This is a genomic window from Commensalibacter communis (assembly GCF_947179015.1).
Classification (GTDB): Bacteria; Pseudomonadota; Alphaproteobacteria; order Acetobacterales; family Acetobacteraceae; genus Commensalibacter; species Commensalibacter communis.
In genome coordinates, this window is the sequence record NZ_CAMXCM010000002.1 from 1 (window position 1) to 115,343 (window position 115,343).

General features: G+C 37.7%; 108 protein-coding genes and 1 pseudogene (1 of these 109 running past the window's edge). 58 read left to right on the forward strand and 51 right to left on the reverse strand.

Annotated features, from left to right (window positions below):
* The 4 genes from PQG54_RS04765 to PQG54_RS04780 form a co-directional block, all read left to right on the forward strand.
* Positions 1–823 (forward strand): DEAD/DEAH box helicase family protein (locus PQG54_RS04765; RefSeq protein WP_271807706.1); only part of this gene is annotated, 823 nt, incomplete at its 5' end.
* On the forward strand, positions 813–1,262 hold the full coding sequence (locus tag PQG54_RS04770; RefSeq protein WP_271789918.1) for a hypothetical protein: 450 nt from the start codon (positions 813–815) through the stop codon (positions 1,260–1,262). The genes PQG54_RS04765 and PQG54_RS04770, both read left to right, overlap by 11 nt.
* 67 nt (positions 1,263–1,329) lie before the next feature.
* On the forward strand, positions 1,330–1,929 hold the full coding sequence (locus PQG54_RS04775; protein ID WP_271789917.1) for a hypothetical protein: 600 nt from the start codon (positions 1,330–1,332) through the stop codon (positions 1,927–1,929).
* The gene (locus PQG54_RS04780) at positions 1,926–2,183 is read left to right on the forward strand and encodes a MerR family transcriptional regulator (RefSeq protein WP_271789916.1); all 258 of its coding nucleotides are present in this window, start codon (positions 1,926–1,928) and stop codon (positions 2,181–2,183) included. The genes PQG54_RS04775 and PQG54_RS04780 overlap by 4 nt, the downstream gene beginning before the upstream one ends.
* Positions 2,184–2,205: 22 nt before the next feature.
* Here the strand turns inward: PQG54_RS04780 and PQG54_RS04785 are convergent, their stop codons facing one another.
* The gene (locus PQG54_RS04785) at positions 2,206–3,228 is read right to left on the reverse strand and encodes a tyrosine-type recombinase/integrase (protein ID WP_271789915.1); all 1,023 of its coding nucleotides are present in this window, start codon (positions 3,226–3,228) and stop codon (positions 2,206–2,208) included.
* Positions 3,229–3,435: 207 nt separating this feature from the next.
* On the opposite strand from PQG54_RS04785, the gene PQG54_RS04790 reads away from it, so the two are divergent.
* Positions 3,436–3,747, forward strand: a complete 312-nt coding sequence (locus tag PQG54_RS04790; RefSeq protein ID WP_271789914.1) for a hypothetical protein — start codon at positions 3,436–3,438, stop codon at positions 3,745–3,747.
* A 1-nt stretch (position 3,748) separates the two neighbouring features.
* Here the strand turns inward: PQG54_RS04790 and PQG54_RS04795 are convergent, their stop codons facing one another.
* On the reverse strand, positions 3,749–4,060 hold the full coding sequence (locus tag PQG54_RS04795; protein WP_271789913.1) for a hypothetical protein: 312 nt from the start codon (positions 4,058–4,060) through the stop codon (positions 3,749–3,751).
* A gap of 169 nt (positions 4,061–4,229) precedes the next feature.
* Between PQG54_RS04795 and PQG54_RS04800 the strand changes: the two genes are divergently transcribed.
* From PQG54_RS04800 to PQG54_RS04835, 8 genes are all read left to right on the forward strand, one after another.
* Positions 4,230–5,255, forward strand: coding sequence for a sulfate ABC transporter substrate-binding protein (locus PQG54_RS04800; protein ID WP_271789912.1), 1,026 nt, complete (start codon positions 4,230–4,232; stop codon positions 5,253–5,255).
* 24 nt (positions 5,256–5,279) lie between these two features.
* Positions 5,280–6,149: a sulfate ABC transporter permease subunit CysT gene (cysT, locus tag PQG54_RS04805; RefSeq protein ID WP_271789911.1), complete on the forward strand. Its 870-nt coding sequence runs from the start codon at positions 5,280–5,282 to the stop codon at positions 6,147–6,149.
* Positions 6,146–6,985 carry a sulfate ABC transporter permease subunit CysW gene (cysW, locus tag PQG54_RS04810; protein WP_271789910.1) on the forward strand — a complete coding sequence of 280 codons (840 nt, stop codon included), beginning with the start codon at positions 6,146–6,148 and terminating at the stop codon, positions 6,983–6,985. The genes cysT and cysW overlap by 4 nt, the downstream gene beginning before the upstream one ends.
* A 1-nt stretch (position 6,986) precedes the next feature.
* On the forward strand, positions 6,987–7,967 hold the full coding sequence (locus PQG54_RS04815) for a sulfate/molybdate ABC transporter ATP-binding protein (RefSeq protein ID WP_271789909.1): 981 nt from the start codon (positions 6,987–6,989) through the stop codon (positions 7,965–7,967).
* Between the two features lie 259 nt (positions 7,968–8,226).
* Positions 8,227–8,988, forward strand: a complete 762-nt coding sequence (locus PQG54_RS04820) for a phosphoadenylyl-sulfate reductase (RefSeq protein ID WP_271789908.1) — start codon at positions 8,227–8,229, stop codon at positions 8,986–8,988.
* 30 nt (positions 8,989–9,018) lie between these two features.
* Positions 9,019–9,933 (forward strand): sulfate adenylyltransferase subunit CysD, encoded by a 915-nt coding sequence (cysD, locus tag PQG54_RS04825; protein ID WP_271789907.1) that lies wholly within the window; start codon positions 9,019–9,021, stop codon positions 9,931–9,933.
* A 42-nt stretch (positions 9,934–9,975) separates the two neighbouring features.
* On the forward strand, positions 9,976–11,292 hold the full coding sequence (locus tag PQG54_RS04830; RefSeq protein ID WP_271789906.1) for a sulfate adenylyltransferase subunit 1: 1,317 nt from the start codon (positions 9,976–9,978) through the stop codon (positions 11,290–11,292).
* Positions 11,293–11,315: 23 nt separating this feature from the next.
* Positions 11,316–11,768, forward strand: a complete 453-nt coding sequence (locus PQG54_RS04835; RefSeq protein ID WP_271789905.1) for a GNAT family N-acetyltransferase — start codon at positions 11,316–11,318, stop codon at positions 11,766–11,768.
* Between the two features lie 20 nt (positions 11,769–11,788).
* On the opposite strand, the gene PQG54_RS04840 is transcribed toward PQG54_RS04835, so the two are convergent.
* Entirely contained in the window at positions 11,789–12,673 is an 885-nt protein-coding gene (locus PQG54_RS04840) for an AbiTii domain-containing protein (RefSeq protein ID WP_271789904.1), read from the reverse strand.
* A 155-nt stretch (positions 12,674–12,828) separates the two neighbouring features.
* Here PQG54_RS04840 and PQG54_RS04845 point away from each other — a divergent pair, with 155 nt between their 5' ends.
* Positions 12,829–13,707, forward strand: a complete 879-nt coding sequence (locus tag PQG54_RS04845; protein ID WP_271789903.1) for an ion channel — start codon at positions 12,829–12,831, stop codon at positions 13,705–13,707.
* Positions 13,708–13,748: 41 nt separating this feature from the next.
* Here PQG54_RS04845 and PQG54_RS04850 read toward each other — a convergent pair whose 3' ends face one another.
* Positions 13,749–14,870, reverse strand: a complete 1,122-nt coding sequence (locus PQG54_RS04850; RefSeq protein WP_271789902.1) for an alpha/beta fold hydrolase — start codon at positions 14,868–14,870, stop codon at positions 13,749–13,751.
* 74 nt (positions 14,871–14,944) lie between these two features.
* Between PQG54_RS04850 and PQG54_RS04855 the strand changes: the two genes are divergently transcribed.
* The 11 genes from PQG54_RS04855 to PQG54_RS04905 all read left to right on the forward strand — a co-directional run bounded on the left by PQG54_RS04855 (position 14,945) and on the right by PQG54_RS04905 (position 24,252).
* On the forward strand, positions 14,945–15,133 hold the full coding sequence (locus PQG54_RS04855) for a zinc-finger domain-containing protein (RefSeq protein WP_271789901.1): 189 nt from the start codon (positions 14,945–14,947) through the stop codon (positions 15,131–15,133).
* 40 nt (positions 15,134–15,173) lie between these two features.
* Complete coding sequence (gene polA, locus PQG54_RS04860) at positions 15,174–17,960, forward strand: DNA polymerase I (RefSeq protein WP_271789900.1); 2,787 nt, start codon at positions 15,174–15,176, stop codon at positions 17,958–17,960.
* A gap of 424 nt (positions 17,961–18,384) precedes the next feature.
* Positions 18,385–18,855 carry a glycine zipper family protein gene (locus PQG54_RS04865; RefSeq protein ID WP_271789899.1) on the forward strand — a complete coding sequence of 157 codons (471 nt, stop codon included), beginning with the start codon at positions 18,385–18,387 and terminating at the stop codon, positions 18,853–18,855.
* 317 nt (positions 18,856–19,172) lie between these two features.
* Entirely contained in the window at positions 19,173–20,087 is a 915-nt protein-coding gene (locus PQG54_RS04870) for an FAD-dependent oxidoreductase (protein WP_271789898.1), read from the forward strand.
* 13 nt (positions 20,088–20,100) lie between these two features.
* Positions 20,101–20,298 (forward strand): sulfur carrier protein ThiS, encoded by a 198-nt coding sequence (thiS, locus tag PQG54_RS04875; RefSeq protein ID WP_271789897.1) that lies wholly within the window; start codon positions 20,101–20,103, stop codon positions 20,296–20,298.
* Positions 20,298–21,059 (forward strand): thiazole synthase, encoded by a 762-nt coding sequence (locus tag PQG54_RS04880; RefSeq protein WP_271789896.1) that lies wholly within the window; start codon positions 20,298–20,300, stop codon positions 21,057–21,059. The genes thiS and PQG54_RS04880 overlap by 1 nt, the downstream gene beginning before the upstream one ends.
* Positions 21,060–21,662 carry a thiamine phosphate synthase gene (locus PQG54_RS04885; RefSeq protein WP_271789895.1) on the forward strand — a complete coding sequence of 201 codons (603 nt, stop codon included), beginning with the start codon at positions 21,060–21,062 and terminating at the stop codon, positions 21,660–21,662. It abuts the gene before it with no gap.
* Positions 21,659–22,627, forward strand: coding sequence for a HesA/MoeB/ThiF family protein (locus PQG54_RS04890; protein WP_271789894.1), 969 nt, complete (start codon positions 21,659–21,661; stop codon positions 22,625–22,627). Before PQG54_RS04885 ends, PQG54_RS04890 begins: the two co-directional genes overlap by 4 nt.
* A gap of 80 nt (positions 22,628–22,707) precedes the next feature.
* On the forward strand, positions 22,708–22,953 hold the full coding sequence (locus PQG54_RS04895) for a DUF7660 family protein (RefSeq protein ID WP_271789893.1): 246 nt from the start codon (positions 22,708–22,710) through the stop codon (positions 22,951–22,953).
* A gap of 111 nt (positions 22,954–23,064) precedes the next feature.
* The gene (locus PQG54_RS04900; protein ID WP_271789892.1) at positions 23,065–23,490 is read left to right on the forward strand and encodes a hypothetical protein; all 426 of its coding nucleotides are present in this window, start codon (positions 23,065–23,067) and stop codon (positions 23,488–23,490) included.
* Between the two features lie 153 nt (positions 23,491–23,643).
* The gene (locus PQG54_RS04905; protein ID WP_271789891.1) at positions 23,644–24,252 is read left to right on the forward strand and encodes an SCO family protein; all 609 of its coding nucleotides are present in this window, start codon (positions 23,644–23,646) and stop codon (positions 24,250–24,252) included.
* 70 nt (positions 24,253–24,322) lie between these two features.
* Here PQG54_RS04905 and PQG54_RS04910 read toward each other — a convergent pair whose 3' ends face one another.
* Positions 24,323–25,327 (reverse strand): acyltransferase, encoded by a 1,005-nt coding sequence (locus tag PQG54_RS04910; protein WP_271789890.1) that lies wholly within the window; start codon positions 25,325–25,327, stop codon positions 24,323–24,325.
* A 30-nt stretch (positions 25,328–25,357) separates the two neighbouring features.
* The gene (locus PQG54_RS04915) at positions 25,358–26,161 is read right to left on the reverse strand and encodes an energy transducer TonB (protein ID WP_271789889.1); all 804 of its coding nucleotides are present in this window, start codon (positions 26,159–26,161) and stop codon (positions 25,358–25,360) included.
* A 159-nt stretch (positions 26,162–26,320) separates the two neighbouring features.
* Here PQG54_RS04915 and PQG54_RS04920 point away from each other — a divergent pair, with 159 nt between their 5' ends.
* Together PQG54_RS04920 and PQG54_RS04925 are read left to right on the forward strand one after the other, a co-directional pair.
* The gene (locus PQG54_RS04920) at positions 26,321–26,797 is read left to right on the forward strand and encodes a DUF2946 family protein (RefSeq protein ID WP_271789888.1); all 477 of its coding nucleotides are present in this window, start codon (positions 26,321–26,323) and stop codon (positions 26,795–26,797) included.
* 53 nt (positions 26,798–26,850) lie between these two features.
* Positions 26,851–29,055, forward strand: coding sequence for a TonB-dependent receptor (locus tag PQG54_RS04925; RefSeq protein WP_271789887.1), 2,205 nt, complete (start codon positions 26,851–26,853; stop codon positions 29,053–29,055).
* On the opposite strand, the gene PQG54_RS04930 is transcribed toward PQG54_RS04925, so the two are convergent.
* The 10 genes and pseudogenes from PQG54_RS04930 to PQG54_RS04975 all read right to left on the reverse strand — a co-directional run bounded on the left by PQG54_RS04930 (position 29,045) and on the right by PQG54_RS04975 (position 45,410).
* Complete coding sequence (locus PQG54_RS04930) at positions 29,045–29,602, reverse strand: gluconokinase (RefSeq protein WP_271789886.1); 558 nt, start codon at positions 29,600–29,602, stop codon at positions 29,045–29,047. The two genes, PQG54_RS04925 and PQG54_RS04930, sit on opposite strands and share 11 nt — an antisense overlap.
* Positions 29,603–29,618: 16 nt before the next feature.
* Positions 29,619–30,314 carry a ribose-5-phosphate isomerase RpiA gene (gene rpiA, locus PQG54_RS04935; RefSeq protein WP_271789885.1) on the reverse strand — a complete coding sequence of 232 codons (696 nt, stop codon included), beginning with the start codon at positions 30,312–30,314 and terminating at the stop codon, positions 29,619–29,621.
* 82 nt (positions 30,315–30,396) lie between these two features.
* Positions 30,397–31,167 (reverse strand): 6-phosphogluconolactonase, encoded by a 771-nt coding sequence (pgl, locus tag PQG54_RS04940; protein WP_271789884.1) that lies wholly within the window; start codon positions 31,165–31,167, stop codon positions 30,397–30,399.
* An 80-nt stretch (positions 31,168–31,247) separates the two neighbouring features.
* Positions 31,248–32,102, reverse strand: coding sequence for an HAD family hydrolase (locus tag PQG54_RS04945; RefSeq protein ID WP_271789883.1), 855 nt, complete (start codon positions 32,100–32,102; stop codon positions 31,248–31,250).
* Between the two features lie 176 nt (positions 32,103–32,278).
* Positions 32,279–35,857 carry a pyruvate:ferredoxin (flavodoxin) oxidoreductase gene (gene nifJ / locus PQG54_RS04950; protein ID WP_271789882.1) on the reverse strand — a complete coding sequence of 1,193 codons (3,579 nt, stop codon included), beginning with the start codon at positions 35,855–35,857 and terminating at the stop codon, positions 32,279–32,281.
* Between the two features lie 18 nt (positions 35,858–35,875).
* Positions 35,876–37,540, reverse strand: coding sequence for an NAD(P)-binding protein (locus PQG54_RS04955; RefSeq protein ID WP_271789881.1), 1,665 nt, complete (start codon positions 37,538–37,540; stop codon positions 35,876–35,878).
* 358 nt (positions 37,541–37,898) lie between these two features.
* The gene (gene gnd / locus PQG54_RS04960; protein WP_271789880.1) at positions 37,899–38,882 is read right to left on the reverse strand and encodes a phosphogluconate dehydrogenase (NAD(+)-dependent, decarboxylating); all 984 of its coding nucleotides are present in this window, start codon (positions 38,880–38,882) and stop codon (positions 37,899–37,901) included.
* Positions 38,883–38,958: 76 nt separating this feature from the next.
* Positions 38,959–41,821, reverse strand: a pseudogene (locus tag PQG54_RS04965) (bifunctional transaldolase/phosoglucose isomerase).
* A 122-nt stretch (positions 41,822–41,943) separates the two neighbouring features.
* Positions 41,944–44,016, reverse strand: coding sequence for a transketolase (gene tkt / locus PQG54_RS04970; protein WP_271789879.1), 2,073 nt, complete (start codon positions 44,014–44,016; stop codon positions 41,944–41,946).
* A 731-nt stretch (positions 44,017–44,747) separates the two neighbouring features.
* Positions 44,748–45,410, reverse strand: coding sequence for a hypothetical protein (locus PQG54_RS04975; protein WP_271789878.1), 663 nt, complete (start codon positions 45,408–45,410; stop codon positions 44,748–44,750).
* A 200-nt stretch (positions 45,411–45,610) separates the two neighbouring features.
* On the opposite strand from PQG54_RS04975, the gene PQG54_RS04980 reads away from it, so the two are divergent.
* The 3 genes from PQG54_RS04980 (at position 45,611) to PQG54_RS04990 (ending at position 49,118) form a co-directional block, all read left to right on the forward strand.
* Complete coding sequence (locus PQG54_RS04980) at positions 45,611–46,135, forward strand: ankyrin repeat domain-containing protein (protein ID WP_306421360.1); 525 nt, start codon at positions 45,611–45,613, stop codon at positions 46,133–46,135.
* A gap of 23 nt (positions 46,136–46,158) precedes the next feature.
* On the forward strand, positions 46,159–47,232 hold the full coding sequence (hisC, locus tag PQG54_RS04985) for a histidinol-phosphate transaminase (RefSeq protein WP_271789928.1): 1,074 nt from the start codon (positions 46,159–46,161) through the stop codon (positions 47,230–47,232).
* A 335-nt stretch (positions 47,233–47,567) separates the two neighbouring features.
* Positions 47,568–49,118, forward strand: a complete 1,551-nt coding sequence (locus PQG54_RS04990; RefSeq protein ID WP_271789877.1) for a carbohydrate porin — start codon at positions 47,568–47,570, stop codon at positions 49,116–49,118.
* Positions 49,119–49,218: 100 nt separating this feature from the next.
* Here the strand turns inward: PQG54_RS04990 and PQG54_RS04995 are convergent, their stop codons facing one another.
* The 6 genes from PQG54_RS04995 to PQG54_RS05020 form a co-directional block, all read right to left on the reverse strand.
* Positions 49,219–49,626, reverse strand: a complete 408-nt coding sequence (locus tag PQG54_RS04995; protein ID WP_271789876.1) for a hypothetical protein — start codon at positions 49,624–49,626, stop codon at positions 49,219–49,221.
* 92 nt (positions 49,627–49,718) lie between these two features.
* Positions 49,719–50,363: a dihydroxyacetone kinase subunit DhaL gene (gene dhaL, locus PQG54_RS05000; RefSeq protein WP_271789875.1), complete on the reverse strand. Its 645-nt coding sequence runs from the start codon at positions 50,361–50,363 to the stop codon at positions 49,719–49,721.
* A gap of 4 nt (positions 50,364–50,367) precedes the next feature.
* Positions 50,368–51,372: a dihydroxyacetone kinase subunit DhaK gene (locus PQG54_RS05005; protein ID WP_271789874.1), complete on the reverse strand. Its 1,005-nt coding sequence runs from the start codon at positions 51,370–51,372 to the stop codon at positions 50,368–50,370.
* Between the two features lie 38 nt (positions 51,373–51,410).
* Entirely contained in the window at positions 51,411–52,166 is a 756-nt protein-coding gene (locus PQG54_RS05010) for a GolD/DthD family dehydrogenase (protein WP_271789873.1), read from the reverse strand.
* 34 nt (positions 52,167–52,200) lie between these two features.
* The gene (locus tag PQG54_RS05015; protein WP_271789872.1) at positions 52,201–53,475 is read right to left on the reverse strand and encodes an MFS transporter; all 1,275 of its coding nucleotides are present in this window, start codon (positions 53,473–53,475) and stop codon (positions 52,201–52,203) included.
* Between the two features lie 65 nt (positions 53,476–53,540).
* Positions 53,541–54,656, reverse strand: coding sequence for an MDR/zinc-dependent alcohol dehydrogenase-like family protein (locus PQG54_RS05020; protein WP_271789871.1), 1,116 nt, complete (start codon positions 54,654–54,656; stop codon positions 53,541–53,543).
* Positions 54,657–54,913: 257 nt separating this feature from the next.
* Here PQG54_RS05020 and rpiB point away from each other — a divergent pair, with 257 nt between their 5' ends.
* Positions 54,914–55,372 carry a ribose 5-phosphate isomerase B gene (gene rpiB / locus PQG54_RS05025; protein WP_271789870.1) on the forward strand — a complete coding sequence of 153 codons (459 nt, stop codon included), beginning with the start codon at positions 54,914–54,916 and terminating at the stop codon, positions 55,370–55,372.
* 67 nt (positions 55,373–55,439) lie between these two features.
* On the opposite strand, the gene PQG54_RS05030 is transcribed toward rpiB, so the two are convergent.
* Positions 55,440–55,742 (reverse strand): DUF1971 domain-containing protein, encoded by a 303-nt coding sequence (locus PQG54_RS05030; RefSeq protein ID WP_271789869.1) that lies wholly within the window; start codon positions 55,740–55,742, stop codon positions 55,440–55,442.
* Positions 55,743–56,238: 496 nt separating this feature from the next.
* On the opposite strand from PQG54_RS05030, the gene PQG54_RS05035 reads away from it, so the two are divergent.
* From PQG54_RS05035 to PQG54_RS05045, 3 genes are all read left to right on the forward strand, one after another.
* Positions 56,239–57,282: an NAD(P)-dependent alcohol dehydrogenase gene (locus tag PQG54_RS05035; RefSeq protein WP_271789868.1), complete on the forward strand. Its 1,044-nt coding sequence runs from the start codon at positions 56,239–56,241 to the stop codon at positions 57,280–57,282.
* A gap of 98 nt (positions 57,283–57,380) precedes the next feature.
* Positions 57,381–58,667: an MFS transporter gene (locus PQG54_RS05040; protein WP_271789867.1), complete on the forward strand. Its 1,287-nt coding sequence runs from the start codon at positions 57,381–57,383 to the stop codon at positions 58,665–58,667.
* A gap of 172 nt (positions 58,668–58,839) precedes the next feature.
* Positions 58,840–59,634, forward strand: a complete 795-nt coding sequence (locus PQG54_RS05045; protein WP_271789866.1) for a universal stress protein — start codon at positions 58,840–58,842, stop codon at positions 59,632–59,634.
* A gap of 17 nt (positions 59,635–59,651) precedes the next feature.
* Here the strand turns inward: PQG54_RS05045 and PQG54_RS05050 are convergent, their stop codons facing one another.
* Both PQG54_RS05050 and PQG54_RS05055 read right to left on the reverse strand, forming a co-directional pair.
* Positions 59,652–60,584 carry an HrgA protein gene (locus tag PQG54_RS05050; RefSeq protein ID WP_271789865.1) on the reverse strand — a complete coding sequence of 311 codons (933 nt, stop codon included), beginning with the start codon at positions 60,582–60,584 and terminating at the stop codon, positions 59,652–59,654.
* Positions 60,585–60,734: 150 nt separating this feature from the next.
* Entirely contained in the window at positions 60,735–61,484 is a 750-nt protein-coding gene (locus tag PQG54_RS05055) for an SDR family NAD(P)-dependent oxidoreductase (RefSeq protein ID WP_271789864.1), read from the reverse strand.
* A gap of 107 nt (positions 61,485–61,591) precedes the next feature.
* On the opposite strand from PQG54_RS05055, the gene thiM reads away from it, so the two are divergent.
* From thiM to PQG54_RS05070, 3 genes are read left to right on the forward strand one after another with little or no spacing between them, the layout of a single operon-like run.
* The gene (gene thiM, locus PQG54_RS05060) at positions 61,592–62,410 is read left to right on the forward strand and encodes a hydroxyethylthiazole kinase (RefSeq protein WP_271789863.1); all 819 of its coding nucleotides are present in this window, start codon (positions 61,592–61,594) and stop codon (positions 62,408–62,410) included.
* 37 nt (positions 62,411–62,447) lie between these two features.
* On the forward strand, positions 62,448–63,827 hold the full coding sequence (locus tag PQG54_RS05065) for an MBOAT family O-acyltransferase (protein ID WP_271789862.1): 1,380 nt from the start codon (positions 62,448–62,450) through the stop codon (positions 63,825–63,827).
* Entirely contained in the window at positions 63,802–64,842 is a 1,041-nt protein-coding gene (locus PQG54_RS05070) for a hypothetical protein (RefSeq protein WP_271789861.1), read from the forward strand. The genes PQG54_RS05065 and PQG54_RS05070 overlap by 26 nt, the downstream gene beginning before the upstream one ends.
* A 187-nt stretch (positions 64,843–65,029) precedes the next feature.
* Here PQG54_RS05070 and tldD read toward each other — a convergent pair whose 3' ends face one another.
* Positions 65,030–66,481, reverse strand: coding sequence for a metalloprotease TldD (gene tldD / locus PQG54_RS05075; RefSeq protein WP_271789860.1), 1,452 nt, complete (start codon positions 66,479–66,481; stop codon positions 65,030–65,032).
* A 39-nt stretch (positions 66,482–66,520) separates the two neighbouring features.
* A complete protein-coding gene (locus tag PQG54_RS05080; protein ID WP_271789859.1) occupies positions 66,521–67,564 on the reverse strand; it encodes a COX15/CtaA family protein in 1,044 nt (347 codons plus the stop codon).
* A 130-nt stretch (positions 67,565–67,694) separates the two neighbouring features.
* Between PQG54_RS05080 and PQG54_RS05085 the strand changes: the two genes are divergently transcribed.
* From PQG54_RS05085 to PQG54_RS05095, 3 genes are read left to right on the forward strand one after another with little or no spacing between them, the layout of a single operon-like run.
* Positions 67,695–68,387, forward strand: coding sequence for a TVP38/TMEM64 family protein (locus tag PQG54_RS05085; protein WP_271789858.1), 693 nt, complete (start codon positions 67,695–67,697; stop codon positions 68,385–68,387).
* 48 nt (positions 68,388–68,435) lie between these two features.
* On the forward strand, positions 68,436–69,047 hold the full coding sequence (locus PQG54_RS05090) for a glutathione S-transferase family protein (RefSeq protein ID WP_271789857.1): 612 nt from the start codon (positions 68,436–68,438) through the stop codon (positions 69,045–69,047).
* A 21-nt stretch (positions 69,048–69,068) separates the two neighbouring features.
* Positions 69,069–70,187, forward strand: coding sequence for a glycosyltransferase family 61 protein (locus PQG54_RS05095; protein WP_271789856.1), 1,119 nt, complete (start codon positions 69,069–69,071; stop codon positions 70,185–70,187).
* A gap of 18 nt (positions 70,188–70,205) precedes the next feature.
* Here PQG54_RS05095 and PQG54_RS05100 read toward each other — a convergent pair whose 3' ends face one another.
* Positions 70,206–70,805: an IMPACT family protein gene (locus tag PQG54_RS05100; protein WP_271789855.1), complete on the reverse strand. Its 600-nt coding sequence runs from the start codon at positions 70,803–70,805 to the stop codon at positions 70,206–70,208.
* Between the two features lie 945 nt (positions 70,806–71,750).
* Here PQG54_RS05100 and PQG54_RS05105 point away from each other — a divergent pair.
* Together PQG54_RS05105 and PQG54_RS05110 are read left to right on the forward strand one after the other, a co-directional pair.
* Complete coding sequence (locus PQG54_RS05105; protein ID WP_271789854.1) at positions 71,751–74,225, forward strand: mechanosensitive ion channel domain-containing protein; 2,475 nt, start codon at positions 71,751–71,753, stop codon at positions 74,223–74,225.
* A gap of 82 nt (positions 74,226–74,307) precedes the next feature.
* Entirely contained in the window at positions 74,308–75,024 is a 717-nt protein-coding gene (locus tag PQG54_RS05110) for a MarC family protein (RefSeq protein ID WP_271789853.1), read from the forward strand.
* A 60-nt stretch (positions 75,025–75,084) separates the two neighbouring features.
* Here PQG54_RS05110 and PQG54_RS05115 read toward each other — a convergent pair whose 3' ends face one another.
* From PQG54_RS05115 to PQG54_RS05125, 3 genes are all read right to left on the reverse strand, one after another.
* Positions 75,085–75,660, reverse strand: a complete 576-nt coding sequence (locus tag PQG54_RS05115; protein WP_271789852.1) for a uracil-DNA glycosylase family protein — start codon at positions 75,658–75,660, stop codon at positions 75,085–75,087.
* A 199-nt stretch (positions 75,661–75,859) separates the two neighbouring features.
* Entirely contained in the window at positions 75,860–76,477 is a 618-nt protein-coding gene (locus tag PQG54_RS05120) for a hypothetical protein (RefSeq protein WP_271789851.1), read from the reverse strand.
* A 113-nt stretch (positions 76,478–76,590) separates the two neighbouring features.
* Entirely contained in the window at positions 76,591–77,304 is a 714-nt protein-coding gene (locus PQG54_RS05125; RefSeq protein ID WP_271789850.1) for an NAD-dependent deacylase, read from the reverse strand.
* 133 nt (positions 77,305–77,437) lie between these two features.
* Here PQG54_RS05125 and PQG54_RS05130 point away from each other — a divergent pair, with 133 nt between their 5' ends.
* Together PQG54_RS05130 and PQG54_RS05135 are read left to right on the forward strand one after the other, a co-directional pair.
* On the forward strand, positions 77,438–78,274 hold the full coding sequence (locus PQG54_RS05130) for an SDR family NAD(P)-dependent oxidoreductase (RefSeq protein ID WP_271789849.1): 837 nt from the start codon (positions 77,438–77,440) through the stop codon (positions 78,272–78,274).
* A gap of 97 nt (positions 78,275–78,371) precedes the next feature.
* Positions 78,372–78,923, forward strand: coding sequence for an adenine phosphoribosyltransferase (locus PQG54_RS05135; RefSeq protein WP_271789848.1), 552 nt, complete (start codon positions 78,372–78,374; stop codon positions 78,921–78,923).
* A gap of 23 nt (positions 78,924–78,946) precedes the next feature.
* Here PQG54_RS05135 and accC read toward each other — a convergent pair whose 3' ends face one another.
* Genes accC through aroQ form a run of 3 tightly spaced genes read right to left on the reverse strand, consistent with a single transcriptional unit; the run spans position 78,947 to position 81,202 of the window.
* On the reverse strand, positions 78,947–80,296 hold the full coding sequence (gene accC, locus PQG54_RS05140) for an acetyl-CoA carboxylase biotin carboxylase subunit (RefSeq protein ID WP_271789847.1): 1,350 nt from the start codon (positions 80,294–80,296) through the stop codon (positions 78,947–78,949).
* 4 nt (positions 80,297–80,300) lie between these two features.
* Entirely contained in the window at positions 80,301–80,750 is a 450-nt protein-coding gene (locus tag PQG54_RS05145; protein WP_271789846.1) for an acetyl-CoA carboxylase biotin carboxyl carrier protein, read from the reverse strand.
* On the reverse strand, positions 80,750–81,202 hold the full coding sequence (aroQ, locus tag PQG54_RS05150) for a type II 3-dehydroquinate dehydratase (RefSeq protein ID WP_271789845.1): 453 nt from the start codon (positions 81,200–81,202) through the stop codon (positions 80,750–80,752). The genes PQG54_RS05145 and aroQ overlap by 1 nt, the downstream gene beginning before the upstream one ends.
* Before the next feature lie 329 nt (positions 81,203–81,531).
* Here aroQ and PQG54_RS05155 point away from each other — a divergent pair, with 329 nt between their 5' ends.
* Entirely contained in the window at positions 81,532–82,086 is a 555-nt protein-coding gene (locus PQG54_RS05155; RefSeq protein ID WP_271789844.1) for a septal ring lytic transglycosylase RlpA family protein, read from the forward strand.
* Between the two features lie 37 nt (positions 82,087–82,123).
* Here the strand turns inward: PQG54_RS05155 and PQG54_RS05160 are convergent, their stop codons facing one another.
* Entirely contained in the window at positions 82,124–83,086 is a 963-nt protein-coding gene (locus PQG54_RS05160; RefSeq protein WP_271789843.1) for a YihY/virulence factor BrkB family protein, read from the reverse strand.
* A 362-nt stretch (positions 83,087–83,448) separates the two neighbouring features.
* Here PQG54_RS05160 and PQG54_RS05165 point away from each other — a divergent pair, with 362 nt between their 5' ends.
* A complete protein-coding gene (locus PQG54_RS05165) occupies positions 83,449–84,579 on the forward strand; it encodes a type III PLP-dependent enzyme (protein WP_271789842.1) in 1,131 nt (376 codons plus the stop codon).
* The gene (locus tag PQG54_RS05170; RefSeq protein WP_271789841.1) at positions 84,560–85,015 is read left to right on the forward strand and encodes a hypothetical protein; all 456 of its coding nucleotides are present in this window, start codon (positions 84,560–84,562) and stop codon (positions 85,013–85,015) included. The genes PQG54_RS05165 and PQG54_RS05170 overlap by 20 nt, the downstream gene beginning before the upstream one ends.
* On the opposite strand, the gene metW is transcribed toward PQG54_RS05170, so the two are convergent.
* A complete protein-coding gene (metW, locus tag PQG54_RS05175; protein ID WP_271789840.1) occupies positions 85,004–85,600 on the reverse strand; it encodes a methionine biosynthesis protein MetW in 597 nt (198 codons plus the stop codon). The two genes, PQG54_RS05170 and metW, sit on opposite strands and share 12 nt — an antisense overlap.
* Positions 85,590–86,777, reverse strand: a complete 1,188-nt coding sequence (gene metX, locus PQG54_RS05180; protein WP_271789839.1) for a homoserine O-acetyltransferase MetX — start codon at positions 86,775–86,777, stop codon at positions 85,590–85,592. Before metX ends, metW begins: the two co-directional genes overlap by 11 nt.
* A 160-nt stretch (positions 86,778–86,937) precedes the next feature.
* On the opposite strand from metX, the gene PQG54_RS05185 reads away from it, so the two are divergent.
* Positions 86,938–87,519, forward strand: coding sequence for a hypothetical protein (locus PQG54_RS05185; RefSeq protein WP_271789838.1), 582 nt, complete (start codon positions 86,938–86,940; stop codon positions 87,517–87,519).
* 142 nt (positions 87,520–87,661) lie between these two features.
* Positions 87,662–89,026 carry a glycosyltransferase gene (locus tag PQG54_RS05190; RefSeq protein WP_271789837.1) on the forward strand — a complete coding sequence of 455 codons (1,365 nt, stop codon included), beginning with the start codon at positions 87,662–87,664 and terminating at the stop codon, positions 89,024–89,026.
* 58 nt (positions 89,027–89,084) lie between these two features.
* Here PQG54_RS05190 and PQG54_RS05195 read toward each other — a convergent pair whose 3' ends face one another.
* The 4 genes from PQG54_RS05195 to PQG54_RS05210 all read right to left on the reverse strand — a co-directional run bounded on the left by PQG54_RS05195 (position 89,085) and on the right by PQG54_RS05210 (position 96,773).
* Positions 89,085–90,563, reverse strand: coding sequence for a SulP family inorganic anion transporter (locus tag PQG54_RS05195; RefSeq protein ID WP_271789836.1), 1,479 nt, complete (start codon positions 90,561–90,563; stop codon positions 89,085–89,087).
* A 303-nt stretch (positions 90,564–90,866) separates the two neighbouring features.
* Positions 90,867–92,399 (reverse strand): efflux transporter outer membrane subunit, encoded by a 1,533-nt coding sequence (locus tag PQG54_RS05200; RefSeq protein ID WP_271789835.1) that lies wholly within the window; start codon positions 92,397–92,399, stop codon positions 90,867–90,869.
* A gap of 4 nt (positions 92,400–92,403) precedes the next feature.
* Entirely contained in the window at positions 92,404–95,580 is a 3,177-nt protein-coding gene (locus PQG54_RS05205) for an efflux RND transporter permease subunit (protein WP_271789834.1), read from the reverse strand.
* 23 nt (positions 95,581–95,603) lie between these two features.
* Positions 95,604–96,773 carry an efflux RND transporter periplasmic adaptor subunit gene (locus PQG54_RS05210; RefSeq protein WP_271789833.1) on the reverse strand — a complete coding sequence of 390 codons (1,170 nt, stop codon included), beginning with the start codon at positions 96,771–96,773 and terminating at the stop codon, positions 95,604–95,606.
* 434 nt (positions 96,774–97,207) lie between these two features.
* Between PQG54_RS05210 and PQG54_RS05215 the strand changes: the two genes are divergently transcribed.
* Positions 97,208–97,495, forward strand: a complete 288-nt coding sequence (locus PQG54_RS05215) for a YggT family protein (RefSeq protein WP_271789832.1) — start codon at positions 97,208–97,210, stop codon at positions 97,493–97,495.
* A 48-nt stretch (positions 97,496–97,543) separates the two neighbouring features.
* Here PQG54_RS05215 and PQG54_RS05220 read toward each other — a convergent pair whose 3' ends face one another.
* The 7 genes from PQG54_RS05220 to PQG54_RS05250 are packed head-to-tail and all read right to left on the reverse strand — an operon-like array spanning position 97,544 to position 102,575.
* A complete protein-coding gene (locus PQG54_RS05220; protein WP_271789831.1) occupies positions 97,544–99,235 on the reverse strand; it encodes an ArnT family glycosyltransferase in 1,692 nt (563 codons plus the stop codon).
* Positions 99,236–99,253: 18 nt separating this feature from the next.
* Entirely contained in the window at positions 99,254–99,979 is a 726-nt protein-coding gene (locus PQG54_RS05225) for a glycosyltransferase family 2 protein (RefSeq protein WP_271789830.1), read from the reverse strand.
* A 24-nt stretch (positions 99,980–100,003) separates the two neighbouring features.
* On the reverse strand, positions 100,004–100,510 hold the full coding sequence (gene atpF, locus PQG54_RS05230; protein WP_271789829.1) for a F0F1 ATP synthase subunit B: 507 nt from the start codon (positions 100,508–100,510) through the stop codon (positions 100,004–100,006).
* Between the two features lie 14 nt (positions 100,511–100,524).
* Positions 100,525–101,133 carry a F0F1 ATP synthase subunit B family protein gene (locus PQG54_RS05235; RefSeq protein ID WP_271789828.1) on the reverse strand — a complete coding sequence of 203 codons (609 nt, stop codon included), beginning with the start codon at positions 101,131–101,133 and terminating at the stop codon, positions 100,525–100,527.
* A 13-nt stretch (positions 101,134–101,146) separates the two neighbouring features.
* Entirely contained in the window at positions 101,147–101,380 is a 234-nt protein-coding gene (locus PQG54_RS05240; protein WP_034339894.1) for an ATP synthase subunit C family protein, read from the reverse strand.
* A 54-nt stretch (positions 101,381–101,434) separates the two neighbouring features.
* Positions 101,435–102,184 carry a F0F1 ATP synthase subunit A gene (locus PQG54_RS05245; protein ID WP_271789927.1) on the reverse strand — a complete coding sequence of 250 codons (750 nt, stop codon included), beginning with the start codon at positions 102,182–102,184 and terminating at the stop codon, positions 101,435–101,437.
* Positions 102,185–102,227: 43 nt separating this feature from the next.
* Entirely contained in the window at positions 102,228–102,575 is a 348-nt protein-coding gene (locus tag PQG54_RS05250; RefSeq protein ID WP_271789827.1) for an AtpZ/AtpI family protein, read from the reverse strand.
* A gap of 148 nt (positions 102,576–102,723) precedes the next feature.
* On the opposite strand from PQG54_RS05250, the gene PQG54_RS05255 reads away from it, so the two are divergent.
* On the forward strand, positions 102,724–102,873 hold the full coding sequence (locus tag PQG54_RS05255; RefSeq protein WP_271789826.1) for a hypothetical protein: 150 nt from the start codon (positions 102,724–102,726) through the stop codon (positions 102,871–102,873).
* Positions 102,874–102,977: 104 nt separating this feature from the next.
* Here the strand turns inward: PQG54_RS05255 and PQG54_RS05260 are convergent, their stop codons facing one another.
* Positions 102,978–103,748, reverse strand: a complete 771-nt coding sequence (locus PQG54_RS05260) for a hypothetical protein (RefSeq protein ID WP_271789825.1) — start codon at positions 103,746–103,748, stop codon at positions 102,978–102,980.
* A gap of 226 nt (positions 103,749–103,974) precedes the next feature.
* Between PQG54_RS05260 and PQG54_RS05265 the strand changes: the two genes are divergently transcribed.
* The gene (locus PQG54_RS05265) at positions 103,975–105,456 is read left to right on the forward strand and encodes a peptide MFS transporter (protein WP_271789824.1); all 1,482 of its coding nucleotides are present in this window, start codon (positions 103,975–103,977) and stop codon (positions 105,454–105,456) included.
* 30 nt (positions 105,457–105,486) lie between these two features.
* Here PQG54_RS05265 and PQG54_RS05270 read toward each other — a convergent pair whose 3' ends face one another.
* Entirely contained in the window at positions 105,487–106,842 is a 1,356-nt protein-coding gene (locus PQG54_RS05270) for an MATE family efflux transporter (RefSeq protein WP_271789823.1), read from the reverse strand.
* Positions 106,843–107,300: 458 nt separating this feature from the next.
* Positions 107,301–108,104, reverse strand: coding sequence for an SDR family NAD(P)-dependent oxidoreductase (locus PQG54_RS05275; protein ID WP_271789822.1), 804 nt, complete (start codon positions 108,102–108,104; stop codon positions 107,301–107,303).
* A gap of 291 nt (positions 108,105–108,395) precedes the next feature.
* Here PQG54_RS05275 and PQG54_RS05280 point away from each other — a divergent pair, with 291 nt between their 5' ends.
* The 6 genes from PQG54_RS05280 to PQG54_RS05305 form a co-directional block, all read left to right on the forward strand.
* On the forward strand, positions 108,396–109,601 hold the full coding sequence (locus tag PQG54_RS05280) for an MFS transporter (RefSeq protein ID WP_271789821.1): 1,206 nt from the start codon (positions 108,396–108,398) through the stop codon (positions 109,599–109,601).
* 33 nt (positions 109,602–109,634) lie between these two features.
* Positions 109,635–110,744 (forward strand): S-(hydroxymethyl)glutathione dehydrogenase/class III alcohol dehydrogenase, encoded by a 1,110-nt coding sequence (locus PQG54_RS05285; protein ID WP_271789926.1) that lies wholly within the window; start codon positions 109,635–109,637, stop codon positions 110,742–110,744.
* A 189-nt stretch (positions 110,745–110,933) separates the two neighbouring features.
* Positions 110,934–111,584 (forward strand): guanylate kinase, encoded by a 651-nt coding sequence (gene gmk / locus PQG54_RS05290; protein ID WP_271789820.1) that lies wholly within the window; start codon positions 110,934–110,936, stop codon positions 111,582–111,584.
* A gap of 18 nt (positions 111,585–111,602) precedes the next feature.
* Positions 111,603–113,048, forward strand: coding sequence for a D-glycero-beta-D-manno-heptose-7-phosphate kinase (gene rfaE1 / locus PQG54_RS05295; protein ID WP_271789819.1), 1,446 nt, complete (start codon positions 111,603–111,605; stop codon positions 113,046–113,048).
* A gap of 30 nt (positions 113,049–113,078) precedes the next feature.
* Positions 113,079–114,224: an AGE family epimerase/isomerase gene (locus tag PQG54_RS05300; protein WP_271789818.1), complete on the forward strand. Its 1,146-nt coding sequence runs from the start codon at positions 113,079–113,081 to the stop codon at positions 114,222–114,224.
* A 69-nt stretch (positions 114,225–114,293) separates the two neighbouring features.
* Positions 114,294–115,343 carry the 5' portion of a replicative DNA helicase gene (locus tag PQG54_RS05305; RefSeq protein WP_271789817.1) on the forward strand. Its footprint extends 456 nt past the window's final position, so 1,050 of the gene's 1,506 nt are visible here — the first part of the coding sequence; it begins with the start codon at positions 114,294–114,296; its stop codon lies off the right edge, out of view.

The following is a 115,343-nucleotide window of genomic DNA, read 5'->3' on the forward strand; positions in this document are numbered from 1 at the left end:
TAACAAAGGAACGTTTGATTTTCTTCATTTAGACTTTCAACCTCCTTTCACACCAGAACGCTACATAGAAGCGATCCAAACCTGCGAGCAAGCTGGGGCATCTGTGATTGTCATTGATAGTGCTTCCCATGAATGGAATGGTGAAGGTGGTATTGTTGAAATGTCAGATGAAATAGCTCTTAGGAAAGCAACTGATAGCCAAACTGGAGAAGTTAACTTTAAAAAGCTGGATGCCGTCAAAATGTTATCTTGGGCTGAACCAAAAAAACAACATAAGAAAATGATGGCAAAGCTGACACAAGTCAGAAGTCACATTATCTTCTGCCTTAGAGCAGAAGAAAAAGTTAAACCTATTAAAAACCATAAAGGATTTACAGAAGTTGTCAACCAAGGGTTTCAACCCATATGCGAAAAAGGCTTTATGTTTGAAATGACAGCATCTTTGACCTTAGAGCCAACAAACCCTGGAAAACCCAATTATGAGTTGGACAAAAAACTTAATAGAGATATGCAAGTAATTTTCCAAAATGGTCAGCTAATTAGCGTTGAACATGGAAAAAGATTGAAAGAATGGTCTGAAAGTGGCTGTGACATTCAGCCTGAACAGTCAAATCTAAAAAGGGATTATGAACGTCTCGCAAATGCGTTGTCACAAGTTAAAGGTCGCGCTCAATTGGAGAAAATTACGGGTCACAAAGCAACCATCAACCTTCGCACAGAACTAAAAGAAAAAGAATCCACTTGGGCTGGCGTTATTGATGGCCTAATCGAACAAGCTCTCCGTGAGTTTGATAACGAGGAGGCACAAGTAAATGCTTCGTAACACCATTCAAGATTTCCAAGATAAGCTCGACAGCCTTGACCGTTTTGATTTCTATACACACAGTTTTCAACGGCGGGATAAGCCTCATTATACAGAAACGCTGAACGTCGATGAAGGTGTCACGTATCATTTTGGCAATGAGTATTCACGTCGTCTTTTAAAAACCATCGTTCGAAATTCTGAAATCTTAGTCAAAGTTTTTGCACGCCCCGTGCAATATGAAGAAAGCACTAATACACATATCTACGAAGACCCAGAATGGTTCACGATTGATGGGTATAGCATTGGTTGCGGTGAATATCCCCACGAGAACTTCGAGGGCTACAATACAGATGGTGACAAACGCACAGCATATCTCGACGATGTAACATACTTTATCATCCTTCCAACACAAAAACCAAACCATGCAAGGAGCTACAACCCATGCTCACCGCAATAATACTCACCACGATCTCCAGCTTTTGGCTCGGATACGCGATCAATGACTTTATAAAAGGATGTGGAAAATGAATGACACTAAAGAATTAATTGAGCAAGAGTTAAAAGATGCAATTTGTGCTATAGCAATCAATATTGCAGATTCTGTAGATAAAGAAATTATCCAAGATAAAATATATAAATATTTTTCTAAATTGAATTTACCTTTTCACGATGTAGAAAATTTACATTATTTATTTTTCCAAAACATAACCCAAGCTGCGGAAGCTTGCCTTACGCTTAGAGTAGATAAAAAAAACCAGCAATCAGAAAATTATATTTTGTATTGCCATTTCGTCTTAAAATACCCGTTTTTTTATAATCACATTCGGAAAATGACTGAATCGTTAGAAGGCTCTTCCTGTTGTGCTGATCGAGCAAGACTCATTGTCAAAGAGGTGGCTTACTTCCTTTTGAATGGTGAATACAGGAACTTAAAAGACATATACTGCTCATTTAGCATACCAAATCAACCTATAAAAGCATGGGTAGAGTTTGTTCATAGCTTGTATAATTTCTACCACGGAGATGCGACAGCCTATCTCAGTGCACTTCAAAGATTATATAAAGCACAATCCAATTCAATAGAATTAATGAAAAAGAAAATAAAGACCACAGGATATAGATGATGGAAACTGTCAAAAAAAACAAAAAAACTAATACAAACATTATACCCACATGGGGTGCTGACGAACTAGCAGAGTATTTAGGTAAAAAGCGGTCGACCATTAAAACTTATATGTCAACAAAACGCAAAACTTTACCACCATGTATAAAAGGTTTTAAAAGCAGGTGGTCACCAGCTGTTGTGTATGCATTTTATGAAGAAAAAGCGATTACTAGTATTCAAAATGCAAGAGGTCAACCAAGGAAAGACTATTAACCTACAACTGAGCCTGTTCAGTTTATCCATCAAGTTTTTTTGCTAAATCCTCTGCCTTGGGTCTATAGTATCTTTTTAAGGTCTGTAGATCCTTATGACCTGTTACTGCTGATAACTCCAATACATTCGACAATTTCTTTGATAACTGTGTCGTCGCCTCTCTTCTCGAATCGTGAAAATGTAAATCTTTAATTTTTGCTTCCTTGCAGGCTTTGATAAAAATCGACGTTAATAAATCTGGACGTAAAGGAACAAGCAATTCCTTTTTATTCTGAGGCTTTAATAACAAAAGTAATTGTTTGGCCACCAATGATAATGGAACATCTCTTGCATCACCATTCTTCGTAATCTCAAGATGTATATAAGATTTATCTATATAAATATCGCCCCACCGTATTGATACTATTTCTCCCCTTCTCATAGCAGTCGCAAGTGCCAAAAAGAATGCAAAAGCAACCCATTGTTTATTTGTTTGTGGAGCAGACTTCTGATCCCAATCCAAAACCTCAGCCAACCGCAATTGCTCATCCTCAGAAACTCTACGTTCTCTTGATGATGGGTTCTTTGGTCGTCTAATCATGTGAACAGGGTTGTTCTCTAACTTAATACCCCATTCCTTAATTGCCATATTAAACACAGACGAGATTAAATTCATATCCCTGTTGACCGTAGAACCTCCTACTGACATCAACCGCAAGTCTCGCCAATCAGCAATCACTTGTGGTGTCACTTCTGCAATAGGCAATTGAAACGCTGGTTGTGTTTTTAGAAAATTCAATCGAGGCAACTCTTTATTCGCACCTCGTTTCTTTACAGTGACCTCACGGCCATATTTGTCAAAGATATCTGTCAATAAGACACCCTTATTTGTTAATGGATTTTTAATTGATTTATTGATATAATGACCACTCAAAATATCTGATTCAATTCGAGACGCCCACGCTTTTGCTTCTTGTAAAGTATCGAAAGTTCGTGGGAGTGGTTTAACACCTTTACAACAAACAAAAGCTCTCCATGACTTACCGCGTTTGTGAAAAGAAGGCATATAAAACTCTTAACATGAAAATAATTAAAGCAACAATTTATACTTAAAAACATCTAGTAGACAAAAGCAAGATAATTGTAAATTTACACCATATTACACCATATACATATTTAATACATTGTTTTCATTAATAAATATACGCCCTCCGAAGGCGAAGGTCGTGAGTTCGAATCTCGTCGGGTCCGCCATTAAAAAATTATACCCTTCATGTTCATAACAGGTCACAACTTTACAATAGAAATTTACAAAAACTTACTTTTATCAGAACAAGATGATATTGAATTTTACTTACATTATAAAGGTAAAGTCTATTTTGGCTGGGCTTTTACCATCAAAGCCATTTATTCTATTATGGAAAAAGATAAACATACTGGTGAATCCGCAAACGGTAATTTCTTCTGGGCAACAGATATGATTATAGTTCGTGAAATGAATGAAAAAATATTATTAGAAACAATAAACCATATCATTAACAAAGAACCAGAACTAATAGATCATATGTTTTCTATAATAAAATAAATTACTCTGAGTCTAAACCATATTTCTGCCTGTTAATTTTTATTTGTTGATCTTCAAGGTCGAATTGTGCAGATGTACCCGTAGTTAATTGATAATATTCAATCACTTCAAATTCACATTTGCATTTAGAATATATATATTTTTTCTTTACTTTAACCATAGTCACATTTGCTGCTGGACCAGTCATACGGCGCTCTAAAAACCTATCTTCTTCCTTATACGAAATACAATCTATGTTTGGTGAATGACAACGTGTGCATTTAAATTTTTTAGGTTGTTTACCAGCGACAAGAATATATTGTATTCCAACCATAAATACACAAAAGAGATGCCGCAATTATAATTTTATAAATTACTCAAATTAATGTTATAAACTATAAAAAATTGTATATTAATAAAAACACTTTTAAATTTGATAAATTAGGTATAAGATACGAAGTATCTACTATTTTTTTCATCCCATAACAGATAGTTCCCTCATCATGTTGCTCTACAAAACTAGCGCTTGGAAAATTTTTGCTGCTTTTTTGATGGTGGCACCTTTATTTTTTCAAACAACACATGCCAAGACAGTGACTTTATTGAATGTGTCATACGATCCAACACGAGCATTTTATCATGCCTATAATCAAGCATTTGAAAAATACTGGAAAGCAAAAACAGGGGACGATGTCGTTGTTTATGAATCGCATGGCCCGTCAGGGAAACAAGCACGATCTGTTATCGATGGGATGCAAGGAGATGTGGTTACCCTTGCTTTATCAGGCGACATTGACGCCTTAAATAAATATAAGCAGCTCATTGATCCAAATTGGCAAAGTAGATTGCCTTATCATAGCTGTCCCTATTACTCGACCATCGTGTTCCTAGTTCGCAAAGGAAATCCAAAAAATATTCACGACTGGGATGATTTAATTAAACCAGGCGTGCAAGTCATGACCCCCAATCCCAAAACATCAGGCGTTGCACGATGGAATTTCTTAGCCGCTTGGGCATATGCTTTGGAAAAATATGGCTCTGAAGATAGAGCATATGATTTTGTAAAACAAATTTATCAACATGCGCCTATCTTAGATACTGGCGCGCGTTCTTCCAGCCTCAGCTTTATCCAAAGGGGATTGGGGGATGTGTTAATTTCGTGGGAAAATGAAGCCTATATGGCTTTAAACGAATCAAAACCAGGTGAATATGAATTAATTACACCTTCTGTTTCAATCTTAGCAGAACCTCCAGTAGCTGTTGTCGATTCTGTAGTGGATAAAAAAGGCACGCGTGCTGTCGCAGAGGGATATCTGAACTATTTATATAGTGATGTCGGTCAAACCCTTGCTGGGGAATATTACTATCGCCCCAGCAATCCAAAAATCGCAGAAAAATTTAAAGATAAATTTCACTCCCTAAAATTAATCCCTATTGACAAAGTGTTTAAAGGATGGAAACAAATAAATAACAAATTTTTTAAGGATAATAAAATATTCGACAAAATTATGAGTGAAATTAACCGCTAACTTTTTTTGAATTAAGGAACCTTAATGTTTTCTTCTAAATACTCAGTTATTCCAGGATTCTGGTTAAGTTTAGGATATACGTTATCTTGGCTTTCCTTAATTGTTTTACTTCCCTTGGCTGCATTGCTTTTATATGCCAGCCACATCCATTTTGATCAACTTATTACCATCCTAAGTAATCGGCAATTACAAAGTGCTTTAAAGCTATCACTATATACCTCTTTTTACGCCTCTTTATTGGCTTCAATCTTTGGGGCTTTTTTAGCATGGATGCTGACTCGATATTCATTTACAGGAAAAAAAATCATCGATTCAATGATTGATCTTCCTTTGGCATTACCCACAGCAATTGCGGGGATTGCGTTAACCACCTTATATGCACCCAATGGGTTATTGGGCTCTCTTTTACCTTTTAAAGTTGCCTATACGCCTCTTGGAATTATCGTAGCAATGGTCTTTGTGACCATTCCTTTTACCATCAGAACGCTTGAACCGATTATCAAAGACATTCCATATTCTGTTGAAGAAGCAGCTAAAACACTAGGGGCAACGCCTTTACAAACTTTTTTATATGTTATTTTTCCAATGTTGTTTCCAGCTTGGTTGACAGGGTTTTCTTTGGCAATGGCACGCAGTTTAGGCGAATATGGATCCGTCGTCTTTATTGCTGCAAATATCCCTTATAAAACTGAAATCTTACCGATTTTAATTGTCTCTAAGCTAGACCAATTCGATTATACTGGAGCTACGGTTATCAGTTTATTAATGCTGCTTATTTCTTTTGGATTGCTATTTTTTATTACTATCATTCAACGTTGGATCAAACCTCATCGTTTGATTTGGTTTATGACTCATTTATCGTTGCCATTTTTTTCTAAAAAGAAATCATCATGACACCTATAATACATAAACAAACCACACTCAAAAGATCGCTTCTTTTGACACTCACATGGCTTGTGTTTGGTGTTATTTTTCTGGCACCCTTATCGATTATTTTAATCGAAGGGCTTTCCAAAGGACTTGGTTTCTTTTGGCATACTTTTGCTAACCCTGTTGCATTATCAGCATTAAAATTGACTCTATTTGCAACAATAGTTTCGGTCATTTTAAATGTAATCTTCGGCGTGATGGCGGCATGGTGTATCACGAAATATGAGTTTGTTGGTAAAAGCTTACTGACCACCTTAATTGATCTGCCATTCTCTATTTCACCGATCATTGTTGGATTAATTTATACACTCCTCTACGGCTCACAAAGCATTTTATACCCATTTTTAATGGAGTATAATCTACAAGTTATTTATGCCGTGCCAGGGATAGTGCTGGCCACCATTTTCGTCACCTTTCCTTTTGTTGCACGTTCTTTGATTTCATTGATGCAAGAACAAGGGAATACTGAAGAAGAAGCTGCACGCTTACTAGGTGCAAATGGATGGCAAATTTTTTGGCTTGTTACTTTTCCCAATATTCGTTGGGCTTTACTGCACGGTGTGACGATGTGTACTGCCAGAGCAATGGGAGAATTTGGGGCTGTCTCCATTATCTCTGGTCATATTGAGGGGCTAACGAATACGCTGCCTTTACAAATTGAGATTTTATATAATGAATATAATGCAACGGCTGCCTTCAGTATCTCTATTATCTTGTTGATAATGGCAATGATTATCTTATTTGTAAGACAATGGTGTGAACGTAAAATCACCCACGTAACTTCAGACGCAGAGCAATAAAATGAATATCCATATCAAAGAACTAAATAAATATTTCAATCAATTTCATGTCTTACAAAATATTAATCTTGATATTCGCAAAGGTGAACTAATTGCCCTGCTTGGACCTTCAGGCTGTGGAAAAACAAGCCTCTTACGTATTATTGCAGGATTAGAACAGCCCAGCTCTGGACAGATATTCTTTAACGATCAAGATATTTCCAACAAAGATATTCGTGAACGTCGCATTGGGTATATGTTTCAACATTTTGCGCTGTTTCGACATATGACTGTTTTAGAAAATATTTCTTTCGGACTGCGTATCAAGCCGAGAAAGGAAAGACCCTCTGCATCAGATATTTTGGCAAAATCAAAACATCTGTTAGACATGGTGCAACTCAGCAATTTAGCGGATCGATATCCCGATGAGTTATCAGGTGGGCAAAAACAACGTGTTGCATTGGCACGTGCCATGGCAATCGATCCCAGCGTTTTGTTATTGGACGAACCTTTTTCTGCTTTAGATACAAAAGTGCGCAGAGAATTAAGGCAATGGCTGTCCAACTTGCATCATGAAATACAACTAACCAGCGTTTTTGTTACCCATGACCAAGAAGAAGCAATGGAAATCGCCGATCGTGTCGTTATTATGAACAAAGGGGTTATTGAGCAAATTGGCTCTCCCAAAGAAATATTGGACACACCAAAGAATGATTTCGTCTATCACTTCCTTGGCGAAACCAATCATTTTTCAGTGGGTGAACAGAATTTTACATTTAGACCCCATGAAGTAATTTTAAGTATTCACACGGAGAAAGTAGGATATTTCGAAGCAACAGCGATTGATATCCGCCCCCTTGGTGCTGTTACAAAGATTGTGTTGAAACCTAAAGACAGTGATTATCCCATCGAGGCCCAAGTGCCGAACACCACTCGGAATTTAAGTAGTTTAAACAAAGGGGATAAAGTCTATTTTAGACCGATTATGGACTTTGAGATTTAAAATCGCCGATAATGTCTGATATAATAAATCACTTAAATATTATGTTATTTATATTAATATCCTATAAATAACGATATATTCGTTGATTTATTTTGCAGAAACTATTAAACTACATATAAATAAAGTATTATTAAAATAACATTTCATTAACCATCTACCTTTTTTCTATTTTTTTTGGTAAAAGATAGGTTCTGACACACCAAAGGATTTTTGTTTTACATCGCTTCTTATTCTCTTTCTTCAGCAAAGCTCACATATAATGACTCCGATAGAACTATATTCTAAGAAACCTAGTGAATTTTATGAACGTAAACTGCTCGAAACGCAGGAAATCCTGCAAAACGCCGTGGCAGAATATGGGAAAATCGTTCAAGCCACCAGCCTTGGGGTTGAGGATATGGTCATCACAGACTTTATCCATCGCCTAGGGCTACCTATTTCTATCGCGATGTTGGATACGAAAAAATTACATCAACAAACATTAGATCTTAAAGACCACGCAGAAGCGCACTATGGTTTAACAATCAAAGCATATTACCCCAACCAAGAACAAGTTGATGAATATGTCCAAAAAAACGGTGAGAATGGGATTTTTGAATCGGTTGAGCTCCGCAAAGAATGTTGTCACATCCGCAAGCTCATCCCGTTAAAAGCGTTGCTGAAAGGTCATGAAGCTTGGATTACTGGGTTAAGAAAAGAGCAATCCAATTTCAGAGCCAACTTAGAAGTTATTGAACAAGAAAATCCAAGCGACGCAACACAGCCCAAAGTAAAAATTAATCCTTTATTGGATTGGACAATTGGGGATATTTGGCATTATGTAAAAGAATATAATGTCCCCTATAATCCCCTACATGACCAATTTTTTGTTAGTATTGGATGTGAGCCTTGTACTCGTGCAATTGCTTTAGGTGAAGATTTCCGTGCTGGCCGTTGGTGGTGGGAACAAGATGGAGCAAAAGAATGTGGATTACATGTTCACGAAGCCTCTTCTTTATCGAACAGACCTTCAAAACAATAACGATTTGATTTAAGACTTAAGGGAAATTTTATGACTTCTCACTCACCCAATTTATACACCCCTCTTTCTGATTTAGAAGAAGAATCCATTTTTATTATGAGAGAAGTTGCAGGATCTTTCGAACGTCCTGCTTTGCTTTTCTCTGGCGGTAAAGATTCTTGTGTTATGTTACGCCTTGCTGAAAAAGCGTTCGGGCAAGGACAATTTCCTTTTCCGTTATTAATGATTGATACTGGACATAATTTCCCTGAAGTTATTGAATTCCGTGATCGTAGAGCTAAGGAAGTTAAGGCAAAACTGATTGTCCGTAGCGTCGAAGACTCAATGAAGCGTGGAACAGTCAGATTAAGTCATCCTTTGGAAAGTCGTAATCCTCATCAATCAGTGACGCTATTGGAATCTATTGAGGAATTCCGTTTTGATGCGTTGCTTGGTGGTGCAAGACGTGACGAAGAAAAAGCACGTGCCAAAGAACGTATTTTCTCTCATCGTGATTCATTTGGCCAATGGCAACCCAAAGCTCAGCGTCCAGAATTATGGAATATATTTAATACACGCATTTTACCTGATGAAAATTTCCGTGTATTCCCAATTTCTAATTGGACAGAATTTGATGTATGGAAATATATCGAACAAGAAGAAATACCACTTCCAAATTTATATTATGCTCATCAACGCCAAGTGATCCCTCGCAAAGGATTATTGGTGCCAGTCACCGATGTAACCCCTGTGCAAGAAGGCGAAAACATTGAAACCAGAACCGTGCGTTTCCGTACGGTTGGGGATATGACCTGTACTTGCCCCATTGAAAGTGATGCCGCCAATGCCAGCGATATCGTCAAAGAAACTGCCGCTGTGACCATCAGCGAACGTGGTGCAACCCGTATGGATGATCAAACCTCTGAAGCATCTATGGAGAAACGTAAACTTGAAGGTTACTTCTAAGTTCGCGCTGTCATCATTTATAAGTCTCAAGGAAACAACTCTATGTCATCTTTACAAAACAAACATACCCTTAAATTCTTAACGGCTGGCAGCGTCGACGATGGGAAAAGCACCCTGATTGGACGTTTATTACTGGATAGTAAAGCCATCCTTGCCGACCAACTTTCTGGTATTCAACATAAACTTGCTGATGATGAATCCTATGATTTAGCCAAATTAACCGATGGGTTACAAGCCGAACGTGAACAAGGCATTACCATTGATGTTGCCTATCGTTATTTCACGACACCAGAACGTAAATTCATCATTGCTGATGCACCTGGTCATGAACAATATACACGTAACATGGTGACTGCTGCCAGCAGCAGTGATGCCGCTGTTATTTTAGTTGATGTAACCAAATTAAACTGGGAAGACGAAGTGGTTGATTTATTGCCTCAAACCCGTCGTCATACATTGTTAGCCCATCTATTAAAAGTACCCTCTATTTTATTTGCTATTAATAAACTAGATGCAATTAAAGATCCTGATACCGCATTTATCAATGTTAAAAATGCATTAGAAAAGTTCATCAGCCAAGCTAATGTAACGATTACGAATATTATTCCTATTTCAGCATTAAAAGGATTGAATATTACAACGCGTAATGCTGACAAGCATGGCAATATTTTGTGTGAAAAGGTCTATCAAGGACCAAGCCTATTAGAAGCATTAACTGCTCTTCCGTCTCATGTCACTTCTAATACACAAGAATTCCACTTTCCTGTACAGTTTGTGCAAAAACTAGAAGAAGCTCATGATGGTTCATCGACACAACATGGTCGCCGTATTTTTTGGGGAAGAATTGCTGCTGGCAACGTAAAGATTGGGGATCATTTAACGGTTCAATCCTCAGGTGCCAAGGCAAAAGTTAGCAAGATATTCGCCAATGCTTTGCAAGAAGAGCTTCAAGAGGCAGCTACAGGACAGTCTGTTGGATTGATCTTGGATCAAGAAATTGACGTTTCCCGTGGAGATTGGTTAATTGCATCCACAGCTTCTGTTGCTGGACAAAAAGAAGCCAAAGCTACATTGGCATGGTTAGATGATGAGCCCTTGGTTGTCGGGCGCGCCTATTGGTTAAAGCATGGTCATCGTTGGATTAAAACAAAAGTCTCTGCAATTGAACATCATTTGAATATTCATACGTTGGAAACGGAACCTGCTGAAAATTTGGATAAAAATAGTATCGGGGAAGTTTCTTTAGTCTTACAACAACCTATTCCTGTTTTACCTTATAATGATGCCAAAGATGTTGGGGCTGCAATCCTTGTAGATACCGCAACCAACCGCACGGCTGGAGCTGTTTTATTCAAATAATTTAAACAAATTATAGAGGATCAATGATTAGAGAATTTCAAGCTGCTGATTTAGACCAAGTGATGAATATTTGGTTAGAGCAAAATCTGCTGGCTCACTCTTTCATTGATCCTTCTTTTTTCCAGAAAAATACTGACTTAGTCAGAACGATCCTTCCCTCATCCGAAATCTATGTGCAAGATATTCATGGTGTCAAAGGGTTCATTGGATTAACAGATCTTTATATTTCTGGCCTTTTTATCAAAACAGAATATCAACGCCAAGGATTGGGTTCTAGCCTGACTGAAAAAGCCAAGCAAGTTCGTTCTGTATTATTCTTAAATGTTTATACTGAGAATGAAGCTGCGGTTCAGTTTTATGAAAAACATGGATTTGTTCGATTGGAAGATCGGATCAATGAAGAAACGCATCACCCTGAATATCTAATGGGATGCAAAATCGATCATATAATTAAAATTGGTCAATGCGCGTTATAGAAAACTTTCTTGTTTTATAATTAAAAACCTAAATAATATTTTATTCCTTCTACAATCGTTTCAACTGCAACCCCTTTGGCAACTAAGCTGCCCCCAATCGCAACTTTTCCGATCCAGCTTTGAAGCTTACCATTTTCCATACCCTCTGTTGCAAGATTAGATTCAACATCAATAATTTCTTTTAATTCTTGAATATCTGGCTCGCTTATTCCCTTATCATTTAGAAAATTTGCTAAAGACTGAAAATCTCCTTTAGTTACCGATATATTCTGAGCCGTTTGGTTAATTGTTGTATCTGTATTATGATTAGCCATATTTTGAACTGAGCTAATATTATAAGTAATATTTTGTGCCATTTGTTTTTCCTTATCTGTAAATATCCATTCGTCTCCTAGAATTCCTTGCTTTTCACACTTCAAAGTCCAATCTAAAATAATCTTTCTTATATTAGAGAAAATTTTTTCCAATTCAGATATATGAACTTCTAAATATGCTTCTATAGCAAATATATACTCAGGATCATCTACAATCAATTGCTCTAATTTCGGACTCAGTTTTGCAGATATCCATTTACCTTGCTCTGCTTCTTCGATAATTTTTATCAACGATGAAATGTCATTTGGGAAACCCATCCTTGATAGACGAGATGTTTTATCAGCATCAGAAAAAGAGTAACGTTCTACCCTACCATTCATAAAAGAAACCTTTAGTGTACCACCTACACATCTATATTCTGGTAGAAAAACTTCGCAATGTTCAGTATAGCCCTCAAGCTCAGCATTACACCATTCTACAAAATCCTGAAGATTCAGTTTATAAGCAATTACATAAGCATACCTCACCAAATCAACAATATTACTTGATGAATCCATTGTGCGTTTTTGTAGCTCGATAATCGCTTTCATGATAAATATTTTATCCCTCAAAATAGATTAATTATTTTATCATAATAACAAAAACAGAATCCACATTTCTTAAATCCTTTCACAGTTCAGAGTATATTTCTGTTGACTTTCAGGGTAAGATCAATGCAATTCTTATAACCCCCCGACAAATCAAAATGTATAAACCAAAATTAAGACCTCATTTATTAATAGACAGCAGTATCCATGAGCAAGTCGTTGTTTCAGGATTTACTTACAGAGTTATCCATGATTTTTATCATGCTGCTTTGACGGTCAGCTGGCGGAAATTTATCTTCTTTTATGTTTTTATTTTTCTGTTTATTAATCTTATTTTTGCAATATTTTATTCTATTTTACCTCATGAAATTAGCAATAGTGGTGGACGGTTTATTGATGCTTTTTTCCTAAGCGTTCAGACCATGTCCACCGTTGGGTATGGCTCTATCTCACCTAATGGCGATTTTGCTAATATTGTATCTTCCATTGAAATTACTTTTGGCATTATTGTGAATGCACTCTCTACAGGGCTCATTTTTGCTCGCTTTGCCAAGCCAATGTCTAAAATTATTTTTGCACATCATGCGGTTATTTCTTGTAACAATAATGCACAATCTTTAGATATTCGTATGGCAAATGGACGTAAAACAGTGTTATTAGATGTCAATATCGAAGTCTTTTTATGCTCTTTACAAAAAGATGCACAAGATCGCATTTATCGCAAAATAGACCGATTACCCTTAATCCAAAGCAATATTCCAATTTTCCAAATTACTTTTGAAGTGAATCACATCATTGATGAACATAGCCCTTTATATCGTTATAATATGCAAGAATTACTTGAAAAACATTCTGAAATAGCCATTAAAATTACAGGGCTAGATGAAGGAACTGGCCAAATGATTTATTGTTATCATGTCTATAATTTTAAAAAGATCCCTGAAAACTATCAATTCCAAGAATTACACTATCGAAAGAATAATAATACCCTTTTCATCGATATGAAAAATTTCAACATAATTGAAAAAATTTCTTAAAGAATATTATCCTAAGTTACATCCATCTAAAAACCAATAACTTATTGAACAATATTATCAACTTGACTGGGCACAAAAAAAGGCACCTGCCCCTTCCCTTTAACAGACATCCAAGCAGCAGCTGCTGTATCCCCACCAGAAGGTAACCATTGATCTGGATCATTCATCCAACTTATAATATCTTTAGCAACGATTTTCCTATTTTGATCTCGTAACAATAAATGATATCCATTAGGAACATAATCTTTCCTCACCCACTTAGGAAATTTTTCCCACACGGAATACATTGATGCTGAGGGAACCAACTGATCATTATCACCGTATTGAACTAGACTATGGTATCTAACCCTCGGCGCAGCCTTAATCGCATCATCCATCAATTTCACCAATCCATGCAGTGCCTTAACTCTGGTGTTATGTAGTGTTAATGGATTAAAATATAATCGTATTAAGGAATCATTATTATCGCTGGCAGTGACTCTTTTAACGGGTGCTTTACTTGGGTTTAATTGCCAATTTGGTGCAATAAGGTTCAAAAAGCGCAAAGAAACATCCCCTATAACTCCGATTTGCTTGGATCCCCAAACCGCAGGCGCTAGTAAAATATATCCATTGACTTGAGGGGCATCATCACGAGCAGCAAGGCACATTAACACCGCACCACCCATGCTTTCACCCATTAGATATATTGGAGTATTAGGAAAGCGATTCTTAATGATGGTCACCTCTTCAGCCACATCTTGCACCATTCGATCGGTGCTTGACCATTTCCCACGTAAAGGGGCTTGACCAAATCCTCTTTGATCGGGTGAGTAAATACTAATCCCTTTATTAACAAAATATTCTGCCGAATCTTCCCAAGCATCACGACTATCATTAAACCCGTGTAACGCAAAAATAATCGCACGTTGCGAAGGCGCTTGCCATATGCGCAATGGGATTTTGGCACCATCAGACAAAGTTAACCATTCACTGGCAGGAACAAGGGTTTTATAGTTTGCATAAGGATCAGTTGCGTTTGTTTGTTGAGCCATTTCAACCGTCTTTTGGCTATTTTTAGCCTGAGCATTATGACTATTCCCACCCAAAAAACTGCATCCCATTATAAAAGAGAAGCACATACGACAGAAATGTGTTAAAAAGGATCGATTTAAAATTCTCATGGGACACTCAATACATAATACTTATATAGCTTTTAGTATTGACGTTTCTTTTAATAATAAACAAGGATATTTTAATGAAAACCGAACAAGCTCTTAATCAAAATCCACAACGCGGACAATTCGAAACCGTCTATGTAGACAAAAAAACTGTTTCTTGCGAAGGCAATAATCCCGCATTGGGACATCCTCGTGTTTTTTTAAAACTAAAAGATAACAAAGCCGTTTGTCCTTATTGCTCTAAAACTTTTCTTTTCCAAGAATAATACAGTAAAATCCCATTCATAATATATAGATCTTATCTTCATGTCCTCTTCTTCTGCAGAAAAACATCTTATCTTGGTCGATGGATCAGGCTTTATCTTTCGTGCTTTTCACGGAATTCCTCTTATGTTAGATCCTTCTGGAACCCCAGTAAATGCGGTTTATGGATTTACCAATATGATGATGAAAATCATTCGTGAACGCACTGCCAGCCACATGGCAGTAATTTTTGATGCAGGACGAAAAACTTTTCGAAATGATATTTATCCTGCTTATAAAGCCCAAAGACCCCCACCACCAGAAGAGTTGATCCCGCAGTTTGCTTTGGTGAAAGAGGCCTCTCGTTTACTGGGACTGCCAACCATTGAAATGGCGGGATGGGAAGCAGATGATTTAATCGCCAGCTATGCCAAAGCAATGGTAAAAGCTGGGGGACAATGCACGATCATTTCATCAGATAAAGACTTAATGCAATTGGTAAATGACCATGTTTGTATGCAAGATCCAATCAAAGAAAAGATCATTCGCGAACCCGAAGTTGTTGCTAAATTCGGCGTTCAACCTGCACAAATGATTTCTTTGCAAGCATTGATGGGGGATTCTGTTGATAATGTACCTGGCGTTCCTGGCATTGGCCCTAAAACTGCAGCCGCATTGATTAATGAATATGGTAGTCTGGAAGAAGTATTAGCTGCCATCCCAACAATGAAAGCCTCTAAAAGACGAGATAATTTAGAGGAACATCAAGAAAACGCACGAATTTCCTATCAGCTGGTGCAATTAAAAGACGATCTTGATCTTCCTACACCAATTGATGAACTAGGATGTTGTCAAACTCAAGAAGAGCCCTTGATTGAATGGTTACAAGAAAGAGGGTTCCGTTCGATCCTAGCAAGATATACCAAAGGGCAATCGGCTTCGTCTCAGCCATCATCTTTATCCAAAACAGCATCCAATCCTACACAAGAAGAAAGCAAAGATCACTCTCATATTTTATCCCCTGCTTATGAAAATTATGAAACCATTACGTCCATTGAGCAACTTCAACAATGGATTAAACTGGCTCAAGATACCCATTACTGTGCATTGGATACAGAAACAGATAGTCTAAATGCTCTACAAGCAAATATTGTTGGAATATCCATGGCGATTGCGCCAGGAAAAGCATGCTATATCCCCATTGCGCATCAACAAGATAATCTATTCGAAGAACAAAGTGCGCAACAAATTCATGTTGCTGAATTGATTACAGCTTTTAGCCCATTATTTACTGATCCATCTGTTTTGAAAATCTTTCATAATGCCAAATATGATTTTCTGGTTTTTAAACATAATGGGTTTCCTATTCCAACCCCTTATGACGATACAATGATGATTTCCTATGTCCAAGCAGCTGGAAAACATCGCCATAATATGGATGAATTGGCAGAGCTACATCTGAACCATAAAACTATATCTTATGATGACGTAACAGGAACAGGACGTAAACGCATTATTTTTGCACAAGTAGCCATTGACAAAGCCACAGATTACGCAGCAGAAGATGCTGATGTTACATTGCGTTTATGGCTATTGCTACGCCCAGAAATGCGTTCTTTACAAGTATTAAGCTTATATGAAGAAATGGAACGTCCTTTAATTAATGTTCTGACGCAAATGGAGCAAGATGGAATCTTAATCAATCCTGATTTATTGCGCTCTTTATCGGATGAATTCAGCCAAAAAATGGCTATTCAAGAAAAAGAAATTCATCAACTTGCAGGAAAAGAATTCAATGTTGCTTCTCCTAAACAGCTTGGCGAAGTTCTATTCGATGAAATGGATATGCCTGGCGGGAAAAGAATGAAAACGGGCGCTTGGGGAACAGATTCAAAAGTCTTGCAAGAGCTTAGTGATAAAGGCCACACTATTGCCGATCAAATCCTGACATGGCGACAATTGGCAAAATTAAAATCAACCTATACCGATGCCTTAATTGATCAGATCAATCCACAAACAAAGCGTGTTCATACCAGCTTTAATATGGTCGGCACCGTCACTGGACGGTTATCTTCTACTGATCCTAATTTGCAAAATATCCCCATTCGGAGCGAAGAAGGTGGTAAAATCAGAGCTGCGTTTATTTCAGCCCCTGGTCATGTATTGGTTTCTGCGGATTACTCCCAAATTGAGCTGCGTTTACTAGCACATGTCGCGAATATTCCTCAATTAAAAGATTCTTTTATTCATAATGAAGATATTCACGCCCGAACTGCTTCTGAAGTGTTTAATACACCCATAGAAGGCATGAGCTCCTTGGTTCGTCGTCAAGCCAAAGCAATTAACTTTGGAATTATTTACGGAATCAGTGCGTTTGGTTTGGCAAAACAATTAGGTGTTTCATCAAGTGTGGCGAAACAATATATTGATACTTATTTCGAACGTTACCCCGAAATCAAAACTTATATGCAAACCACACAAGAGGAAGCAAAAGAAAACGGGTATGTCTTAACACCTTTTGGTCGTAAATGTTGGATATCAGGCATTCAAACAGCTAAAGGGCCAATGCGCGCCTATGCAGAGCGTCAAGCCATTAACGCGCCTTTACAAGGTGGGGCTGCGGATATTATCAAAAGTGCAATGTTGGATATGGATAAGGCGATTAAAGAACATCAACTCCAAGCAAAAATGTTATTACAAGTGCATGATGAACTATTATTCGAAGTCAAAGAAGAGGATGCTGAAAAACTAGTCAATCTTGCCAAAGAAGTAATGGAAAAAACTGTAACATTATCTATTCCACTTGTTGTAGAGGCAGGAATCGGTAAAAACTGGTCAGAAGCACATTAATGGCTCAGATAAGATCATTTATATTCCAACCTTTACTTTATAGATTCAACTAAACAACTTCAAAGTAGAATACAGATCTACTACATCACACAAAAAACTTTAAGTTATCGTGAATATTCTATTTTTCTGATGGCTTAAAGTTTATTTCTGAACACTGAAGCTAACCAAACTATTATTTTAGCAACACCAACACATAACAAATGAAAGAGAATCATTAAAATAAGCACCAAACCTTGTAATTTTATTTGCTTACTATTAAACAATGATCGAAATAATATTTGTGTCACTTATAAAAGGGATGACCTCTCTTCCCTTTTAAAATATTTTTAATTCTAGAAAACCAAAGACCACACTCTTAACACATTCAAATATTATGAGATTCTTACTTTAATTTCTTTATTTGTACATCAAAAGGTTCAGTATAATGAAAATTTATAAACTCCGCACTATTGCATTGATGGGGGCAATTCTTGCGCTAACTTCCTGTGCTGAAACACCACTAGGACCACAGGTACAAATGACTCCCCCTCCTGGAAAAACATTTGAACAGTTCTTAGCTGAAAAGCAAGATTGTCAAAAATATGCTGCTAATGATGTCCACGGGCAAGCCTCACACCAAAATAAAAGAGCAATTATTGGTGGATTACTGGCAACCGGTGCTGGGGCTGGACTGGGTGCTGCATTAGGTGGCGGCAGTGGTGCTGCTATTGGTGCCGCAGGTGGTGCGTTAGGTGGTGGATTAGGCGCAACCAGTTACTCCAACGGAAAGCAAGGCAATATCCAAACACAATATGACCAAACCTATACAGCTTGTATGGTGTCGCGTGGTAATAAAATGAAACCTGATGCTGTCATTACGCAACCTAATGGTGATAACTCAGTTTACGCACAATAAAATACATAAATTATATCAGATGGATAAGGTGATTTTGAAAAGATAGTTTCAAACTTTTCATATTTTACTAACCATTCCATCTGAACTTCATCCAAAATAAATAATCATATATAGTCCTGAACTAATAATTCATCTTTAAAACAAACAATAAAAAATAGATCTTTCCTATCGTTCTGTAATCTCGTTTTCCCAGAGACATATAATATTATATTGACTTCTTTTTTTGGGGCTTAATATAATATAAACTATGATTCGATATTTGTGCTGAAAAAGAGTATATTTACTATGATGTTCTCTTACAAAGTGAAAATAATATTATGAGTAGTTGGTCTGTTATAGGTAGTGGCGTCACAGGATTATGTGTTGCCACAATGCTATCTGAATATAATGAAAAAGTCGAAGTTATTGAATCCCCTGACGTTAAAACGGCATCTTTGTTAGCTGGTGGCATGTTAGCCCCTTTTTGCGAAGGGGAAAGTGCGCCTGATATTGTCGTTGAATATGGAATGACAGCCATTGAGTGGTGGTCAAATCATGTTAGTAGTGTAAAAAAAACAGGAACATTAGTACTTGCCCCAGCACGTGATACAGTTGAACTTAAAAACTTTGCCAGCAAAACACAATCGCATACATGGGTTGCACCTGAATCCTTAGAAAGTGATTTATCCAACCGATTTTCACAAGGACTCTTTTTCCCAGAGGAAGCCCATTTAGACCCAAGATTATCTTTAAAAGAATTACGCTCAACATTAATCGAAAAGGGTGTCGTTTTTCATACCAACAAACCATCAGGCAAAATTGTTGACTGTACTGGTATCAGCGCAGAAAAAACGCTGCCCAATCTAAGAGCCGTTAGAGGAGAAATGTTAATTTTCGAATCTCATGATGTTTCTTTTTCACGTTCTATTCGTTTATTACATCCTCGCTTCCCATGCTATTTAGTGCCACGCCATAATGGACAATTTATGTTAGGAGCAACGATGGTAGAAAGCCATGATGGCAGCTCTATTAGCGCCAAAGCATTAATTGAAATGCTGGGATCTGCCTATGCGATTCATCCAGCCTTTGCCGAGGCACGGCTTGTTGAAACAGGAACGGGATTAAGACCTTCCTTTCCCAATAATGTTCCTGAAATTACCTATCAAGATGGGTGTTTCTTTATCAACGGCATGTATCGTCATGGCTTTTTACTAGCCCCCTATATGGCACAACAATTCGTAAAAAAACTCTAGGGAAAACAGTTCAATGAACATTTATTTAAATGGAAATCTATTAACGACTTCTGCAAAAACACTTTCTGAATTATTAAAAGAACAAAATATAGATAGTACTGTCGTTGCAGCTGCAATGAATGGTGATTTTGTTCCTCGCCATGTTTATGAAACGACAGCAGTCACAGAAGGGTCTAAAATTGAAATCTTATCTCCTATGCAAGGGGGTTAATGATGTTTTACGATCATAAGATAAATTCTAGACTTTTACTAGGAACTGCGGGCTACCCCTCACCAGAGATTCTTTCTGATGCGATCATAGAATCACAAACAGAAATTATTACCGTCAGTTTGAGACGTGAAGGAAAAGCAGGCGCCTCCTTTCGCACGCTGTTAAACCAAGTCAACAAGAAGTTTCTACCTAATACCGCAGGGTGCCATACCGTCAAAGAAGCAGTTACAACAGCCCAAATGGCAAGAGAACTCTTTAATACTGACTGGATTAAATTAGAAGTCATTGGGAATGCAGACACCTTGCAACCCGACCCATTTGCTTTGGTAGAAGCAGCACGCATTCTAACCCAAGATGGTTTTAAAGTTTTTCCATATACAACAGAGGATTTAATTGTTGGAGAAAAATTACTAGAGGCAGGTTGTGAAGTATTAATGCCTTGGGGGGCTCCTATTGGTTCTGGACAAGGGTTAAGGAACATAGAAGCCTTACGTACAATGCGCGCTTATTTTAAAAATGTTCCTTTGATTGTTGATGCGGGTATAGGATCCCCTAGCCAAGCGGCACATGCGATGGAAATAGGATTTGATGGAATTTTACTGAATACTGCAGTTGCTAAAGCCAAAGATCCAATTTTAATGGCAGCAGCTTTTCGTGACGCCATTGTTGCGGGACATCATGCGTATCGTGCAGGCATTATGGAAAAACGCGATATGGCTTATGCTTCTACCCCTATTTATGGTTTGGCGGATTTTAATTAAATGGAAAAATTTTACCTTGTCACTGACTCTGTTGATCTCATAAAAAGACTATTACCTATTGGGGTTAAATTAGTCCAATTACGAATTAAGGACACTCCCCTTGATCAATTGAGGCAGCGTATTTACGAAGCAAAACTCTACTGCGAAAAATATAACGCACAACTTGTTTTAAATGATTATTGGCAATTGGCTTTGGAATTAGGGGTTAATTTCGTTCATTTGGGTCAAGAGGATCTGGTGAATGCAGATTTTAAAGCTTTAAATCAGGCAAATATTCATTTCGGCTTATCAACACATGATGAAGCCGAATTAGATTTAGCCCTTTCTTACAATCCGCATTATATTGCATTGGGACCTATCTATCCAACCAAATTGAAAAAAATGAACTGCCCTCCTCAAGGACTAGAACGTATCACTTTATGGAAACAAAAAATTAAGGATATTCCTCTTGTAGCAATCGGCGGTATTGTTCCTGAACGAATTGAGAATGTTTTACGTGCAGGTGCTGATAGTGCTGCAGTAGTTACGGATATTCAATATGCAGCTGATCCGATCCAGCGATGCAATGAATGGTTCTCTCATATTCAAAAAAGTTATTCATGATGGAACGCTATGAAAGACAAATGAAGCTACCAGAAATTGGTAAGGATGGGCAATATAAGTTACAGGCAGCTCACGTTTTAGTTGTCGGTTGTGGCGGATTAGGATGCACGGTTCTACCACTCTTATGCGGTGCTGGTGTTGGATATATTCGCCTGTACGATCACGATATTGTTGAGGAACATAATTTACATCGGCAAATCTTATATCGAATGGAAAACATAGGCAAAGGCAAAGCAATTTGTGCAAAGGCAATATTACACCAATCTAATCCTCATTGTGAAATAGAAGTGCATCAGGAAAGGTTGACACCTGGAAATGTGCATCAAGCCTTGCAAAATATAGATCTGGTTATTGATGCCTCAGATAGTTTTATGGTTACCTATACATTGTCAGATGCTTGCCTAAAACAGTCATTACCCTTGATTAGTGCCTCTGTTATAGAAAGACATGGATATGTTGGTGGTTTTTGTAATAGCGCACCCAGTTACAGAGCTCTATTTCCCAAAATGATATTAGGAGGTGGGAATTGTAGCACAATAGGCGTGATGGGACCGATCGTATCTATCCTAGGGGCAATACAAGCCCAAATGGCATTAAGTGTCTTACTCGATTTTACCCCTACGCCACTTGGTCAGTTAATAAATGTTGATTGTCGCACGTGGCGTTTTAGCGAATTTCGTTTTGATAAAGCTCAAGAACCAAAAGATAATAATGTTACTTTTATAGATTATAACGATCTTTTACCTGAAGATTGCGTGATTGAGTTAAGAGACATCAAAGAAGCCCCGCAAAGTGTCAGAACAGATGTGATCCGTCTTTTGCCCAGTGAAATTGTTGCATGGCAACCGCCTTTATCACAACGTATTGTTTGCGTTTGCAAAACTGGTGTCAGAGCAGCAAGAGCAGCCTATGCACTACAAGAAAAGACCACATCAGAAATTGTTATTTTAGTTGATGATAAATAAATGAATAGTTCAAAAGCGATAAAATAATTCTAATGTAGCTGATCTTTAAAGGTCTCGAGGCTTTTTTTGATAGGTAGCAAATGATAGAACAAAACCCTATTGTCACGAAAAAAGAATTCCTAATTTTTTTAGAAAATTTTCGTCAAAATTTACATGACCATCCTGAAGAATGGGAAAATCTAGATTTACCTTCTTTTCTTGAGGCAATGCAAGCATGGGTCGAAGATATGGAGGGATATTATAAAAATATAAACCAAGATACTCCCACTCATATTTCATGGGATATATTTGCAGATTTCCTACAGGCTGCCAAAATATATGAATAACTGGTATGGTTTAACCTTAATCAAAACTCACATTACATGAAAAATTTAATTGTCTTAGTCATCTCTTTATCTTTTCTATCTATTTTTGCCCATGCGAAGGAATGCAAAAATATGATTGGAACATTTCAAATCATTCCCTTTCTTGACTCTAATGGTATGAATAGCATGACCCAAGATTTTGCCGATGTTTCTCTGGGTAAACCTTTGTTCAAAATTGAGAAACAGGATAATCAAGCAAAATTAATCGATTTACTTCATAGCAAGAGCTATATCATAAAATTCCAGCCTTTTAAAAATGACTCAATTCTCGATTCAATCTTTAAAACGCCAGTTACCATCTGTTCTGCAACAATCAACCATAAATCAAATATCGCTCAAGTGGAGCTGAGCAAAGTAAAGCAACAACAATTAACCAATGGATTGAAAGCAATACGCAAAAGTTGGGGGAAGCATCCTTGTTACATCGCTGGCAAGAATGCTAATCCTTTACAAACCAATCCCAATATTCAATACTATACTATAAATACCCAATCTTAACAAAAAATTGAATATTTACTATTAATCAACGATAATGAAAGCAAGAATAAAGAAAAAATCTTTCTCTTCCCTTTACAAAAAACAACAGATCAATCCAAATTTACACCTTTAATGAACCCTTCTATACACCCATAAACAAACCAAGTAAGTTCAATGTCGCAGCAAAAGAAAATACCTTTTTGGCTAATCATAACAGTTACAGTTTTTATCGCTTTAGGTGGCGGGGCCTTTGGAATCTTTTATACTAAAAAAACAATCCAAACCCCACCGCAACAAACCGAAACAATCGGCGGAGGGTTTCAACTGTTAAGCCCTTCTGGAAACGTCGTCAGTAATGGCAGTTTTAGAGGGCGATGGATGCTAATGTATTTTGGAGCTTCTCGTTGTTTGCATGATGTATGCAGTCAGAATCTGAATAAAATAGGTAAAGTGGTGGAGCTATTAGGAAAGAAATCATCTAAACTTGCCCCAATCTTCATCTCTTTTGATAGTCAATATGATACTCCAGAACGATTAATGCTTTATATGAAGCCTTTTAACAGTAAAATTATAGCTTTATCTGGTGGAGAACTGGCCATCCGAGATATTTCTATTTTATACCATGTCCCCTTTAAAACGGTTCAAGCCACTGAAAAAACTAAATTAATTGATCCTTTCGACCAATTTATCTTAATGAACCCAACAGGACAATATGACCGTTCGATTAGCACCAATGAATCAGCAGAGCAATTGGCTGAAACATTAAATACAATTATTCAATAATATATAGACAATTTTTCAAGATAGGTTATTAAGGCACTTCAAATGATCTATCTTGATTTTATATGACCAATCATAATAAAATTGCTCTGATATATTTAAGATAACTACAGCCTAAGCAAAATATAAAAGAGGTACCAAATACAATCAATGTATTGATAATTGGCCCCACAATCGCAGAGCCAAAATAACAAATATTCATGCGAAATAAAGCTTCAGTGACAAGAACATGGCATAGATATATGCCAAAAGAACATTCTCCAATTTTATAGACTAACCAAGCAAGCTTGCCTTTGATAAAACTTAAATCAGCATTAATAAATAAATTAAAAAGAACTAAAGAAGACGTAAAGACAAAAAAAGTCGTGTCTGTGAACCAATAATCAGAAAAACGTCCCTTTTGATAGGTCGAAATCATTGCCAATATCATGTTGATGATAATCAATACGCTATATGAAACAATGCTATAAATCATTTTAATTTTTTTCAAAATAAATGGCATAGCCAAAGCAAACACTAAATAGGCTGGAAGATCAAAATAAAACCCAGAAATGGGGGCTATTTTTATCCCGAAAAGAACTAAAAAATGATACAAAGACGGTAGGATTATTGCAAAGGTAAAAATAAGAATAATGGTAGGCTTATACTCATTTTTATCAGCACTTTTGGCAAAAGATAATAATAATGGTAAAAGAAACGAGTATCCAATAAAGATATATAAAAACCACAGATGATAAACCCTTGGGTTAATTAATATTCCCCAAAATGTATCCCATATATGGGGATTTAAAAAATACCAATAAATTACCGACCACGCAAAGAATGGAAGCAATAAGCGTCTAGCACGCTTCATATACTGAAATGGTTTATTGCTTGTAAAATAAAGATAAGCACTAATGATAAAAAAAACAGGAACACAAAATCTGGACATGGTATAATAAAAACAAATCACACCCCATCCAAGAATATCTTTGTGAATCAAACTATTATCGACAAAATAAGGTGCAGAATTATGTATTAAAATCACCGCAATAATTGCAAGACATCTTAGTACTTCAATATTAATATTTTTCCTCACCTATTTCCCTTATAAATACATGGTCAAAAATTAATTATTTTTATTTAATGAAAAATTGACAGGGACACTTGTTGTAATAATCGGTTGTTCTGAGGCGGACTGGCATTTAATTGCCTGAACTGCATTCATAGCTGCACGATCCAAACTTGAGAAACCACTCGATTCTAATATTTCGACATGTTGGATCTGCCCATTGGGTAAGAGCTGATATCCTACTCGAACGGTTCCTTCCTCATGTCGCCTGCGCGCAGCCATCGGGTATTCTTTGGATAAGGCACTGCATCGTTGTGCAGAGGTAAGATTTTTCGACACAGGTGGTTTAGTAGGGCGAACCACGTTCTCTGATGGCTGCGTTGTTTGCCGTCCAACTTGAGGCGATACAGAACGAGCCTCTTCGCTCCTCTTTGGTCTTACGGATGATTGTGGACGAGAGGAAATTTTTTCTTTTATCACGGGCTGAGATTTAACCACTGGCAAAGCAGCAAAGGCCTCACTTTCGGGCAATGCCTCTGAAGGTAAAGGCGTTTCCATTGATCTGCTTTCGGGTTCATCATTAATGACATCAGGTAACTCTTGGACTCGTTCAGGAGTTGGAAGTGTTTCGGGTGCTTCAAAAGCCACTTCTATTGTTGAATGCAAAGGATTGTCATGCTTTGGAATGTCCATACACCAAAACGCAATCAACATACATAAACCATGCAACAAGACAGCAACAAACCCATCCCCTACCAAACGGCATGCACCTATCTTCGTCAAAACAGGTATCATGCGTTTTGGTGGAACAGCCATCTTGGAAACATCTATAGATGGTGGAATCGGTTCCTGTTTCATCATTTCATTTTGCAACCATAATTATTGATGCAGACTTACCCTTTCTTTTGTTGATATACCTGCCACACCAAGAAAGCAATTCTCTATTCTTACAAAATGATATTTGACAATCCTGTTCTTTTTAACCAGAAAAGAAACACAGTATAAAATATAAGATCGTCAATGCAGCCTTTTAATTTACATATTAATTGGATACAAAATAGAAATAAAACCCAGCATTCTGGTTTTTTGTACACGATCTACGTCGTTTTGGCGCTCTTTATCCTCCAATTATTGATTTCACCTTTAACATTCAGTAGTTGGTGGCATTGCCCAATGATGATGGATGAAGCTCCAGCTTCTATGGCATCAATGGATATGGAAGACTGCATGCATATGGAACATATGCAACCCTCCGACCAAACCAAGCAAGATCATCATCAGAAATCGCAGCATGGCATGGTTTTATGTCCTCTATGCACCAGCTTTGCCATACCTACACCTTTATTATCGGACAATCCTAGACTTCCTGCATTAAGTATAGTTCTTATCGCTTTTGAAATAAAATCATATTTCTCACAAGCGCCACCGACGGTTTCAACCAAAAACAACCCTCCCCGGGCGCCCCCATCTTTTGATTCTGATTCCGCTTCTCTTTAACCTCCAAAGAAAAGCTCACTCTATTTGTATTTACTTTATATCAGAGTCGAACCATGTTCCCTTCTACACGCGCAAGCTATAAACTGTCGTTGATGCTTTCTGTCTTTTTTATACATACATCATCTACTTTCGCAGCAGAAACGCCCTCTTCTTCTGCACAATCCGTATCCACGAATACTCCCCCTATTCCAACGATTAATATTAATGCGGATGATGTCTCTGACAACCCAACAGAAATCACACCTGGCAGTACCGTTTTAAAAGCAGATCAGCTTAAAAATATTGTGAATAACAGTCCTGATACTGGTGCATTACTCGAAAACCAAATGGGGGTTAGCCTTTACAAGTCAGGACGTATTGCCTCTTTGCCCGTTTTAAATGGCATGGCAGATGACCGAGTTGCCACGACCATTGATGGGATGCGCATCACTGGTGACTGCCCCAATCATATGAATCCTGCACTTTCATACCTAAACCCCCATGATGTATCGATAATTAATATCATGGCTGGGATCTCCCCTGTCAGTTTGGGTGGAGACAGCACAGGTGGAACCATTGATATCCAACGTAAATCTCCTGTTTTCTCAAAGAAAAAAGATAAAATCGTTGTAAAAGGACAAGTCTCTGGCTTTTTCCATAGTAATGGGAAGGGATTAGGCGCCTCGGGAGATGTTACCGTCGCTAACGATCATCTTAGCATTCGATATAATGGTGGATGGTCTCAATCAAGAAATTATCATGCTGGGGCTGGCGGTGGTCAGGTTAAATCCACACAATATAAAATGTTCAATCACGACGTAACATTAGCCTATAAAAAAGATAATCATGTATTATCCTTAAACATAGGACAAACGGATACGCCTTATGAAGGCTTTCCCAATGCGTATATGGACATGACAAAAAATCAATCAGTCTTTATTAATGGTAGATATAAAGGTGATTTTGATTGGGGAACTGTGGAAGCACGTGGCTATTGGCAACGCGTAACCCATGCCATGAATATGCTTGGCGACAAGGGGGGGCATTCACCCACCACAGGGATGCCCATGAATAATCTTGGACGTTTAGCAGGATATGATATCAAAGGAAGCATTTATCTTGATGATAAAAATACCCTGCGTATCGGAAATGAATTCGCATATTACACACTAAATGACTGGTGGCCTGCCTTAGAAGGCAGCATGATGATGGGACCTAATACCTATCATAATATTAATAACGGCCATCGTAATCGCCTTGGAACCTATGCCGAGCTTGAAACACAATGGAACCATAAAGTAACCACGTTGCTGGGTGTCAGAAATGACGTTATCATGACAAATACAGGGCAGGTTTCTGGCTATCAAGGGCTGGCGGGCATGAACGCCACCGAACGTGCTGCAATTAATCGCTTTAATCAAGCCGATCGAGGAAAAACAGATGTCAATTTTGATGTAACAGCTCTTGTCCGTTACAAAGTGGATCCTCATTTAACTTGGGAAACAGGTTACGCCAGAAAGACCCGCTCTCCTAATTTATACGAACGCTACTCTTGGGGAACCTCAGGCATGGCCATGCGGATGGTTGGCTGGTTTGGTGATGGAAACGGGTATAGGGGTGATATTAATCTTAAACCTGAAATTGCCAATACCATCAGCACCAGCTTTAATTTCCATGATGTCAAACAAGAAGTCTGGGAATTAAAAATACAACCTTATTATACCTATATCCATCATTATATTAACGTCAATTATTTGGGCAGTGCCTCTGGGCGTGCTGGAACCACCATTTCAAACTTGCAATTTGCCAATCATAATGCACAATTATACGGTGTTAACTCTGTTGGTACCTATAATGTATGGAATAATAAGAAATTTGGTAAAGGCGTTTTACGGGGTAATTTAAACTGGGTCAGAGGCACAGACTTAACCAATCATACGAATCTGTATCATATGATGCCAGTCAATGGCACATTAAGCCTTAATCAATATATCGGTGCCTGGAGTGGCCGTATCGAAGGAGAATTCGTCAATGCCAAAGGCTTAACCGATCCATTGCGTCGTGAACCTAAAACACCTGGTTACATCTTATTGAACATCGGCACCAGCTATACGTGGAATATGTTCCGCCTTGACGGCAGCATCGAAAATGTCATGAATAAAAAATATTATATGCCCATGGGTGGATTATCCATTGGGGATTTAATTGCCAATAACCAAGTCAGAGCCTTACCCGGCATTGGGCGTTCTTTTAACGTCTCTTTGACCGCTAGCTTTTAAGTGAAATATGCTGCAATTGGAGCAATACCTTTTGCAGCACTTCTTCAAACGGATCATTTCTGACAGTAATTTTGATAAAATTCTCATCAGCATCAGGCGTATCCAATGTTTCAAGCTGGCTTGAAAGCAGACTTGCAGGCATAAAATGCCCTTTTCGTTTTTGCAGACGCTGCAATAAAATATCTTGAGGCACATCAATATAGATGAAATAAAAAGACCCGCGAATATCTTTTCTTAGAATATCGCGATAACTCTTTTTCAACGCTGAGCAGGTTAAAATTCCACATCCATCGCCAGAGACTTCACGTTCTTTTAACCAATCATGACATTTTTCTAGCCAAGGTAAACGATCTTCATCTGTCAAAGGAATGCCCTCTGACATTTTTTGAATGTTTTGCGCTGAATGCAAGCTATCCCCTTCCTGAAAAGGCCAATTTAATTGTTGCTGCAATCCCTTGGCAAGCTTGCTTTTCCCACAGCCAGAAACCCCCATTATAACCAGCAAACAAGGTTTGATTAAAGAAACGTCAGCGATGGGATGATTCATTACAAAGATACTCCGCCTATTTTAAATGTTGTATTCCATCATGACCAGCGATTAAGACTTCGTCTGTACAATGGATGAATAGACCATTCTCCATCACCCCAACGATTTCATTAATTTCTTTTTCTAATTTGGCTGGATCCGTAATTAATCCAAAATGACAATCCAAAATCATATTCGCACCATCTGTTAAGAAAAACTCTTGGCTTTCTTTCTTAAGGCGAATGCTAATGGTTGCACCAATCTTTTCAAGATGTTTTGCTGTTGCTTCCCATCCAAATGGCGTTACTTCTACAGGGACAGGCGTATGATCGCCTAATTGATCTACCATTTTACGTTCGTCAACCACCACCACAAATTTCTTTGCAGCGTAACGAACAATCTTCTCTCTTAATAACGCACCACCTAATCCTTTGATTAAATGATAATGTTGGTGGGTTACCTCATCAGCACCATCGATATCCAAATCTAATTCGGGACATTTGCCTAACGTGGTCAATTCAATCCCAAAAGACTGCGCCAAGTGGGCTGTATCAACGGAAGTTGGCACGCCAATAAAACGTAGCCCTTCTTCTTGCCACCGCTTTCCCAAAGCACGCACAACACAGGCAGCAGTACTACCACTTCCTAGACCAACCTTCATTCCTGAAGTAACCAAAGAAGCTGCAACTTTTCCCACTTGTTGTTTATAAATTTCTATTTGACTTGCATCCATGACCTTCGACCGTTCCCTTGATATGGCAAAATAAAATCTCTACAACTAAATCCATAATAATTGTAGAGCTATTTGCTATAACCTACTCACCACCAGCTGCACGATCAAGAATCCAATGTAATTCTCCCTCGGTTTTAATCGCTGCAGAAGGATAAGGTTTATTTTCATCACGCACTTCACGAATAATTTGCGCTTTGTTTTCACCACTGACCACAAACATCACAAAACGACTAGAAGCAATTGCAGGGTAAGTTAATGTCATTCTTTTATGCGGAGCATCGGAAGGTTGGCTCCAAGAAACCCATTTGTCTTTTTCTTCTAAAACAGGCGTACCAGGAAATAAAGAGGCCGTATGACCATCCCCACCGAGACCCAATAACACAATATCAAACAAAGGCTTTCCAGCTTGTAACGTATCAGAACCATAAATTGCTTGCAATTCTGCTTGATAGATTTCTGCAGCCTTTACGGGGTCATCCAGCACAGGCATTGGATGAACATTACGAAAAGGAATATCAATATGCGCCAATAAAGATTCTTTGACCATATGAAAATTACTATCTGAATCGGTATGGGGAACCATTCTTTCATCCCCAAAGAATAAATGTATTTTGTGCCATGGCATACGATCCGCATATTCGGAACTGCCAAGTAATTCATATAATCTTTTTGGAGTAGATCCTCCTGATAAAGCAATTCGAAGGGTTTCGCCTTGCTCTTTTTCTTCTGCGTGATGTAAAATAGAGCTGGCCAAATACTCAGCTTGCGCAATTACATCTGATAGTACAAGCACATACCCTGTTGTCGCTGTATGGCCTTTTTCCCCTGTATCTTCTATTTTATCACTCATCATTAAATCCTCTTTGTAAAATACTATTCTAATTAAAATAAATAATAACGAAAATTTATTATTTTTCTATCAAATAAAACTTATTAAGCTCGAGGCAAAATATACTGCTCTACGGCATAAGCCCAACCATTATCTTCGTTGCTTTTGGTTTGGAAATGAGCATGTCGATATACATTTTCCGTGGATTGTCCCATTGCAATCGATAAACCTGCAATTTCCAGCATTGGAATATCATTATCCATATCCCCAATACAGGCAATCTCTGAAATATCAATTCCATATTGTTTACCCAGCTCAATCGCCGCAGAGCCTTTGTTCGCTTTTGGATGGGTAATATCTAAATAATGATCAGAGGAACGTAATGCTTTGACTGTATTGGGATATTTTTGATTAATATGTGCTGCCAGCTTGTCTAACACAGCAGTATTAGAAGACACACCTTCAATTTTTACAATTCTCTTTTTATATTCATTAATATGATTTAAAAGCTCTGGATTAGACCCCACAACTGCTTTTTCATGTGGAATATATGGGTCATTCATATCAAACACAACCCAATCAAATCCTCCAAAAACCCAAGCTTTTACATCATGACTATGTAATAGATCATATACTTCATGCGCATCTTTCGTATCCATCATCATACTGGATACAACTGTTCCATCATTGCCAATAATTTCCCCACCATTCAACGCAGCAAAAGGGGTTAATATATTCAACTCTTTAAAAAACATCTGAATCCCTTGAGGAGGCCTGCTACTGACCAAACATAAATGTATGCCAGCCTCTTGTAACTTTTGCGTAGCCGCAAGAGCTTCTAATGTTATTTTTTTATCATTTGTTACCAACGTTCCATCAATATCAGAAACCAGTAGTTTTATTTTCCCTGATGCCTCTTTTTTACTCTTTGCTCGATTAAAAGTTGAAAGATTCAACATAACCTCCTTCGTCAAATATGGTTATTTATTTTATTGATCCTATCATGAAAATAAAAACTGTCTCTAAGTAAAACATCTTTATCTAATAGAATATCTGTGAATTCAGTATCCTTTCAACCAAATAAAAAACCCTGCCACTTTCATGACAGGGTCTTTCTACCTAAACTACATGCATTTTAATGTGTTTTAAGACCAAAAACAACGGGGTTCATTTCGCTGCCTTCCATTGATGCCAATGCTTCATATTGCTCATATTTACGAGTAACCGCTTTTTGAGCTGCTTCCATGATTTGCTCTGCATCGTTTGGACGAATACGAGCCAAATTACGATAACGAATTTCATTACCCGCATATTTCTTCAGTGGAATTGAAGGTTTAGGAGAATCTAATTGGAATGGATTTTTACCAATTTTACGCATCATTGGATCAAATCTAAACAAAGGCCAATATCCAGAATCTGTAGCTAGCCCTTGTTGTACCAACCCTTGACGCATATCTAATCCTTGACCAATACAATGGCTATACGCAACAATCAAAGATGGCCCATCATAAGCTTCTGCTTGACGGAAAACATCCAATGTATGTTGAGGACTTGCACCCATTGCAACTTGAGCTACATAAACATTATCATAAGTCATTGCCATCAAGGCCAAATCTTTACGAACTGTTTCTTTACCCGAAGATGCGAACTTAGCGACTGAACCAAAAGGAGACGCCTTAGACGCTTGCCCGCCAGTATTAGAATACATTTCTGTATCCATCACTAAAATATTGACATTCTGACCAGAAGCAAGGACATGATCCAAACCGCCATATCCAATATCATATGCCCAACCATCACCACCGACAATCCAAATACTACGGCGAATGAAATGATCTACAACTGTGCTTAACCGCTTTGCTGTGACGTCATTAATTTGAGATAATTTGGTTTTTAGCTCACCCACACGCAAACGCTGCGCTCTGATTTCTGATTCATGAACTTGCTTAGAAGTAAGAATTGCATTAACCAATTCTTCTCCCACTTGATCTTTCAGTTTTAAAAGTAAATGAGTGGCAACTTCTAATTGTTTATCTGCTGCTACTCTGAAACCCAATCCAAATTCAGCGTTATCTTCATAAAGCGAGTTGGACCAAGCAGGTCCCTTACCTTCTTTGTTCATTGCCCAAGGGGTTACTGGCATATTCCCACCATAAATTGAGGAACAGCCCGTTGCGTTTGCAACTTGTAAACGATCACCAAATAGTTGCGTTAATACTTTTAAATAAGGGGTTTCACCACATCCCGCACAAGCACCAGAGAACTCAAATAAAGGCTCAAGGAACTGCACACCACGAACATTAGAGAAGTTGATCTTGCTACGATCATTAACAGGTAGTTCTTTAAAGAACTCTAAATTACGTTTTTCACGATCCAACAACGTTTCTTTTGCGGTCATGTTAATCGCACGAACATCAGGTTCTGTTGGGCTGCTTGCTGGGCAAACGCTCACACATAAAGTACATCCTGTGCAATCTTCTACATAGAATTGTAAGGTAAAGTTTGTATTTGGGTAACCACGCGCATTGACTGGGGCTGTTTTAAAGTCCTCTGGGGCATTTGCCAATTCTTTTTTATCATAAGTTTTGGCACGAATCACACTATGTGGGCAAACATAACCACATTGTCCACATTGAATGCATAGATCTTCACGCCATTCAGGCACGAAATCAGAAATATTGCGCTTTTCATATGCCGCAGTCCCAGAAGGGAACGTTCCATCAGCAGGTAAAAGACTAACTGGCAAGCTTTCACCTTGACCAGAGAACATAGGCACAATCACATCATGAATAAATTTAGGTGCATCAGCTGGCACTGGATTTTCTTGAGCTAAATTGCTGGAAGCATATTCTGGCACCTTAACTTCAAATAAATGATCGCAAGCAGCATCAACCGCTTTATAATTCTTTTGAACGACTGCATCACCCTTAGATGAGTAAGTTTTATGGATTGATTTTTTAATATAATCAATCGCTTCATCACGAGGCAACACCCCAGAAATTGCAAAAAAACAAGTTTGTAGAATGGTATTGGTACGCATACCCAAACCAACTTCTTGAGCGACCTTGGACGCGTCCACAACAAAGAATTTTAATTTTTTCTCAATAATGCGTTGTTGTGTTAAGCGTGGCAAATGTTGCCATACTTCCTCAGCACTGTAATGGGAATTCAATAAAAACGTACCATTGTCCGCAGCATTTTCCAAAATATCTTGACGATACAAGAAATGGAATTGATGACACCCAACAAAATCAGCTTGTTGTACTAAATACGCTGCTTTGATAGGTTCGTGACCAAAACGCAAGTGAGAAACTGTTTGTGCGCCTGCTTTACGAGAATCATACACAAAATACCCTTGGGCATATTGTCCTACATCTTCGGAAATAATTTTTACACTATTCTTATTTGCACCAACCGTACCGTCTGAACCCAATCCAAAGAACATCGCGCGTTTTGTATCTGCATGCTCAATATTAAACGCAGGATCATAATCCAAACTGGTATGTGTTAAATCATCTTTAATACCAACGGTAAATCCATGGCGTGGTTTTTCAACTTTTAATTCATCAAATACAGCTTTAACCATTGCTGGGGTAAAATCTTTAGAAGATAACCCATAGCGCCCACCAATAATTAATGGCAAATGCTCACGATTTCCTCTGGCGACCGCTTCAGCCAAAGTTGCCATAACATCTAGATATAAAGGCTCACCCAACGCACCAGATTCTTTGGTACGATCCATTACTGCAATACGCTTAACCGTTTTAGGTAAAGCATCTAATACTTGTTGTGCTGGGAATGGACGGTATAAACGAACCTTTAAAATACCAACAGACTCACCTTGTTGCCTTAGAATTTTAACTGTTTCTTCAGCAGTTTCCGCAGCAGAACCAATTAATACAATCACATGCTCTGCGTTTGGATCACCATTATACTCAACCAACCCATAATGACGACCTGTTAATTTGCCAAAACGGTCCATATATTGTTCAACAATTTCAGCCGTTTTATTGTAATATTGGTTGACCGCTTCCCTTGCTTGGAAGAACGTATCTGGATTATGTGCAGTCCCACGAATAAATGGATTTTCAGGGCTTAATCCACGTTCGCGATGCGCTGCAACCAGATCATCATCAATCATTTTTTCAATAACATCATCAGGAATCATATCCAACGTGTTTAATTCATGAGATGTACGGAAACCATCAAAGAAATGAATAAAAGGTACCCGTGCAGCCAAAGTTGCAGCATGGGTAATTAACGATAAATCATGTGCCTCTTGAACAGATGCAGCACCAAGAATACCAAATCCTGTCATTCTGGCAGCCATCACATCAGAATGGTCGCCAAAGATTGACAATGCAGAAGTTGCAATAGAGCGTGCTGCAACATGAAAAACGGTCGAGGTTAATTCACCAGCGATTTTATACATATTTGGCAACATTAATAACAGCCCCTGAGAAGCTGTAAAAGTCGTCGTTAATGCACCAGATTGCAATGCCCCATGAACCGTCCCAGCAGCACCGCCCTCACTTTGCATTTGTTGAACAAATGGGATATTGCCCCATATATTCTTTTTGCCTTTAGCTGCCCAATCATCAATATCTTCTGCCATCGGGGATGAAGGTGTAATTGGGAAAATAGCGCAAACCTCATTTACACGATAAGCAATATGCGCAACTGCTGTATTCGCATCCATAATTGTCTTAGACATTGATTATTCTCCCTTACCTTACACCCGTTGCTCTGTAACCATATCGATCGCTTGACATGGACATGTTTCAAAACAAGCAGAACAGCCAGTGCAAAGATCCATATCCACTGCATACCCATTGCCTGGACCTAATTTTGTCAAAGCCTGCTCAGGACAAGCAGCTAAGCAGTTATCGCATTCATAACAATTCCCACAAGACAAGCATCGTTGCGCTTCGTAAACTGCTTCGTCTTCAGAAAAACCGACTAGGGTTTCTTTAAATCCAATACGTTCATCAACAGGCAATTCTTTTTGAATAGTTTGTGGGGTTTCTGCTAATAAAGGTAAATGTAAATCTTTATAATAAGAAATTGGATTTTTAGAAGGAACCTGATAAGCATTCCCACTTAACCAACCATTGATAAATCTGGCAGCTTTTTTCCCTAATCCAACAGCTGTTGTAACACTGCGTGGTCCACGAATTGCATCACCACCAGCAAAAACACCCGCAGCACCCGTCATCATCGCTTTATCAATTACAATTGTACCATCTGGATTCAGTTCAATCCCAGCAACATTGCTTAAGAAATCGCTTTCAGGTCTTTGCCCTAATGCCATAATCACTGTATCCATTGGCATATCTTCAAATTCTTCTGTAGGCTCTGGACGACCGGTATCGCCAACAACCATTTTTCTTAACACAACTTTATTTTTTTCGATCGAAGCAATCGTGCTCATGCATTTAAATTCAGTGCCTTCGGCATCAGCATCCACGATTTCAAAATCATGTGCCTCCATATGAGGACGATCCCAAAAGAAAATGATCTTAACGGTTTTTGCACCCATACGAAATGCTGAACGTGCGGCATCCATCGCAGTATTCCCTGCACCGTAAACCAATACATTTTCACCGACTTTAGGCTCATTTCCTGCGCTGACATCATGTAAAAATTCAGCCGCAGATAAAACATGAGACCCTTCTTGTGTAGGGATATCAATTAAAGAAGGTTTTCCCGCACCAATCCCAAGGAACACAGCATCAAACTTACCATCTTTTCTTTCTTGTTCCAGATCAGCAACACGGTGATTACAAACGATCTTAACGCCCATTCCGACGATACGATCAATGTCTTGTTTTAAAATATCACGAGGTAAGCGATAAGCTGGAATACCATATTGCATCATACCACCTGGTATCGAAAAAGCCTCTCTTATTTCGACTTCATGACCCATGCGACGCAAATGATAGGCAGCCGATAATCCACCAGGACCCGCACCCACGATTAAAATACGCTTACTATTTTTATTTTCTGCAATAGGAACCTGCCATCCACTGGCATTTGCCATATCCCCTAAAAATCGTTCAACGGCATGAATAGTAATAGAACCATCCAAATCACCACGATTACAGGAATCTTCGCAAGGGTGATAGCAAGCACGTCCGTGGACTGCTGGCATTGGATTATTCATCAAAATATGTTCCCAAGCAGCTTGGAATTGACCAGCTTGAGCCAGAGATAGCCATCCTTGAATATCCTCACCAGCTGGGCAGGCATGATTACAAGGAGGTAAATGATGATTATAAACGGGGACTACCGTTCGAACTGGCCCAGCAAAGTCCTTTTTCTCCATATTGATCTGAGGACTCATATCATGTTGTTTGATTGTCATACCATGACCTCCTTGTAAGGAATAGGCATTCACAATGTCATTCCTTGTTATTTTGTTTCTTGAATAATAAAATTATTTTTGATTTCGATATATATCGAATGAATAGTATAATTATGCTTTATACTTAAACTGAGAAAATATGACTATTGCTTCATAAATTCTTCACCTTTTAATCCCTAATAATAACTGCACAACAGCTCTTCACCAGCATTCTATAATAAAATATTGTAAAGAATATATAACAAATAGTTTACTTTTTTATAAAAGAAAATAAAAACTCATATAAAATTATAAAATTATTTTTTTACTGCAAATAACGAAATAAATGACATAAAAAAAAGCCTTAATCTTTATGATTAAAGCTTTTATTTCAATAAAATTTATATTTATTTTATTTTTTTTCTACGTGCCCACCAAATCCAAAACGCATTGCTGATAACATTTTCTCAGCATATGTATTTCCTGAACGAGAACGGAAACGTGTAAATAACGCAGCTGTAATAACTGGAGCAGGAACTGCCTCTTCAATTGCAGCTTCGATTGTCCAACGACCTTCACCTGTATCAGCAACATCACCTTGGAATTTAGATAAATCACCATCAACAGCCAAAGCATCCGCACAAAGATCTAATAACCATGATGGAATAACGCTGCCACGACGCCATACTTCAGCAATATCAGCCATATTTAAATCAAAACGTTGTTCTTCTGGTAAGCGATCTGATCCTTTCATACGCATAATATCGAACCCTTCTGCATAGGCTTGCATCATTCCATATTCGATACCGTTATGAACCATTTTCACAAAATGACCAGAACCTGCTGGACCACAATGTAAATATCCTTTTTCTGCACGTGGGTTCAAGTTTGAACCACGATTTTTTGTACGAGGAATATCGCCCATTCCAGGTGCCAAAGAATCTAGAATTGGATCAATATGATCAACCGCTTCTTGATTACCACCATACATCATGCAATAACCGCGTTCTAATCCCCAAACGCCACCTGATGTACCAACGTCGACATAATGAATACCTTTGGCATGCAAGATTTTTGCACGACGTACATCATCTTTATAACAAGTGTTACCACCATCAATAACGATATCGCCTTTGCTCAGCATATTGCCAAGTGTTTCAATCGCTTTTTCCGTTACATCACCAGATGGTAACATGACCCAAATAATTTTAGGAGAAGGAAGTGATGCAACTAATTCTTCTAAATTATCTGCAATTGCACTTTTAGGAGCTTCAGCATGAACTTTTTCACTAACTGCACGTGTACGATTTAACAATACAACTTCATGACCATGACGAGCCAAACGGATAGCCATATTGCCACCCATTCTACCTAAGCCATACATACCTAATTTCATAATAATTTCCTTTAAATTAATGTCATAAAATGAAAGTGCCCTGTATATTATCTTCACAAGGCACGATCTGTTTAAACTACAAAGCGTTCAAAATAGTCTTGCTCAAAGCTTCCAAACCTGACTTCATATCCCCTTTGACGTGAATACGAATAACTCTTCTATCACGTTCTGATAAAACATCAAAATCGCCACGTGCTTGGGCTTCTTTTACAATTCCAAAAGTATATTTTTCTGCTGGAACTGGCAAGTCACTTACATCATCGACTGTAATTTGTAAAAATACACCTGTTTTAGGTCCACCTTTATAAGCTTGCCCCGTTGAGTGCAAGAAGCGAGGACCGAATTCCGCAGCAGTTGCGACTTTTTTCTTGTCACGAATAGCCAGGCGGATCTTTTGAATCCAATCACGCGTTGCAAGATCACGTTCAATATAGGCTAATACACCAACATAATCACCAACTTGCACTTGTGAGAATAAAGTCTTCAAAGCATCCGTCAAAGATGAAACATTCCTTAATTTTTCAACTTCAACCTTACCTGCATAAACTTCAAAATTACCATCACGAACCACAGGAGTAATTTCTGGTAATTTACCATGATCGTTGTAGGCATTGGTAATTTTTTTTGTTTCGATTTTACTTGCTTCAACATCAGGTTGATCGAACGGATCAATTCCAATAAAAGACCCTGCTACAGCTGTTGCAAATTCAGTTTGAAAGAAAACTTGCGTAATTTGGTTCTTATCATGCAAGTTCAGTGTAACAACAGGATGACCAGCAGCTTTCAATGCTTCCAATGCTTTTTCTTGAGCAGCATCAACATTACCATTTAAACGCAAATAAATGAATAAACGATCATTTCCGTAATGGTCTGGAGATGTCAATGTTTCTTCATCAATTGGAACAATACCTGTACCAATTTTACCTGTTGATTCAGCCAAGAGTTGTTCTAACCACGCACCCAAAGAATTAATAGCAGGAGAAGCAACAATCGTGAATTTATCTCTTTTAAATTGTGCTACAGCTGTTCCCCAAATAGCCCCTAACTGAAGACCAATATTCTCAGTCAAAGAACTCTCTGCGGCACATACTTTTTCCATCTTGTGTGCAGATTCCAACAATGCCTTCAGCGGTAAACCCGCTGCTGCGGCTGGAATAATACCAAAGTTAGATAAAACAGAATAACGTCCACCAATATCTTTTTTGCCATAAAAGATTTTCCAAAAACCATCTTGCTTGGCAACATCTTCCATATGAGAACCAGGATCGGTAACCGTTACAAAATGACTGCCGACCTGATCGCCAACGACTTTTTTCGCTTCATTATAAAAATAAGCTTTTAAGATATTAGGCTCTAAGGTTCCACCTGATTTTGAAGAAACAATAAATAAAGTTTTTCCTAGATTAACTTTTTGTTGGAAAGTAAAAACCTGTTGTGGGTCCGTGCTATCCAACACATGCAAAGTTGGGAAACCAGCTTGATGACCAAATACTTCGCCAAGAACTTCTGGTCCAAGGCTAGAGCCACCCATTCCTAATAATAGAATATCGGTAAAGCCTCTGGCTTTTACTTCATTTTGAAATGCTTCAAGTGCAGCAAGATCACCAATTTGTTCATCGACAATATCGAGCCAACCAAGCCACTTACTTTCATCATTTCCCGTCCAAACAGAAGCATCACGCGCCCAGATTTTTTTGACTTTACCGTCTTTATCCCAAGCGTTTAACCCTTCTTGAACAGCTTTTTCATGATCTGCGGGCAGTGCAGATTGCATTTGAATTAATTGTCCATCCTGCATTGAACTATTTCCCACTTTGTAAAGTTTCTAATTTTTCTTTAACGGATCCTAATAATTGATCAAACGCAGTTGCGAATTGAGCAACACCATCAGTCAATAATTTTTCTGTAACACCAGCCAAATCTAGATTGAGGCGTTGTGCTTCTGACAATATTTTCTTAGCACCTTCAACATCTTTATCTAATGTTTGAGAGGCTGTTCCATGATCACGGAACGCATCCATCGTCGCAGGAGGAATGGTATTTACAGTATCTTGACCAATTAACCCATCAACATAAATTGTGTCTGGGAAAGTCTTGTCTTTACATCCAGTACTTGCCCATAACAAACGTTGTGGTTGTGCGCCTGCAGCAGCAAGTTTTTTCCAACGATCTGTTTTCAAAACTTCCAAATAATGCTGATAAGCCATTTTTGCATTTGCAAGAGCTACTTTGCCACGAAGTGCTTTTAAAGCATCACTGTCTTTGTCACCAGCTGCAACACGAGAATCAATTTCTTTATCAATAGCAACATCAATACGGCTAACAAAGAAAGAAGCAACACTAGCAATATGACCAATTTGATGACCTTTTGCTAAATGCTTTTCTAAACCAGAAATATACGCTTCTAAAACATTTTTATAAGCATCCAAAGAGAATAATAATGTTACGTTTACATTAATGCCTTCAGAAATTGCGGTTTCAATCGCAGGAATACAAGGAGGGGTTGCTGGAATTTTAATCATCAAATTCTTTTCAGAAACTTGCTTCCATAAACGGCGTGCTTCTTCGATGGTTTTATGACCATCCATCGCAATATAAGGTGATACTTCAAGACTTACATATCCATCCACACCTTTTGTTTTTTCCCATACAGGGAACATTACTTTACAAGTATTCCGAATATCTTCAATCGCTGCGGTTTCATATAATGTCGAAACGTCAGTTACACCTGAAGCAATTAATTCTTTGAATTGTGGATCATATTCTGTGCCATGACCCATTGCTTTTTCAAAAATTGCAGGATTGGAAGTGACGCCTTTAAGATTATCTTCATCAACCAATTTTTTCAGACTGCCATTTGCAGTAAAAGAACGCTGAATAAAGTCCAACCAAGGAGATTGACCATATTTTTCAAGTTGAACCAGAGGATTTTCAGCCATTGGATGTTTTTCCTTCTAAAATTAATTTATATAAAAACGAATTATGTATTATTGATTCGATATTAGAAATATTAAAGCCCTCTTTTACATGATTGTAAAGAAGGCTTTAATGAGTTTAGGCTTTATTTTTTAAGCTGCTCTTTTGCTGCAGCTAACACATTTTCTAGGGTAAAACCAAAATGTTCGCGTAATTTATCATAAGGTGCAGAAGCCCCAAAACTACGCATTGCAATAATGGTTCCTGTTGGGCCTGCATAACGATCCCAACCGATTGGAGATGCTTGTTCGATCGCAACACGACCTGTGATATGTGGAGGTAATACTTCGTCACGATAAGATTTTGGTTGCTCTTCAAAAATTTCCCATGAAGGCATAGAAACAACACGAGCTTTTTGACCTTCTTTAATCAATACCTCATATGCTTCCATCGCCAACCCAACTTCACTGCCAGATGCAATTAAGATCACTTCAGGCAATTCACCACAACAAGCAACAACATAACCCCCTTTGTGTAACCCTGCAGCAGAGGCGTATTTAGAACGATCAATAGTCGGTAAATTTTGACGGCTCAATGCCAAAATAACAGGATGAGCATGGTTATAATCTTGTCCCATTGCCAATTTCCATGCTTCCACAACTTCATTTGCATCCGCTGGTCGAATTGTGCGAATCCCTGGGGTTGCACGGAAATGTGCTAATTGTTCAATAGGTTGATGGGTCGGACCATCTTCGCCAACACCAATACTGTCATGTGTAAATACATAAACAATCGGCAAGCCCATAATAGAAGCCAAGCGAACTGGGTTTTTCATGTAATCAGAGAAAATAAAGAACCCAGCAGCATAAGTTCTGAGACCACTTAATGCGATACCATTGGCGATTGCACCCATTGCATGTTCACGAACACCGTAATGAATATTACGACCACAAAAAGTACCATTACCTTCTGGATAATCAGGGCTTTGGAATACACCTGCGTCAGCAAATTCTAACCAGCTTTTATTTGAAGGTGCAAGGTCAGCAGATCCACCAACCATCCAAGGAATGTTTTTAGCAATTGCGTTCAATACTTTTCCAGAACTTGCACGAGAAGCAACCCCTTTTGGATCAGCCTCAAAAACTGGAATATCTTTATCCCACCCTTTTGGTAAACGATGATGAATAATATCTTCAATTTCTTGAGCAAGTTCTGGATGCTTTGTTTTATATTCAGCAAATAATGCATTCCATTTTTGGCTTGCTTCTGCACCACGCTTACCAATTCCAGCAGCGAAATGCTCTTTAACACCATCGGCAACATAAAATGTTTTATCTTCAGGCATACCATATACTTTTTTAGTTGCCTTAACTTCATCTGGTCCAAGAGGTTCACCATGAACACCATGTGTACCAGCTTTGTTAGGAGAACCATACCCAATGATACTATCTAAGATAACCAAACTTGGTGCATCAGATGCTTGACGTGCTTCGTTTAATTTAGCTTGAAAATCTGCAATGTTATTTGCATCTTTAACTTCATGAATATGCCAACCTTGAGCTTTGAAGCGTTTTGCAACATCATCTGTAAAGGCAATATTAATATTACCTTCAATAGAAATGCGGTTACGATCATATACCCAAACTAAATTCCCTAATTTCAAGTGACCTGCAACAGAAGCTGCTTCATAAGAAATCCCTTCCATCAAATCACCATCACCACAGAAGGTGTAGATGTGATAATCAAACAAAGGAAAACCTTGTTGATTATATCTTGAGGCCAACCATTTTTGTGCAATGGCCATCCCTACAGAAGTTGCCAACCCTTGTCCCAAAGGTCCTGTAGTTGTTTCAACACCAGCTGTGTGACGATATTCTGGATGACCAGGAGTTTTTGAATTAAACTGTCTAAACTGTTCTAAATCTTGTAGAGTCAACGCTGGTTTTTGTTCAACTTTACCATCATGGGTAACATTATGAATTCCAGCCAAATGAATCATTGAATATAATAATGCAGAGGCATGACCACCAGAAAGTACAAAACGATCGCGTGCTGGCCATAGTGGATTTGCAGGATCATAATTTAGCACATTATTCCACAGCGCATATGCGGCTGGTGCCAAACCCATTGGTGTTCCAGGATGCCCAGAATTGGCAGCCTGCACTTGGTCAATGGCCAAGCCACGAATAGTATTAATACAAAGTTCATCAATATTCATTCAAATCTCTCCTAAAAAGTCTTTTATCCTAATTTGAAACCTAGGATACTTAACGTATGATCTTAATACTCATTTTAAAAAAGAAAACAAAAAAACTTTATAAAATAAAATTATTCATTTTAAACATATCAAAAAATGCAAGTATTCATTGCGTTGAAGCCTATTAATCTTTTTTACGTGTCATTATTAGCACAAAAAGATGTTAAAAACTACAAAAAACATTCTTTTTCAATATAAGTATGAATCGTTATTTTACAGTATAGTGGTAGAATGAAACGATGGATAACTATCCAACTATTTTCCAATTACCCCAATAAAAACCGCGACTAGTATTATTCCTCCAATAACAATATTTTCCTCAAGCATGGTACCTGTGTAATAGCTACCATCAATAAGCAAATCGCCTTGCATCCACCGTGCAAACGCACGATAAAAAAGCTGATTAAAAAATTATTAGACCACAATCTCCTCGTGAGCTTGAGATAATCAAACAATATCAAAATTTACGTATTGAAAAAACAAATGCTTTATTTTGGAACTAGGCAAGTTTACTTGATCTTCAGCAACTTCATAAAAATCATTGTAATCAATTAACATGCATTAAAGTAAAGTGAACTGTTAATCTCTAACAACCTACTTTCTCTGTCATTTCGATGGGCTGTTACATTAACAAATATGAACGATGTCCCCATCAAATTATGAAGTAAAATTTTAAAATAATACCTATTATTTTAAGGATTATGTAAGTGAACTTGATTTAAATTTGAATAAATTACCAAGACTTCTCTTATGGTATCATTAGAATATTTTTTACGGTTTAAAAAAGTTATATATAATAAATCATTAATAGGAGTTATTTCATAATAAGCTATTTCAAAATTTTTCTTGAATTCTATCAATTCCTCAAAACCATCTCCATTTCGAAATGGGTATACACTTGTATCTATAGAAAACAATATAGTAAAATATTGGCTTTTAGTATCTTCTAAATGATCATTTTCTGTGAAAAAAGGTGCTTCAAAGAAATTATATTTAACAAGTTTACCATCATAAATAAACATAGCTAATGTTTTATATTCTTGACCATCAACAGTTTTATATTTTTGCAAATCAAATGAAATACCCGTAATTTTTTTAATATCTTGATTACTATAACTACGGGTATTAGGAAAAAAATAAGCTTTATCCCATTTAAAAGATGTAATTTCATGTAAATGAACTTTACAGGAGTAATATTCACATTTCTTTTTAACAGCCTTAAATAGTTGATCATCTAACGATGGAAACAGGCACATATATAAATAAAATGCACCTATCGATATCCCAGTCGTACAAAGGGAAAATAAAACTACTTTTTTAGTGAATTTATAAGGCAGATATGTAGATATTAACATGTTATTAGGATTTCTTTCTAACAGGATAAAGAATGATAATATTTTAATTCATCTGACAAATTGATCTAGTTCATCGATATAGACATTTTTTAGGCTTTCATGCTGTTTTTAACAAAAATTAAAAAGGATTACTTTTCTTTTTATTCAATAACGATAAAATAAAAACAACACCTATATTTTAGCATGAACAAACAAGGCAAATGATGATGTCCAATTCCCCTCAAGAACCTATTTTTACTCCCGAAAAAATCGAAGCGTTATATTTTGACACAGCACGTCAAGGGGAAACGGAATTACTTGCTGAATTTATCAGGGCTGGCATGGATATTAACCACCAAAATCACGAAGGGCATACTGCACTGATTTTGGCTTGTTATCATAACCAACTTGAAGCGGTTAAATTATTATTAGAAAAAGGTGCTGATCCTAACATAGTTGATAACAAAGGTGCCACCGCTTTGACTGGAGTTGCTTTTAAGGGATATATTCCTATCGCACAATTATTAATTAAAGCAGGTGCGAATGTTGATGCTGAAAATAACCTTAAACGCACAGCATTAATGTTTGCAATTTTATTTGGTCGAAATGACATGGCTAAATTTTTAATAGAATCAGGGGCTAATCCACATCATACTGACGGTGAAGGGGTCACCCCTATTCAACTGGCTGAACGCCAAGGGGATGAAGAGTTAGTTACCTTATTAAAAGCTAAAAATATTATCTAAAACTATTATTTCAGGAATTGATGATGAATAATCCATATTGGAGCCCCTTTGTGAATGATATTGTTCCCTATACGCCTGGGGAACAACCAAAAGTAACCAATCTTATTAAACTCAACACAAACGAAAATGCTTATGGTGTTTCACCCAAAGTGTTACAAGCACTAAAAGATGCAGTTGATGACCACTTAAAGTTATATCCAGATCCAACATCACAACAGCTTTGTGCTGAGCTCGCCAAATTACACTCTGTTGATATTAATAATATTTTTGTCGGCAATGGTTCTGATGAAGTGCTAGGGTTTGCATTTTTTGCATTATTAAAACATGATAAACCTATTTTATTTCCCGATATCACCTATAGCTTTTACCCCGTTTATTGCAATTTATTCGGCATCCACTATAAAACAATTCCTCTAACGGATAATTTTGAAATTAATCTTCAAGAGTATGAAAAAGAAGATTGTGCTGGAATTGTCATTACCAATCCCAATGCACCAACAGGATTATTGCTGAACCCACAATTAATAAAAAAATATCTTATCGAACACCCACAGCAAGTCGTTATTGTTGATGAAGCCTATATCGATTTTGGAGGGGAATCAGTTGTTTCATTAATTAATCAATTTCCAAATTTATTAGTTGTAAGAACCTTTTCAAAATTCTATGGGCTAGCTGGACTAAGAGTTGGCTATGCTGTAGGCAATTCCGAACTAATCGAAGGGATAGGGCGGGTTAAAGATAGCTTTAACTCTTATCCTTTGGATAGACTTGCTCAAATTGCAGCAACAACCGCCGTACAAGATATTCAATGGTCTATTGATAATGCTAATCGTATCATTGAAAACAGAGACTATTTAACCAAAGCTCTACAAAAATTAGGATTTAGAGTATTAGATTCAAAATCAAACTTTCTCTTTATTTCCCATTCTAACATTGCTGGAGATAAACTCGCAGCTAAACTAAGAGAAAAGAATATATTAATCCGATATTTCAATACCCCTAGAATAAAAGATTGGCTAAGGGTTACCGTGGGAAATGAAGAAGAATGCAAGATGCTTATTCGGGAAATGCATACTATTTGTGATAATGAACTTTAGCAGCAAGATATAATAATGTTATTGAATTAATAGTTTAAGTAATACATCTATTAAGTAATTATTGATGTATTACTTTGTTTACTATTTTATATATGAAATAAAAAGCTGTAAAATTTGTTATTAAGTAGCAATATAAAATCAGATATACCTTCTAATTTTATTAATATTTGCAATAGATATATATAAATTACATAATATTATAATATATATCAGAAAGTATTGTACATAAATATCACAGTATTTATTTACTGGTTATTATCTTTACATATAAATTGACAAAAAAGGATTATAATAGTTGAAATAAGCTAATCTCAATTAATATAAGATTCAATCCCATGACTAAAATCTTAAATCCTTCTTTATGTACTTTTATTGTATATGGTAAGAAATTAGCATCATATTCTTATTATCTTCCTCTAATCATTATATTTTGCAGCAATCAATCTCATGCTGCTCAGCCCTCTGCATTAACAACTCACGATGCGTCACCATCACCTAATAGCAGCAGCGCAAACCCCACAAAAAAGACACCTCCTCCTGCGAAAGTTCTGGATCAAGACACAGGGCAACATCCTGAAGACAAGGATATGTTATTAAAAGATATGTGGGGCGTTCGCCCTTGGTTAGCAAATTATGGCATTACCTTTACCGCAGTTGACATTAACGAAGTATGGGGAAACCCTTATGGCGGCAACAAGCAAGGTGCTGCATATGAAGGCATGACCACGTTGACTTTGAACTGGGATCCTGAGAAAATTTTGGAAATAAAACATGGACTGTTTAATATCAGTGGTATGCAAATCAGAGGTCGGCAATTCACAGCAGAGAATCTTAGCAACCTTAATAATATCAGTGGTATTGAAGCCAATCGTTCCACAAGGCTATGGGAACTATGGTACCAACAAGGATTTTGGGATGACAAATTTACAGTACGTATCGGTAAATTGAGCTTGGATCAAGAATTTAATATCAGCGATTATGCCACTATGTTTATGAATGCTTCCTTTGGTTGGTCGATGGTCAGCTCTGTTGATACCTATAGCGGTGGAGTAGACTATCCTCTGGCTGCTCCTGGTATTCGATTTGCTTTTCAGCCCAATGAAAATTGGACAAATTTATTTGCAATTACCAATGACAATCCAAATAATGTTCCTTTTTGTAATCCATCAGGGGCATTTACATGTGATCCACAAGCAAAACATCTTTCTGGAACGCATTTTAATTTTACAACGGGTGTGTTTATTATCAATGAGCTGCAATATCATTTAAACCCTGCTCCTGATGATAAGGACAAATTATCATCGACAGGATATCCAGGAACTTACAGGATTGGCGCTTATTTTGACAGCGCTGGTTTTCCCGATCAACGATATAATGCGCAAAAACTACCGCTTGCTGATCCTGACAATGCCCAAACTATGTGGAAACATCGTCATAATTGGTCTCTCTATGGAATCATCGACCAAATGGTGTGGCGTAATAAAAATAGAAACCATTCTATAGGTCTATTTGGTCGTATTCAAACTTCACCAGGAGACCGTAGCCCTGTTAATCTTGGTGGCGATGCTGGGATTGTCTATAAAGGTATGTTTAATAGGGAAGATGACTCTATTGGTTTTGCTTGGGGATTTGGTCGCTTTGGAGATCGAGCCAGACAATATGATCGTGATTATCGCTATTTCAATAATGATCCCTCATGGCGCATCAGAAGAACAGAACACCACATAGAATTAGCATGGCAAATCCAAGCAACCCCATGGTGGGAAATCAAACCAGATTTTCAATATATATTTAATCCTGGTGGGGGATTAAATTTAGAAGAAGGGTACCATAAACGCATTCAAAATGAAGCTATATTTGGATTAAGATCGACAATTAATTTTTAAATCTTTTTGATCTCTCTATATCTTTTCAATGAATAAATAGAGAGATCAATATGCCAAAAGCTTAAGAGATATTTATAGTGAATGCTTTTGCTGATGAATATTACCGACTATCCCAATGCAAATTATTCCATCGCATCTCTTTATAATAGCCTTGTTGAATTTTCTTAAAAATTGCTGAAGGTTTATCTTGTGTAAGATAATTGAAATGCAAAATAGAATCTTGACCTTCTAAAAACATTTGTAAGATTGGCGTTATAGATGAAATTATATAACGAGGTCTATAATTTTCCTCTTGCGCTACAACAGCACAAATTAAAGGACGATTTGTAGCAACAACCCAGCATGCTTTACCATCACTAATCCTTGGAAGATCATATTGTTGTGATAATATCGTTAACAGTTCATGCATAGTCATTTTAACGCTACATGAATAGTTTCTTCGATGATCTACAATATCATCTGCCATACAAACACTATCACGATCAATCACTACATCAATACATTGCATGATAATCATCTCTTATAAACATATAAAAAAACCGTGACCTCTTAAAAGAAGACACAGTTCTTTTAACATTTAACAAGAATAATCAAGGAGAATTATTTAATTCTTGCTTCTAGACTGTCAGCGAGTTGAGTTACCAATAAACAACATGATGTCGCACCAGCATCCAAAACGCCTTTTGAACGTTCACCCAAACGGCTTGCACGGCCAATTTTAGCCACTAAATCTTTGGTTGAATCACGACCTTTTGCAGCAGCATCTTTCATAATATTCAATGCTTCTTTAAAAGTTTTACCGTCTTTCACTGCTTGTTGAAAAGTTTCAACCGCAGGAAATAATGTATCGACTAAACATTTATCACCCTTTTGAGCTGGGCTGATATCTTGAAGTTCACTCATCCCATTCACCAACATGGCTTGAACATCTTCTTTGGTGAGTTCAGTTTTACCTTGAATACTGTCTGACCAACCGGTGAAGATACAGCCATATAATGGCCCCATAGAACCACCAATGCCTTCCATCAAAGAATCACTAAGTTCAGCCAAGGCTTCTGATAAAGTTAATTCCTTACCATCAATACGGGTTTTACAAATATTAAACCCTTTAGCCATGTTAATGCCATGATCCCCGTCGCCGATCGCACCATCGATTTCACTTAAGTAATCCCGATTGCTAACGATCACATTGATCAAATCATTAACGACATCAACACCATTTTTAATAACAACAACTTCAGACATTTTATTAACCTTGAACCATACCAAGAGAATGAACAGGAGCATCAACAAGTTTCTTCAACTCGTCATCTAATTTCATCATAGAAAGGGTAACACCCATCATTTCAAGCGAAGTGAAATAGTTGCCCACGTAGCTACGATGAACCTTAACGCCTTTTTCTTTTAAAATACGATCAACTTCAGCATAATAAATATACAGCTCCATCGTAGGGGTCGCACCCAAACCGGAAACCAAGACAACAACTTCAGAACCGGCTTCAAAAATACCCTCTGTTAAAATTGGTTCTAACATAGTTGCTGCCATTTCTTTAGCAGGTTGTAATGGAACAACATTGATACCAGGCTCACCATGATGACCGATACCAACTTCCATCATTCCATTATCAATGTTGAAATTAGGATGACCAACAGCTGGAATAATACAAGAGCTTAATCCAACCCCAATAGAACGACAATTATCAATTGCTTTTTGAGCAGCTGCAATCACGCCATCAAGGTCGTAACCGGCCGCTGCAGCTGCACCACCTACTTTCCACATCAAAATTTCGCCAGCAACGCCACGACGTTTTTCTTTTTCTGTGATTGGTGCAGAAGCAACATCATCATTAGCAACCACTGTTTTTACAGTAATACCAGCAGCAGCAGCTTTTTTCACTGCCATTTTGACATTCATATTGTCGCCAGCATAATTTCCGTATAAGCACGCAACGCCAGCGCCACCATCAGCAGCTTTCATCGCATCAAGAAAAGCACCCGCGGTTGGTGAAGAAAAGATTTCACCAATAGCAACAGCATCCACCATGTTTTTACCAACATAGCCCAAGAAAGCAGGCTCATGACCAGAACCACCACCAGTGACAATCCCAACTTTTCCTTGTTGTGGAATAGAAGGATATTTCAATACTCTTTCGTGATTTGTTTTGGAAAAAAACTCTGGATGAGCAGCAACATATCCTTCAATCGCATCTTCTACAACAAGATTAGGGTCGTTAATTATTCTGTTCAATTTCATAATTTATTCACTTCTATTTAAGTAACATGTATGTGATCTTACTGAATTGTAAAACCACCATCAATAACTAAATTTGCACCATTAATAATAGACGCTTCACTGCTTGCCAAATACACGGCAGCAGCAGCAATTTGATCTGGTTCAGCAAAACGGCGTGATGGAATTTTTGCTTTGAACTCATCTCCCACAGCACCAGCCCACACCGTTTTACCCATTGCCGTTAAGACAACAGTCGGAGAAATCGAATTCACATTGATATTGGATGGTCCCCATTCCAAAGCCAATACTTTGGTTAAACCAATAACACCCGCTTTGCTGGCACAATATGAAAGATGGTTTGGAAGTGCGACAACACCTGCTTGAGAAGCAAAGTTAATGATAGAACCTTGCTTTTGTTTTAGCATCACTTTACCGACAGCTTGAGAAACAAAGAATGTTCCTTTGAGATTAATCGCAATCGTTGCATCCCAACCTTCTTCACTGACATCCTCAGCAGCATCTAATATTGCAACACCTGCGCAATTCACTAAAATATCAATACGACCATAATGATCGACGACTGCTTTGATGGTCTGATCAATTTGATCTTTTTTGGTTACATCAAGTTGTAATCCAATTACATTTTCTGCATTCAATTCTTTGGCGATTTCTGCAATATTTTCTGCACGATCTAGTAGTGCAACTTTAACACCTTTTTCTAGATAAGCCTTGGCAATTTCATTACCAATCCCTGCACCACCACCTGTAATGATAGCAACTTTTCCAGATAAATCGAACATTTCTTTTTGAGACATGATGATATCCTTTGTGATCTGATTGTTAATTTGTTTAAAGGGCTTCTTTAACTGCAACGCTTAACTCATGCTCAACACTGTCGCCAGAGGGCTGTCTTACATTTACAAAAATCATCAATATAGCGGCTACTATATATAAGACTGTATAAATATAAATAACGCCCGCACTGCCAATAGAAGCAATAAATAATGTTACAATAAAATATCCAAAGAAATAGCTCATCCCTGCACCAAAATTAAGAATGGACATCGCTGCACCTTTTTCATTTGGAGCCAACATTGGCATGATTGCAGATAATGGAACAAACGCAGCAAGGAAACAGCCATAAACACTAGCAATAACAGTAATCGTTAAAACAGAAGCATGAGATATAATAGCATAATAGAACAAGAATGTTGTAATTGCACAGCCAACACAACCAAACCACATCACCACATTACGCCAACCTAATTTATCCGCAATAATGCCCCATAATAAATTAAATGCAACATTGGTCATCCATAACCAGAAAACGACAGACAACCAAACACTTTTGTCATAACTTTGAGCAATTAAGAGCGCAGGAATAAAAACAGGGAACCCATAAGCAGCACTGGTATTAATCATACGAACGATACCGCCCATTGCAACCTTTGGCTTTTTGGTGAGAATTGTTAACCCGTTAAGCAAATAAGCAAAAGATGCTTTTTCTGATTTTTGATTATTGTTACTAGCAGTATCACCACCACTCAAAGCCAAAGCAATAATCGCGCCCAATGTTACAAAAATTAACGCCGTCCACAATAAATGCAAATGCTGCATGTGGAAATAATTCAGCATAATATCAGAATATTTGGTGCCTATGACAGCAACCCCACCTGAATACATAAACCAAAAAATACCAACAGCAGATCCCAAACGTTCTGCAGGTGCTTCATACGCAACCCAAACTAAAAAGCCATAAGCAAATAATGGATATGCCAATCCACGAATAGCATAAGTCGGAATAATCCAATATAAGCTATTCGTAGGGATACCAAAGGTCAGAAAGAAGAATGAACCAATATAAAATAAAACGAGCCCGATGAACATCACACGCCTGACACCAAAGATTTCAGCCAAAACGCCAGAAAACCATGATGAAATAGCCACCATCAGTCCATATATGGTATAAATAAGACCCGTTTGAGCCTCGGTCATACCGTTATGCTGTAAATAGTCAGGTAACCAGTTGAGTTCCAACCCTTCACCGGCCATAAATATCATTACCCCAAAATAACCCAACATTAATTTTGGTGAAACGAAAATTCTATTAATTATATTGCCCATACACTCTTCCCTTATAAACAAAAGCCTAGCCATTAGTCAGCTAGGCTTTGCATCAACCGAAATGGCTATCTTCTATTTGGATCCAAAACGATTTTCAAAGAACCAACGCCTTTTTTCATTAGTCCAAAGGCTTCTTGATATTCTTCTAATGCGAATACGTGTGTTACAACGCCCTCTGTTGGGAAATCTCCATTTTGAATACCCTTAATGGTCATTGGATAACAATATGGACCAAGATGAGACCCTAATACATCCAACTCTTTACGATCGCTGATAATGCTCCAATCAACTGCCACAGGATCTTTGAATACTGAAAATTCAACAAAACGACCCAATTTGCGGATCATCGCTAATCCTTGTTCAACAGATTTACCCGCACCTGTTGCTTCAATATAAATATCACAACCATAACCTTCGGTCATATCTTTGATTTTTTGAACGACGTCTTCTTTGGCAGGATTCATCACGATATCGGCACCGAATTTCTTTGCCATAGCAAGACGGTCTTCGTTTAAATCGAGAACAACTAATTTATCTGGACCAGACTTTTTAATCGCACCAATCATCCCTAGGCCAAGAGTACCAGCACCAGAAAGCACAACAACGTCACCCAATTTAACGCTTGCACGTTGCACAGCATGCATTGAACATGCATATGGTTCGATCAATACAGCTTTTTCCATTGGCAAATCATCAGGAACGCGATGGTTGATTCCTTCTTTTGGAAGTTTGATATATTCCGCCATTGCACCATTAACGTTCTTTTGGAAACCATATAGATCGTGTTTTTCACACATCCAATATTCACCACGATTACAAAAGCGGCAATCCCAACAAGGAACGATTTGTTCAGAGGTAATACGATCATTTAATTTAAAATCGTTAATCCCCTCGCCATAAGCAACGACGTGACCAATGAACTCGTGCCCTGGAATCATTGGGGCCTTGATATAAGCAGGTTGTTTTTCATCCCCCCAAAAGCTTGGGGCACCTTCGAAAGATTTAATATCTCCAGCACAAATACCGCATGCCTCGACCTTGACTAAAATTTCGTTTGGACCAATTTCAGGAACAGGCACTTCTTCAAAACGATAATCACCAGGAGCATATGCCACAATAGCACGCATCGTCTTAGGAATATTATCTAATTTAGCAACTGGGCCAGTTTTAATCTCTGTCATCGTGTGACTCTTTCTTGAACTTTTTAGGTTTAATTCTAGTCTGACATCATTTATTAATTTAAAAATTAATACAAATAAAATACTTGTGATTTGACTTTTAAGATCGTTAGAACAACAAAGGTTAATCAGACAAATTCTCTTTGATATTAGAGTGTTTATTATTGGAAATAATATATTTTCTGTATGTTATCATTGAACTCTTTGTGATATTTACAGAAAGCAAATATTAACGAAAACTTTAACCCTAGGAAAAAGTAATGTTACCTATTGCTATTGGCTGTGATGATGCAGCGGTTAATTTAAAAAATACACTTGTGGAATGGTTAGAATCTATCGGCATCAAAGTCGTTGATTACAGCACAGACGCCAATCGTGAGTCTAATTATTATCCTGATATTGCGTGGTCTGTTGGCCAAGCAATCAAAGAAGGAAAACACGAACGCGGAATTTTAGTTTGCGGGACTGGTATTGGCATGGCTATTACTGCTAATAAAATTCCTGGAATTCGTGCAGCACAATGTCATGATACATTTTCTGCTGAACGTGCCAGAAAAAGCAACGATGCGCAAATTATCACTTTGGGCGAAAGAGTTATTGGTCCAGAATTAGCAAAAACCGTCGTTAAAGCTTGGCTAGATTCTGAATTTTCTGGCGGTGGTTCAACCCCTAAGGTAGAACGCATCTCTTATTATGAAAAGAAAGCCATTTCTTCTTAAAGGTCAAATTCATAACACTATCCAAAGCCACTCTTAAAACTTATTAAAGAGTGGTTTTTTTTAATTCTCAACAGGGTTCTTTGGCATAAAAAGATAGTTGGCAACGAACATCCTCACTACAAGATACAATTCGATGATATTGTTTGGGTTGTATTAAGGGAGGCTGATTCTCTTTGGAATATTCAAGTCGATCGATGACTTCATCCTCATCTGACATAAACTCCATTATTAAAGAGCCAGACAAGATTACTAACTTTGCCCATGTTCCAGACTTAGTATTATGACGACTTTTAAATCCTTCTGGTATCGTTTGTGCCGTCCAAACAGAAAGAGTTTTATAACATACTAAATCTTCATTTTTATTACTCATTACTAACCCCTTTATTCAATTTTATCACATAATTTTGACCAAAAAATGTAAAACAATAAATTGCTCTTATTTTCCAGTATGCTATCATTAATATGAACAAATATTAAAGTTTTTCAGAAAGATGACATAATATACATATCTAAAACAAAGAATAATTTATTTATTAGGGTGTTGAACTTTATTAACTCATAAGGGGGCAAAAATGCGTATTTTAAAGCTTACAAACTGGTTCAAAATTTTTGCCATAAGTACAACCATCATTCTAATAAAACCTATGCTAGACGATACAGAATTCCTAATTAATTTACTCATGACTTGGGAATAACAAAACGTATATATACGATGGACAAAGCACCACATAAAACAGAGTCACAATAAAATTTACTCAGCTATCTAGTTCCATATTGACCAAAATCACATCTTTGTGATTGTTCAATAAATGAGGTTGATGCTATTTCCCATATTACTGTTTTTTCTCGTCTTTTAGGAGGTTTTTATGGCAAAAGCTCTTGTTTTAGAAAGCAAAGGTAAGCTGAGCATTCGTGACATCGATTTACCCAGTCATGTCGGCGCAAATGATGTTAAAATCAAAATCCATAACGTTGGTGTTTGTGGCAGTGATGTCCATTATTATACACATGGAAAAATTGGGCCTTTTGTTGTAAATGAACCAATGGTCCTGGGGCACGAAGCCTCTGGTACTGTGATCGAAGTCGGCAAAAACGTTACTAATCTTAATGTTGGCGATCGCGTTTGTATGGAACCTGGTATTCCAAACCTGCATTCTAAAGCTACACAGTTGGGGATTTATAACGTTGATCCTGATGTGCGCTTTTGGGCGACCCCTCCTATTCATGGATGCCTGACCGAAACGGTTGTTCATCCTGCTGCCTATACATTTAAATTACCTGATAATGTTTCTTTTGCCGAAGGTGCTTTTGTCGAACCTTTTGCAACTGGTGTACATGCTTGTGTCAAAGCACAAATTAAACCAGGAGATGTGTGTTTAGTTGCTGGGTGTGGTCCAATTGGTATTTTAACCGCATTGGCTGCATTGGCTTCTGGTGCAAGTAAAGTCTTTATTTCTGATGTTGCGGCTCCAAAACTAGCAATCGCAGGCCAATATGAAGGGTTGATCCCTGTTAATATTACCAAGGAATCCTTGGTTGACAAAGTCAGAGCTGAATGTGGCAAAGACTGGGGCGTCGATGTGGCATTAGAAGCTTCTGGACATCCTTCTTCTTATGATCCATTACTTGCATGTGTCAGACCTGGTGGAACCATTGTATTTGTTGGAATGCCTGTTGATAAAGTTCCATTTGACTTGGTAACAGCACAAAGTAAAGAAGTGCGTATGGAAACTGTATTCCGTTATGCCAATGTATATGATCGTGCAGTCAGCTTAATCGCATCAGGAAAAGTCAACCTAAAACCATTGATTTCAGGTGTTTATCCATTTGAAAAAGCAATTGAAGCATTTGAACGTGCAGCATCTGCGAAACCTGATGATGTAAAATTACAAATTCAATTGGTTGAGTAAATTATTTTACTTCTGTGAATATCTAAGCCCGTCATGACAATGATTATGACGGGCTTTTTCCCCTTTACTGATTATTTCTCTTTTTGTGGACATTACAAATGAGCAATTCCCAAACAAAATCCCGTATGGTGATTGGTATGCCTGTTTCCCTGTTTTGGGGATATATTGCAGTTGCCCTATTTATGGCTGGAGACGGCTTTGAACAAAGTTTCTTGGCCCATTATATTCATCATGATTTAGGCATCGCCGAAGATAAAGGTAGCTTAATTTTTTCCATTTATGGGTTAACTGCTGCACTTTCCAGTTGGTTATCAGGGGTTTTCGCTGAAACCTTTGGTGCCAAGAGGATTATGATTATTGGTGTCATCATGTGGATTGTTTTGCATGCTGCTTTTATGCAATTTGGGATTGTTCCACATAATTACTACGCTATTTTCGCTTTTTATGGATTAAGAGGATTTGCCTATCCTTTATTCTTTTATGGATTCTTTTATTGGGTCGTTAAAGAAACGCCTGATAATCAACTAGCCTCAGCAGTAGGCTGGATTTGGTCTATGTTTACCATCGGGTATGGGATTATCGGATATTGTGTGCCTTATTTCTTTGTAGAAAAAATGGGAGCAGAATTTACCCTGTGGCAAGCACTCATCTGGGCGACTGCTGGTGCTGCAATTACAATCTTTCTTTTAAAAACCCCACCTGAAAGCAAAAGCGAGAAAGAACATAAATCACAATTATCTTTTGGTGCCAGAGTCAGCGAAATTTGCAGTGATTTAACACTCGTATTTCGTAGCCGTGATTTAGCCATTGCATTGGTTATTAGAGCCATTTGTAATTTCTCTCTTTTCGGGGTGCTCACCGTTGTTCTCCCGAATTTCATGACTGCCAATGATGGGGGACAATTTACATTACATCAATGGCAATTAATCAGTATATTTATTTATCCTATTCAACCTTTTACCAATGTCTTATGGGGAATTATTGGGGATCGTATTGGATGGTTAAAACAAATGCGTTGGGTTGGCTTTATTGGCTGCGGAACAGCGACTATCTTATTATATTATGTGCCAACCCTATTCCCAGGTAATGTTTACGCCAGCATTGCAGTAATGCTCTTCTTTGCCTTAACAATTACTTCTTTTGTACCAATGGGTGCTATTTTTCCAATGTTAGCCCCCGAAAGAAAAGGGGCTGCCGTCTCTATTCAAAATCTAGGTGGTGGGCTCAGCCAATTTCTTGGAAATGCTTTAGTTTCTGTTATCTACTTTATCGGTTTCGGAAACTATGGAGTCTTTATCATTTATGGACTTTTATATTACTTTGCTGCCATATTGACTTACTTTATTCGCTTAAAACAACCCGGTGTTGATTACAAAATGACTTAATTTAACAAGAGCTATTCAATAACTGAATAGCTCTTTTTTTTGGATAAATCAGTAACCATAGCCAATTTAGCAACATCCAAGTAATTTTACAAAATACACAATGAATATATTTGATTATTCTATACATTATGGGTAACAATAAATTCTATAATCACAAGGTAGGAATATCTTTATGGAAAACACTAAAATCGTTGCTTGTATTGATCAATCCACCTATTCTGCTTATGTCACAGATTATGCAGCCTGGTTCGCAAACACCCTAAACAAACCATTAGAATTGCTTCATATTGGCGACTGTCCATCTCCAAATATGAAAAATGATATAACGCAAAAAACACCTCGCAGACAACTTTTGAACATGTATTATGATCGTGCTTTGGAAAAAGGTGTCGAGCCATCTTTACTGGGAATTCACGAAGAGTACGGTTATTTTATCGAAAAAATCATTCAATATGAGTCTAAGATTGACTTACTCGTTATGGGTAGACGTGGTGAACAAACTGAAAAACACCAAGAAGTGATTGGCAAGAGCATTCAACAAGTTATGCGCACGCTTCATACGCCTATTTTAACCATTGCCGAAGAGTTCAAAACCCCTAAGAATAGTATGTTAGCCTTCAGTGGCAGCGAAATTTCGAAGCGCCTTGTAAAGCATTTGGCACAAGAGAAATACTGTTTGTCTATTCCATTATACCTAATCATGTCAGGCGACAGAACAGATGAACGTCAAGAAGAATTAGATTGGGCGCACAAAACCTTGGAACACGCTGGGTATAAAGTCATTTCTTCTTTTATTTTAGGAGGAGGCAATATCGAAGATACTGTCATCCGAACAGTTCAAGAACAGTGTATTGATATTTTATTTATGGGCGCGTTCGAAAATAACTCTTTGTATAATATGATATTTGGCAGCAAAACCGTTGATCTATTGAGATATTTGAATATCCCTATCCTACACTTACATTAGAAAAAACGTATAAAATACTATTTAATTAACAAACCACTTTTGTAATAATTTGCCACGCGTTTAATGAACTCTTCCATATCTGGATTTTCTTTAACCAGGCGGTTGATTGAACGCCAATCTGGTGTTTCCCTAAATTTTGCAGGGATAATAATATTACTTTCAGAGGGATTTTCTGTAACTAGATTTATGACACCTATTCCATGCAATGCACATAGCATCCTTAACTCCTCCTCCGTCTCTTCACCTTCAATTGTTGCACAAACTAAATACCCATAATTTGCCCAACTAAAGTTGCTGACTGTTTGGAAAAAATCTTCTCTAATGGTTGACATAGTTATTCTTTTTTTCACTTCAAATGCCCAAAGATGAATCATATCGCCACCTCCTGCTTGAACACAGGTTTGAACAACGTGATGCCAACGCTCAGGGATGGCTTGCATCGCAACAATATCTGGATGTAACCACTTATTTGCATTTTTCACTTTTTTCTTTGATCTTGTTTCAACTAGCCTTTTTGAAATCAATCCAATATCACTCAAATAATGTTGTAGTAGAGGATACATTTCTTTTTCAGAAATAATTTCGGCCTTTGATTGCGTTTCAATAGTTTCGGATATTTCTTGATCTGCAATATCTTGCCCCTCAGACGTCAAAGTAAGATCTGTTTTCACAGAGGAAAACCAAAATTTCCTTGGTCTAGGTTGATCTTGAATTTCTATTGCAGAATAGCTTTTAATCGTCGTCGTCGCACGAGATCCGATTTCGGCTACGATTTGATTGACAAAAGCAGCATCAGTGGCAAACTCTTGAGTGCTATTAAGGCGCTTTTGGGCATAGAACTCAGGATATTCCTTAATTAAAGCTTCTGCTATTTCCCTAGCCGTAAAACGCTGATCTGGATTTGTTTTTAAAAAGGAAATAATCTTACTGACTTGGGAAGCAGTTTGCATATAAAAACCATATCCTATAAAAATAACTCTGATAAAATAATAATATACACGCTATTTCTCCATTCTCAACATATGATGATATTAATGCACTCCGTACACTAATATCATCATATTTTGGACTAAGTGAATATGTTAACGATTCCTACACGATTAAAAAACCTTGTTCGTTAGCCCACCGTCAATTACTAAATTTGTTCCTGTAATAAATTCTGCACGTTCACTTGCTAAGAAAAGAACAGATTCAGCAACCGCTTCTGCAGTCACCATTTTGCCCATCGGATTTTTCTTCAGGCATTCTTGAAAGAAATCTGGTGTTTCAGTTTCTATTTTATTCCAAATCCCACCTTTGAAATAAACATTACCAGGGGAAACCATATTCACACGCACATTATCGCCTGCCAACCGTAAAGCTAATGTTTTTCCATAATGATTTAATGCTGCTTTCAAAGAACCATATGGTTCTGAAAATCCATCAATCTCGACCGCTGAAACGGTTGAAATAATGACAATATTTCCATTTTTTTGTTCGGTTAAATATGGTACCACCGCATTCATCAGCGCAATATTTCCAAATAGATCGATATCTGCTGCTTTTTTCCACGTGTCCAAATCGGTGCCAGAAGCAAGCGCGCTGACATTTGAAACTACGATGTCTATTCCGCCCATTTCTTTATGAGCTTGATGGATCCAACTTTCAATTTGCTTTGGCTCTGACATGTCAACAACAGCACCTCTTGCTCTGTTACCCAAAGCAGCAACCGCTTCATTTACACCTTTTTCTTGGCGCGCACAAATATATACTTCAGCACCCTCAGCAATAAATTGTTGTGCAATGGCAAAACCAATTCCTTTGGAGCCACCGCTAATCACTATTTTTTTATTCTTTAAACCAAGTTCCATTATAAACTCCTACGTTTACTTAAATTTAGTTATGTCAAAGACTTTTCTTTACAAAATGACAATCATCGGAAAAACTATAATTTCCAATATTAAAAAAGATTTTATCCATGTTCACAGCCCTCGAAGTTTCACAAACTTTACGTAAAATCCGCCGACAAAACCCATTGATCCATAATATTACCAATATGGTTGTTACCCAATTTACAGCCAATATACTATTAGCCTTGGGTGCTTCCCCTGCAATGGTAAATGCCGAAGAAGAGGTCGAAGAATTCGTACAAATAGCCAAAGCTTTGGTCATTAACCTTGGAACTATCAATGCTCCGCAAGCCAAAGCCATGCAACTGGCCTCTCGAACCGCACACGACCATCATATCCCATGGGTTTTAGATCCCGTCGGTGTCGGCGCATGCACCTATCGTTCAAGAGTTGCTGTTGAATTATTAGCCAATCATCCAACAACTATTCGAGGCAATGCATCAGAAATCCTTGCTTTGTATGCATTATATACACAACAAGCGTCTCATCATAGCGGTCATGGCGTTGATAGTAAAGACCAACCTGAACAAGCATTAGAAGCTGCAAAAAAATTAGCTCTATCTTGTCACGCCATCGTTTCAATCAGTGGAAAAACGGATTACATCACCGATGGTCATCAAGTCATAGAAATTCATAACAGCCATATCATGATGACCAAAGTAACTGGATCAGGGTGCAGCGCCACTGCCATCACTGCGGCTTGTCTGGCCGTTGAAACCGATGCGTTGGCTGCATCAGCACATGCCATGGCTTTGATCGGTACTGCTGGAGATATTGCCATGCAAAACACCAAGGGTCCGGGAAGTTTGCAAATTGCTTTACTTGATGCGCTTTATCTTTTAAATGAAGATCAACTAATCAGCCAAACCAACATTAAATTGCAATAAAAATATATATAGTTTCTTATTCCTATGAAATGAGTCAATGTTATTCAGCACGCAAGAATTTTTAATTCTTTTCCTTCCTCTTGTCCTCATTGCTTTTTACAGCGTTGTTCAAGTCAGAATTGCAAGACAGCTGGTTATTATCGCAGCCTCTTTATTTTTTTACGGCGTGTGGAACTGGCATTTTGTGCCTTTTTTAGTTTTGCTTACCTTTATCAACTGGGCAATTGCTTGCCAATATAGCAAGAGTCTAAATAAAATTTGGCTAACCAGTGGGGTCATTCTGAACCTTTCCATGCTGGGATTCTTTAAATATGCCAACTTCTTTGCTGAAAACATAGATGATTTGTTTGGTATTCATCATACCACATGGAATATCATTATGCCTTTAGGGATTTCATTCTTTGCCTTTCAAAAAATCTCTTATTTAATCGATTTAAGACGTGGCGATAAACATATCTATAGCCTTGTCGATTTCTTTGAATTTGTAACTTTCTTTCCGCAACTCATCTCTGGCCCTATTGTTCGTCATAATGAAATTATTCCACAATTTGAAAAGAACCCTGTTAATCCACAATTATGGGAAAATATTAGCAAAGGCTTGTGCTTAATCCTGATTGGCTTGGTTAAAAAGGCGGGGATTGCCGAGAGTATTGCAATGACCTGTAATCCTTTATTCGACCAAGCAGCTCAAGGACATCTTTTAAATATCACCGAAGCATGGGTTGCTGCAATTGCTTATAGTTTACAAATCTTTTTTGATTTCTCTGGCTATTCGGATATGGCTATTGGAGCTGCATTATTATTTGGTTTGCAACTGCCTTATAATTTCAATGCCCCTTACCAATCCCATAATCTGCAAGAATTTTGGCGGCGTTGGCATATGACATTATCCCGTTTCCTTAAAGATTATCTTTATATTCCTTTGGGTGGAAATCGATGCAGTCCAGCACGACAAAGTGCTAATTTAATCACTACGATGCTACTGGCTGGGTTATGGCATGGTGCGGGATGGAGCTTTGTCGCATGGGGAGGAATGCATGGCGTTGGGTTAACGATAAATCATGGTTGGAAGAAGATTGCACCATTCCACTTGCCCAAGCCCATTGCTTGGATCATCACCCTCTCATTTTTACTGTTTAGCTGGGTGCTCTTTCGTGCCGAAAGTTTCTCAACGGCTACCCATATTTGGCAATCGATGATTGGCTTGAATGGTTTTGGAACCTATAAAATCCGCCATAATGTTGTTTTCTATCTTGCCATTTTGTTGGTATTATTTTGCCCTGCCAGCCAAAATCTAGTGAATAACTATCTACGCCCTTCAAAATGGATTGCTATTGTTGGAGGCATTGCCGCTGCTTTTTTCATTCTTTTGATTGGGGGACGCATTCCTGATGCCTTCATCTACTTCCGCTTCTAACGCTTGGCGTAAATTCGCTTTCGTTTTCCTTGGAATTACGGGCGGAGCAATCTTCTTCATTTGGTTATTTATTGTTGTTGTGGACCCTTGGGGAATGTTACCTTTATCACCGCCATTTCATCGGATTCCAATATCCACCAATGCACGTTATAGTTTCCCTGCATTGGCGGTTGATAAGCAATTCGACTCAGCCATTTTTGGTACTTCAACCAGCCGACCTTTGCAACCTCAAATTCTTAACCCCCCTTTTGATGCACATTTTGTGAATTTATCAATGAATGCTTCAACACCATGGGAACAAGAAAAAATATTTAATCTTTTCTTGAAACACCATCCGAACCCAAAAGTGATTATTTTTAATACAGATAATATATGGTGTTTTGAAGATCCACATCATTCGGCAAGACCAATACCCTTATGGATGTATGAAGGTTCACCATGGGTTGGGTATTTCAAAATGGCGAACCAATATGCACTTCAAGAAGCAGCCAACCAATTTGCATGGTTAATAGGATTTAAAAAACAACGTTATGGCTCTGATGGCTATACGCCTTTGCTACCAGCATCCTTTGTGTATGACCCAAATAAAGTCAACAAAACCTTTACAGAATGGGCACAAGAAGATAATTCCGCACCGAATGGACGGATCCCCATACAACCTGCACTGCCTAGATTACAGCGTATGATTAACAAACTCCCTAAAGAAACGGTTAAAGTGATTATCATTCCACCTTTTTCTGCTGAATTTTATGGTAAAGCAGGAGGGTGGACAGATACCAGTTGGAAGTCATGCAAAGCAAATATTGAGTCTGTTATACGAACTGCACCTAACAGCATAGCTATCGATTTTGCAATTCCAAACCATTTCACGCAACAAAGAACAAGCTTTTGGGATCCTATTCATTATCGTCCTTTTACCGCGAAAATGGTTATGGATGGAATTATAAAAGCCGTTTTGGATCATCAAGAATTACCAAATAACGAAAGTAAAATATTGGAACAAAATGTACAATAATATGTAGAGATTGACAGTATTATTTTAGGGATATCAAATAATGAAAGATGAAATATATACGAAATAAAACTCTATATTTTAAGAGCGATGAAAAGTTAAGAATTTATATTTTTTTCATCACTCTGTTTTTACTTAGATATTACCGTTTCCACGTAATACCAAAAATATTATTATAACTATGGCAATGTCAAAGGTCAGTGCCACCAACGGTCAATCCAGACATTTTTAGTGCAGGTTGCCCCACACCGACAGGCACACCTTGCCCTGCTTTTCCACAAGTGCCGACTCCTCTATCAAGCTCCATCTTATCGCCAATCATGGTGATTTTAGTTAATGCGTCAGAACCATTTCCAATTAAGGTTGCACCCTTAACAGGATAAGTTATTTTACCATTTTCAATGAGGTAAGCTTCAGAAGTGGAGAATACAAATTTACCAGAGGTAATATCGACTTGTCCGCCACCAAAATTAACCGCATAGATCCCACGTTTAGTATTGGAAATCATGTCTTCGAGAGAGTCTTTGCCTTCTAACATAAACGTATTAGTCATACGAGGGATTGGCGTATATGCAAAGGATTGTCTACGTCCGTTTCCTGTTGATTGTTTACCCATTAAACGCGCATTTAACCGATCATAGATAAAACCAGTTAAGATACCATCTTCAATCAAAATTGTGCGTTGTGTTGGGGTTCCTTCATCATCGATGCTAAGGCTACCACGACGATTAGCAATGGTGCCATCATCAATGACGGTCACACCAGGGGCTGCAATCCGTTGTCCCATTAATCCAGCAAAAGCAGAAGTGCCTTTACGATTGAAATCGCCTTCTAGTCCATGACCAATGGCTTCATGTAATAAAATACCCGGCCAACCAGAACCTAAAACGACGTCCATTTCTCCAGCAGGGGCTGGTTTGCTTTGTTGATTGACTAAAGATTGACGTAAAGCCTCATCTACAGCAGATTTCCAAAGCGATTCTTGGGTGATCTCATCATATCCATAACGACCACCACAACCATAAGAACCAATCTCTCTGCGTCCATCTTCTTCGGTAATAACAGACACATTAAGACGTACTAAAGGACGAATATCGGCCGTTCTGAAATGATTGGCGCGAATGATTTGAATGGCCTGCCATTCTCCTGAAATCGAAGCACTGACCTGCACAACACGCTTATCTTTGCCACGAGCATAAGCATCAATTTCATGGAGCAAATGCGCTCTGGCGGAAAAGCTGCCTTGTTGTAGAGGGTTTTCTGGATGATATAAACGCTGATTGGTTGCAATGGGATTATCGGACATAGTGCCACTGCGTCCCATTTTGAGTTGGCTGACGGTCTCACCCGCACGAGTAAGTGCTTGATCGTTTAGCTCATTAGAATGTGCAAAGCCTGTTTCTGTATCTAAGACAGAGCGTAATCCAAAACCAGAAGTGATATCGGTTGTGGCTGTGCGAATAGTCCCATCGTCAATGGAGATCATCTCACTTTCACAATATTCCAGAAAAAGCTCACCATCATCCATGCCGTTTAATGTATTATGAACCGATTTTTCAGTTTGATCACGATCCAGTTGGCTGGAGGCAGAATTGAAGAATAGATCATCTGTCATTGTAAGGGCATTAATGGAATCTGTCATGGAGTATAGGCTTTCCTGATGTGAAATAAGCATTAGATATTATAAAGAAATTGTGTTTTTAATACGAGAGCGATGTAGAGCAATGATTAACGTTGTTAGTAAAATAATAGCAAAAGCTTGATGAATGGTTCCAGCCCATACGGGGACAACCAATAATAATGTTGTGACCCCTAGTGCATATTGAATAAGCACTGCCCATCCCATAAGCATCAATGAATCTTTGACAGGTTTGGTTGCAGAGGTTTTTAATCCAAGGAAAAGGGTGATTAAAACCATAATCGCTGTGATGGTTGCCAAAAGGCGATGGTTAAATTGAATGGTAGCAACGTTATCGATGAAATTCGCTAGAAACGGAGAAAGAGAAACATAATCAGTCGGGATTAAATGACCATTCATCAAAGGGAACGTGTTGAAAGAGTGTCCTGCATGGGTTCCAGCAGTAAAGCCACCCGCAATGATAGTGATACAAAGTAAAACAACATCGATCCATAATAATGTTCGTATTGGTTTGATCTTATTTTTATCCAAAGAAACGTCAGGTTGTGGGGTTCTGACTGAAAGTGCAGTCCATAAAATTGCAATATATAGAGCAATTGCACAAGATAAATGTAACACTAATTTGACAGGTTCAACAGCAGTACTATTTGGACGGAAACCTGATGCAACCATGAACCAGCCAATTCCACCTTGTAGTCCCCCTAGAATAAATATAATAAAGAGTATGATTGCTAATTTTCTGGTAATCGCACGTTTAATAATGAAATATATTAAGGGCAGCAGAACAACAAACCCAATCAGCCTTCCTAAGAAACGATGACTCCATTCAGCCCAAAAGATTTGTTTAAACCCATCTAGTCCAAAACCATTATTTAAAATCTGATATTGCGGAATGGTTTTATAGAGTTCAAATTGCCTAACCCACTCGGCATGGCTTAGTGGAGGCAACATGCCTGTAACAGGCCTCCAATCCATAATAGATAGACCCGAGCCAGTTAAGCGTGTATATCCACCAAGGGCAATCATGCAAAGCAGCATGAAACAAATAAAAAATAACCAGTTTGAGATAGATTTATTATATTGCATGGCTAGAGAATTATTTTCATAAGGGTTATAAGATAAGGTTTTATAAGAAAAACATGTTCTAGTTTGATTTTTAGTCTTATAAACAGCTTTTAGCAAGTCGCACTTTTAAATAGTGATTAAAAGATAGATTATGAATGATAATGTAAAGTCGTCAAATTTAACGTCTATTTTAAAACAATTTTACAAGCCAATTTTGATGGTTATGGGAATTGTTCTTGTTGCTTTTTTTGCACGTTATTTTCATGGGCTTGATCTATTTTTACGTGATCAGAATTTATTAAAAAGTGGTACGCAAGGGCAAATTATATTTTTATTTATTGCGATTTCGATGTGTGCCATTGGCTTTCCAAGGCAAGTGGTTTGTTTGACCGCAGGTGTCGTGTATGGATTTTGGCTAGGTTTTCTGTATGCAACGATTGCAACGATTGTGGGTGCAGTCATTACCTATAGTTGGGCGCTATGGCTCGGTAAGGATTGGGGGGCAAAATATTTGTCTCATTCAAAGTTAAAAAAAATCAGTCGGTTTATCCATGGTAACCCTTTTAGTGCTGTTCTGATGTGTCGTTTGATGCCTGTTGGCTCTTCAGTGGTTTTAAATACAACAGCTGGTGTTATGGGGATTGGTTGGCTGCCTTTCCTGGGAGCAACAGTTTTAGGCAGTATGCCTCAAACGGTCGTCTTCGTTTTATTAGGGGGTGGCGTTCGGATTGGTCATACAGGACAAATTATTCTTAGTGCGGTTTTGTTTACACTCTCTGCAGGATTGGGAATATTTTTAATGAAACGTTCTTTTTCTAAGAAAAATGACTTGTTATTGCCTTAATTTCCTTTTTATAGTGGTTGAACCATTTCACAAAAAGGAATTTTACAAATGAAATTATATACAAAACCAGGTGCTTGTTCTACCGCAGACCATATTGCGTTATGTTGGTGTGGCGCCAAGTTCGAATCCCAGAACGTAACCCCTGAATTATTAAAAGATCCTAAATTTCTAGAACTCAATCCAATGGGGCAAATCCCTGTTCTAGTCGATGGGGATTTTGTGTTAACTCAAAATGTTGCCATTTTGACGTATATTGCAGAGTCTTTTCCAAATGCTAAATTATTAGGCGATGGCAGTTTGCAACAAAAAGCAGAAGCTTTACGTTGGTTATCTTTTGTAAATGCTGATGTTCATCCAAAATTTGCATTGATCTTTGGTGGCACAAAATATAGTTCCGATCCTGCGGTCGTTGAAGCCTTATCAAAAGGGGCTCGTGAAATCTTACATAAACTATTTGGGCAAGCAAACGATCAGTTAAATGGTAAAGAATGGATTGCTGGTTTCCGTAGTGTCGCAGATCCTTATTTCTTTATGACGTTGACTTGGGCAAAACGTTTGAATATTGATTTGTCCAATTATGCGAATTTACAAAATTATTTTGAAAAAATGCAAAAAGACCAAGGTGTGCAAGCAGCATTTAAAGCTGAAGGATTGATTTAATTTTATAATTTGGATGATGATATGACTGAGTATCTGCCTGCTTCTTTTATATTTCGATTGGCACCTCCTGGTTTTGATCCAGAGGTCAAAGTAATCAGAGAGATACGAGATAATAAAGATTGGGATAAGCCTGACTTTTCCTCTTCATATCATTGTCTTCAGCGATTCTCATTAGAAGACGAATGGGATACCAAACCCCCTCATCGACATGTTGCATATAATTTATTGTTCGAACATGTTGTTATTAGCTCTGAGAGCGGTCTTATTCGGACGCACGATGGTCGTATGGTCGCAGATACATTTGACCATGCACAATCGACTTTAGATTTATTCAAATATTCTGATCCACATCATGTTGCTATTCCCCAACCACAAGAGCAGCTTGTGGGGTGTTGGTTATCTTTATTGTCATCAAATCAAGATAATTATTACCATTGTTTGGTGATGAATATAGGAAAATTGTTTCAGATTGATGCTCATGAAGCTAAGATGATCGATGGCGTATTAATCCCGTATCATTTAACTGATGTTGAATATAGAGCTCTTGAAATTGGATTAAATTACGTTTTCGGAGAACGTGCAATACAGATCAAAAGGGTTCAATGGGGGCAATCTTTTGCAGTAGAAAAAATATTTTTCCCATGGAATGCTGTGGCAGTGTTTTTTGGATATACACATTCAGGTGTTATTTCTTTTTTCCGACAATTAACCCTTGAATTAAATCCTCTAGGAGTGCCTTTACCGACACGTTTTTATATTGATCGTCGAGCAGCCTCCAATCGTATGTTGCATAATGAGGATGAATTAGTAGAAGTGTTAGAACAACATGGATTTGCTATTATTCAATTGGAACATTTGACTTTTGATGAGCAGGCACATTTATTCGCTAATGCTGACTATATTATTGGAGCGCACGGAGCAGGGCTAGCTAATATGGTGTTTTGTAAACAAGGCACAAAAATTATAGAGCTGATGCCTCATACATTAGTACGGTGGTGTTATCGTCAAATTGCAATGGTGGCAGATTTACCTTATCAGTGTATCATTACACAAAGTCATTCTGAAAATGAAGGAATACCACCTGCATGGGCGTCCCATCATATCTCTATTCCAGATATATTAGACGTTTTAAATCATTAATTACAAGAATTCTTTATGTTATTGGCACTCGACAATCACAGCTTGTCCTCGTGTGAGATCCAAAACGCGATCATATAAAGCTGTGTAAGCGTCTTCGGGAACAGTAATTTCTATCTCCACTTCTGCGCCAAACTCTTCATTAATAATTTGGGCATCATATTCAGCCATTCGAGCTTTCAGCAGTGCATAATCTGAAAAAGAACATAAGATACTTGCTGTTTTTTGCGGGATATATTCTGTCCGAGGTGCCTGACGCAAACATTCCGCTGCTGTGCCACTATAGGCTCGGATTAACCCCCCTGCCCCAAGTTTAATCCCGCCGAACCACCGAATAACCAAGATCAAGAGTTGATCAAAATTTTGCTTTTCAATAACCTGCAAAATCGGACGACCTGCTGTTCCAGAGGGTTCACCATCATCATCACTACGATATTTTTGTCCAATTCGATATGCCCAACAATTATGTGTTGCTTCTGGTATGCTGAGTTTCTTTAGCCATTCATGTGCTTGCTCTTCAGATAGCACAGGAACTGCATGTGCAATAAAAACGCTTTTCTTGATTTCTTTCTCATATTGATATGGTTCGACCAATCGATAAATAGTAACAGCAGTATTCATATATTATCCATTATCATATTTCATATCATAATTTCACTATCTAATCTTCTTTTTTACAATAGCGTCATCTTAGATTGTCATACAATCATCTGTTAATATTCATCGACTCACTATAAGAATAATCATTTTTTAACCATATAATAAAAGTCCTATCATAAAGCTAAATAGCGCTTCTATCATTATAATATTGATATCTTAACTTGCCAATTATTTATCTTATAATAAATAGCAGCTTTGATTTAAAACCTCGCTCACTAATATTATTTAGTTATTGAAATTGTCTTTATACTCAAAATCACGTTTCCCGTTGTCCAGTGACATTGAGTAATTTGCACAAACTATCTTGATCTAGTGAATAATAAAACGTTACATGATAGACAACATCAATCTTATTCATTCCAGTAAAATACGGTTAAGCGTCCAAAAAAAATATCCAAAGAACAACGTAACCAATTCTTTATCACTAATCATAAACAATACTGATAATCCATAAGCAGGCTTTTATGACAAGTAATCAATCAGCTTACTTCATATCTTTTATAACGTTAACCTTACCTTGTTATTATTCTTTTGTATGTCGTTGTGCCCCCTACAATAAATTTGTTAGTTAATACAATTTTTTATTTTAATTTTACAGCAAATTAATAGCGTTACAGACAGTGTCTGTATCTTTGAGGTTTATAGGATTGGCAGCCCCCGACTATAATCATTTCAATTACTATTTTATAAGTAATTTTTCTATCATTGCGAAATTCAAATAAATTAAGTAATTTGAAATATAATGAATAACTCTTGAGAAAAATATTACAAGTAATCTTGATTTTATATCTAGATAAACTATGGTTTTTATAAGAGGAATTTTACAATTCTCTATTCAAAGCCATATTTCCTTATAATACTTAAAATAAATATCTCTTTTTTCTTTTCCTATCAGAAAGCATATTCATGAGACTAATTATACGCTCTTTTTTTATTTTATTATTGATGCTGGGGGTATGTATCACCAGTACAAACTTTGCCTTTGCTCAACAAAATACCACAAACACAGCAACAAATAATTCTTCTGCACCATCTGTTTTTGTGAATCTTCCTGATACGACAACACAACCCCAACTTGATTCAATGACAAAACAATTGAAATCAATCAGCAAATCTTTGCAGTCGATGGGAAAGTCAGAAGATCGAAATGCATTTAAAAATTTATTGGGTCAGGTTCAAGATATTTCGATAACTGCAACAGACCTAATTAAAGTATTACAGCCTCGTCTGGCAGGATACACAAACGCTCTGAAAATACTGGAATCAACCAAAGATACAACAACTGCTAAAAGTGATGATAACAAAACTACCGCGGATTCCAGCAACGCAACCGTTGATGATTATCAACAATCTTTGTCAAAAAATCGCCGCGATTTACAATTGAAAATTCAACAAGCAACCATTATTCAGCTTGAAGCCAATAGTCAAATTGCGCAAATTCAACAAATCCTCGATAATATCCAACAAGTCCAAATGTTTACCCACCTTCCCTCTCCTTTAAGTGGGGATTTTTGGGCACAAATAAGCTTATATCATAAAACAGATCAAGCACGATTAACTAAAATATATACTGATTTCAGCAGTTTATTTTCACAAACTTGGAATGATGGGTTATCCAGTCGTGCACAAATGCTGGGAGGAATTCTTGTTGCATTACTAATTATATTTTTTGCACGTCCTTTTATCGAAAAAATTATTACGAAAATTGTCGAAAGGACAGTACCACCAACTCGTCTTAGACGTAGTTTAATGACACTTTGTGCTGCGATTTTATCTTCTATTACTGCTGGTGTTTCAGCAACTGTTATTTTTGCATCACTTGGATACCAAGATAATATTAATCACTCCGCATTTGAATTTTCACAACATATTATCCATCAGCTTTATTTTTGTGGATTTATTTTAGGATTATATCGTGGATTTTTAGCAGTAAAGAGTCCGCAATGGCGTCTGTTACCCATTGGTGATAAGACCGCACAAGCCGTCAATATATTACCAATCATCTATGCATTAATGGTTTTTCTACTGGGAGTTGTAAAATATATTAATTCCACAAGCGGTGTCAGCATCTTTGCACAACAATTATGTAATGGATTCTTTACCATTCTTGCTGCTTTTCTCTTTTTATCTATCCCGATTAAATTGCGACAAATCGGTACCGAACGATTAAGCTCAGGAACAAATAATGCTCCGGGACTTGGGTTTTTCTTTATCGCTATTGGTTTACCGATTTTCTGTATCGTATCTATTATTACCGTACTAGCAGGTTATATTCATCTTGGCTACTCAATGTCGGTTTGGTTAAATTGGGTGATTCTTGTTTTTAGTACTTTGAATTTATTAAAAATTCTTTTGATTGATATAACCAATCTCTTTTTTGACCCTGATCGATGGGTTGGGCAAAAAATTCGTTTGCTAGGGATCAAACCTCAAAGTATGGAACAACTTGCCACTGTTATTACTGGGGCAATCACCGTTCTGACCGTGCTATTAATTATTGCGTCTTTCTTATCACCAGGTAATTTTGATCTGGTCATCTTTGCTCAACATTTATCTTTAATCCTTCAAACCCAAAAAATAGGAAATATTTCTATTTCCTTTGCCTCTATTGCGCAGGCATTTGTGATATTTATTATTGGTATTTACGTCATTCGTATTATTCGAAATTGGCTGAACGAGAAACTATTTCCAAAAACGACGCTAGATCATGCAACACGCAACTCCATTGATACCATTTTTAACTATTGTTGTTGGATTATCGTTGCGGTCATCATCTTATCCACACTTGGGGTAACGGCACAAAATATTACTTGGATTGTCAGCGCATTGTCTGTTGGTATCGGTTTTGGTTTACAAGCGATTGTTCAAAATTTTGTTTCTGGCTTGATTTTATTGGCTGAACGTCCCGTTCGTCTGGGTGATAGCGTTACCGTTGGCGGGGTTAAAGGTACAGTAAAAAGCATTAAAGTAAGAGCAACAGAAATACAATTAAGTGATTTTTCAACCCTCATTGTTCCGAACTCTCAGCTTATTACCTCATCTGTTCAAAACTCTACGCGTAGTCGTCATATGGGGTTAATTTCAATCAAACTGCCTGTAATTGCGCCCAGACAACTCGAAAGAGCCAAGACGCTTATTTTGGATATTATGAATAATCATCCTGAAGTGGTTGAAACACCAAAACCAAGTGTTTTAGTAGATAGTGTAACAGAAATCGCTCTGGTTATGTCTATTACTTGTTATGTAAACCCAACCAGTAGTACAGACGGCGTTAAAAGCGATATTTTAACACAATATCTCAATGAAATAAGCAAAATTGCCACAACCATACCAATGGAGAAATCTGAACCAGAAGAATCCCTTGCATCTGGGCAAGAGTGATCTATAAGAGAAAATATTAAAGAACAACATGGAAAGATGTGATTTCGTCATATCTTTCCATTTATGATATCAAAGTAACATTATGCATCTTACTGAATCTCTTCCTTTACTCCATACATTTACAAGCATTTCAGGCAGCTTCTTATTTGCATTTCTGGCACTAATTCCTATTGCAGATCCGCTTGGTTCGTGTTTGATCTTTTATCAAGTTACCGAAGAACGAGAAGATGCAGAGCGTAGAATTTTGGCGCGCAAGATTGCAATTTATGCCTTTATCATACTTGCATTTTCTGTTTTTATTGGTGAATTCGCACTTCGTTTTTTTGGAATCAGTCTTCATGCGGTCCGAATCGCTGGGGGATTAGTCATTGCCGTTAGAGCATGGTCTTTACTCAACGCTCCAGAACAAAATGCCGATCGTAAACAAAAAGAAGCAGAGCAAGGTGGACGAACGATGGCGTTGCCTAATGGACTCGATGCAGCATTCTTTCCTCTGACCATGCCTTTTACAATTGGACCAGGCTGTATCGCTGTTGCTATTTCATTAAGCTCTTACAGACCTGCTGAGAACATTACTAAAATATTTAACTTTTACGGGGGATTACTTTTCGCAATTATCAGCGTATGCCTTATCATCCTGTTGGCATATACATTCTGCGATAAAATCATGAAAGTTCTTGGAAAATCAAGAGCACGCATCTTATCCAGATTGGCTGCACTCGTTTTATTATGTATTGGTGTACAAATTGTTGGCACTGGTATACAAGGGTTTTTGATGCCCATTTTCCATCAGACTTAAATTCTAAAGTAATTGTCTTACAAAACGTTATTTATTCAACTATTTTGTAAGATAATGTAATTATCTCAATATTTCTTTTACTTTTTGCCTCAGTTCAAGCAATATTTCGTCTTCAAAATATGGATTCTTTTTTGCCCAAGCTAATGTCCTCCATGAAGGATGAGGCAAAGGAAAAAAGTTAGGCAAATAATCTTTATAATTTTTCACACGATCTGTTACCGTGCCTTTACCTAATACATAATTTTGAGCGTATGATCCAACCAATAACGTCATTTGTAATTCTGGCAATTGTTGAAGGATCTTATCCCGCCATCGAGGGGCGCACTCTTTTCGTGGCGGTAAATCACCCCCATTTTTTAACTTTCCAGGATAACAAAAGCCCATCGGAACAATCGCAATTAAAGATGAGTTATAAAAGGTTTCTCGATCAATTTGTAACCACTCCCTCAACCGCTCTCCGGAAGGATCATTAAAGGTTATCCCTGTTTCATGCGCCAGCGTTCCTGGAGCTTGGCCTGTAATTAACAAACGTGCCTTAGAAGAACCAACTTGCAAAATAGGCTTAGGACCAAGGGGCAACCCTTCACAAAAATGACAAGCTCTCACTTCTTTCAACAATCGATCTAATGAATTCATAATTCCATAGCCTTCTCTATTAATCTCAACAAAGACTTCGTCAAAGTGCCATTGTCAATTTAAACATATCTGTTTTCGCTGATTTAGAATGGATTTATTCTCTCATGATCTAAAATTATCATGTCGTGATCCAAATACAAAGTTAATTAAACAACACTATTTCGACTACCGAATATGCATTGCTTTATTTTGAAAAATGTTACCCATCTAGAAATTTACGATAATTTTTATCAACATACATGTTGATGCCATTGCCAAAGAAGTCACCTAAGTTCACATATTTATCTTCGTCAACTATATTTTTGGCTAACCCCAACGGTAGATCAATCTTCATATTTTTTTTAAGAAAAACAATATAGTAATCTTCTAATCTTGGAATATGGTCGTAAGAAAGACAACCCCAAATGAATTTTTCATCTAAGAAAATTGAGCTTGTGGCATCGAGAAAACTAAAAACATCTACAGTACGAACATTTCCACCTATTATCGTATAATCAAAATCATTATCAGTATCTTTTTGGCTTATGCCAGAATATGCATGTAAACCTAAATATAAATCGTATAAATAGAATTCAATGGTAAAAGAAAGCTCACAATTTGTAATGTCTTCAATAAAATTATCTTTATTAAATTCATATGAGTTATTGGGATATTTAATGATTTCTATCCCTTTAGTTCTTCTTTTTTGAGCATATCGTCCAAACATACCTTGTATCTCACGCACTTTATATTTGTGAATTATACTCAATATATAAATGTAATAATCTTCAAATGAAGGATTTGATGTTCTTATATGTAAATAATAATCGGTTGACATTTCACCCTCATTTAAAAATTAAACAATGAGTATTGCTATTTCCTTCGTGGATAGAAGGAGGTCTACGATACACACATATATAAATGTTTGATTATAGATATAAACAATATCCTTCATATTTCCTTTGCAAGAATTTGCTGTACAAATTGCGGAACTAATTGCGTAGCAGGCCCAAGTCGACTTTCATCAAACAGAGATGTCCCCGCAGATGGCTCTAAATTAAGTTCTATCGTTTTAGCATGACCAGAAGAAGCCATTTGCACGAATCCAGCTGCAGGATACACAACCCCCGAAGTTCCAATAGAAACAAAAAGATCGCATGACAACAACGCTGATTGAATCTCCTCCATATCATAAGGCATTTCTCCAAACCATACGATATCAGGTCTTAATTTATGCTGCCCACAATAAGGGCATGGCGTATCTATTGAACAATCATGATGCCAATCAATTTTTGCATCACAAGCCGTACACCATAATTTATATAATTCTCCATGCATATGATATAGATGTTGACTACCCGCTCTTTCATGAAGATCATCAATATTTTGAGTTATCACCAGTAATTCTGCATCGATTTGGTTTTGATAAATAGCTTGTTCTAATTCAGCCAATGCAATATGTGCTTGATTGGGTTGCACATTAGGTAACTCTTGACGTAATTCATTGTAAAACTCATGCAACTTCTGTGGATTTCTTTGAAAACCTTCTGGAGAACAAACCTCTTCCATACTATATTTTGCCCAGATTCCGTTTGCATCTCGGAAAGTATCTAAACCTGATTCTTTACTGACCCCCGCACCTGTTAACACCACAATTTTTTTCATTCCATACCCCACGAAAATATTCAATTATTTTATTATAATCATTTACAGATGCTTAAAAAACACATTAAAATAGTTTTTTATTATTATCGTAAACAAAATTTATTCTATTTTTACTAGGACAGAGATTTGTCAAATGCGCTTTAATTTTTTTAAACGTTCTAAAAAAGTCGCCGTTATTACAGGGGCAACGGGTGGGTTAGGCAAAGACCTAGTTAAACGCTTATTAAATGAACAATATCGCGTCATCATGGTCGCAAGAAATATGAAACAACTTGAACAAATTTCTCTACAATTTGGCAAGGAAGTAACAGGATGTCTTTGCGATATTTCCCATAATAATGAAATTGCCTATTTATGCCACGATATACGATCTCGCTTTGGGCAAATTAATGTTTTAATTCACAGTGCTGGTACAATAAACCCTGGGTCTTTGGATACGCAAACAGATCAAATGATTACGGAACAAATACAGGTCAATTTAACAGGTGCTATTTTAATTACCAAAGGCCTTTTGCCTTTAATGAAACGCAACAGCTCAATTATTTTCATTAACTCTTTGGGTGGTTTACTACCCCTTAAACATAGTGCTTTATATTCAGCCAGTAAATTTGGCTTGCGTGGTTTCGCATTAGCTCTATCACTAGAGTTACGCCCGAAACGTATTTATGTTTCATCAATTTTTCCAGGGGCTATTGAAACCCAAATGTTGCACAGAGAAATGAAATGTGGTGGATCGATCCTTAATTTCTGTTCTCCTCCACTATCAACTGAAATCGTTTGCGACACAGTGATTAAGGCTATTCGACAACGTAAATTAGAATATTTCCTTCCTAAATGGAGCGGACTACAAATAAAACCTTTGATGATGCTACCTGGTTTGATTAGGTTTATAATGCCTATATTGGAAAAAAAGGGTCGGAAAGGCCAAAAAACTTGGAAAAATCAGCAAATATCCTCTATATCAAAATAATAAATAGATAAAAATCGATTGCGCTATTAGAGTGAACCTTTTACATGTAAGGGTTCACTCTTAATTTTTTGTTAATTAAATGAACGATCTATAGAAAATGAACGCAACTCAACAAGACTCATTTAACCCTCCTAAAATTGATTTAAAACAATATATACGCTCTATTCCTGATTATCCAAAAAAAGGAATATTGTTTTATGATATTTCAACCTTGTTAAGAAATGCTGATGCATGGCAAATTGCTGCGGCTCGCATGGCTAATGGTGTTGCTAAATGGAACCCAGATTTAGTTGCTGGTATTGAATCCAGAGGCTTCGTCAGTGCTTCGCCTTTGGCATCTTCACTAGGGTGCGGCATGATTATGATTCGCAAACCTGGAAAACTGCCTGGAAAAACAATTTCTTTGAATTATGATCTCGAATATGGACAAAATTGCCTTCACATTCAAGAGGACGCTGTTCAACCTGGTCAACGCGTTGTGGTGATTGACGATTTACTCGCTACTGGCGGTACGCTGCAAGCCTCTATTGAATTATTACGAAAAGTCGGTGCAGAAGTCGTTGGTGCTGCAGCTTTGATCGAATTAAAAGAGTTAAAGGGACGTGAAAAAATCGACGTCCCTTTGCATTCAGTTATTACTTATGAATAACTAAAGATTATAAGAAAGTATTTTTATACTTTCTTATTTTTTTCAATAAAATTTTCTAGCCAATGAATGGTATATTCACCTTTTTGAAATTCTTTATCCGCTAGAATTTGTTGCTGTAAAGGAATTGTAGTTTTCACACCGTCGATCGCCATTTCCCCCAAGGCACGCTGCATCCGTGCAATGGCCGAAGCACGATCAGGAGCATGAACAATAACCTTTGCGATCATACTGTCATAATAAGGTGGAATAGAGTAACCCACATATAATGCGCTATCCAAGCGGACACCCAGACCTCCTGGTGCATGAAACACTTGGATTTTTCCAGGGTTAGGAACAAATGTTTCTGGATCTTCTGCATTAATACGACATTCTATGGAATGTCCTTGCAATTTGATATCTTCTTGTCTCACACTCAGCTTTTCACCAGCAGCAACACAAATTTGTTCTTTTACAAGATCTACACCTGAAATAAACTCAGTTACGGGATGCTCAACCTGCAATCGTGTATTCATTTCGATAAAACAAAAATGACCATCTTGGTATAAAAATTCTAATGTTCCAGCGTTTCTGTATCCAAGTTCACGCATTGCATTAGAGGCAATTTCACCAATTGATTGACGTTGTTCCTCAGTTAACACAGGAGAAGTTGCTTCCTCTAGCACCTTTTGGTGTCTACGCTGTAAAGAACAGTCTCTTTCACCCAGATACACAACATTTCCATGTTGATCAGCCATAATTTGGATTTCGATATGACGGGGTTTATCGAGATATTTCTCCATATAAACTTCATCATTACCAAAAGCCATTTTGGCTTCTGTTCTAGCAACTTGCCAAGCTTCTTCTAGTTCTTCAGCTGTGTGAGCAACTTTCATCCCACGACCGCCACCACCAGCTGTTGCTTTAATCAATACTGGATAGCTAATTCTTTCAGCAACTTCTTTAGCATCGGCAAGATTTTTCAATGCACCATCAGATCCAGGCACCAATGGAACATTGAATCTTTCCATCGTTGTTTTGGCTTGAATTTTGTCACCCATTGTCCGGATATGTTGGGGAGAGGGTCCGATAAAAACCAATCCATGCTCTTCAACAAGCTCTGCAAAATCAGCATTTTCAGAAAGGAAACCATATCCTGGATGAATAGCCTCTGCACCCGTCACCACTGCCGCAGACAAAATGGCTGCTTTGTTCAAATAACTTTCTGCAAGAGACGGCGGGCCGATACAAACGCTTTCATCAGCAAGACGCACATGCATCGCATCAGCATCAGCGGTTGAATGCACAGCCACGGTTTTAATACCCATCTCACGACAAGCTCTTAAAACACGAAGAGCAATTTCACCACGATTGGCAATTAAAATTTTTGAGAACATTCTTTTATTCTATTACTACCAACACTTCACCATATTCAACAGGATCACCTGAGGAAACAAGGATGTTTTTTATTTTTCCTGATTTATGAGCACGGATTTGATTGAACGTTTTCATTGCTTCAATCAACAAAATCACCTGACCTGATTGCACCGTTTGCCCAACCGTTACAAACGGAGGCGCAGAGGGTTCTGGTGTTAAATAAGCAACCCCAATCATTGGGCTTAAAACCGCGCCAGGATCTTTGGATAAATCCTGATTTGATACAACTTGTTCGGATACGCCAGCAACAGCTACTGGTGCTGCTACAGGGGCAACAACGGTGCTGCCACCAAGATTTCTAGCAACACGAATCCGTTGATCCTTTTCTGCAATTTCAATTTCACTTAAACCGGTTTCGGTTAAAATATCTGCTAAAGCACGAATCACTTCGGCATCGACGAGCAGCTTGCTCATTAATTATCCTCTTCTAGAATAAGATCAGCGATTGCAGCCAAAGCCAGAGCATATCCTTGCAGACCAAGTCCACAAATAACCCCTGTTGCTGCATGCGAAACATAAGAATGATGTCGAAAAGATTCTCGACGATAAATATTAGAAATATGAACTTCTATAACAGGTAATTCTACTGACAGCAATGCATCCAAAGTCGCAATTGAAGTATGGCTATATGCACCTGCATTAATAACAATCCCTTTTGCTTTACCTTTACATTCTTGTATCCAAGAAACCAATTCACCTTCGTCGTTTGTTTGGCGAAAATCAATTGCTATTTCAAGGTTTTCTGCGTTTTGAATGCAAATTTGCTCTACGTCATCAAGGGTTGCGCTTCCATAAATTTGGGGTTGGCGCATTCCAAGCATATTCAAATTCGGTCCATTCAAGACATATACCAATGGTAATTCCATACCTGTTACACTCTCAGATAAATATATCTTAACTCAATATAACTACTTTTTTTAATAGGCAACTGTTAAGATTACACCAAATTAAAATTGGATTAAACTATGTATTATATAATAAATAATTTTTTTATTAAAAGAATAAAATTATTTATTTTCTAACTACAAAAACTTATGTACCACACTTGACAACAACAACTTGAAATTTATCTTTTTTTTGCCATTTTTATAGTGTTTTATGATAAAATAACAGTCAAACAAGTGAAATGTTAACAATTTGGAAAGTGTTACTGATAATCCTAAACAAGGATTATACAAGGTAAACAGAAAGAAAAATGCGACGAAGTTGTACAAAATTATTGGGTCTTTGTTTAATTACTGGAATCGGATTCCAAACAGCACAAACAGCACAAGCTCATACTGCACACAAGAGTACCTATCGTAAAGTTATTAAACATACCAAAGCTAAAGTTAAACCTCACCGTAATCGTTACCGCAAGTCTTTACATCTAAACGATACTGCCAATGCAAACCCTGAACCTCAAAGCAATTCATATCATTTAGATGATACCCAAGCTGAAAGTGGTACTGCCAGCTGGTATGGTGGAAGACATAACAGAATAAGAACCGCCTCTGGCAAAAAGTTTGATAGCAAGCAGCTTACCGCTGCACACCCAACATTACCACTAGGAACGAAAGTTTTGGTGCGCTCTGAAGATAGCGGAAATTCGGTTGTTGTCACAATTAACGATAGAGGACCATATAAAGGCAATCGGATCATTGATTTATCCAAAGCCGCAGCGGGTAAAATCGGTATGCTGCGTCAAGGAACGGCTCATGTCACTGTAACGCCAATTGACAACACAGAAGTTGCCATGGCTCCAGAATAATCTATATTTTCAAAATTATTTATATTGCAAAGCCCACCTATTGTTCATTAGGTTGGGCTTTTTCTATAACATATTCTTCTATTTTAGAGTTGAACTGAGCACCCAGCAATACAACGTAACATGAAACCCAAAACCACATCATAACGGCTGCAACGGTTCCCAATGGACCATAAGTACTGGTAAAATTGGCTAAGTGAGCAACATAAAAAGAAAAACCAAACGCAGAAAGCAACCATAAAAGCGTCGATAGAACAGCGCCTGGTAAAATCCAACGCCAAAGAACTAGACTACGAGATGGACCAAAGCGATAAAATAATGAAAATGTCCAAATAACAAAAAATAGAACCACAACATTACTGACTGTTCTTGCAATATTAAACGCAGGAAAATAGTCATCAAGGTTGGGGAAATAATTCATAATGTCGTAAAAAACATTAAGAGGCAGTAATTTTATGATTGCAGGTATTGCCACAATAATGGCCAAAGTCAGTGAAGTTCCTAAAATAGCACAAAATGTTAACGCCAACGCTAGTAATTGAAATTTAAAAAAATTACGTTCTTCTTTTTTATTATACGCTACATTAAGTCCTGTAATTAGTCCTTTAGTTCCTACAGCAGAAGCCCACAAAGCTAAAACAATTGAAATGGCTAACTGTATCGTCAATGTTGATTCTGTTTGATCGATGATCGTATGGATCATTTGTTGCAAAAACGTATAAACAGACGGTGGCAAAAAATGTTGTAAAAATTTGAGCTGAGGCTCAACCGTTTGTGGATCAAAAACCAGTCCATACATAGATATCAAACTGCTGATTGTCGGAAATAATGAAAGTGTTGTAAAAAAAGCACACCCAGCCGAAACTAACATCGATGGTCCTTGGATTAATGCCTTAACCGTATCAATGACAATCGACTTCCATCCGCGAAAAGAAATTTTTAAAGGAGAATATTTCTTTTCATAAAGAACTTCCGCAGAATGTGATTGATTAACGTCACTCATTACTTTTATTTTCCACACCTTTTACAATAATTTTAACGAATAGATATTTTATTTACATGAAAAAGCACCAAATTTCTATATCAAGATTACTCAAAAAACAATAACTTACGAAAATGAATATTAAACCTATCGTTAAAAAATTATTTTTATGGTTGATTTTGCAACAAAAAAGGGTCATATCGACAAAAACGCAGCAACGCACGTGCCCAGCTTGTTAAAAGCAATTATGCAACGACGTCAAGCGCCTGGCAAATGGTGATGGATAACTCCAGAACCATTCTTTTTTCGCCGGTCCGTTGACCGTTCCGCAACATCGCTCTGACTCATACAAATAGAGTGAATTATATAAGGGATAAAAATTGATGAACCCTAAAATCTCACAATTTTTAAATGCTAACCAACTGACAACCCCTTGCCTGATTGTTGATATCGACCAAATAGAACAAAATTATCAACAATTACATCACGCCATTCCCAATGCAGATATCTATTACGCTGTTAAAGCAAATCCTGCATTATCTATTCTTAATAAACTCATCTCTTTAAATTCATTTTTTGATGCTGCTTCTTGGGAAGAGATCCAATCTTGTTTGAATGCAGGGGCAAAGCCATCTCAGATTTCCTTCGGAAATACCATTAAAAAAGTCTCTGCCATTCAAGCAGCCTATCAAGCCAATATCGAACTTTATGCATTTGATACGATCGAAGAATTGCATAAACTGGCAAAACATGCACCTGCGACAAAAGTCTATTGTCGTCTTGCTGTTGATAATATAGGCGCTGATTGGCCATTATCTGGAAAATTTGGCACCACTGTTGAACATGCCATTGAATTGCTTTTAGAGGCAAAAAAAATTGGTCTTTGCCCATATGGTGTATCATTCCATGTCGGCAGCCAACAAACAAATCCACATGCTTATGTAAATGCAATCGAAAAATCTGCTTTGGTATTTAATGCTTTGGCTGATCACGATATTCTTCTAGAAATGATTAATTTAGGAGGTGGTTTTCCAATACATTATCACAAAGACGTTCCCGAAATTAATCAATTTGCAACCACAATACAAAATAGCTTAACACAATGTTTTGGTGATGACATGCCCAGAATTATCTTGGAACCTGGTCGTTACCTTGTTGGAAATGCAGGTGTTGTGTCAACTGAAATTATACAATCCAGCCAGCGTGGCAAAATGAACGGGCCTCGTTGGATTTATCTCGATATTGGACGATTTGGTGGTTTGGCGGAGACGGAAGGAGAAGCGATTCGTTATCCCATTATTACAATGTATGATGGTTCAACAACAGGCCCTGTTATCTTAGCTGGCCCGTCTTGTGACGGAGTAGATGTGTTGTATCAAGAAACAAGCTATCATTTACCTCTACAATTAACCGCTGGTGATCGTATTGCATTATTGAATACTGGAGCGTATGTTTCTACATATTGCTCAACTTGCTTTAACGGTTTTACACCTCTTGAAGAACATTATATTTAAATTTATTGGTTCTGTTTTCCGTTATCAATTGAATACTTATCTTTTGATAGCGGGAATTATAGCATGTGTTCTATATCCGTTAGATATCCTCGCACAATCCAGCCTATTTATTGGAACCAGTAACATGGGTTCGATAGGATATTTACGAATACAAAAAAAACCACTGAATCAATTATATTCTACGCTTGAAATAAAAAATATTCATTGTGGTGCTTATGTATCAGGATATACGAAACGACAAGGCAATCAATTTGTTATTAAGACGGATGTTCCTGACCCCAGAAAAGATGATCTGCACCAATGTCAGGTAACGTTTATTCAAACCAATCAAACTATATCGATTGTTAAAGAAGAAAATTGCAACGAATGGCACGGCATCAGCTGCCCTTTTACCTCTTTACAATTTTACTCAACGAAGAATAATTTACCGCGTTAATAAAAATAAAGCCTGCTCTCCAAAAAAATTCGCAAGCCTTACATAGCGACGCCAAGGCGCACGCTCGCCTTGTTCGTCAATCGCCATCCATCGTTCAATACGATGGCCTTCTACTTCACATAGATGGACAAAATCTGTCATCGTACAAGGGTGAATATTTGGTGTTTCATACCAATATTTTCCCCAAACGGTCGTCATAGGCATGCGCCCTTTTAATAATAATTGCGCCCTTAATGTCCAATGTCCAAAATTAGGAAAAGAGACAATCGCATGGCGGCCAATACGTAACATTTGTTGTAGCACTTCTTTGGGATGATTAACCGCTTGTAACGTCCGAGATAACACAACATAATCAAACCCATTCGTTGGATAATGCTGTAGATCATAATCCGCATTCCCTTGAATCACTGGCAATCCCTTACCGACAGATTGTGTCACATAAGACATATCCAATTCGATCCCTCTAGCATCGCATTGATGGTCTCGACACAAATAATCAATCAAAGAACCATCACCACAACCAATATCCAATACTTTCGAGTGTGGTTTAATCATATCCACTATACAACGTTGATCAAGACGCATGATTTTCTAACCGCCTTTGCTCTTCAATTCCTGCTAAAAACCCTTGAATTGTTAAATCCAAATCAGGTTCTTCTAATAAAAATGCATCATGCCCTTTATCGGTGGTAATTTCCACAAATGACACTCTGGCACCAACACGGTTTAATGCTTGCACGATCACCCTTGACCTAGAGGTTGGGAATAACCAATCAGATGATAAAGAAATCACACAAAATCTCGATTGAACATGGGCAAATGCGTTCACAAGATCACCATCATGGGTCTGTGATAAATCAAACCAATCCATCGCTCTGGTAATCGTTACATACGAATTTGCATCAAAACGTCTGACAAAGTTAGAGCCTTGATAATGTAGATAACTTTCAACCTGAAACATTTCACCAAAAATTGGTAAAGAAGAGGCTTTTATGCTTTCTTGTAACTTCCGTCCAAATTTACGATTTAACGCATCTTCGGATAAATAAGTAATATGCGCCATCATCCTAGCCACCGCTAAACCACGATAAGGGGTCACCCCATACCGCCAATATTCACCGTCTCGCCAATCAGGGTCTGAAAAAATCGCCTGTCTTCCAACCTCGTTAAACGCAATATTCTGTGCGGAGTGAAAAGATGAGGTTGCAATTGGTATCACGGAATAAACCTGCTCTGGATAACTGACAGCCCATTGCAATGCCTGCATCCCGCCCATAGATCCGCCAATCACAGCAAATAAACGCTTAATCTTAAAAAAATCGACGAGAATCTTTTGCGTATTCACCATATCTTTTATTGTAATAGCGGGGAAATCTGAACCCCAACATCGTGGCTGAGGAATATCTTCTCTAATAGAGCGAGGCCCCGTTGTTCCCATACAGCTGCCCAATACATTCGTACAAATAACAAAATATTTATTGGTATCAATCGGTAAACCAGGACCTACCATTTTACTCCACCAGCCTGGTTTTTTCGTAACTGGATGAACATCTGCCACATATTGATCGCCTGTCAACGCATGACAAATTAAAATAGCATTATCTTGAGCCTCAGATAACTGGCCATATGTTTGATATGCTATTTCCAAAGGGACTATTTTTTTTCCACTTTCTAGTAGTATACCTTCTGGAAATACCAGTTTTTGAATCATTTGATCTTGATTCGGTTCACAAATTTCATCTTGTTTTTCTGATATAACCATAAATATTAACGATTATCCCCCTCATAACAATCAAGATATATGACTTATTAAACACATACTATATATCTTTCTTTTTTTATAAAATATATATTAAAGTAATTTATCAAAATAAACTAAGGTCTAAACCTTGTTCCTCAGATATTTTAGAAAGAAACATACCATGAGTCACCATCGATATGCGCCTTACTCTAAATTACACCAGTATTTTTCACTTTTCTTAATCACCGCATTTCTTTTTTCGTCTTCCGCTGAAGCAGTTTCACATCGTCACAAACGGACTCAAAGCCATGCGCAAAAAACGCCTCTCGGCAAAGTCACCTTAACCTCTCAACCTGGAACCGCATTGGAAAATACAGCACGTTTGCTGAATCAGTCCGATATGAATTTTGCCATTCAACGCAATGAACAACCATTATTGCTTATAGGCAGCCTTAACTTATCTAGTACGAAAAGACCAAAAAATATCTTATTTACCCAAATACAAACTGCTAGCCTTTGCGGCTCTGGGGGATGCTCCACGACAGGATATATCAAACGAAATAATCAATGGGTTAAAGTGTTAGATGCTGTTACAGGTGATATTACCGTTGAAAAAGCAACCCATAAAGGAATGCATGATTTGTCTGTCAGTGCTGCAGATGTATGGAGATGGAATGGCAAAACCTACGTGGAAACTCAAAGAGGTCCTGCTTTAAAAGGATTGAAACAATCTATTGAAAAACATCAACAAAAAAAATTATAATATTAATATAGTTAATTTTATAATCAATTATAAAACAATCCTAATTAAAAAAATAATTGAATAAGTTAAAAGAAGTTTTGTATTATACGATACATCTAAACTATCACAATATTTTAAACCTAATTGACGGGTATTTCATACTATGCTTTACGCGATACTAACTCATAACTTTAGAATTATTTGTTTTGAACAAGGGAAATTAGTTCCAAGAGAAATAACAAATATCTCTGATTTATCTGAAGTTGCTTATCTTAGCAAAATTACAGATAAATATAGCATTACAAATTACGAAAAAAATATGTGGTATGATTTTCAAACGCATGTCATAAATCGTTCTATACCTAGTGGCCATCTCACCTTAGAAAAAGCAAATATCGATATTTATAATATTAAGCATGATTCTAGTTATATGCGTGTTCATCCTGGCGAAAAAAATGTCGTAGACTTTTTAGTACCAACGCCAAACTTGTGGGAAGAATTTCGAATTCTTACCATAGAAGAATTATCCGCGCTTATGTTTTTAGTTAAAAATGAATGGTATCTTACAAATTCTAATAATACTATAAAAGTAAACTCAAACTTATCCAATCATAGCCAAATATCTTTTGGAGAATTATTCATTGATTTTAATGAATTAATTAACGCTATCTGTGATAATAGTAATCAATACAATAATATATTTTTGGATTTTACTTTTAATATTGATTGGAAAGTATATAAAGCTTTCCTGTATAAACCAGCTATTATCTTTGTTCTTTTTGGTCAAGGGTATACGTTTGATCAACTTGAAGTTTCTTTAAAAAGTCTTGCGGTAGTTGGAGAATATTCTGGTGATGTTTTTATAGTCACAAAAGAGCCTTCTAAAGATTTACAGTCTATTATTCCACAAAGCATTTTACCTAGAGTCAAAATTATACAGATGGAAGGAAATGACACTCTTGACTTTATTAGTGCAAGAATTCCTATGTTATGCTCTAATCTTCTTGATACTTATCAACCTATTCTTTACAGTGATGCCGATATCGTATTTGACCGAAATATTAATGAAATTTTATCTAAAGCTACCACAGCTAAACAATGTAGTGCACAAATAGAATATTTTCATATATTTCAAGAATCTGATCACAATGGTGGATCTTTTTTCAAACAAGATTCTTTTGATATGCCAAAAGTCCATGGTTTCAATTCTGGTCTCTTATTAGTTCCGAATATGAAAAATCATAAAAACTCATTTAAAGCAGCTTATAAATCCCTCATGAATTACACGACTTTACATGGTAGGAATTTACCTTTCGCTGACCAAAGCATCTTAAATTATGTTTTGTACAAATTGAATGACTTTAACCCCTCCCCTATTTCTGAACAAACACAAATTGGTGGAAAACCTTCCGAGTTTAATAAATTCGATCCTAATAAACCAAAAGGTTTTGTTCACTTTTGGAATACTGCTGAAAAAAATATCAATATGAAGAAATATTTGGATAATTATCTAATCAAGAAAAAATAAAAATTTAAATGACTTCCCAAGTATTACGATAAAAATTCTTGGGAAGTAATAATAATTTCTAATTTTTCTCTGTTACTGTATTAACGTCTTCGGGTTTATCATGAATACCAAAACGATCAACAATCGTAGCACTGGCTTCATTCATGCCTTTGACTTCAACAGCAACGCCAACTTTTCTATATTGAATAACGACCTTATCCAACGCATCAACTGAACTAATGTCCCATAAATGCGCATGGCTTACATCAATAACGACTTTTTCAATGTGTTCTTGATAATCAAAACTATCTATAAACCGTTTTGAACTCGCAAAAAATAACTGCCCATTCACATAATAAGTTCTCGTTGTTCCCGATAACTCAGATTTCACCATCATGAAATGAGAAACCTTATTCGCAAAGGTTAAAGAAGCAACCAATACACCCGCAAAAACACCATAGGCTAAGTTGCCCGTAGCCACGACAATCACAACGGTTAAAATCATGATAAAACTGGTTGATAATGGATGTGTGCGTAAATCTAAAATCGATTTCCAAGAAAAAGTACTAATAGAAACCATAATCATGATCGCAACCAATGCAGCCATAGGAATGCGTGCCACCCAATCTTTTAAAAACACCACAAGAATAAGCAAAAATATCCCAGCAACCATCGTTGATAACCGACCACGACCGCCTGATTTAATATTAATGACAGATTGACCAATCATGGCGCATCCAGCCATTCCACCAAAAAAACTGGTCACGATATTTGCAATTCCTTGACCTTTACATTCACGGTTCTTATCACTGCCCGTCTCGGTAAATTCATCTACAATCGTGGCCGTCATCATTGTTTCCAATAATCCAACGGCTGCCAATCCAAAAGAATAAGGTAAAATAATCCATAATGTTTCTAAGTTAAGAGGCACGTTGGGTATCAATAAAGCTGGTAATCCATCAGGCAAATGCCCTTTGCTGCCCACTGTTGGAACATGCCACCCCAACCCAATTGCAATCGCCGTAATAATTAGAATACAAATCAAAGGCGAAGGTATCGCTTTTGTTACATAAGGAAACAAGTAAACAATAGCCAATCCACCCAGAGTTAATGCATATACCTGCCATCCTCCACCAGTGATTTCCCTCATTTGTGCCATGAAGATCAAAATGGCCAACGCGTTCACAAAGCCAGTGACGACAGAATGGGATACAAAACGCATCAAGTTACCCAACTTTAAATAGCCAGCAATAATCTGAAAAACCCCTGCCAGCATTCCTGCCACTAACAAGTAATTTAGTCCATGACTGTGGACCAGCCCACCCATCAATAACGCCATCGATCCTGTTGATGAAGAAACCATAGCAGGTCTGCCACCGACAAACGCCAATACAACAGGAATGCAGAACGCAGAGTATAAACCTACACTGGGGTCCACCCCAGCAAAAATAGAAAACGCAATTGATTCAGGAATCAATGCAAGAGCGACAACAATCCCAGCCAGAACATCCGCACGAATGTTACCTAGCCAGTCCTGTCGCGTTGAGGACAATAGCATACAATAATCCTATATAATTTTAAATTTGCCTTCTACAGGCTATTTAATTTTGGGAGAAAATTAAACATAACACAACCACCCCTTATGATAATTCAAAAGGGTTCTTGCTTTGGAAATATCCAAAACTTTATATCAATCTACGATATTCAGGGGGGTGTAATGCACATATAAATCTAAGTTACCTTTGGTAAATCTACAATGACTTTAACATCTTTATAAATCCATCATTAACAAAAATCAACTAATAAAAAAGGCATCTTATTGATATAAGATGCCTTTTTTTATTTCTCTTATTAAAAAATGCTATTTTTTTATAACAGGAGATTGTGCTGTATTTTGTGTAGTTTGAATGGAGGTTTCGAATGCATTTTCAGCACTCCATCCACCACCCAACGTTCTATATAGTGTGGAAAGACTTTGCATATATTGCAGGCGTGATTGAATTGCGGTTACTTTTGCTGTCAACAATGTTCTTTGAGCGACCAAAGTTGGTAAAAAGCTATCAATGCCATTTTTATATCGTGCCAATGAAATATTATAATCTTTTTGGCTGGCTCTGACCGCTTCTAATTCAGCTTGCCATTTTTGCTTTAATGTTGTTCTGGCTGCAAGAGAATCTGCAACCTCTTTAAACGCCACCTGAACGACAGATTGATAATGCGCTGCTGCTGCACGAACTTTGGCTTTTGCAGCTCTTAGTTGAGCAATATTTTTACCCCAATCAAGCAAAGGCACCGTCATGGTAGGCATTACGCTCCAGGCTGCTGAATAAGGACCAAACATTTGAGCAAATGTAGAGCCTGCAGTGCCTCCTGAAGTCGTCAACTGAATAGATGGAAAAAACGCAGATCTTGCAAAACCAACATTCGCATTCGCTTCCTTAAGCTGATGCTCTGCCAAACGAATATCAGGGCGACGTTCCAACAAATCAGATGGCATCCCAGAACCCACTTCAGGCATTGAAACAAAATGATCCAAAGAAGGATTCGGACCTGCTTGTTGCAACAATGATTGTGGAATTGGCTGGCCGACAAGTTGTGTCAAACTATTCAAATCGTTCGCAGCCAACTTTAAATAAGTTTGCTCTTGGCTTTTTGCTTCTTGCAATAATTCCACAGCTTGAGCAACCGCTTGGGCATTTTGTTGCCCATAACGATTCATACCTTGAACCAATGCAAGATTCTTTTCGCGGTTACGCACACTTTCTTGGACAGTTTGCAAACTATTCATATCTGCAAGCCATGCCATATAATTATTCGCAACTTCACCAATCAAAGAAATTTGAACAGAGATTGTACTTTCTTGTTGTGCCAAATATTGTTCTCTGGCAGCACGAGTTAAACTGCGAATACGGTCAAACAAATCAATTTCGTAATTTGAAATCCCTAAACCCGTTGATAATGAGTTCGCATGAATAGAAGTCGCCCCGCCAACACCAAAGGTTTTACCAGGACTGGTTTGATAAGACGCACCAGCATTTGCATTCACTTGTGGAAACAGCTCACCCCTTTGTTGGATATAACTAGCATGCGTTGCGGTAATATTTTCAATTGCCTCACGCAAGTCACGGTTATTTGTCAAAGCCAAAGCAATTAACTGACTTAACACAGGATCTCTGAAAAAGACTTTCCATCCAACATTATAAGCTTGCGGTAACTTTGCCCCTTCTGTCAAAGGCGCACCATAAGCGGGCCCAATAGGCCACTCTTGAGCAACAGAGGAAGCAGGACGTTTATAATCTGGGCTCAGAGTACATGCAGTAAGCGATACTACAAATAACGAAGCCATTGCCCCCTGCATAGATCGTTTCCAAGCTTTTTTATTTTTCACGACCATTATTCTATTCCTCTGTTTTATTCAGACTAACAGCCTGAGGCGCTGCCGCATTTTTATTAATTGGATGTGGTTTTACTTTAAACAATCGTAACACCACGATAAAGAAAATAGGCACAAAGTATAAAGCAAGCACGGTTGCAGTAATCACACCACCAACCACAGCCACACCAATTGCAACGTGGCTGGCCGCGCCAGCACCAGTGGCAATCGCCAACGGAATCACACCCAGAACGAACGCTAGTGATGTCATTAAAATAGGGCGAATACGTTCATGTGCAGCCAATATCGCAGCTTCTGTCAAAGATTTACCATCGTCAAAATGTTCTTTAGCAAATTCAACAATCAAAATAGCATTCTTTGCTGCCAAACCAACTGTGGTTAACAATCCGACTTGGAAATAAATGTCATTATCCAATCCACGGAAATAAGTTGCAAGTGCAGCTCCGATAACTCCCAAAGGAACAACTAACAATACTGAGAATGGGATAGCCCAGCTTTCGTAAAGAGCAGCCAGCGATAAGAATACAGCTAAAATAGATAATGCATATAATTTTCCAGCTTGCCCTGATGATTTAACTTGCTCATAAGACATTCCTGTCCACTCAAAACTAATCCCAGGAATTTCCTTCGCAACCTCGTTGGTATATTGCTCCATAATTTGCATGGCAGTACCATTACTGATCCCACGAGCCCCTTGTCCCATAATTTCAAAAGAAGGATAGCCATTATAAGTTTCAACCTTTTGAGGTGTTCTTTTCCATTCTCCATTAATAAATGCAGTTAAGGGCACCATATTGCCATTGTTATTACGAACAAACCAACGGCGCAAATCATCTGGTGACGTACGAGATTTAACGTTTCCTTGAACAAAGACATGTTTTACACGTCCTCTTAAATTAAATAAACCAGCATCCCCAGAACCAAGCGCAATAGATAATGTCTGATTGATTGAATCAATACTGACCCCTTGAGTATGCGCTTTATCCCGATCAATATTAAAATAATATTGTGGAGCTTCTGGCAAACCATTAAGACGAACAGCAACTAGGCGATTATCTGCACGTGCTTTACTCAATAACGCTTCCCTTGCCTTTGCAAAAGTAGCATCATCTAAATGTCCACGATTTAAAAGTTCAAAGTCAAACCCTGTTGCACTTCCTAAGTCCATCACAGGTGGCGGAAGAACAGCAAATACATTGGCACCAGGAATTGCAGCCAATGCTTTCATAGCACGTGCAGCAACAGCCTGCGCAGAAGATTCATACCCACCACTACGCTGATCGAAGTCTTTTAAACGTGCAACGCCAAAGGACGCACTTTGTGCTTGCCCACCGAAGTTAAATCCAATAGCCGTATATACAAATTGAAGATATTGTTTTTCATTCTTTAAAAAATAATCTGTTATCTTCTTATTAACCGCTGCAGTCATTGCCGCAGATGATCCAGGACTGAGAGAGGATTGTAAAAATACAACACCTTGATCTTCATCGGGTAAAAAACCTTCTGGTAACATATGAAAGCTTGCAAGAGCTCCAACAGTTAAACCAAGATATACAACCATGGTGGTGCGTGTATGATTAATCATACCTTTAACGCCAGAAATATATCCTTTAACCATTCTTTCAAAGGTTCTATTAAACCAAGTAAAAAAACGTCCTTTCTTTGCATTTTTATCATGTGGTTTTAGGATTGTCGCACATAAAGCAGGCGTAAAAATTAACGCAACAATCACAGATAATGTCATCGCCGAAACAATGGTAAGAGAAAACTGTCTATAAACCACCCCAGCAGAACCGCTGAAAAATGCCATCGGAATGAACACAACAGATAAAACAAGTGCGATCCCTACCAATGCACCACTAATCTGATCCATTGATTTTTGTGTCGCTGTTTTGGGATCACAATGCTCTTCCTCCATCACACGTTCTACGTTTTCTACAACAACAATGGCATCGTCAACCAACAACCCAATCGCCAAAACTAATGCCAACATGGTTAAGGTATTAATAGAGAACCCTGCCATTTCTAAAACAAAAAATGTTCCCAATAACACGACTGGCACAGCAATTGTTGGAACAAAAGTTGCTCTAAAATTCTGAAGGAATACGTACATCACAATGATAACTAAAATAATCGCTTCTATCAAAGTATGAACAACTTCTTCCATTGATTCAACAACATATTTTGATGTATCTAACGGATATAAATATCGTGTGTTTGGTGGGAAATACTTTGAAAGTTCCTCGATTTTACTGTGAATTGCATTTGATAAAGCTAATTGATTAAAACCTGGAGATAACTTTACCCCAAAAGCAGCAACGGGCTGACTATCAAGTGTGCCAACAGGTTGGTAACTCATCGGACCAAGAGCAACTGTTGCTACATCTTTTAATCGAATACGTGCGCCATCTGTTTGTGTTTTTATAACAATATTACCAAACTCTTCTGGTGTCACAAGACGCCTAATCCCCCCCGTATAAATATCAAATCTTTGATCCGGAAGTGCTGGCAACTTACCAAATTCACCCAAAGGCTGTTCAGAATTCTGTGATGAAATTTCATTCATTACATCAGTTGGATTTAACTGATAGTTATGTAGTTTGTCAGGATCAAGCCATACGCGCATTGCATATTCAGAAGAGAAAGCCGTATAATCACCAAGCCCATTTAGACGTGTAATTGGGTTTTGTATATCACTAGCTAACAAATCACCCAAAGCACCTTCATTCAATGAATGATCCATACTTTGGATTGCAAAAAACATCATATAACTTTTATTAGATTTTGAAATACGAATCCCTTGCAAAGCAACCGAGGAAGGTAATAACGAGCGTGCAACATCTACACGGTTCAACACTTGAACCTGTGCAACGTCTGGGTTTGTTCCTTGCTCAAAAGTCAAAGTAATTGTCGCCGTACCGTCAGCATTGGCAACCGTTGACATATATTCCAGATGGTCAACACCATACAAATTCTGGCTGACAGGATCAACAACAGTACGTTGTACAGTATCAGCCGTCGCCCCAGGATAGGTAAAACTTAATGTAATAGGTGGCGGGGCAATATTAGGCCATTGTGCAATAGGTAACGTAACAATCGCAATCATTCCCATCAACGAGATAAGAATTGCTATTACCCAAGCAAAAATTGGCCTATCAATAAAAAAACGTGATAAAGACATATTAATATTCCAAACTCTTTCGCTTATTGAGGCACAACACCAACGGGAGTACGTCCCTCTTCTGGTTGAACTTTTTGCCCAGGTCGATAAGATGTTGGATTACTTACTAAAATTTTATCACCTGCATTGACCCCTTTAGTGGTAACCCAAAAGGTTTCTTGCATCCGTTGTGTTTCAATATCACGGCGTTCTACGACATTATCTTTATTGATAATATACAAATAGGGTTTTTCATCCAAACCACGCATGACGGCTTCTTGAGGAATTAAAAATGCTTTTTCCATGCCTTCGTGCATGACAGTTCTGACATACATTCCAGAAAGTAATAATTTATCAGGATTACGTACAATGGCACGCTGGATAACCGAGCCTGTTTCCTGATTAGTGACCACTTCTGTAAATAAGAGATTAGCCTGCAATGGATAGCGTGTATTATCTTCCAAAATCAAATCAACAGGCACATGAGCAGCACCACGTAATGTTTCCAACTTTCCATTGGCCAAACGACTACGTAAGCGCAACTGTTCAGCTGTAGGTTGTATAATATCAACAAACATTGGATCTAGCTGCGTAATAATTGCAACTGGATTCGCTTGATTCGTGGCCATTAAGGCACCTTGCGTTTGAATAGAACGACTGATGCGACCTGAAATTGTTGCATTAATTCCAGTATATTCCAAGTCTAATTGTGCTTGGCGAACGCTTGCACGATCACTCTCAATGGTTGCTTTTGTTGCTTCTTGTGCTGCCAAAGTATCATCATAATCCTGACGACTGACCGCATCCATATTTTTCAAAGGTCCATAACGTTTCAGCTTTAATGTTTGGGCTCTTAACGTTGCAAGATCACTGTTTAACTTACCTTGCGCATTATCCAATGCGGCTTGATAAGGACGAGGATCAACTTGGTATAATTGTTGATCCTTGGTTACGTCCGTTCCTTCTTCAAACAAACGTTTATAAAGATAACCGTTCACCTGAGGGCGTACTTCTGACACACGCATCGGAGTAATACGTCCTGTCAAATCAATCAATAGCTCCACATCTTGAGGATTAGCTATCACAAAGTTAGCCTTAGCTGATGGTTTTGGAGCTGGTTTTTGTTCTTTACATGCAGCAAGTGGCAATAATAAAACACACAACACGGCACATTCTTTGTGCCATTTAGTAAAGAAAGAATCTGTTATTGTCACTTCTCTTCCCTATTTTCCTTCAATATATAGACAAACTTTGCTTAGTAAGACAAAAAATGCTATAATAAATTACGAATTTTAATCTTGTAAAAGAGACAACTAAGACTCTTTATTAACGTATCATATAAATACATACACATCAGATACGCAATAGATAATTTTTTTTTCTTGAAATCCGTTCAATATTTCTTTAGCGTCTTTCAGAAAAATATCAGAGTAAATACTCAACACATTATTATTTAAGAAAAAATTAATAATTTACGCTCAATATGGATATGAATTTTTTTCATATATATCCCGTATAGTGATTCGTATTGTTATAATTTTAACTTGCCACTGATATTCATTTGCAATCAATGTAAATAAACAATTGTCCTACAAGGTATTTTTCTTATATAAACAATGTTCATACAGATTAGTACTAAGGAAACATTATGTTTGAGTTATATAACCTCTTAAATATATTATTGAATGGCTATATGCTCATTTTACTTGCATATTGTATTTTCAGTTTTTTATTCAGTTTCGGTGTCGTTAATCCCAACAGCAATATTATCCGAGGAATTTATATGTTCCTGAGCCAAATGTGTGACCCCGTATTAAACGCAATCAGGCAAATTTTACCTTCTTTGGGTGCAATTGACATCAGTCCAGTAGTTGTTTTCCTTGCCATAGATTTTATTATACGACCTCTATTGCGTTATATGCTTCTTGGATATTGATTAAACAATCATATAAGCATTAAAAAAGGCGCTTTTGCGCCTTTTGATTTATTGAATTACCTCAAATAATCCAAGGCTAAGTTGCTTACCATTCGAATAGTTCAAACCATGTATACGACCTATTTCTTTAACGGTTAAGCCTTCATTATCAATTGATTGCATAAATTTTTTCTCATCCCGTTGGTCGACTAAGCCTAATCCACAAGATTGATTATCTTTTAAAAATTGTGCGGTTTTTTCAGCGTTAATTAATTTCGTTTCCTTGCCAACCAAAAATACCAAGCTTGGCTCGGAATAAGAAGCCGAAGCAACAATACTATTTTCACAAGGTTTTAAAAGATTAACCGTTTCAGCAATTTTTCCACTTAACCATTCCGAACTTAGACCAGGAATTAAAATGACAAATAGTTCTAGATAGATAACAATTGCTGCACCTATCGATACCAATGAAGCACGCTGCATATTATATTTTAAAATACATACCACGGCATACCCTATTAAGATTAATGCCGCAGCTGCACCAAGCATTGCTGCCCAAAACCATGTTCCCGTCATATAGTATGCATAAATAATGCCACCAACAGCAAGCAGTAGCCCAACAGCAACCCATAACACCATATAAATACGAAGCAACCAACGACCCCATCTAGAAGTTGGACCATCCCATGTTTTAGAGATATTCCAAAGTGCCATCGAGGTTAAAATCGCAATCGCAGGGTAAGTGGGTAATACATAATGGGGCAACTTTGTTTTCACTAACTCGAATACAATCCAATGAGGAATAATCCAGCATAGTAAAAAACAAACAGATTCTGATTTTCGCTCTCGCCAAATATAGGGCAACGCCCAAGCGGTGAACAAAGATCCAGGCCAAAAGGTAATTAAGAAAATACCTAAATATAACCCAGGCGGAGCACCATGCGACTCTTTTCCAGACGCTACTTTGCTGAGTAAATTCGTTCCTACAGCATCGGTAAAAAACTTACCATCACTAATGACCCAAATCGCTGCACACCAAGGAATAACAATCAAAAGCATCAAAATCCATCCCCATTTAGGATGTAAATGCTTCCACCATGATCTATCTTTTTTAACCCATGCCAATATAATCGGGGGCAATAATGTCGGGATAAGCATAACTGGGCCTTTTAACATCAAACCACACCCGATTGCTCCCCAATAAATAATCGCTACAGAAACAGAGAGTTTCTCGGTCGTCAGCCTTGCCATCCAAGCACGCGCCAAGCTGCTTTGAGCAAGCAATACAGCAAATAACAAATTTGTATCAATCGTTGCCATACGCCCCTCACCCGTCAGCAAGACCGAAACTGCCAAGAATAATCCTGCCAAAAGACCAATATACGAATCAAATAAAATACTACCGATCCACACGGTTAGTAGAACCGAGCCAACGGCAGCTAGTAAAGAAGGAATTCGATACGCCCAAGCTGCTTTACCTTTTACCATTCCCGTTGCTTTGGCTGCCTTAACGGCTATTGCCTCTAGCCAATAAATACCTGCAGGTTGCAAATATCGTGGTTTATCCTGAAAACGCACATCAATATAATTATGGCTTTCAATCATCTGCGAGGTTGCCTGCATATAGCGTGCTTCATCGCGATCAAGCGGAGGCAGTGTTGCACGTCCAGGCAAAAACAACACAAAAACAAACAAGGCAAGCCATACATAATGACTTGCCTTCAAACGAAAAGACTTTTCTACAGGAGAAGAAAGGGTCATTTTATCCCTTTAATATAATTAATGTTTTGTAATTTTCTTGGGCAGACGAATTCGATTCAACAACCAAATTACCCCCAGCAAATCACGAATCCCAACCAACGCTCTGTTGAAATTCGTATATTTAGACACTCCATTTAATCGTTGTCGATGATGAACCTCGTGACAAACCAAAGGTACTCCGTAATGCCCCAATAAAGCAGGCAAAAAACGGTGTAGCCCTTCAAAATGTGGTAATTTCACAAAATCATCTCTAAGAAATAACTTCATTGGCGCGCCAGTATCTACACAACCATCTTTGAGTAAATTACGTCGCAAGCCATTGGCAAAAGTCGTTGCAAAACGACGAGAAATATTATCATTTCTCTTTAACCGAACCCCAACCACCAAAGGCTCTCGCCCTTTATGTTGCTGGGACTTTTCCCACATGGAAATTATTTCTTTGGGATCATCTTGCCCATCCCCATCCATTGTTGCAATCCACTGACCTTGTGCCGCAGCAATAGCAGTTAGTAAAGCACCAGATTTTCCACAACGTTGACTATGAGACAAAATTACCAAAGAAGGTAAAAAACTATTTTTAACTTCTATCAGTTGATTTAAGGTTTGATCTGTACTTCCATCATCAACAAAAATCACTTCACATTCAGGAAGCTTTGGAAGCACATCCGCTATTTCCCGACATACAGGAAAAATATTTTCCGCCTCGTTTAAAACCGTAACGACTATTGAAATTACACTGGCCATTGGACCCTAACGAGACGAAAAAAATTAAGCAACGTGACGATCTGCAGCAAGAGCTTTTGGTAAGTCAGCAATTGCATTGTCAATCAAAGAACTATCTTTTTCTTCTGTTAATACAGAAGAAATCACTTCATAAGCAGCCTTGACCGCAATATCAGCTGCCTCACGACGAACCGTATTAATCGCTTCTTGCTCAGATGCTGCTAAGCGAAGGCGAACCAGCTCTTCGTGGCGGTGAGCAGCGGCGTCAGCTTCTTTTTTAGCATTCTCAGCAATACGCTCTGCAGCCTCTTTGGAAGCAGCCAGCATTTTTTCAGCTTCAAGCTTTGCAGCTTCATGCTCTTTCTGAGCAGCTGTATAAATCTCTTCAGCCTCACGACGTAGACGGCTAGCTTCTTCAAGTTCTTGTCTGACTTGGTTTGTTCTGTTATCCATAGCCGCAGCCAAAGGACGCCATATTTTTTTACCAAAAAAGACAAAAAACAAAACAAAAGCAAGCGCAGACCAAAATCGAGGGTCGTTTAATAAATCCATTTTCTCTCTGCCTACTAAGACTTTGCTGTCAAAACTTGTTGCACGGTCTTATTAATGAGATCGCCTTGGACGTCCTCTTTTAACAATTGTTTCAACAAACTTTGTGCGACATCTTTCGCCATTTGATCAACTTGTTTCAAAGCACCATTACGCGCTTCAACAATACGAGTTTCTGCTTCACGTGTTTCATTGTCAAGACGAGCTTGCAATTCTTGCATTTGTTTCGCAGATGAAACCCTTGTTTCTTGGATAATTGAATCGATTTTTGCTTGTGCTTCTGCTGCTGCTTCACTGCGTGTTTTATTTAACGCTTCTACAGCTTTATCTGCCTGAGCTTTTGCTTGCCTAGCAGAATCCATATCCCCATCAATTTTTGAACGGCGATTATGAATAACTTGTTCAATCTGTGGAATAGAAAAGTATTTTACAGCAAGAAATAAACAAAAAAAGATGATTAAAACCCAGATAACCTGAGCCATAACCAACGGGTTCTTAAAATCCATCTGGGGCATGCCAGCAGCCATGGCATTCGTGGACAAAGCAGGCGCCAACAATATGCTAAGCGCCCCCCCAGCCACGAGAGACGCCACCAGACGGGAAAAGCGGGCTGAAAAGCGTCTCACGTAAAGACCCCCCTTACATAAAGAGAATAAGGAAAGCGATCAGTAGTGCATAAAGCGCAACAGCTTCCGTGAGAGCAAATCCCAACATACCCAAACCAAATACGTGAGGGCGAGAAGCTGGATTGCGAGCAATACTGCTGACGAGGGTTGCAAAAATATTACCAATACCGATACCAACACCAGACAATGCGATAACAGCTAAACCAGCACCAATTTGTTTTGCGGCTGTAATAAGGGTAAGATCCATTTGATTTCTTTCCTTGATACTAAAAAAATAAATAAAGTTAATACGAAACTGAAGTTAATGCTCTATTGCTTCTTGTAAATACATACAAGTCAAAATTGCAAAAACATAGGCTTGTAATGCACCCACCAATAATTCAAGTGCAATCAACGCCACATTCAACAAAATAGGGAGAATCCCCAACGGGCCACCCAATGCCAATCCCAATCCTGTGGCTAACAAAATTGTAAAACCAGCAAACATTTCTAACATTACGTGTCCAGCAACCATGTTCGCAAACAAACGAATTGATAAGCTGATTGGTCTAGACAAATAAGATAGAATTTCAATAGGAACAAGCAAAGGTGCCATTGCAATCGGCGCCCCTGCAGGCATAAAGTGAGCAAAAAACTTCAATCCTTGGTTTTTTAACGAAACAAGAATTGATAAAACAAACACCATCAAAGCCAACGTTACAGTCACAACAATGTGACTAGTAAAAGCAAAAGAGAATGGCAAAAGTCCCAAATAGTTACCTGTTAATATAAAAAAGAACAGTGCAAATATAAAGGGGAAGAATCCTTTCCCTTTGGCGCCCATCGTTCCAATAGCCATACCATGAATAAATTCATAGCACATCTCGGTCGCGCTCTGATAACGACCAGGCACAACCGCCTTTTGACGCATTCCGAAATAAATCGCTACAGGAACAATAATTGCTGCAATGACCATCATTAATTCGGACTGAGTAAAATAAACACCCAATCCACCAAAGACTTCATGCAATTCAAATTGACCGAGTGCGTCTATCTTGTGACCGGCCACTATTTTTCTCCCAACACCAAATCGAATCTCTTACAAAGCAACAAAATCATTTTGACTTTATATCACCAGGTTTAACAATACGCCAGACATTAAGCACCCCCGCACCCATTCCTAAAACTGAAAATATGATAATAAATAATGGACGAGTTGATAACCAATAGTCCAATCCATATCCAATCATAACCCCAACTAAGAAAGCAGAGAAAAGCTCTACTCCTGACCTTAAAACGAACTTCCATAAATCATTATCGCCCTCATAAGATTGAGAGTGATCCTGCTTTTTCGAAGGATTCAATCGTGATTCAAAATCTTGTAATTTCTTATCAAAAGAATCGAGCTGTTTCTTTTTTGCATCTTCTTCCAAAGATACCCCCTCCTCTTTCTTCAAATCCATGACAAGTTAACTCAGTTCGTAAAAAAGACTATTTACGCAAGAAAGGCAATATTTTTTTTATATTTCTCACAGCTAATTCATCACATTTGCAAATCGGCAACTACTTGGAATATTATTTAAAGAATATTAACACAGCAATCTACTCTTTATGGATGAAAAACCTGTACAATTCCAAATGACGAATTTTAAACTATTAGACCTTTATTTACATTCATTGATGAATAAAGAAATTGCTGATTACTGGTACGATGAAAGTATCGTTACGATGGAAGAATTATCCATTATCATCCTATGCTGATAATTTAATTCCTGCCTTGCATCAAATAATCGTTTCTATATTGCCTTTTATTCACAAATTAATCCGAATTTTAACCATTTAAAGATTCGGATTAAATAAAAAACCTATTGCGGAATATAATCATAAGCTGGGCTACCAGCAGGAGCACCAAAAGGGGGTGCGTTAATTTGTAATAATTCAACCATACGATCTTTTGTTTGACCAATGAGGCGAGCTTGCAATGCTTTACCCATAGACGTAAAGCTACCCATTCCTCGAACAAACAAAGAAACACCTGGTTGCAAATCAAACCCTAGCTTTCCAATATCTGAGGGACGAATATAAACGACGGTGCCATCCTTCAACACAACACCCATTACTTGTCCTTGCAAATTATGCAGTAATTGCGAGATTTGTCCTTGTACAAATAAATCAGGCCCTGTAATTGGTACTGGCGAGAACCCTGCCTCTGGACTATCTTCTTGGACTGTTAAACCTTTTTGATTTTCAATCAAAAAGGCTTGTAACAAAGGCAAATGTCGTGCTTTTAATCCGCGAATAGTAACTTCTTGTCCTGGACGAACAAATGTTTTAACAGCTTCACCAAACATTGTGGAAAACATAATTTGAGTACCATCATTCAATAACAACCCTCCTAAATTCCCATAAGGTGTTGGTAAATATTGTTTGACGTTTCCTTTAATCGCTGGCAACACCGATAAATCCATTATATCGACCGAGGAATTTTGGGTATTGCCAGATGATGTATTAGAAACTGGCTCTTTTTTGTGTATTTTTGCCCTGGCATTATCAATATGTGTCACCATTAACATTGTTCCCATCAAAAGATAGGACACAGCTTGTAACCATTTATTTTTTTCTATATTAGAAAACATCTTTATCTTCTCAAATTCAAACACTTCAAAAGAGTATAATAGCCATATATTAATCTGTTTATACAATATATTCGTAATTTGTTTATAAAATATATTTATTTATAGGATTATATACATACATATTCATAGACTTTACCAAAAAATCAGTAAATATTGAAATAAATCAATTATTCAACAGCTTACTTCAATTAATTCATTTACCACTTAAATCTAGGCATCAATAGTAATGGCATCGACTTTATTAAAACAGAAAAACAATGCCTTTTCAGTTGTTTTATTTATCGAGCTTTGGGAACGCTTTGGCTATTACGGTATGCAAAGTATATTGGCATTGTTCCTCAGCCAACATATGAAATTCAGTGATTATGATGCCAATCTCTTAATCGCAGCTTTTGGTACGATGACTTATGCTGCCCCTGCCCTTGGGGGGTGGATTGGAGATAAGATCTTAGGCAACCAAAGAGCCATGTTATATGGCAGTATTATCCTTGCCTTGGGGTATTTGCTTTTGGCTTCTGCCATGCATTATACAGGCGGCATTTATATTACCATGGCGATCATCAGCACCGGGAATGGTTTATTTAAACCCAATGCTGCCACGCTGGTTCGACGTATTTATGAGGATGATGATAGTCAACTGGATGTTGCTTTCACACTTTATTATATGGCTGTGAATGTTGGCTCAACGGTTTCAATGTTATTATGCCCGTATTTAAAAGATCACTATGGATGGGATGCTGCGTTTATCGCCTGTTTTGTTGGATTATTATTGGGGATTATTAATTATTCATTGACCAAAAAAAAGCTTGTTTCTTATGTATCTTCGAAAGATCAACAACCGATCTCTGCCTCTATCTTAACCTATATCTTTTTAGGGATCATTGCTTCTATTGCTTTAATCACCGTGATTATCACGTTTCCAAAGGTGGCTCAATGGTGCGTGATTGGCGCTGCGATCCTAATCTTAGCATTATGGGTGCAGATGTACTTTAAAATTGATTCCACCTATCGTTCAGGTCTTAGGATTGTCTATTTATTGACCTTTGAAGGCATGCTCTATTATGTATTTTATCAACAAATGTCAACCTCCCTGACCTTTTTTGCACTACGTAATGTGGATTTGTCGTTTTCAATTGGATCTTACCATTTATTCAACTGGTCACCAGGACAGTTTCAGGCCTTAAATCCGATCTGGATCATGCTCCTTAGCCCGATCTTGGCTAAACTTTATGCAACTCTTGGGCGTAAACAAAAAGATTTTTCGATTGCCACTAAATTTATCGCTGGCTTTTTCTTTGTCGCTGTTGGATTTTTTATTTGGTGGATGGCATGTGTTTATACTCAAACACCACATGTATCCTCTTGGGTAATGGTGGGTGGTTATTTCTTTTTATCTTTGGGGGAGTTATTAACTAGTGGCTTGGGTCTTGCCGTTGTAGCACGTTATGTTCCTGCATCTATTAATGGATTTATGACGGGCTCTTATTTGATGGTATCAGGGGTTGCAATGTATATTGGTGGAATTATTGCCAATATTGCTGCGCCACCAGACATGAATAATCTTAGTTCTGAAAAAACATTAATTATTTACCAAGGATTATTTTTAAACTTATTGTGTTTGGCCGGGATTGCTTTGGTAATTCTATTATTATTCCTGCCCATATTACGAAAATGGAACAAACAATATAAACAGGATATGTTGAGATAATAAAAAAACATTTACTAAATATGAATTAAATTATATCGGTTTATCCATTCGGATTGTTTTCATCAGATAGAATGTGCAACAAACCGCCATAATCCCAAAAGGAACAACCCCCAAGGACTGTCCAATTAATACTCCTTGAGGACCATAAGACGCACCATAAATCACAAAAGGTATCGTCCCCAAAGTTGCCCGACCCCAATTAAAAAAGGTAGCTAACAAAGGATATCCAAGATTATTAAACGCCGTATTCGAAACAAATAGCATCCCTAAAAACAAATTGTTAATAATAACCCAATTGCAAAATAAACGCATCAATGCCTCACCCTCTGCTTTTAAGGCAAACATTTTTACAAACAGATCTTGACCGATATAAAAAATCCCCCAAGCGCAAAAAACACATAAACAAACGAGTTTTAAAGAGACAACCAGCGTTTCCTGCATACGCTCCCTAAGCCCAGCACCGAAATTCTGTGAAATGATAGGCCCAACCGATCCCGTTAGCGCAAATACAAAGGCAAATGCTACGGGGATCATACGATCAATAGCTGTTTGACCAGAAATGGCATCACTATTAAAATTTGACATCGTGTGAATGACAAATAATCCACCCACAGGGGTTGCTAAATTCGTTAAAATTGCAGGGAAAGAAATTTTTAAAACTTTAAACGAATCAGAAAATATATCATCCCAATGCGGTTGTTCTATTAATTCATAACGTTTTAAACTGTAAAACCCCAACAAAGCCACGCCTAATCGAGAGCAAATTGTACTAATTGCTGCCCCTTCTAAGCCTAAATTAAAAACGAGAATGAATATAGGATCTAAAATTCCTGCTATGAAGGCACCAATGATTGTCACATTCATTGAGCGTTTGGCATCCCCCACAGCCCTTAAAAGACCTGATAACACCATGCCCAGCGCAATTAAAAATAAAAATGGCGAAACAATCATCACAAAATGACTAGCTTGATTTAAAACGGCACCTCTAGCACCTAAAAGATATAAAATTTCACGATTAAAAATTGCTACTAATAACCCAATAATAATCATTAGAAAGGTTGTGAATATTATAAAAGATGTCACCATTTTCTTGGCACGTTCTGGTTGACCCGACCCAATTAATCGTGCCGTAATGACGACGGCACCAATAGACATGCCAATACAAATGCCCATTTGTAAAAATCCAATCGCATTTGCAAAGCCTATCGCCGCTGTATAATGAGAATTACCTAACCTAGAAATATAAAAAAGATTTAAAAAATCAACAAGGAATACAGCCATTAATCCAACCGTACCCGTTCCAGCCATGACAACCACATGTCGCATGATGGAGCCCTCACAAAAACGCGGTTTGTGAAACGCTTTTGTACCAGCAGACATCTTCATCGTTATCAAACAACCTTATTCAAGAAAATATATAATAAATCGCCACAACTGTATCAGCTTTTAAGAATAATGATGATCTTTTTTTTCAAGAATATACTTTAATAACAACCACTGATAATCTTAAAATTTATAACTAAGATATAAAATAATCATCAAAAATTATATGTTGTTTACAGATATATCCTTTATTGACTTAATCTTATCATTTTTTTCTTTATGTTTTTACGCTCATAAGAAAAAATAAAAGAGGTTATTGATTATTCCTGTAAAATTAGTAGCAGGATAGACATCATTTGCCTCTTTATCCCAATCGAAACATACAATATCCAACATTTATTTATATTAGCTTTTTTTAAGCAAAATACACACAACCTTAAAAAAGCTATTTTAGCTCGGAATTATTTAACTTCAGAAACAAAAGCAATCAAGTCTACTCTTTTTATATTTTCACCTTATAATTAGCGTTTATGTTTTTTCTCTAAATAGGGTAAGTAAAATTTTTCTAACCAAGTTACAGGTAATAAATCGAGCATTCTGGTCAATATAAACATCCACATTGGAAATATAATGCGCCTTTTTTTATTCAACACGCCTCTTACAATTAATTTTGCTGCTCGATCTGCACTCATTAATCCTGGCATGGTAAATTTATGATTAACCGTCATTGGGGTGCGAATAAACCCACAACAAACGCTCGATAAATAAATTCCTAAATTTTCCAAAGACCCACCGCTTGAAACCATAAATCGATCTACTGCCGATTTTGATGCACAATAAGAAGGCGCCCAAGCGGAATTCACAAACCCTGCCACCGATGCAACCGCAGCAATCCTGCCACGAATATTTTCTGAATTACGGTTTTGTTGGCGCATGACTTCAATGGCTGGCAAGACTGTATTTAAAACGCCATCAATATTCGTTCGCATAATTTGACGAACTTTATCAGAGCTTTCAGGCAATGTATGTTGAGAGGTTGTATCCGCTGTTCCAATCGAAACCCCTGCACAAGCAAACACAAAATCCAAATGACCGACAGAATAAATCCATTCTTCCATTCCTTGCTGATCGCAAACATCCAGGATTTTCATCTCTACAACAGCCCCTAAAGATCTACATTCATCGGCAATTTTTGTTAATGCTGTATGATTTCTTCCTCCTAAAAATAAACATACATTCGGGGCAGCAAGAGTTGCTGCCACCGCACGACCTATCCCAGAAGAAGCCCCTGTAATCAATATTGAATTCAATTGTATATTGCGCATAATGACCATTTTAAAAACATTAAATATAATGCGAATATACAATATATTCTCTAGTTTTTAGCATAGAAAATAAGACGATAATAAGCTTATCTATCAAAAATTTCTGGCATGAGTAACATACAAACCAAGCAATAATATTACATATATATTGATCTGTTTAAAATAATTACAATAGAAATGCCGCAACACTGAAATAACAAACTAGCATAGTTGTGATTTGCTGGAAAATTTAAAACTATCTAACGTGAAATTTCGTTTCGAATTAGCCCTATCAAATCAAAGGATAAATCTATGAAAAAATGGTCTGCAAACCAAATCAACACTGTTTTTGCTGCCCTCAGCAGTTGGGGCTTAGACGCCTTCGATTTCTTTTTACTTGTTTTCGTCATTGATGATATTGCGACCAGTTTTTCTGTTACTAAAAAATCCGTATCTATTGCTATTTTCTTAACATTAGCCCTGCGCCCCGTCGGTGCTTTTTTCATTGGAAGGCTGGCAGAACAATATGGCCGCAAACCTGTTTTAATGGCAAATGTGGCTCTGTTTTCGATATTAAGTGCTTTATCTGCTTTTGCACCCAACTTAATTATCTTTCTATTAATCAGGTGCGTTTATGGTGTCGCGATGGGAGGAATTTGGGGTGTTGCTTCTTCTTTAGCCTTTGAAACCATTCCTAAAGAAGCAAAAGGATTTGTTTCTGGATTATTCCAAGCTGGGTATCCTTTGGGATATTTAACAGCATCCGTTGTGTATGCATTATTCTTTGATGCTCTTGGGTGGAGAAATCTATTTATTATTGGTGCTTTTCCAATCTTTCTTGTTGTTTATATCCAATTTTTTGTGCAAGAATCTGCGGTATGGTTGGCATCCAAAAACCAAGCAAAAGCAGAACGAACCCGTATTTTACCAGTTGCTATGAATAATTGGCAAATATGTTTATTTGCAATCATTTTGATGACATGCTTTAATTTATTCAGCCATGGTACTCAGGATTCTTATCCTTTATTCCTCAAAGAACAGCATCATTTTACACCTCATATTGTTGGTGGAATTGCAATCGCCTATAATATCGCCTCTATTATGGGAGGAATCTTTTTTGGCAGCTTATCTCAAAAGATTGGACGCTCTAAGACAATTGCGCTGGCAGCAGGCTTATCTTTATTTGCGATTCCTTTATGGGCGTTTTCAAATGACATGATTTTGCTGGGAGTAGGTGCCTTTATCATGCAATTTATGGTGCAAGGAGCTTGGGGCGTTATTCCTGTATATTTAAACGAGTTATTACCTGCTAGCACGCGTACCGTCCTACCTGGATTCTTTTATCAAATGGGGAACTTGTTCGCATCAGCGAATTTAATTATACAAATTTATATTGCCGAATATTTTAACAATAATTATGGAATTGCTCTTGCTATCGTTGCAGGTTTTGCCGCAATTTGTATTATGATCTTAATGAGATACCGAATGACACATCCTCAACTGGTGCCTCAAGAATAAAAATATAGACTTAAAGGATTAAAATTGGAATTTATTAAAACTCGCGCTGCTGTTGCATGGCAAGCCCAGCAGCCACTTTCAATCGAAGAAGTTGATTTAATGCCTCCTCAAAAAGGAGAAGTCCTGATCCGTGTTGTTGCAACAGGGGTATGTCATACAGATGCTTATACCTTATCAGGTGCTGATCCAGAAGGGATTTTTCCAGCTATCTTAGGGCATGAGGGTGCAGGCATTGTTCAAGCTGTTGGTGAGGGCGTTACCAGTGTTACCGTAGGGGATCATGTCATTCCACTTTATACGCCTGAATGTGGACAATGCGAATATTGCTTGTCTGGTAAAACCAATCTATGCCAAGCCATTCGTGTTACCCAAGGCAAAGGATTAATGCCTGACGGAACGACACGATTTTTTAAAGATGGTAAGCCTATATTTCATTATATGGGTACATCGACTTTCTCTGAATATACAGTTGTTCCCGAAATTTCTGTCGCCAAAATCAGCAAAGATGCTCCTTTGGAAAAAGTATGTTTATTAGGATGTGGCATTACTACTGGCATGGGTGCGGTTACCAATACAGCCAAAGTCCAACCAGGCGACACGGTTGCTGTTTTTGGTCTGGGTGGCATTGGTCTATCCGTCATTATGGGGGCAAAAACTGCACAGGCAGGTCGTATTATTGCAATTGATATCAATACGGATAAATTTAATCTAGCTACAAAGCTGGGAGCTACTGATTGTATTAACCCAAGAGATTATCAAGAGTCTATCCAAGACGTTATTGTCAAATTAACCGATGGCGGTGTCGATTTTTCATTTGAATGTATTGGCAATGTTAACGTCATGCGCTCTGCTTTGGAATGTTGCCACAAAGGATGGGGCGAATCGATTATTATCGGTGTTGCTGGTGCTGGCGAAGAAATCTCGACCCGTCCTTTCCAACTGGTGACAGGTCGGGTATGGCGCGGTTCTGCTTTTGGTGGTGTCAAAGGACGCTCGCAGCTTCCCAATATTGTTAATGATTATTTACAAGGTAAATTCCAGCTAGATGACTTTATTACGCACGAGTTGCCTTTGGATCAAATTAATCAAGCATTTGACTTAATGCATGCTGGAAAATCTATTCGAACGGTTATTCGTTATTAACTAAGAATTATTTATACCCCTTGGTCGAATAACCAAGGGAGCAATCATAATTTTATTTATATGTAGTAAAAATTCTTTTGCTTACATCTTGTGTTGATTATCTCTATTTATCGTCACCTTACTTACTTTATGAAATACATAATTTCTGATATAGATAACCATCAAACTGATGCGTCGTGGAGGAATTTTATGTCTGAGCTATATTCTAACCCTGCTGAACCCACCCAAAGAAGAGGAATTTGTTTTGTACTTTCTGCGCCTTCTGGTGCTGGAAAATCAACCATTGCTAATGCACTTAGAGCTTCTCAGAAAAATCTATTTCCTTCAATTTCTGTAACCACACGCCTGCCTCGTCCAGGGGAAATTGACGGCGTTCATTATCATTTTATCACCAAAGAACAATTTAATCATCAGGCTGATAGTGGTGAACTTTTGGAATGGGCAACAGTTTTTGATAAAGGCTATGGCACGCCTAAAGCCCCCGTTGAGCAACAATTAGCTGAGGGAAAAGACCTGATTTTTGATATTGATTGGCAAGGTCAACGTCAAATCAAAGCAGCATTACCCGATGATGTGGTTAGCATCTTCATCCTCCCCCCCTCTTTAGAAGAATTAGAAAAACGCTTAACCAACAGAGCATCCGATCACGCCGATGAAATTCAAAAACGTATGCGCGCTGCTTTGAATGAAATAGAACATTGGGAAGAATTTGATTACGTCGTTATCAACAATAAATTAGATGATGCGATTATGCAAATTGAAGCAATTTTAACAGCTGAGCGCTTAAAAACCAAACGTCAGAATTTTTTACATAGCTTTACTCACTCTTTCACTCTCTAAGGTTCGAAAGTAATCATCATGGACTTTTCCAAGGTAACGATTTTATGTATTGGTGATGTTATGTTGGATCGTTTTATTTACGGAAGCGTGCAACGTATCTCCCCTGAAGCACCTGTACCAGTTTTACAATTAAACGATAAAAAAGAAATGCTCGGTGGTGCGGGAAACGTAACCAACAATATCTTATCTTTGGGAGGCAAAGCCATCTTAATCGGGCTTATTGGACAAGATGAATATGCTGTGAATATTAAAAACCTTACCCAAGCACAAAATATTACGGATCATTATTTGGTCAAATCGCAATATCGCCCGACAATTTGCAAATCTCGATTTATAGCAGCCAACCAACAAGTTATTCGTGCTGATGAAGAAAGTTTAATCCCACTGCATCACGAAGAAGTATCGCAGTTACTGCAATCAATTGACGAAGCAATCTCCAAAGTAAACGCCATTATCATTTCTGATTATGGCAAAGGCGTATGTCATCCTATTGTGATGAAACATACAATGCAACAAGCCAAGCTGCATCATATTCCTGTTTTCGTTGATCCGAAATCATCTGATTTTTCACTCTATCAATACGCAACCTGTGTAACGCCAAATACGAAAGAAGCCAGCACTGCCGTTCAACATCCTTTAAATAACGATCAGGATTTTGAACAAGCAGGCGAAGCATTACTCAATGCAACGCAAGGACAAGCTATTTTGATTACACGTTCAGAAAAAGGCATGACCTTGATAGAACGTGGCAAACCAGCCACAACCATTCCCTCTCGTGCCAGGGAAGTTTTCGATGTTTCTGGTGCTGGGGATACAGTGATTGCAACCCTGACTTTGGCCTATGCTGCTGGATATGATTTGACAGAAGCGATGCATATTGCCAATGCTGCCGCCGGGGTTGTTGTTGCCAAAGCGGGAACCTCGACCACAACAATTGCTGAAGTGTTAAATGAACTTAAAGCACAAGATCCGCGCAGTTTTTCTGAAACGATATCTCCTTCTCTACTTCATCCAAATCAATTATTGGAACAAGTCAAGTTATGGAAAAAACAAAAACTTGTTGTTGGATTTACCAATGGATGTTTTGATATTATTCACCCAGGTCACATTGCCTTGCTTAAAAATGCACGGGCGCAATGTGATCGGCTCATTGTTGCCCTTAACACAGATCGCAGCATCAAAGCTCTGAAAGGCGAACAAAGACCCATTAACGATTTGACCAGCAGATCCCAAGTCATGGCTGCAATACGATATGTTGATGCCGTAGTTGCTTTTGACGAAGACACACCTTTTAATCTGATACATCTTTTTAAACCAGAGATATTGGTTAAGGGCGCTGACTATCAGAATAAAGAGGTGGTTGGTCGGGATATTGTTGAACAAAATGGTGGAAAAGTTATTCTGGCAGAGTTACAAGAAGGCTTCTCGACAACCAATATTATTGATAAGATTGCGAGTTCTTGAGGTTTTGACGTTATACATTATGGAAATAAAATGAACATTCCCCATCATATTCACAGTCAATATGACCGATTTACCCGTTGGTTATTTGATTCTGCCTTTCCTTATTGGGGAACTATTGGTGGGGATGGCTCTGAACAAAAACCATTTCAATGGGGTGCGCATGAACAATTGAAAATGGACGGCTCTCCTGATTTACCAGGATATAAACGCCTACGCGTCCAAGCACGTCAATTATACAGTTTCACCCAAGGGGCTTTGTTGGGCTGGACACAAGCCAATTCAATCACCGAGCAAATTTATAATTTCATGCAAAATGCCCAATTAGGTGAAGGACACTGGGCAAAAACTTTGACACGTGAAGGCAATATATTAGACTCATCTTCTGATTTATATGATCTTGCTTTTCTCGTTTTTTCTTTGGCATGGTATGCTCGCCTCAGTAAAGATCAGAGACCGATTCAACAAGCTCGACAAACAGTCCAATGGATTGAACGCTTTATGGCGTATCCTCAAAGAGGGTATAAAAATATTGTACCTTTCATCTCAGGATATAGACAACAAAATCCACACATGCATTTGTTAGAGGCAATCTTGGCTTTGTATGAGACAACAGGCGAAGAGCAAGACCTTGTTATGGCGCACAAGCTGATTGATCTTTTTGAGACCAATCTATTTAACCATCAAGCAGGTGTTTTAGAGGAATATTTTGTTGAAAGTTGGATGCCTGTCCCTTTTCCGCCTATCACCGAAGTAGAACCAGGTCATCAATATGAATGGATTTGGTTATTATCTGAATATGAACGGTTAACGGGTATAAGCCATAAAACTGAAATGCAACGCATGTATGATTTTAATGAACGTCATGCCGTCGATCAACTCACAGGTCTGGTGGCTGATAAAGTGCAAAAAGATGGTACCTTAGTGAATAAGTCTGCTCGTCTATGGGTGCAAACAGAAGCAATTCGTGCAACTAGTTTGATGCAAGATGAAAAAAGTTATCAACATCTTAGTAAAATCGTCAATAATTTATTACGACGTTATTTTAAGAACTGTCCAAATGGCACTTGGCAAGATCAACTAACGCATTGTTATCATTATAACAACACCAAAATTCCGACCAGCTCATTTTATCACATCGTCAGCGGGTATATGCAACTGCATCACACTTTACAATAATCCACATTATCCACAGATTTCCCCACAATTCACACCAGACAAAAATTCTTTAAAGTGATATTATAAAACGTGACTAGTTTAGAATCGAAAAAAGATATATCCTCGCCATTATTAGGCATCTCTCAACGTTTGCCTCCAGCCAATATTCAGGCGGAACAATCCTTGCTTGGGGCTTTGTTAACCAATAATAAAGCCTATGAAAAAGTTGCTGAATTTTTAATTAGTGAGCATTTCGTCGATCCGATTAATGGAAAAATCTATGATGCCATTGTCCGCCGTATTGAGGCAGGGCAAATTGCTGATGCTGTTACCCTCAAAGCAGAATTTGAACATGCTGGAATCTTGGATGAAGTTGGTGGAATTGCGTATCTTGGGCAGCTCTTGCAATCGATGGTTGGAATTATTAATGCCAGAGACTATGGTAAAACCATCCATGATGCATGGATAAGAAGGCAGCTGATTGATATTGGCGAAGATATCGTCAATGGTGCGTTTGAATCTAATACTCAGATCACTGGATCAGATCAAATCTCGATTGGAGAAGAAAAGCTTTTTAAATTAGCTACCCATAAAGGGCAAGAAGGTGGATTTGTTTCCTTTGAGAATGCCCTGACTGAAGCGATTAACATTGCCAATCATGCTTTTTCGAATTCAAGTGGGGTTGCTGGGCTATCAACAGGTCTGAAAGATTTAGATAAAAGAACGGGTGGTTTGCATCCTGCCGACCTGATTATCCTTGCAGGTCGCCCGGCGATGGGAAAAACTGCATTAGCCACTAAAATTGCCTTTAATGCAGCTAAAAGTCTATTACGAAATGCTGAAACTCAAACTAATTTAAACAAACCTATTGGCACAGTGGCTATTTTCTCTTTGGAAATGTCATCTGAACAATTAGCCACTCGTCTTTTATCCGAAGAATCCAGAGTATCAAGCGAACGTATTCGCCGCGGTGAAATTGGACAAAAAGAGTTTGATAAATTCGTTCAAGTCAGCCGTGAACTCTCACAGTTGCCTTTATATATCGATGACACCCCTGCAATCAGCCTGTCTGTCATGCGCACACGTTGTCGTAGACTTGCAAGAACCAGAGGATTAAATTTGATTGTTGTGGATTATCTT

What these genes read in the sequence shown, in the direction of transcription:
- PQG54_RS05300 (WP_271789818.1), top strand. Translation starts at nt 113,079, where the DNA reads ATGAACATTCCCCATCATATTCACAGTCAATATGACCGATTTACCCGT.
- PQG54_RS05155 (WP_271789844.1), top strand. Translation starts at nt 81,532, where the DNA reads ATGCGACGAAGTTGTACAAAATTATTGGGTCTTTGTTTAATTACTGGA.
- PQG54_RS04925 (WP_271789887.1), top strand. Translation starts at nt 26,851, where the DNA reads ATGTTCCCTTCTACACGCGCAAGCTATAAACTGTCGTTGATGCTTTCT.
- PQG54_RS05190 (WP_271789837.1), top strand. Translation starts at nt 87,662, where the DNA reads ATGCTTTACGCGATACTAACTCATAACTTTAGAATTATTTGTTTTGAA.
- PQG54_RS04815 (WP_271789909.1), top strand. Translation starts at nt 6,987, where the DNA reads ATGAATATCCATATCAAAGAACTAAATAAATATTTCAATCAATTTCAT.
- hisC (WP_271789928.1), top strand. Translation starts at nt 46,159, where the DNA reads ATGAATAATCCATATTGGAGCCCCTTTGTGAATGATATTGTTCCCTAT.
- PQG54_RS05115 (WP_271789852.1), bottom strand. Translation starts at nt 75,660, where the DNA reads ATGAATTCATTAGATCGATTGTTGAAAGAAGTGAGAGCTTGTCATTTT.
- tkt (WP_271789879.1), bottom strand. Translation starts at nt 44,016, where the DNA reads ATGAATATTGATGAACTTTGTATTAATACTATTCGTGGCTTGGCCATT.
- PQG54_RS04855 (WP_271789901.1), top strand. Translation starts at nt 14,945, where the DNA reads ATGAAAACCGAACAAGCTCTTAATCAAAATCCACAACGCGGACAATTC.
- PQG54_RS04885 (WP_271789895.1), top strand. Translation starts at nt 21,060, where the DNA reads ATGGAAAAATTTTACCTTGTCACTGACTCTGTTGATCTCATAAAAAGA.
- PQG54_RS05205 (WP_271789834.1), bottom strand. Translation starts at nt 95,580, where the DNA reads ATGTCTTTATCACGTTTTTTTATTGATAGGCCAATTTTTGCTTGGGTA.
- PQG54_RS05085 (WP_271789858.1), top strand. Translation starts at nt 67,695, where the DNA reads ATGAATGATAATGTAAAGTCGTCAAATTTAACGTCTATTTTAAAACAA.
- PQG54_RS05005 (WP_271789874.1), bottom strand. Translation starts at nt 51,372, where the DNA reads ATGAAATTGAACAGAATAATTAACGACCCTAATCTTGTTGTAGAAGAT.
- PQG54_RS05135 (WP_271789848.1), top strand. Translation starts at nt 78,372, where the DNA reads ATGAACGCAACTCAACAAGACTCATTTAACCCTCCTAAAATTGATTTA.
- PQG54_RS05035 (WP_271789868.1), top strand. Translation starts at nt 56,239, where the DNA reads ATGGCAAAAGCTCTTGTTTTAGAAAGCAAAGGTAAGCTGAGCATTCGT.
- PQG54_RS04920 (WP_271789888.1), top strand. Translation starts at nt 26,321, where the DNA reads ATGCAGCCTTTTAATTTACATATTAATTGGATACAAAATAGAAATAAA.
- PQG54_RS05280 (WP_271789821.1), top strand. Translation starts at nt 108,396, where the DNA reads ATGAAAAAATGGTCTGCAAACCAAATCAACACTGTTTTTGCTGCCCTC.
- PQG54_RS05130 (WP_271789849.1), top strand. Translation starts at nt 77,438, where the DNA reads ATGCGCTTTAATTTTTTTAAACGTTCTAAAAAAGTCGCCGTTATTACA.
- PQG54_RS05080 (WP_271789859.1), bottom strand. Translation starts at nt 67,564, where the DNA reads ATGCAATATAATAAATCTATCTCAAACTGGTTATTTTTTATTTGTTTC.
- PQG54_RS04930 (WP_271789886.1), bottom strand. Translation starts at nt 29,602, where the DNA reads ATGAATCATCCCATCGCTGACGTTTCTTTAATCAAACCTTGTTTGCTG.
- PQG54_RS05105 (WP_271789854.1), top strand. Translation starts at nt 71,751, where the DNA reads ATGAGACTAATTATACGCTCTTTTTTTATTTTATTATTGATGCTGGGG.
- PQG54_RS04790 (WP_271789914.1), top strand. Translation starts at nt 3,436, where the DNA reads ATGTTCATAACAGGTCACAACTTTACAATAGAAATTTACAAAAACTTA.
- PQG54_RS05265 (WP_271789824.1), top strand. Translation starts at nt 103,975, where the DNA reads ATGGCATCGACTTTATTAAAACAGAAAAACAATGCCTTTTCAGTTGTT.
- PQG54_RS04870 (WP_271789898.1), top strand. Translation starts at nt 19,173, where the DNA reads ATGAGTAGTTGGTCTGTTATAGGTAGTGGCGTCACAGGATTATGTGTT.
- PQG54_RS05070 (WP_271789861.1), top strand. Translation starts at nt 63,802, where the DNA reads ATGCCTTCATCTACTTCCGCTTCTAACGCTTGGCGTAAATTCGCTTTC.
- gmk (WP_271789820.1), top strand. Translation starts at nt 110,934, where the DNA reads ATGTCTGAGCTATATTCTAACCCTGCTGAACCCACCCAAAGAAGAGGA.
- gnd (WP_271789880.1), bottom strand. Translation starts at nt 38,882, where the DNA reads ATGAAATTAGGTATGTATGGCTTAGGTAGAATGGGTGGCAATATGGCT.
- PQG54_RS04895 (WP_271789893.1), top strand. Translation starts at nt 22,708, where the DNA reads ATGATAGAACAAAACCCTATTGTCACGAAAAAAGAATTCCTAATTTTT.
- PQG54_RS04900 (WP_271789892.1), top strand. Translation starts at nt 23,065, where the DNA reads ATGATTGGAACATTTCAAATCATTCCCTTTCTTGACTCTAATGGTATG.
- aroQ (WP_271789845.1), bottom strand. Translation starts at nt 81,202, where the DNA reads ATGGAATTACCATTGGTATATGTCTTGAATGGACCGAATTTGAATATG.
- PQG54_RS04775 (WP_271789917.1), top strand. Translation starts at nt 1,330, where the DNA reads ATGAATGACACTAAAGAATTAATTGAGCAAGAGTTAAAAGATGCAATT.
- PQG54_RS05240 (WP_034339894.1), bottom strand. Translation starts at nt 101,380, where the DNA reads ATGGATCTTACCCTTATTACAGCCGCAAAACAAATTGGTGCTGGTTTA.
- atpF (WP_271789829.1), bottom strand. Translation starts at nt 100,510, where the DNA reads ATGGATTTATTAAACGACCCTCGATTTTGGTCTGCGCTTGCTTTTGTT.
- rfaE1 (WP_271789819.1), top strand. Translation starts at nt 111,603, where the DNA reads ATGGACTTTTCCAAGGTAACGATTTTATGTATTGGTGATGTTATGTTG.
- PQG54_RS05215 (WP_271789832.1), top strand. Translation starts at nt 97,208, where the DNA reads ATGTTTGAGTTATATAACCTCTTAAATATATTATTGAATGGCTATATG.
- PQG54_RS05145 (WP_271789846.1), bottom strand. Translation starts at nt 80,750, where the DNA reads ATGAGCAAGCTGCTCGTCGATGCCGAAGTGATTCGTGCTTTAGCAGAT.
- PQG54_RS05120 (WP_271789851.1), bottom strand. Translation starts at nt 76,477, where the DNA reads ATGTCAACCGATTATTATTTACATATAAGAACATCAAATCCTTCATTT.
- PQG54_RS05260 (WP_271789825.1), bottom strand. Translation starts at nt 103,748, where the DNA reads ATGTTTTCTAATATAGAAAAAAATAAATGGTTACAAGCTGTGTCCTAT.
- PQG54_RS05055 (WP_271789864.1), bottom strand. Translation starts at nt 61,484, where the DNA reads ATGGAACTTGGTTTAAAGAATAAAAAAATAGTGATTAGCGGTGGCTCC.
- dhaL (WP_271789875.1), bottom strand. Translation starts at nt 50,363, where the DNA reads ATGTCTGAAGTTGTTGTTATTAAAAATGGTGTTGATGTCGTTAATGAT.
- nifJ (WP_271789882.1), bottom strand. Translation starts at nt 35,857, where the DNA reads ATGTCTAAGACAATTATGGATGCGAATACAGCAGTTGCGCATATTGCT.
- PQG54_RS04975 (WP_271789878.1), bottom strand. Translation starts at nt 45,410, where the DNA reads ATGTTAATATCTACATATCTGCCTTATAAATTCACTAAAAAAGTAGTT.
- cysT (WP_271789911.1), top strand. Translation starts at nt 5,280, where the DNA reads ATGTTTTCTTCTAAATACTCAGTTATTCCAGGATTCTGGTTAAGTTTA.
- PQG54_RS04830 (WP_271789906.1), top strand. Translation starts at nt 9,976, where the DNA reads ATGTCATCTTTACAAAACAAACATACCCTTAAATTCTTAACGGCTGGC.
- PQG54_RS04800 (WP_271789912.1), top strand. Translation starts at nt 4,230, where the DNA reads ATGTTGCTCTACAAAACTAGCGCTTGGAAAATTTTTGCTGCTTTTTTG.
- PQG54_RS04840 (WP_271789904.1), bottom strand. Translation starts at nt 12,673, where the DNA reads ATGAAAGCGATTATCGAGCTACAAAAACGCACAATGGATTCATCAAGT.
- PQG54_RS05220 (WP_271789831.1), bottom strand. Translation starts at nt 99,235, where the DNA reads ATGACCCTTTCTTCTCCTGTAGAAAAGTCTTTTCGTTTGAAGGCAAGT.
- PQG54_RS04905 (WP_271789891.1), top strand. Translation starts at nt 23,644, where the DNA reads ATGTCGCAGCAAAAGAAAATACCTTTTTGGCTAATCATAACAGTTACA.
- PQG54_RS05255 (WP_271789826.1), top strand. Translation starts at nt 102,724, where the DNA reads ATGGATGAAAAACCTGTACAATTCCAAATGACGAATTTTAAACTATTA.
- rpiB (WP_271789870.1), top strand. Translation starts at nt 54,914, where the DNA reads ATGTTACCTATTGCTATTGGCTGTGATGATGCAGCGGTTAATTTAAAA.
- PQG54_RS05065 (WP_271789862.1), top strand. Translation starts at nt 62,448, where the DNA reads ATGTTATTCAGCACGCAAGAATTTTTAATTCTTTTCCTTCCTCTTGTC.
- PQG54_RS04915 (WP_271789889.1), bottom strand. Translation starts at nt 26,161, where the DNA reads ATGATGAAACAGGAACCGATTCCACCATCTATAGATGTTTCCAAGATG.
- metW (WP_271789840.1), bottom strand. Translation starts at nt 85,600, where the DNA reads ATGCGTCTTGATCAACGTTGTATAGTGGATATGATTAAACCACACTCG.
- PQG54_RS04845 (WP_271789903.1), top strand. Translation starts at nt 12,829, where the DNA reads ATGTATAAACCAAAATTAAGACCTCATTTATTAATAGACAGCAGTATC.
- PQG54_RS04880 (WP_271789896.1), top strand. Translation starts at nt 20,298, where the DNA reads ATGATGTTTTACGATCATAAGATAAATTCTAGACTTTTACTAGGAACT.
- metX (WP_271789839.1), bottom strand. Translation starts at nt 86,777, where the DNA reads ATGGTTATATCAGAAAAACAAGATGAAATTTGTGAACCGAATCAAGAT.
- polA (WP_271789900.1), top strand. Translation starts at nt 15,174, where the DNA reads ATGTCCTCTTCTTCTGCAGAAAAACATCTTATCTTGGTCGATGGATCA.
- PQG54_RS04995 (WP_271789876.1), bottom strand. Translation starts at nt 49,626, where the DNA reads ATGCAATGTATTGATGTAGTGATTGATCGTGATAGTGTTTGTATGGCA.
- PQG54_RS05050 (WP_271789865.1), bottom strand. Translation starts at nt 60,584, where the DNA reads ATGCAAACTGCTTCCCAAGTCAGTAAGATTATTTCCTTTTTAAAAACA.
- rpiA (WP_271789885.1), bottom strand. Translation starts at nt 30,314, where the DNA reads ATGGATGCAAGTCAAATAGAAATTTATAAACAACAAGTGGGAAAAGTT.
- PQG54_RS04795 (WP_271789913.1), bottom strand. Translation starts at nt 4,060, where the DNA reads ATGGTTGGAATACAATATATTCTTGTCGCTGGTAAACAACCTAAAAAA.
- PQG54_RS05160 (WP_271789843.1), bottom strand. Translation starts at nt 83,086, where the DNA reads ATGAGTGACGTTAATCAATCACATTCTGCGGAAGTTCTTTATGAAAAG.
- PQG54_RS04785 (WP_271789915.1), bottom strand. Translation starts at nt 3,228, where the DNA reads ATGCCTTCTTTTCACAAACGCGGTAAGTCATGGAGAGCTTTTGTTTGT.
- PQG54_RS05250 (WP_271789827.1), bottom strand. Translation starts at nt 102,575, where the DNA reads ATGGATTTGAAGAAAGAGGAGGGGGTATCTTTGGAAGAAGATGCAAAA.
- PQG54_RS05225 (WP_271789830.1), bottom strand. Translation starts at nt 99,979, where the DNA reads ATGGCCAGTGTAATTTCAATAGTCGTTACGGTTTTAAACGAGGCGGAA.
- PQG54_RS05275 (WP_271789822.1), bottom strand. Translation starts at nt 108,104, where the DNA reads ATGCGCAATATACAATTGAATTCAATATTGATTACAGGGGCTTCTTCT.
- PQG54_RS04850 (WP_271789902.1), bottom strand. Translation starts at nt 14,870, where the DNA reads ATGAGAATTTTAAATCGATCCTTTTTAACACATTTCTGTCGTATGTGC.
- tldD (WP_271789860.1), bottom strand. Translation starts at nt 66,481, where the DNA reads ATGACAGATTCCATTAATGCCCTTACAATGACAGATGATCTATTCTTC.
- PQG54_RS05015 (WP_271789872.1), bottom strand. Translation starts at nt 53,475, where the DNA reads ATGGGCAATATAATTAATAGAATTTTCGTTTCACCAAAATTAATGTTG.
- PQG54_RS05100 (WP_271789855.1), bottom strand. Translation starts at nt 70,805, where the DNA reads ATGAATACTGCTGTTACTATTTATCGATTGGTCGAACCATATCAATAT.
- PQG54_RS04835 (WP_271789905.1), top strand. Translation starts at nt 11,316, where the DNA reads ATGATTAGAGAATTTCAAGCTGCTGATTTAGACCAAGTGATGAATATT.
- PQG54_RS05010 (WP_271789873.1), bottom strand. Translation starts at nt 52,166, where the DNA reads ATGTCTCAAAAAGAAATGTTCGATTTATCTGGAAAAGTTGCTATCATT.
- PQG54_RS04770 (WP_271789918.1), top strand. Translation starts at nt 813, where the DNA reads ATGCTTCGTAACACCATTCAAGATTTCCAAGATAAGCTCGACAGCCTT.
- PQG54_RS05270 (WP_271789823.1), bottom strand. Translation starts at nt 106,842, where the DNA reads ATGAAGATGTCTGCTGGTACAAAAGCGTTTCACAAACCGCGTTTTTGT.
- PQG54_RS05125 (WP_271789850.1), bottom strand. Translation starts at nt 77,304, where the DNA reads ATGAAAAAAATTGTGGTGTTAACAGGTGCGGGGGTCAGTAAAGAATCA.
- PQG54_RS05165 (WP_271789842.1), top strand. Translation starts at nt 83,449, where the DNA reads ATGAACCCTAAAATCTCACAATTTTTAAATGCTAACCAACTGACAACC.
- cysD (WP_271789907.1), top strand. Translation starts at nt 9,019, where the DNA reads ATGACTTCTCACTCACCCAATTTATACACCCCTCTTTCTGATTTAGAA.
- PQG54_RS04780 (WP_271789916.1), top strand. Translation starts at nt 1,926, where the DNA reads ATGATGGAAACTGTCAAAAAAAACAAAAAAACTAATACAAACATTATA.
- PQG54_RS05040 (WP_271789867.1), top strand. Translation starts at nt 57,381, where the DNA reads ATGAGCAATTCCCAAACAAAATCCCGTATGGTGATTGGTATGCCTGTT.
- PQG54_RS04945 (WP_271789883.1), bottom strand. Translation starts at nt 32,102, where the DNA reads ATGTTGAATCTTTCAACTTTTAATCGAGCAAAGAGTAAAAAAGAGGCA.
- PQG54_RS05095 (WP_271789856.1), top strand. Translation starts at nt 69,069, where the DNA reads ATGACTGAGTATCTGCCTGCTTCTTTTATATTTCGATTGGCACCTCCT.
- PQG54_RS05045 (WP_271789866.1), top strand. Translation starts at nt 58,840, where the DNA reads ATGGAAAACACTAAAATCGTTGCTTGTATTGATCAATCCACCTATTCT.
- accC (WP_271789847.1), bottom strand. Translation starts at nt 80,296, where the DNA reads ATGTTCTCAAAAATTTTAATTGCCAATCGTGGTGAAATTGCTCTTCGT.
- thiS (WP_271789897.1), top strand. Translation starts at nt 20,101, where the DNA reads ATGAACATTTATTTAAATGGAAATCTATTAACGACTTCTGCAAAAACA.
- PQG54_RS05110 (WP_271789853.1), top strand. Translation starts at nt 74,308, where the DNA reads ATGCATCTTACTGAATCTCTTCCTTTACTCCATACATTTACAAGCATT.
- PQG54_RS04865 (WP_271789899.1), top strand. Translation starts at nt 18,385, where the DNA reads ATGAAAATTTATAAACTCCGCACTATTGCATTGATGGGGGCAATTCTT.
- PQG54_RS05195 (WP_271789836.1), bottom strand. Translation starts at nt 90,563, where the DNA reads ATGCTATTGTCCTCAACGCGACAGGACTGGCTAGGTAACATTCGTGCG.
- cysW (WP_271789910.1), top strand. Translation starts at nt 6,146, where the DNA reads ATGACACCTATAATACATAAACAAACCACACTCAAAAGATCGCTTCTT.
- PQG54_RS05020 (WP_271789871.1), bottom strand. Translation starts at nt 54,656, where the DNA reads ATGACAGAGATTAAAACTGGCCCAGTTGCTAAATTAGATAATATTCCT.
- PQG54_RS04890 (WP_271789894.1), top strand. Translation starts at nt 21,659, where the DNA reads ATGATGGAACGCTATGAAAGACAAATGAAGCTACCAGAAATTGGTAAG.
- PQG54_RS04980 (WP_306421360.1), top strand. Translation starts at nt 45,611, where the DNA reads ATGATGATGTCCAATTCCCCTCAAGAACCTATTTTTACTCCCGAAAAA.
- PQG54_RS05185 (WP_271789838.1), top strand. Translation starts at nt 86,938, where the DNA reads ATGAGTCACCATCGATATGCGCCTTACTCTAAATTACACCAGTATTTT.
- PQG54_RS05200 (WP_271789835.1), bottom strand. Translation starts at nt 92,399, where the DNA reads ATGGTCGTGAAAAATAAAAAAGCTTGGAAACGATCTATGCAGGGGGCA.
- PQG54_RS04990 (WP_271789877.1), top strand. Translation starts at nt 47,568, where the DNA reads ATGACTAAAATCTTAAATCCTTCTTTATGTACTTTTATTGTATATGGT.
- PQG54_RS05030 (WP_271789869.1), bottom strand. Translation starts at nt 55,742, where the DNA reads ATGAGTAATAAAAATGAAGATTTAGTATGTTATAAAACTCTTTCTGTT.
- pgl (WP_271789884.1), bottom strand. Translation starts at nt 31,167, where the DNA reads ATGATGAGTGATAAAATAGAAGATACAGGGGAAAAAGGCCATACAGCG.
- PQG54_RS04820 (WP_271789908.1), top strand. Translation starts at nt 8,227, where the DNA reads ATGACTCCGATAGAACTATATTCTAAGAAACCTAGTGAATTTTATGAA.
- PQG54_RS05090 (WP_271789857.1), top strand. Translation starts at nt 68,436, where the DNA reads ATGAAATTATATACAAAACCAGGTGCTTGTTCTACCGCAGACCATATT.
- thiM (WP_271789863.1), top strand. Translation starts at nt 61,592, where the DNA reads ATGTTCACAGCCCTCGAAGTTTCACAAACTTTACGTAAAATCCGCCGA.